The following is a 115,343-nucleotide window of genomic DNA, read 5'->3' as shown; positions in this document are numbered from 1 at the left end:
CGCCAGCCGCGCTTGAACAGCGGCTCGCCCGACGTGTCGAGGTAGAGCGTGCACTCGTTGGCCGTCAGGAACGCGAACACGCGCACGTCAGGCGCACCCGTGTCGATGCTCGGGCGCGCGCCGGTCTTGTCGCGCATCCGGTCGCAGATCGCGTCCTTCACGCGCAGCGTCGCGAATTCGAGGCTCTTCAGCGGCGACTTGATCGCGGTGATGTCGACGCGCAGCGTCTGCGTTGCCGCGAACCAGCGCTCCCACGGCTGCTCGAGCGCGAGCGCGTAGACGTCCTGCTCGTTGCGGTAGGCGCGGTGCGCGATCTTCAGCAGGATCCGGCTCGCGATCCGCGAATGGAGGTTCGCGGCCATGCCGGCGGCCCAGCCGCCGCTGAAATGGACGCCGCCCGGCACCTGCGCGCCCGCGGTGAACGGCGCGCCGTTCAGATGGCGGCCGGCGATTTCGGCCAGCTCGGCGGCAAGCGCCGCTTCGAGGCCGCGCGGGCAGGGGGCGAAGAATTCGAACAGGGTGGGCGAGGACATAAGGCGGGTGAGGACGTGCAAAAGTCCACTATTGTACGCGGCGCGGGCGACCGGGGCCGGCGTTTCGGCGTGCGGACGCCGGTCGAACGGCCATTTGCATGCGCCGGGAGGCGGGCGCGGCGATGCCCGGCCGGGCGCCGCCGCGCCGCCGCGGGCTCAGTGCGAGCCCGACTGGCCGGCGCGCGCGGCCTGGCCGCCGGCCGGCCAGAGCAGGGCCAGCGGATTCGACAGCACCGTGCGGACGATCGCGGCGACGAGCGCGCGCACCCGGGTCGGGCGCAGGCTGCGCGAGCGCACGGCCATCGTGAACGCGAGCGCGAAGCTCACGAGCACGTTGAGGATCGCCATGCTGAGCACGCCGGCGGCGGCCCACCACAGCTCGGGCGTGCCGAGCGCGCCCTTGCCCAGCACGCCGAGCGCGATCCCGATCGAGCCGGCCGACAGCGTCACGTGCCGCACCTCGAACGGGAACAGGAACACGGTGACGATCGCCGGGATGAGGCCGAGCATCAGGCCGAGGCCGACGTTCGCGACCACGCCCGCGACGTTCGACCGGCAGAAATGCGCGAGCTTCGCGGCGCCGGCGACGCCGAGCGTGAGACGCAGCCGGCGGTTGTACGTGAGCGCGTCGCCGACCCGGTGCAGCACGAACCAGTTGTCGGCCCAGCCCGCGAGCAGGCTCGATGCCCACAGCAGCACGCCCGTCAGCGCCGCGTAGAGCGGCGTCGGCCCGAGCAGCGAGAACGAGTGCAGCGTCGCGTGCGCCTTCTGCGGCGAGATCAGGTTCGCGTGCAGCACGTTGCCCGCGAACAACTGCACCAGCAGGCACACCGGCAGCACGACGAGCACGTTGCCGGAAATCGCGGCGGCCTGCGTGCGGATCAGCGCGATCACCGACGCGACGAACGCCTTCACGCCTTCCTCGTGGCCGGTGCCGTCGAGTTCGCGCGCGAGCGTCGGCGCGGTCATCGCGGGCTGCTTGGTCGCGAGCGTGAAGTGCAGGAAGTGCATCAGCATGAAGCTGGCCGCGTAGTTGATGCCGGCGAGCAGGCCTTCTAGCATCGACTGCAGGTGGGCGCCCGTGATCGCGAACTTCACGCACACGGTCACGACGGTGACCAGCCCGCCGCCCGCGGCCATCCGCAGCATCTTCAGGTATTCGGCGCGGCCGCGCGAGATGTAGTGCTCGCCGGTGTCCGCGTTGGTTTCGACGAGCTTGCGCGCGAACAGCGAGAAGTTGCTGCGCACGAGGTGCGTCACGCTCTGGCTGTTCTGGTTCGCGTCGACGAGTTCCGCCGTCAGGCGCGCCATCCCGTGCAGGTCGTCGCGGGCCATCCACGCGTTCAGCAGCGTTTCGGCGCGCAGGATGCGCATCCGCATCCGCTCGACCTGGAACACGATGTCGACCGACACGCCGTTGCGATACAGGTGCGCGAATACGTCGTCGACGGCGATCCGGCATTCGTCGAGCAGCACGCGCAGGTAGTTCACCTCGTGCAGCAGCTTGCTCGGGTCGCCGCCGTCCTCGACCGCCGCGTGCGCGGTCTCGACCGCGAGCATCGCGCGCGTGAGGCGGTAGAAGGGCTGCGTTTCGAGCGGCTTGCGCGCATCGTCGTCGGACAGGCGGCTGCGCACCGTCTGCGACAGGCCGGTCGAGCTGATCTGGCAGGTCAGGTTGTGCAGCGCGGCCAGCAGGTCACGCGAGAACGAGCCCGGCTCGTGGCGCTCCTCCTCGGTGACGTCGAACGAGATCAGGTCGGCGAGGCGCGCGAGCAGGTCGTCGGGCAGCGCGTCGATCCATTGGGCGTCGTCAGGCGTCGGGAACATCAGCGTGAACAGCGCCGACAGCTCCCGGCGGTTCGGCGCGGGCGGGATCAGCGACGAGTCGATCCGCTCGAACAGCGCGCCGAAGAAGCCCGAGTGCACCGGCATGCCGGCGTCGCACAGCAGCGAGATGCCGTCGCACTCGCGCAGGATGCCGCGCAGGATGCGCGCGGCGTGCGCCTTCCACGCGGGGTTGCGGTCGAGCACATGGAACAGGTAGCGCAGCCGTGCGTGGGCCGGGTATGCGCGCACGTCGGCGTCGCGATCGGCCGACGCGTCCTGCGCGGCCATCGCGCCGGTGCGGCGCAGCCAGTGCGCGAGCTCGATCAGCCACTCGCTGCGTTCGGCATACGACGCATCGGCGTCGGCATGCGCGAGCAACGCATCGAGCTGGTGACCGGCATTGCGCGACGCGCGCCACTTCTTGATCAGGGTCGTCAGGGAACGAAACATAAGCGGAATAGCGAAAGCCCTGGACGGGCGGGTTCGGGATGCCGGCCGGGGAAACGGCGCGGCGCCGGGGAGAACGGGTGAGACGGGGCGGTGGCCGGACAATGCGCGGCGACCCGCGATGCGGCTGCCCCGCTGCGTTGCACGCCGATCGCGTGCAGGCGCCGGGAGGCACGGCGGTCGGGCCGAACGCGCCCCGGCGCCGCTGGCTGGCGCGCACGACGAACGGCGCGGGCCTGAAAGTGCGTAGGATCGTCAATCGCGACGGAAAACGCAAGCCGACCGCGTTGCATGTCGCCGGTTCCGGCCGACTTTGCCAAACAATGCAAAGTCGCCGATCGGCCGATGACCGCGACGCGCGTCGCGGCCGGCTTGTGCCGACCGCCGCCGGCGAGCGCCGGCGAACAGCGCGGGGCGGCCGCGGCGCGCTAACGGACGCCGTGCCGGGCGGTCGCCTGCGCGCCGCGCGCCCGGGCTAGGCGCCGGCGTTGCCGCCCGGCGCCGGATTGGCCGGGCACGGCACGACCGGCACGGCGGCCGTCTTGCCGCCGGGCGCGGGCCCCGCGGCGACCGGCGTGCCGCGGCGCGCGGCCATCGCGCGCACGCCGGCCGCGGCTTGCGCGGCAATCACGTCGAGCGCGCGCCGGTGGCCGGCGACGAGCGCGTCGTAACCGTCGGCCACCGATTCCGCGACGCTGGTGCGGCAGGTCATCACGGCCTGCGTGGCGAGCGAGCGCACGCTCCAGACGGCGTCGACCGCCGCGCGTTTGCCGGGCCACGACTCGAAGCGCTGCACGTTCACGCTGATCCGGTACACGGGCACGCCGGGCGGATACGCGGAATTCACGACGTCGATCGTGCCGAGCTGCGCGGCGAGATCGTCCGACAGCGCGCGGCGGATCTCGTCGGCGGGCGGCGACGCCCAGCGTTCCTGCTCGAGCACGTCGACCTGCGCGGCGTTCTTCTGCACGACCAGCTGGTTCTTCGCGACCTGCTCGGGCACGCCGACCGACGGTACTTCGATCAGGAAGGCCGGGTTGGCCGGCGCGGTGCGCAGCGGCGCGGCGGCGTCGGCCGGGCTGAGCGTGTAGAACCGCGCGGGCGGCGAGCTGCACGCGGCGAGCGCGAGTGCGGCGAAGGCCGCCGCCGCGGCGCGCGCGAAACCGTTCACGCGTGTCGTCGTCATGGTTGATCTCCTGGCTTGCCCTTGAGCAGCGATTCGGGGTGGCGCTCCAGATAGTCGGCGAGCGCGTTCAGCGACTGCAGCGTGCGCGTGAGCTCCTTCAGCGCGCCGCGCACGTCGGATTGCAGCGGCGAATCCTGCTGCAGCGTCGCCTCGGCGGTCGAGAAGGTCTGCTTCGCGGCCGTCAGCGTGTCGCGCGCTTCCGGCGCGACCTGCGTGTCGAGCTGCTTGAACAGCTTGTCGGCGTTGGACAGCGCGCTGTTCAGGTTCGCGCCGATCTGGTCGAACGGCACCTTGTCGAGCTTCTTCGCGATGTCGGCGACCTGCAGCTGCAGCTCGTCGAGCGAGTTCGGCACGGTCGGCAGCTCGAGCGGCTGGCGCGTCGTGTCGATCTTCACGCCCGGCGCCTTCGGGAAGAAGTCGAGCGCGACGTACAGCTGGCTCGTCAGCAGGTTGCCGGTGCGCAGCTGGCCGCGCAGCCCGTGCTGGACGAGCCGCTCGACGATCTCGCGGCGGGCCGGTTCGCCCTTGCTGCCGATCGTCTCGCGGAAGCGGCGGCCGAGGCGCTCCGGATACACGTTCATCGTGACCGGCATCGTGAAATTCTTCGCCTTCGGATCGTAGTCGATGCCGATGTTCGTCACTTCGCCGAGCACGATGCCGCGGAAGTCGACCGTCGCGCCGACGGCGAGCCCGCGCAGCGACTGGTTGAAGTTCATCACGACCTGCAGCGGCTGGCCGTCCGGATCGCGCATCGCGTCGCTCTCGTCGGACGCGAGGCGGAACGTCGTGTTGTTCGGCGCGGTCGCGCCGCTGTCCTGGCTCGGCGGCGTCTGGAATGCGATGCCGCCGATGATCACCGTCGCGAGCGACTGCGTGTTCAGCTTCAGGCCGCTCGAATCGAGCCGCAGGTCGACGCCGCTCGCCTGCCACCAGCGCGAGTTCACACCGACGTACTGGTCGTACGGCGCATTGACGAACACGTTGAACGTGACGCCCGTGCCGTCCTTGTCGAGCGAGAAGCCGACCACCTGGCCGACCTGCACGCGGCGGTAGTAGATGGGCGAGCCGATGTCGATCGAGCCGAGCGAATCGCCGCGCAGCACGTACTGCGTGCCTTTCTGGTCGCCCGTGACGGCGGGCGGCGTCTCGAGGCCCGTGAAGTCGGTCAGCGTGTCCTGCCCGCGCCCGGCGTCGACGCCGATGTACGCGCCGGACAGCAGCGTGCCGAGCCCCGACACGCCGGTCGCGCCGACGCGCGGCCGCACGATCCAGAAGCGCGAGCCCTTGACCGCGAAGTCCTCCGCTTCCTTCTTGAGCTGCACCTGGACCAGCACGCGTGACAGGTCCTTCGACAGCGTGATCGTCTTGACCATGCCGATCTCGACGTCCTTGTACTTGACCTGGGTCTTGCCGGGCTCGAGTCCCTCGGCGCTGTGGAAGCTGATCGTGATTTCCGGGCCGCGCTCGCGCACGGACTTGATCACGAGGCCGATGCCGATCAGCGCCGCGATCAGCGGCACGAGCCAGACGAGCGACGGCAGCCAGCCGCTTTTCGTCGAGATCGTCGGATCGGGCGGCCGGGGCGCGTCGTGCTGCGGGCCTTGTGGACTATTCATGGTGATTCCCTGAGGTTTCGACTGGATCCCAGATCAGGCGGGGATCGAACTGCATCGACGCGAGCATCGTCAGGATCACGACGGAACCGAACGCAAGCGCGCCGGGGCCGGCCGTGATGACGGCGAGCGAACGGAAATGGACGAGCGCGACGGTCAGTGTCACGACGAAGATGTCGAGCATCGACCAGCGGCCGATGCGCTCGACGATCCGGAACAGGCGCGTGCGCTGCAACGGCCGCCAGGTGGCGCCGCGCTGCGTGCTGATCACGAGGATCAGCAGCACGCCGAGCTTGAGCATCGGCACGAGGATGCTTGCGACGAACACCACCACGGCGAGCGGCCAGTCGCCGGACACCCAGAAGTAGATGACGCCGCTCATGATGGTGTCTTCCTGCGAGCCGACGATCGACGCGGTGCGCATGATCGGCAGCAGGTTCGCGGGAATGTAGAGGATCACGGCCGCGATCAGCAGCGCCCACGTGCGCATGATGCTGTTCGGCGTGCGGAAATGGAGTGCGCTGCCGCAGCGCGCGCAGTGCGCGTGCGGGCGCTCGAGCGTCTGCACGAGCCCGCACACGTGGCAGCTGGCGTAGCCCTCGCGGGCGGCGGTCGGGATCGTCATCGGCGGGTGGCGTCCGGCAGCGCGGCGTCGGCGTCGGCGTCGGCCTGCGCGCCCGTGCGCCCGGCGCGCAGGTCGTCGGCGATGTCCCACAGCGTGCGCGGATCGAACATCAGCACGACCGCGATCATCAGCGTCAGCGCGGCGAACGCGAACAGCGCGGCGTCCGGCACGACGCGCGCGAGGCTGACCATCTTGACGATCGTCACGAGAATGCCGAGCATGAACACCTCGATCATCCCCCAGGGCCGCACGAGTTCGATCGCGCGCAGCACCAGGTTGAAGCCGGGCGGCACGACGCCGCGGCGGATCGGCAGCAGCAGGTACAGCAGCGCGGCCATTTCGACGAGCGGGAACAGCACGGTCGAGCAGAACACCATCACGCCGACGATCGCCATGTCCTGGTGCCACAGCGAATCGATCGCGCCGATCAGCGTCGTCTGCACGCGATTGCCGTTCACGTCCATTTCGAGGATCGGGAACGCCTGCGCGATCGTGAACGTGATCAGCGCCGCGAGCGCGAGCGCGCAGATCCGCTCGATCTGCGCGGCGCTGTTGCGGTAGAGCAGCGCGTCGCAGCGCGGGCAGCGCGCGGATTCACGTCCGCTGAGGCGCGGTTTGTGCAACAGTGCGTCGCACTCGTGACAGGCAATCAGGTCGTTTCGTTGCATGGAAAGGGCGGTTGTGCGACGGTCGGGGAGATGCGTCGACGGGGCCGGAACCCGCGCCAATCTTACCAAAAGGCCTTTTTCGGTGCGTCAACGATCGCGTGTCCGGTGACCGGTCGGTAACATGACAGGAAACCGTCAGCCGGCTGACACGCCTGTTTTCAGAGTCCGCGCGTGTCAAAAGGTTGCGGTAGCATGGCGCCCTTGACAAGCGTCGGACGAATCGCCGGCGCGGCCGTTCGCTGAACTGAGGAATCCAAGATGGCATCGAATTCGCTGCCGGCCAGGCCGGTGCGCTATACGCAGACCGCGATCGCGCTGCACTGGCTGATCGCGCTGCTGATCATCTGCGGCTTCGCGCTGGGCTGGGTGATGACCGACATCCCCGGCTTCACGCCGACGAAGCTGAAGTACTTCTCGTGGCACAAGTGGATCGGCGTGACCGCGTTCGCGCTGGCCGTCATCCGCGTGCTGTGGCGCGCGACCCACGTGCCGCCGGCGCTGCCGGGCGCCACGCCCGCGTGGCAGCGGGCGGCCTCGCACGGCGTGCATTTTCTGCTGTACGTGCTGATGCTGGTGATTCCGGTCACCGGCTACCTGTACAGCTCGGCGTCGAACATTCCGGTCGTCTACCTGGGCATCGTGCCGCTGCCGCGGCTGATCGACCCCGATCCGGTGCTCAAGGAAACCTTCAAGACGCTTCACGTATCCTTGAATTACATTCTGCTTGCGCTCGTGTCGCTGCACGTGCTCGCCGCGCTCAAGCACCAGCTGTTGGACCGTGACGGCCTGCTGTCGCGGATGCTTCCCTTTGCCAAATGAAGGATCCCATGAAAGTGTCTTTCTCCCGCTCCATGCTGGCCGCGCTCGCCGCGGTGTCGTTCGTCGCGTCGGGCGCGGCGCATGCCGACGTCGATCTCGCGAAGAGCAAGGTGTCCGCCGTGTCGAAGCAGATGAACGTGCCGACCGAAGGCGCGTTCCGGAAGTTTTCCGCCCAGGTGAAGTTCGACCCGGCGAAAGCCGCGCAGGGCAGCGCCCAGATGACGATCGACGTCGCGAGCTACGACCTCGGCGACAAGATGTACAACGACCAGGTCGCCGGCAAGGACTGGTTCGACGCCAAGACGTATCCGCAGGCGACGTTCGTGTCGTCGGCGATCGCGCCGGCCGGCGGCAACAAGTACAACGTGACTGGCAAGCTGACGATCAAGGGCAAGTCCGAGACCGTCACGGTGCCCGTCACGGTCACGCAGAGCGGCGCGACGCAGACGTTCGACGGCGTGCTGCCGATCAAGCGTTCGACGTTCAACGTCGGCACCGGCGAGTGGAAGGACACGTCGGTCGTCGCGGATGAAGTGCAGATCAAGTTCCATCTCGTCGCCACGAAGTAAGCGGCGGCTGTCGCATCACCCGATTGCCGCGCCCGGGGGCGCGGCGCCGTTCCAAGGAGAATGAATTGAAAAAGCATCTGATGATCGCCGCGGGCGCGCTGGCTGCATCGCTGTCGTTCTCGGCGTTTGCCGAAAGCGCGACGTACCAGTTCGACCCGAGCCACACGTACCCGAGCTTCGAGGCCGACCACTTCGGCGGCCTGTCGGTCTGGCGCGGCAAGTTCGACAAGTCGAGCGGCAGCGTGACGCTGGATCGCGAAGCGAAGACGGGCACGGTCGACGTGACGACCGACATCGCGTCGATCCACACGGGCAGCGCGAAGCTCGACGAGCATCTGCAGACGAACGATTTCTTCGATGTCGCGAAGTTCCCGCAGGCGAACTACAAGGGCACGATCAAGTTCGACGGCGACAAGCCGGTGGCGGTGGTCGGCAACCTGACGCTGCACGGCGTCACGAAGCCGCTGACGCTGAAGATCGACTCGTTCAAGTGCATGCCGCACCCGATGCTCAAGCGTGAAGTGTGCGGCGTCGACGCCGTCGGCGAATTCAACCGCGACGATTTCGGCCTCGACTACGGCAAGCAGTACGGCTTCAAGATGAAGACGAAGCTGCTGATCACGGCCGAAGCCGTCAAGCAGCAGTAACGTCGCCGGCCGGGCCGACCGGCCGCGCGCCAGCCGCCGCCTTCCCGTTACGGGGGCGGCGGCTTTTTTTTGCGCGCCTATAATCGCCCGAGCGCCGTTCGCGGCGCGGCGGCAAGCCGATGGCGCTGGACGGCCGCCGCACACAGAACGTACAACGACAAGGAGATCGCCGATGCATGCCGCCACGCAGTCCCGTTCCATTGCCTCGTCGCCGCGCGTGTGGCGCGCGGTGGTCGCCGCGTCGATCGGCAATGCGCTCGAGTGGTTCGATCTCGTCGTCTACGGCTTCTTCGCGGTGACCATCGCGAAGCTGTTCTTCCCGGCCGGCAACGACACCGTGTCGCTGCTGCTCACGCTCGGCACGTTCGGCGTGTCGTTCTTCATGCGGCCGCTCGGCGCGATCGTGCTCGGCGCGTATGCCGACCGCGCGGGCCGCAAGGCCGCGCTCACGCTGTCGATCCTGCTGATGATGGTCGGCACGCTGATCATCGCGGTGCTGCCGACCTACGACACGATCGGCGTCGCGGCGCCGCTGATCCTCGTCGCCGCGCGGCTGATGCAGGGCTTCTCGGCCGGCGGCGAGTTCGGCAGCGCGACCGCGTTCCTCGCCGAGCACGTGCCGGGGCGGCGCGGCTTCTTCGCGAGCTGGCAGGTCGCGAGCCAGGGCTTCACGACGCTGCTCGCCGCCGGCTTCGGCACCGTGCTGAACGCGCAGCTCACGGCCGCGCAGATGGCGTCGTGGGGCTGGCGTGTGCCGTTCTTCTTCGGGCTGCTGCTCGGGCCGGTCGCGTACTACATCCGCAAGAAGGTCGACGAGACGCCCGAGTTCCTGGCCGCCGAGGGCACCGCGAACCCGTTACGCGACACGTTCGCGTCGCACAAGGCGCGGCTGGTTGCCGCGATGGGCGCGGTCGTGCTCGGCACCGTCGCGACCTATCTCGTGCTGTTCATGCCGACCTACGGCGTGAAGCAGCTCGGCCTCGCGCCGTCGGCCGCGTTCGCGGCGATCCTCGTCGTCGGCGTGATCCAGATGGCGTTCGCGCCGCTGGTGGGCCACTGGTCGGACACCTACGGCCGCGTGCGCGTGATGATCGCGCCGGCCGTCGGCATCCTCGTGCTGATCTACCCGGCGTTCGCGTACCTGGTCGCGCATCCGGGCTTCGGTACGCTGATCGCGCTGCAGGTGCTGCTCGCGTTCCTGATGACGGGCTATTTCGCGGCGCTGCCGGGCCTGCTGTCCGAGGTCTTCCCGGTGCAGACGCGCACGACCGGGATGTCGCTCGCGTACAACGTCGCGGTGACGATCTTCGGCGGCTTCGGGCCGTTCATCATCGCGTGGCTGATCCGCGCGACCGGGATGAAGACCGCACCGAGCTTTTACCTGATGTTCGCGGCCGTGCTGAGCCTCGTGGCGCTGGTGGTGTTGCGCCGGCGCTTCGGGTTCCGCTGAGCGGGCGGCGCGTCAGCTGCCGGCACGCTCGCACACCGGCTGCGCGGGCATCAGTCGCGCCGGCGCGTCGACGGTGCGCACCGGGCGCCCCGCGAGCGCGGCGAGCGCCTGCCGAAGCTGCCAGTCGGCGGCCGTGCCGAACGCGCGTTGCGGCAGGGCCGCGCTCCTCGACGTGTCGACCTTCGCGCGCACGCGCGCGTCGCGCAGCTTCTGGCGGTCCTTGCGCACCTGCGCGAACGGGTCGGGCGCCAGCCGGTCCGCATACGGTGCGCGGGCGAGGTCGGCTTCCCGGTACCACAGCAGCACGCCGTCGACGTCCGAGTCTCGGCGCGGCGGCACGAGCCAGTCCGGCACGACGCCGTAGCCGTCCATCGGGCAGCCGTTCGGCCGCAGGTTGCGCGCGAACGTGAAATTCAGGCGCGTGCCGTCGATCAGGTCGACGCCCGTCTGCGCGAGCCCCTTCCCGTAGGTCGGCATGCCGAGCAGCTTCGCGCGGCCGAGGTCCTTCAGCGCGGCCGCGGTCGCCTCGGCGGCCGACGCGCTCTGCCCGTCGACGAGCACGACGAGCGGCACGGTGCGCCACCAGTCGTCGGCCTGCAGCGGCGCGAGCGGGTCCTGCCCGTGCATGACCGGCAGTTCGTAGTCGGGCCAGTTGGTCGTGTAGCGGCGGCGGTGGGCGTCGTCGCGCTCGACCGTCACCATCGCGGTGCGGTCGCGCCCGGCGAACAGCGCGGTGATGCCGATCGCCGCATTGAGCGCGCCGCCGCCATTGATGCGCAGATCCAGAATCATGCCCTTCACCGGCGGGCCCGTGCGGCGCGCGGCCTGCACCGCGTCGATGTAGTCGCCGACCGCAGGCTCCGGAAAGCTCGACAGCCGCGTGTACAGGATGTCGCCGTCGAGCCGTTTCGCGATCGCCGGATGCGGCTTGACGATCGCCCGCACGGGCGCGAAGTTCAGCACCGTGTGTTGCGGGCCGCGCTGCACCGTGAGCCTGAGCGGGACGCCCGCGTCGCCTTTCGCGAGTTTCACGATCTCGGCGCTGTCGATGCCGACGACGCTCCTGTCGTTCATCGCGACCACGAGATCGTCGGGGCGCACGCCGGCCTGCTCGGCGGGCGCGTCGGGAATCACGTCGATGATGTGCAGTCCGTCGGGGCGCGTCTCGAACACGATCCCGATGCCCGGCGTGCCGTCGCGCGCGCGCCGCTCGTCGTCGAGCTGCTCCAGCCGCTCCTTCGCGTTGAAGAAGCGTGCGTACGGCAGTGTCTTGATGCCGTCGTGCACCGTGGCGTCGAGCAGCGCGCCGATGTCGATGTCGGTCAGGTGCTGCTTCTTCAGGAGTTCGACCGCCGCCTTCAGTTCGCAGAGCTGCGGTTCCCAGTCGTGCGGGCAGGGCGACGGCGGCGGCGAAGCGGCGGGAAGCGAAGCGGCGGCCGGCGCGGACGCCGGTTGCGCGCCGGCCGCCGATGCATGCGGCAGCAGCACGGCCGCGACGGTTGCGCAGGCGGCGAGGCGACGAACGATAAACGTGGCAGGCATCATCGGGACAGCAGGCTCGAACGGGTGGCGAGGGGCGCCCGGCCGCACGCGACCGTCAGGCCGCGGGGAAGGGCGGAGACGATTGTAGCCGACGCGCGTGACGGCGCAGGTCGGGCCGGCCGCGCGTCGCACGGCGGCGCGGGCATGAAAAAACCGGCCCGACGGGCCGGTTTGGGTCCTTGCCGAAACGGCGCGGTGCTTACACCTGCGCGCCGGCGTTGGGATCGTCCGGATCGTGCGCGGTCTTCTTTTCCTTGACCAGGTCTTCGCGCTTGATGCCGAGCCACATCGCGAGCGAGCCCGCGACGAACACCGACGAGTAGATGCCGAACATGATGCCGACCGTCAGCGCGAGTGCGAAGTAGTGCAGCGTCGGGCCGCCGAAGAAGAACATCGACAGCACCATCATTTCGGTCGACGTGTGCGTGATGATGGTTCGCGACATCGTGGTCGTGATCGCGTGGTTGATCACTTCCTGCACGCTCATCTTGCGTTCGCGGCGGAACGTCTCGCGGATCCGGTCGAAGATGACGACCGACTCGTTGACCGAGTAGCCGAGCACCGCGAGGATCGCCGCGAGCACCGCCAGCGAGAACTCCCACTGGAAGAACGCGAAGAAGCCGAGAATGATCACGACGTCGTGCAGGTTGGCGATGATGCCGGCCACCGCGTACTTCCATTCGAAGCGGAACGACAGGTAGATCACGATGCCGATCACGACGCAGGCGAGCGCGAGCAGGCCGTCGGTCGCGAGCTCCCGGCCGACCTGCGGGCCGACGAACTCGACGCGCTGCAGCGTGACGTCCGGGCTCTGCGCCTTCAGCGCGCCCATCACCTGGTCGCTCTGCTGCGCGGACGTGAGGCCTTCCTTCAGTTGCAGGCGGATCAGCACGTTGCGCGACGTGCCGAAGTTCTGCACCTGCGCGTCGGCGTAGCCGAGCTTGCCGAGCGTCGCGCGCACCGGTTCGAGTTCGGCGGCCTGCTGGTACTGCACCTCGATCACCGTACCGCCGGTGAATTCGACGGACAGGTGCAGCCCGCGGTGGAACAGGAAGAACACGGCGGCGAGGAACGTGACCAGCGAGATCACGTTGAACACCAGCGCGTGCCGCATGAACGGAATGTCTTTACGGATGCGGAAAAATTCCATGGTCTCGTCTCCGGGGCCTTATTGGGTCGAGCCCGGTTTCTTCGGCGACACGCCTTGCTGCGCACGGTTGCGCAGTTGCGGCTTGCCGGCGCGCGGCGCGTTGCCCTTCGCCGGGGCGGCGAGCTTCGCGGCGCGCGCGGTATCGGTCGATTCGTCCGCGTCGGAGAACGACGCGGCGGCGGCAGCGGCGCCTTCCGGCTTCCACACCTGGCCGATCGCGAGCGACTTCAGCTTCTTGCGGCCGCCGTACCAGAGGTTGACGATCCCGCGCGAGAAGAACACCGCGGAGAACATCGACGTCAGGATGCCGAGGCAGTGCACGATCGCGAACGCGCGCACCGGGCCCGAGCCGAACGCGAGCAGCGCGAGGCCGGCGATCAGCGTCGTGACGTTCGAGTCGAGAATCGTCGCCCACGCATGCGCGTAGCCGGACTGGATCGCAAGCTGCGGCGGCTGGCCGGCGCGCAGTTCTTCACGCACGCGCTCGTTGATCAGCACGTTCGAATCGATCGCCATGCCGAGCGCGAGCGCGATGGCGGCGATACCGGGCAGCGTCAGCGTCGCCTGCATCAGCGACAGTACGGCGACGAGCAGCAGCAGGTTCACCGACAGGCCGATCACCGAGATCACGCCGAACAGCATGTAGTACGCGATCATGAACACGGCGATCGCGCAGAAGCCCCAGATCACCGAGTGGACGCCCATCTTGATGTTGTCGGCGCCGAGGCTCGGGCCGATCGTACGTTCCTCGATGATGTCCATCGGCGCGGCGAGCGAGCCGGCGCGCAGCAGCAGCGCGAGGTCGGCCGCGGCTTGCGGCGTCGGCTGGCCCGTGATCTGGAAGCGGTCGCCGAGTTCCGACTGGATCGTCGCGACCGTCAGCACTTCGCCCTTGCCCTTCTCGAACAGCACCATCGCCATCGGCTTGCCGATGTTCTCGCGCGACACCGCGCGCACCGAGCGGCCGCCGGCCGAATCGAGGCGGATGTTGACGGACGGACGCTGGTGGTCGTCGAAGCCGGCCGACGCGTCGATGATGCGGTCGCCGGTGAAGATCACGTCCTTCTTCAGCAGCACGGGCGCCTGGTTGCCCTGCGTGAACAGCTCCTCGCCCGGCGGCACAGGGTCGTTCGGGTTCGGGTGCGTGTTGATCGGGTCGGCGAGGCGCGCCTCGAGCGTCGCGGTGCGGCCGATGATGTCCTTCGCCTTCGCGGTGTCCTGCACGCCCGGCAGTTCGACCACGATGCGGTCGCTGCCCTGCTGCTGCAGGATCGGCTCCGACACGCCGAGTTCGTTCACGCGGTTGTGGAGCGTCGTCAGGTTCTGCTTGAGCGCGGCGTCCTCGACGGACTTCTGCACGGCCGGCGTGAACGTGCCGACGACCTGCGTGCCGCCGCCGCCGGGCTGGGTCGCCCATTGCAGTTCGGTGATCGAGGCGGCGAGCGCCTGGCGCGCCTGGTCGGCCGTCTGCGCATCGCTGAAGTTGACGACGACGGACTGGTCGACGCGGCTTACGCCGCCGTCGCGGATGTTCTTGTCGCGCAGCAGCGTGCGTGCGTCGGACGCGTCGGAGTCGAGCTTCTTCGTGAGCGCGCCGGTCATGTCGACCTGGAGCAGGAAGTGGACGCCGCCGCGCAGGTCGAGGCCGAGATACATCGGCAGCGCGTGCAGGGCGGTCAGCCAGCGCGGCGACGCACTCTGCAGGTTCAGGGCGACGACGTACTGCGGATCGTTCGGGTCGGCGTTCAGCGACTTCTGCAGCAGGTCCTTGACGCGCAGCTGCGTATCGGTGTCCTTCAGGCGCACGCGGATGTTCGCGTTGGTCGCCGTGTTCTCGAAGGTGACGTCGTCCGGCGTGATCTGCGCGGAAGCGAGCGCCGATTCGACCTGGGTCAGCGTGGTCGAGTCGAGCTTGACCGTGGCCTTGCCGCTCGACACCTGCACCGCCGGCGCTTCGCCGAAGAAGTTGGGCAATGTGTACAGAAGGCCGATGGCGAGCGCCACGACCATCACGACATATTTCCAGAGTGGATAACGATTCATGAGGGAGCCGAACGGGTGGTTGGCGTGAAAGCGTCGCGTCCGGCGCCGCGGCGGCCCCCTCGGTCGGGCGGGCGCGGCGCGGGGAGCCGGACGCTCGGTGAAGGGCTTACAGCGACTTGATCGTGCCCTTCGGCAGAATGGTCGTGACAGCGGCCTTCTGCACGGTGATTTCGGTGCCTTCGGCGATCTCGACGCCGATGTAGCCTTCGGTGACCTTCGTCACCTTGCCCACGAGGCCGCCGCTCGTGACGACTTCGTCGCCCTTGGCCATGGCCGCGAGCATGTTGCGGTGCTCCTTCTGACGCTTCATCTGCGGACGGATCATGATGAAGTAGAGCACGGCAAACATCAGGATGAGCGGCAGGAAGCTCATCAGGCTCGATTCGGCGCCACCGGCACCTTGCGCGAACGCGTTGGAAATGAACGGCACTTGGTCTCTCCGTAGGGGAAGATCGAAAAATAAGCCGGTTATTCTACCACCGGCCCCATGCGCAAACGGATCGGCAAATGCGCTTTCGGATCAAGCTGTTAAAGCGCGAACCGATACCGTTACGGCGTGTATGGAAAGGTAATTGTAATATTTGGCGGTCGCGGCTGGCCACTGGAACGCGTCAATTAGTACACGTCCTATGTGACGTGCCGCCGCGCGGGCGGCCGGCCCGTCAGTCGACGCCTCTCGCGCGATCCTCCGCGAAGCGCTGGCGGAACGCATCGAACGTATGGGTCTCGATCGCGTCGCGGATCTCGCTCATCAGCTGCAGGTAGTAGTGCAGGTTGTGGATCGTGTTGAGCTGCGCGCCGAGGATTTCGCCGACGCGGTGCAGGTGGTGCAGGTAGCCGCGCGAGAAGTTCCGGCACGTGTAGCACGTGCAGCTCGCGTCGAGCGGCTTCAGCGAGTTCTTGTGCGTCGCGTTGCGGATCTTCACGTCGCCGAAGCGCGTGAACAGCCAGCCGTTGCGCGCGTTGCGGGTCGGCATCACGCAGTCGAACATGTCGACGCCGTTGGCGACGCCCTCGACCAGGTCCTCCGGCGTGCCGACGCCCATCAGGTAGTGCGGCTTGTCGGCCGGCAGCTTCGGGCCCACGTGCCGCAGCACGCGCATCATGTCTTCCTTCGGCTCGCCGACCGACAGCCCGCCGATCGCCAGGCCGTGGAAGCCGAGTTCCGACAGGCCGGCAAGCGATTCGTCGCGCAGGTCCTCGAACATCCCGCCCTGGACGATCCCGAACAGCGCATTCGGGTTGCCGAGCCGGTTGAATTCGTCGAGCGAGCGCTTCGCCCAGCGCAGCGACATGCGCATCGAGTCGGCCGCTTCCTTGTGCGTCGTCGGCACGCCGTCGGTGGCGTACGGCGTGCATTCGTCGAACTGCATCACGACGTCGGAGTTCAGCACCTTCTGGATCTGCATCGACACTTCCGGCGACAGGAACAGCTTGTCGCCGTTGATCGGCGACGCGAACGTGACGCCGTCCTCGGTGATCTTGCGCAGGTCGCCGAGCGAGAACACCTGGAAGCCGCCCGAGTCGGTCAGGATCGGCTTGTTCCAGCCCATGAAGCGGTGCAGGCCGCCGTGCGCGTCGATCGTGTCGAGGCCCGGGCGCAGCCACAGGTGGAACGTGTTGCCGAGGATGATCTGGGCGTTGATCTCGTGCAGCTCGCGCGGCTGGATCGCCTTCACGGTGCCGTACGTGCCGACCGGCATGAAGATCGGCGTCTCGACCACGCCGTGGTTGAGCTTCACCCGGCCGCGGCGCGCATGGCCGTCGGTCGTCAGCAGTTCGAATTCGAGCCCGTTTGCCGGGCGGTCCTGCACGGGCGCGTGCGTATCGTGGGATGAACCTTCGGTCATCGCGTCATTCTCCTTGCTACCGGAGAACAGTCCGGCGCATGTTGAAAACGCCGCCGGAACGCCGGCGGCGGTGAAAAAAACGGGGCGTGCGACCGGCGCGGGCCGGCCGACGGGAGCGTCGGGGCGGCCGCGCGCCGCGCTTCAGGCGCCCGCCGCCTCCGGTGTGTCGCGCCGCGTGAGCAGCATCGCGTCGCCGTAGCTGAAGAAGCGGTAGCGTTCGTCGATCGCGTGCCGGTACGCGGCGCGGATCGTCTCGACGCCGGCGAACGCGGACACGAGCATCAGCAGCGTCGACTTCGGCAGGTGGAAGTTCGTGACGAGCCGGTCGACCACGCGGAAACGGTAGCCGGGCGTGATGAAGATGTCGGTCTCGGCCTGCGCGGCCGCGAGCGGGCGGCCCGCTTCGTCGGCCGCGCGCGCGGCCGCTTCGAGCGCGCGCATCGACGTCGTGCCGACCGCGATCACGTTGCCGCCGCGCGCGCGGGTCGCGGCGATCCGGTCGACGAGCGCCTGCGGCAGGTCGTACCACTCGCTGTGCATCTTGTGCTCGGCGATGTTGTCGACGCGCACCGGCTGGAACGTGCCCGCGCCGACGTGCAGCGTCAGCGTCGCGCGCTCGACGCCCATCGCGTCGAGCTTCGCGAGCAGCGGCTGGTCGAAGTGCAGCCCGGCCGTCGGCGCGGCGACCGCGCCCGGGTTGCTCGCGTAGACGGTCTGGTAGCGCGTCTCGTCGGTCGCGTCGGGATCGTGCTCGATATACGGCGGCAACGGCAGGCGCCCGTACTGCTCGATCAGCTCGAGGCACGGCGCGGGGAAGTGCAGCGTGAAGAACGGCTCGACGCGCTCGCCGACCGTCACGTCGAAGGCGTCGGCGAGACGCAGCGTCGTGCCGGCGCCCGGCGACTTGCTCGCGCGGATCTGCGCGAGCGCCGTGTGCGTGCCCGTCACGCGCTCGACCAGCACCTCGATCTTGCCGCCGCTGGCCTTCTGGCCGAAGAAGCGGGCCTTCAGCACCTTGGTATCGTTGAACACGAGCAGGTCGCCGGGCGCGATGCACGACGGCAGCTCGGTGAAATGCCGGTCGACGAGGCGCGCGGGCTCGACGGCGCCGTCGACCTCGAGCAGGCGGCTCGCGGTGCGGTCGGGCAGCGCGGTTTGCGCGATCAGCTCGGGCGGCAGATTGAAATCGAAATCGGAAAGCGTGAACATGCGGGCTGGTTCGAAACGGCCGGCGGGCGTCGCCGGCAGGGCGGAAACGCGTAATCGGGGCGCGCGAGCCGCTATGATGGCGGGATGCGCGGCCTGGCCGGCGTCGTTCGTTCGGGCGACGTGAAAGCCGCTATTGTACTTGCCTTGCGAAGCACCCAGACGATCCGATGCCTGTGTCACCACGCCGTTCCTCCGCTGCCGTTGCCGATTCCGCCGATCCGTTCGACGCGGAGGATGGGGTGTTACCCGCGCGCGGCGCGGGAGAGCGCGACGTGGCGGCGCACGGTCCGGCGGAACCTGGCGCGGGCGAGCGCGACGCGGCGGAGCGGGCCGCCCCGCGCCGCGCCGGCCCGAAGCGCGGCGCCGACGGGCGGCTCGCGCAGCCGGCCGCGGCCGACGCGGCGCCCGACGCCGAACACGCCGCCGCGGGCGACGCAGCGGGAGCGGCCGGCGCGAAGCGCAAGAAAAAGGCCGCCGCCGACAAGCCCGTGAAGACCGCCGACAAGCTCGCGAAGCTCGGCCTCACGCGTTCGATCGATCTCGTGCTGCATCTGCCGATGCGCTACGAGGACGAAACCACGCTCACGCCGATCGGCGAGCTGCTGCCGGGCGGCATCGCGCAGGCCGAAGGCGTCGTGTTCGACAACGAGGTCGCGTACCGGCCGCGCCGCCAGCTCGTCGTGAAGATCCAGGACGACGATGGCGAGCACCTGGTGCTGCGCTTCCTGAATTTCTACGGCTCGCAGGTCAAGCAGATGGCCGTCGGCCAGCGGCTGCGCGTGCGCGGCGACGTGCGCGGCGGCTTCTTCGGGATGGAGATGGTGCATCCGGCGGTGCGCGTCGTCGAGGCGGATGCGCCGCTGCCGCAGGTGCTCACGCCCGTCTATCCGAGCACGGCCGGGGTGTCGCAGGCCTATCTGCGCAAGGCGATCGAGAACGCGGTCGAGCGCACGCCGCTGCCCGAGCTGCTGCCGCCCGAGATCGAGCGCGATTACCTGAAGCCGCTCGGCGTGCCGTCGCTCGAGCAGGCGGTGCGCATCCTGCACCATCCGGGCGTCGATTCCGACGAGGCCGCGCTGATGGACGGCTCGCATCCGGCGTGGACGCGCATCAAGTTCGAGGAACTGCTCGCGCAGCAACTGTCGCTCAAGCGCGCGCACGAGGAGCGCCGCACGCGCGCGGCGCCCGCGATGCCGCGCCGCACGGCGAGCGATGCCGATGCGCTGACGACCCGGTTCTACGCGGCGCTGCCGTTCACGCTGACGGGCGCGCAGTCGCGCGTCGTCGACGAGATCGCGCAGGATCTGACGCTCGCGCACCCGATGCAGCGCCTGCTGCAGGGCGACGTCGGCAGCGGCAAGACCGTCGTCGCGGCGCTGGCCGCCACGCAGGCGATCGACGCCGGCTACCAGGCCGCGCTGATGGCGCCTACCGAAATCCTCGCGGAACAGCACGCACGCAAGTTGCGCGCGTGGCTCGAGCCGCTCGGCGTCACGGTGGCGTGGCTCGCGGGCAGCCTGAAGGCGAAGGAGAAGCGGGCGGCGATCGAGGCGGCCGCGCTGGGCACCGCGCAGCTCGTGATCGGCACGCACGCGATCATCCAGGACACGGTCGAATTCGCGCGGCTCGGCCTCGTGATCGTCGACGAGCAGCACCGCTTCGGCGTCGAGCAGCGGCTCGCGCTGCGCGCGAAGGCCGCGAACGCGGCCAACGGCGCCCGCGATTTCCAGCCGCACCAACTGATGATGTCGGCCACGCCGATTCCGCGCACGCTCGCGATGACGTACTACGCGGATCTCGAGGTCTCGACGATCGACGAACTGCCGCCGGGCCGCACGCCCGTGCTGACGCGTCTCGTCGGCGACGCGCGGCGCGAGGAGGTGATCGCCCGCGTGCGCGAGGCGGCGCTGACGGGGCGCCAGGTGTACTGGGTCTGCCCGTTGATCGAGGAGAGCGAGACGCTGCAGCTGCAGACGGCCGTCGAGACCTACGAGACGCTGGCCGCCGCGCTGCCCGAGCTGAAGGTCGGGCTCGTGCACGGCCGGCTGTCGCCGGCCGACAAGGCGGCCGTGATGGACGCGTTCACGCGCAACGAGGTGCAGCTGCTCGTCGCGACGACCGTGATCGAGGTCGGCGTCGACGTGCCGAACGCATCGCTGATGGTGATCGAGCACGCGGAACGCTTCGGCCTCGCGCAGCTGCACCAGCTGCGCGGCCGCGTCGGGCGCGGCACCGCGGCGTCGGTGTGCGTGCTGCTGTACACGGGGCCGCTGTCGATCGCCGGCCGCGAGCGGCTGAAGACGATGCGCGAGACGACCGACGGCTTTGAGATCGCCCGCCGCGACCTCGAGATCCGCGGCCCCGGCGAATTCCTGGGGGCGCGCCAGTCGGGCGCGGCGATGCTGCGTTTTGCGAACCTCGAGACCGACGGCTGGCTGATCGATCCGGCCCGCGAAGCCGCGACGCGGCTGATCGCCGCGTACCCCGGCGTCGTCACGCAGCATCTCGCGCGCTGGCTCGGCGCGCGGGAACAGTACCTGAAGGCCTGATCCGCAGGCTGAGGCCGGGTTTGAAACGGCCGTTCGACGTATTCCGATATACAGAGAACTTGGCGAACCGGTGTCACAGGGTGTATAAATTAAACCTATCGCATGTATATCCCTGATTGACCCACAATGACGCTGACTGAATTGAAATACATCGTCGCGGTCGCGCGCGAACGGCATTTCGGCCGCGCGGCCGAAGCCTGCTTCGTGAGCCAGCCGACGCTGTCGGTGGCGATCAAGAAGCTCGAAGACGAGCTCAACGTGCAGATTTTCGAGCGCGGCGCGAGCGAGGTGAGCGTAACGCCGATCGGCGACCAGATCGTCACGCAGGCGCAGCGCGTGCTCGAGCAGACCTTCGCGATCAAGGAGATCGCGAAGCAGGGCAAGGATCCGCTGGTCGGGCCGTTCCGTCTCGGCGTGATCTACACGATCGGGCCGTACCTGCTGCCGACGCTCGTCAAGCAGATGATCCAGCGGGTCCCGCAGATGCCGCTGATGCTGCAGGAGAACTACACGCTGAAGCTGCTCGAACTGCTGAAGCAGGGCGAGATCGACGCCGCGATCATGGCGCTGCCGTTCCCGGAAACCGGCCTGATGGTGCGGCCGCTGTACGACGAGCCGTTCGTCGTCGCGCTGCCTGCGGGCCATCCGTGGGAGAAGCGCGCCGAGATCGATGCCGAGGACCTGAAGCAGGAAACCATGCTGCTGCTCGGCAACGGCCACTGCTTCCGCGATCACGTGCTCGGCGTGTGCCCGGAACTGATGCGCTTCTCGCAGACCGCCGACGGCATCCAGAAGACCTTCGAGGGCTCGTCGCTCGAGACGATCCGCCACATGGTCGCGAGCGGCGTCGGCATCACCGTGCTGCCGCGCATGTCGGTCGCCGAGATCGGCCCGCGCGCGAACGGCCCCGATGCCGAGTTGCTGTCGTACGTGCCGTTCAACGAACCGGTGCCCGACCGCCGCGTCGTGCTCGTATGGCGCAAGAGCTTCACGCGGATGCCCGCGATCGACGCGATCAGCGACGCGATTTCCGCGTGCGATCTGCCGGGCGTCGCGAAGCTCGACATGCCGGCCACGATGAACTGAGCGGGCGGTAGCACGCAGGCGTGGCGGTACGATGAACGGGGTCTTGCGACCCCGTTTATTTTTCTCTATCACATAGATAAAATTTATTAAATTTAAATTATTGATAGATGTAGATAGAATGCTCTACATGGATCGGCGTCGTGTCGGCGCCCGGTCTGCACGTGGAATGCAAGCGTCAAAGGAGGATGTCATGATGCGGTCGGTATTGCAGCACGCGCAGCGGAACATCCCGTCGCGCGACGCGGTCGTACATCGCGCCAGGTCGGTGGTTCGCAGCCTGCGTCCGATTGCGTTCGCGTACCTGGCGGACCGCGTGTATGGTGGCTGAACGTCGCCCGCACGCCGGTTTCCTGTTCCCCCGATTCACCGACGTCTAGCCATGAGGGAGCATCGCATGTCCGAAAGCTGGAACACCCCCCGCACCACCGGCGCGGCCCCGGCCGGCAGCCGTTTTCCCGGGCGCCCCGCTGGCGGCGCCACGCCGAGGGAGCGCACGCCGATCGCCGCGCACGACACCCCGTAGTACGACAGGAGGACCGACCTGTTCCGTTTCCCATCCCCGCAATGACACTCCACGAACCGCACCCGGCATGACGCCGGAGCGGACCGATGGAGGCAGACGAGCAAGCCAAGGAGAAATCGCATGTCGAACGAAACGAAGTGCCCGTTCAACCACACCGCTGGCGGCGGCACGACGAACAAGGACTGGTGGCCGAATCAGCTGAACCTCAACATCCTGCACCGGCATTCGGCGCTGTCCGATCCGATGGACAAGGATTTCGACTACGCCGAGGCATTCGGGAAGCTGGATCTCGCGGCGGTGCGGAAGGACCTGCATGCGCTGATGACGGCGTCGCAGGACTGGTGGCCGGCCGACTTCGGCCACTACGGCGGCCTGTTCATCCGCATGGCGTGGCATAGCGCCGGCACGTACCGCACGGCCGACGGCCGCGGCGGCGCGGGTGGCGGGCAGCAGCGCTTCGCGCCGCTCAACAGCTGGCCGGACAACGTGAGCCTCGACAAGGCGCGCCGCCTGCTGTGGCCGATCAAGCAGAAGTACGGCCGCAACATCTCGTGGGCCGACCTGCTGATCCTGACCGGCAACGTCGCGCTCGAATCGATGGGCTTCAAGACCTTCGGTTTCGCCGGCGGCCGCGTCGACACGTGGGAACCGGACGACGTCTACTGGGGTTCGGAAAAGATCTGGCTGGAACTGAGCGGCGGCCCGAACAGCCGCTACACGGGCAAGCGCGACCTCGAAAGCCCGCTCGCCGCGGTGCAGATGGGCCTCATCTACGTGAACCCGGAAGGTCCGGACGGCAACCCCGACCCGGTCGCCGCCGCGCATGACATCCGCGAGACCTTCGCGCGGATGGCGATGAACGACGAAGAGACGGTCGCGCTGATCGCGGGCGGCCACACGTTCGGCAAGACGCACGGCGCCGGCCCGGCCTCGAACGTCGGTCCCGAGCCGGAAGCGGCCGGCCTCGAGCAGCAGGGCCTCGGCTGGAAGAGCACGTTCGGCACGGGCAAGGGCGCGGATACGATCACGAGCGGCCTCGAAGTCACGTGGACGTCGACGCCGACGCAGTGGAGCAACGACTTCTTCAAGCACCTGTTCAGCTATGAGTGGGAACTGACGAAGAGCCCGGCCGGCGCGCACCAGTGGGTCGCGAAGGATGCCGGCGACGTGATTCCGGATGCCTACGACGCGTCGAAGAAGCATCGCCCGACGATGCTGACGACCGACCTGTCGCTGCGTTTCGATCCGGCCTACGAGAAGATTTCGCGCCGCTTCCACGAGAACCCGGCCGAGTTCGCCGATGCGTTCGCGCGCGCCTGGTTCAAGCTCACGCACCGCGACATGGGCCCGCGTGCCCGCTATCTCGGCCCGGATGTGCCGGCCGAGCAGCTGTTGTGGCAGGACCCGATCCCGGCCGTCGACCACCCGTTGATCGACGATGCCGACGTCGCCGCGCTGAAGGCGAAGGTGCTGGCATCGGGCCTGTCGGTGTCGCAGCTCGTGTCGACCGCCTGGGCGTCGGCGGCGACGTTCCGCGGTTCGGACAAGCGCGGCGGCGCGAACGGTGCGCGGATTCGCCTCGCGCCGCAGAAGGACTGGGAAGTGAACCGTCCGGCCGAACTCGCGAAGGTGCTCGCGACGCTCGAGGGCGTGCAGAAGGCGTTCAACGACGCGCAGACGGGCGGCAAGAAGGTGTCGCTCGCCGACCTGATCGTGCTGGGCGGTGCGGCCGGCGTCGAGCAGGCCGCGAAGAACGCGGGCGTCGCGGTGACGGTGCCGTTCGCCCCGGGTCGCGCGGATGCGCTGCAGGAACAGACCGATATCGACGCAATGGCCGTGCTCGAGCCGGTTGCGGACGGTTTCCGCAACTTCCTGAAGCACGCGTACAAGACGCCGGCCGAGGCGCTGCTGGTCGACAAGGCGCAACTGCTGACGCTGAGCGCGCCCGAGATGACTGCGCTCGTCGGTGGCCTGCGTGTGCTCGGCACGAACGTCGGCGACGCGAAGCATGGCGTGTTCACCGATCGTCCGGAAGCGCTGACGAACGACTTCTTCGTGAACCTGCTCGACATGGGCACGGAATGGAAGCCGGTGTCGGCCGCGAACGACGTGTTCGAAGGGCGCGACCGGGCGACGGGCAAGGTCAAGTGGACCGGCACGCGGGTCGACCTGATCTTCGGCTCGCACGCGCAACTGCGCGCGCTGGCCGAGGTGTACGGCAGCGCAGATGCGAAGGAGAAGTTCGCGCGCGACTTCGTCGCGGCCTGGAACAAGGTGATGAACCTCGACCGCTTCGACCTCGCGTGAGCGTCGCCGCGCGGTAGGGCGGCCATGCAGTAACGGGAAACGGCCGGCCATCCGGCCGGCCGTTTCTTCCAGAGCAGGGGTTTTGTCGAAGGAGTGACGATCATGACGCAAATGATGTTGAACATGCGCGCCGCGCTGGCGGCGCCGAGGGTGCGCGCGCCGGCCGGGATCGTGCGGCGCGTGGTCGGGTTCGCGATCCTCATCGGCGGCGCGGCCGAACTGGTGTCGCAGGCGCTGCGCGCGATCGCGGCCGCCTGAGTCCGGCGCCCGGTGCGCCATGCTGCCGGCGCGCGCCGCGCGTGCGGTCAATGCAGGAACAGGAAGGTCGCCGGATTCGCCGGGTGCGTTCCGGTGCACTGGATAAGGAGTCCATAGCATGTCGAGAAAGCGCAACGCCGCACAGATCAACATCGGCATCGGCGACAAGGACCGCAGGAAGATCGCGGAAGGCCTGTCGCGCCTGCTTGCCGATACGTTCACGCTGTACCTGAAGACCCACAATTTCCACTGGAACGTCACGGGCCCGATGTTCAATACGCTGCACCTGATGTTCGAGGCGCAGTACAACGAACTGTGGCTCGCGGTCGATTCGGTCGCGGAGCGGATTCGCACGCTCGGCGTCGTCGCGCCGGGCACATTCGCCGATTTCGCGAAACTGTCGTCGGTGCCGGAAGCGAACGGCGTGCCGGCGGCCGAAGAGATGATCCGCCAGCTCGTCGAAGGGCACGAGACGGTCGTGCGCACCGCGCGCGAAATCTTTCCGGTCGCCGCCGCGGCAAGCGACGAGCCGACCGCCGACCTGCTGACCCAGCGTCTGCAGACGCATGAAAAGACCGCGTGGATGCTGCGGTCGCTGCTGGCGTAGGCGCGGCATCGCCGCGCAGGGCCGGCCGCTCCGGTGCGGGCCGGATCGAATCAGTCCCTTGATTGACGTGCGGCACGGCGCGGCCTTACGGGACGGGCGCTGGCGGCTCGTCTGCCGTCGCCGGCGGCAGGCCCCGGGCGGCCGCGACATGACGCGAAGCGCCGCTCGGCTCTAAAATGCCGGGGTTATCTTCCCGGTGCTTCGCCATGCTTGCCCGCTTCCCCCTGTATCTGCGGCTTGTCCGGATGGACAAGCCGATCGGCAGCCTGCTGCTGCTCTGGCCGACGCTGAATGCGCTGTGGATCGCGTCGGACGGCCATCCGCGCTGGTCGCTGTTCGTGATCTTCTCGCTCGGCACGCTGCTGATGCGCTCGGCCGGCTGCGCGATGAACGACTACGCCGACCGCGATTTCGACCGCCACGTGAAGCGCACCGCCGACCGGCCGCTGACGTCCGGCAAGATCCGCGCATGGGAGGCCGTCGCGATCGCCGTCGCGCTCGCATTCATCTCGTATCTGCTGATCCTGCCGCTCAACACGCTGACGAAGGAGCTGTCCGTCGTCGCGCTGTTCGTCGCCGGCTCCTATCCGTTCATGAAGCGCTTCTTCGCGATTCCGCAGGCGTATCTCGGCATCGCGTTCGGCTTCGGCATTCCGATGGCGTTCGCGGCCGTGCAGGACACGGTGCCGGCGATCGCGTGGGTGATGCTGGTCGCGAACGTCTTCTGGTCGGTCGCGTACGACACCGAGTATGCGATGGTCGATCGCGACGACGACATCAAGATCGGGATCCGCACGTCGGCGCTGACCTTCGGCCGCTTCGACGTCGCGGCCGTGATGGCGTGCTATGCGGCGACGCTCGGCATCTACGTGTGGATCGGCGTGACGCTCGGCTTCGGTCTCGCGTACTGGGCCGGCTGGGCGGCGGCGGCGGGCTGCGCGCTGTATCACTACACGCTGATCAAGGGCCGCGAGCGGATGCCGTGCTTCGCGGCATTTCGCCACAACAACTGGCTCGGCGGCGTGCTGTTCGCGGGCATCGCCGCCCATTACCTGCTGGCCGGCAACTGAACGCGGCCGCGCGCTGCGCCTGAAAAAAAAGCGGCCTGACGGCCGCTTTTTTTACGTCGGGCGCCGGCGCGCCGGCGGATGTCGCCGCGCCTACGCGCGGCCGAGTTCGTCACCCATTTCCCTGGCGCGGGCCTCGGCCGCGAGCGCGCCGCGCACGATCGCCTCCTTTACGCCCTGCGCGTCGAACGACGCAAGCGCGGCGGCCGTCGTGCCGCCCTTCGACGTCACGCGCTCGCGCAGCACGCTCGCCGGTTCGCCCGATTGCGCGGCGAGCTGCGCGGCGCCGGTGAACGTCGCGACCGCGAGCGCGCGGCCCTGTTCGTCGTTCATGCCGAGCTGGCGCGCGGCTTCCTGCAGCGCTTCGATGAAATAGAACACGTACGCCGGGCCGCTGCCCGAAATGGCCGTGACGGCGTCGAGCTTCGATTCGTCGTCGAACCATACGATCTCGCCGACCGCGCCGAGCACGTTCGACGCGAGTTCGCGGCCCGTCGCATCGACGCCCGGCAGCGCGGCGAGCCCGGTCACGCCCATGCCGACGAGCGCGGGCGTGTTCGGCATCGTGCGTACGACGCGCGCGTAGCCGCCGAGCCAGCGGGCGAGATCGGTGCCGCGGATGCCGGCCGCGATGCTGATCACGAGCTGCGACTTCAGGTGCGGCGCCAGCGCTTGCGCGACATCCTTGAGCACCTGCGGCTTCACCGCGAGCACGATCGCGTCGTAGCCGGCGAGCGTCGCGTCGGCGGCCGCGCCGGTGCGCACGCCGAATTGCTGCGCGGCGCGCGCGCGGACGTCCTCGTTGACGTCGATGGCATACAGGCCGTCCGCGGCGACGCCGCGCTTGATCAGGCCGCCGATCAGGGCCGCGGCCATGTTGCCGCCGCCGATGAATGCGATTTTCATGATGTCCGATTGAGCGAGTGAGTGAACGGAAAGGCGGAAAAGGGGCGGCGCTCAGTGCGCGTAATCGCGCGCGCCGAAGATCGCGGTGCCGACGCGCACGATCGTCGCGCCTTCGAGCACGGCCGCGTCGAGATCGGCGGACATGCCCATCGACAACGTGTCGAGCGGCAGGCCGTCCGCGCGCAATGCGTCGAACAGCGTGCGCAGCGCGCGATGGGGCGCACGCTGCGCAGCGGTATCGCCGGCCGGTTCGGGAATCGCCATCAGGCCGCGCAGCCGCAGCGACGGCAGGGCGGCGACCGCGCGCGCGACTTCCGCCACGTCGGCCGGCGCGACGCCGCTCTTCGACGCCTCGCCGCTGATGTTCACCTGCACGCACACATTGAGCGGCGGCAGGTGCGCGGGGCGCTGTTCCGACAGGCGCTGCGCGATCTTCAGCCGGTCGACCGAATGGACCCAGTCGAAGCGCTCGGCGACCGGGCGCGTCTTGTTCGACTGCAGCGGCCCGATGAAATGCCATTCGAGCTGGGCGCGCAGGTCGGCGAGCGCGTCGATCTTGTCGATCGATTCCTGCACGTAGTTTTCGCCGAAGGCGCGCTGCCCGGCCGCGTGCGCGGCGCGCACGTCGGCGGCGGGAAACGTCTTGGAGACGGCGAGCAGCGAAACGGTGGCGGGGTCGCGGCCGGCCGCGCGGGCGGCGTCGGCGATGCGGCGATGAACGGATTCGAGTCGGGCGGCGAGATCGGACATGACGGGCACGAGGACAGGCACGGAAGCGGACATGAAGCGGGCATGAAGCGGAGGCGCCGCGTTACGCGGCGCATCGGTCCGCCCATTATACGGACGCCGCGCGCGGAGCCCGGCGCCGGCGCGCGTCCGTCATCGCCGTGAAGCGGCGTCAACCGTACAGCAGATGCTCGACGAGCTGGACCCAGTGGGCGACCGGGATCTGCGTGCCGCTTTGCAGATGCGCGATGCAGCCGACGTTGCCGGAGACGATCATCTGCGGCTCGAGCGCCTGCAGTTTCAGCAGCTTCTGCTTGCGCAGCCGGTACGACAGCGACGGCTGCGTCAGCGAATAGGTGCCGGCCGAGCCGCAGCACAGGTGGCTGTCGGCCGGCAGCCGCACGTCGATGCCGAGCGTCTCGAGCAGGCGTTCGACCTTGCCGCGCGATTGCTGGCCGTGCTGCAGCGTGCACGGCGGGTGGTACGCGACCGTATGGATCGCGCGGCGCCGCGCGAGCGTCGCGAGTTCGGCCTCGAACGCGAGCAGCACGTCGGAGATGTCGCGCGTCAGCGCCACGACGCGCTGCGCCTTCTCCGCGTAGGCCGGGTCGTCGCGCAGCAGGTGGGCGTATTCGAGCACCGTCGCGCCGCAGCCCGATGCGTTCATCACGATCGACTCGACCCCCTGTTCGATATGCGGCCACCACGCGTCGATGTTGCGGCGCGCGTCGTCGAGCGCTTCGTCGTGATAGTTCAGGTGCAGGCGGATCGCGCCGCAGCAGCCCGCATCGGGCGCGACGACGGTCTCGATGCCGAGCGCGTCGAGCACGCGCGCGGTCGCGATGTTGATGTTCGGCAGCATCGACGGCTGTACGCAGCCGCCGAGCATCAGCATCTTGCGCGTATGCGTGCGGTGCGGCCATTCGAGCAGCCGCGTGCGCGGCGGCACCTTGTCGCGCAGCCGCTTCGGCAGCAGCGGCCGCACGTGCTGGCCGAGCCGCATCACGGGCGAGAACAGCGCGGCGTTCGGCACGAGGCTCGCGAGCATGCGGCGCACGAGGCGCTGCTGCGCCGGGCGCTGCACCTGCGCCTCGACGTGCTTGCGGCCGATCTCGACCAGCCGGCCGTACTGGACGCCGGACGGGCAGGTCGTCTCGCAGCTGCGGCACGTGAGGCAGCGGTCGAGGTGCTGCTGCGTGCTGCGCGTGACGGGCGCGCCTTCGACCATCTGCTTGATCAGGTAGATGCGTCCGCGCGGGCCGTCGAGTTCGTCGCCGAGCAACTGATAGGTCGGGCAGGTCGCGGTGCAGAACCCGCAGTGCACGCACTTGCGCAGGATCGCGTCGGCCTCGTCGCCGTCGGGCGTATTGCGGATGAAATCGGCGAGGTTCGTTTGCATCGAGCCCTCAGAGATCGGGGTAAAGCCGGCCGCGGTTGAAGATGCGCGCGGGATCGAACGCGGCCTTCAGCCCGCGGTGGATTTTCATCATCGGGGCGGGGAGCGGCGTGAACACGCCCGCGCTGCGGTCGTACGCATCGCCCGCGCGGAACAGCGTCGCATGGCCGCCGGCCTGCTTTGCGCTCATGCGCACGGTCTGCGCGTCGGCGTCGGTGATCCACCAGCGCTGCGCGCCGCCCCATTCCATCAACTGGGTGCCGGGCAGATGCATCGGTTCGGTGATCGACGGCAGCGCGAGGCGCCACAGCGCATAGCCGGGCGGGATGCCGTTGAAGAACGGGTCGGTGTGCTCGCGCAGGCCGGCCCAGAAGCGCTCGGCCTCGACCGCGTCGACGACTTCGCCGCCGAGCAGCGTCTTCGCGGATTTCACGGCCGCTTCGGCGCCCGACAGGCGCAGCACGAGCGTGCCGTTGCGCCATGCGCTGGCGCTGATGGGCAGCGGGTGGCCGCCCCATTCGTTGAGCTTGCGCACGGCGTCGGTGGCGCTCATCTCGAACTTCAGCGTGACCTCGGCGACGGGCATCGGCAGTACCTTGATCGACAGGTCGAGCATCAGCCCGAGCGTGCCGAGCGCGCCGGCCATCAGCCGCGACACGTCGTAGCCCGCGACGTTCTTCACGACCTGCCCGCCGAAGCGCAGCGTGTCGCCGCGGCCGTTCATCAGCGTGACGCCGAGCACGAAATCGCGCGGCGCGCCGCAGGTGGCGCGTCGCGGCCCGGCGAGCCCGGCCGCGACGCAGCCGCCGACGGTGGCCGCGCGGCCGAAGTGCGGCGGCTCGAACGGCAGCATCTGGCCGCACTCGGCGAGGACCGTTTCAAGCTGCGCGAGCGGCGTGCCCGCGCGGACCGTGACGACGAGCTCGGCCGGGTCGTACGACACGATGCCCTGAAACGCGCGCGTATCGAGTATGTCGCCCTCGAGCGCCTGGCCGTACCAGTCCTTGGTGCCGCCGCCGCGAATCCGCAGTGGCCGGCCGTCGGCGCTGGCCGCGCGGATGCGCTCGGCCCATCCGGCGACGATGTCGTCCTCTTCCATGTTCCGTTGCTGCCTCGACTTGTTGTTCGGTCGATTGTACCGGGGTGGCACGATTCCACATCGCGACTATCCCTAAGCCCGGTATCACGCGCCGACGGCCCGCGCCGCCGGGGGCCGGCCGCCGGACCGGGCCGCACGCCGCGCGCGACGCTCAGAAACGCGGCAGGTCGGGGTGCGGCAGCAGCCCGCCGCGCACATGCTGGCGGCCGTATTCGGCGCAGCGCGCGCGGGTGGGGATGCCCTTGTCCGGGTTCAGCAGCCCCGCCGGATCGAATGCGCGCTTGACCGCGAAGAACGCATCGCGCTCCTGCGGCGAGAACTGTACGCACATCGAATTGAGCTTCTCGATGCCGACGCCGTGCTCGCCCGTCACGCTGCCGCCGAATTCCACGCAGCATTCGAGGATTTCCGCGCCGAACTGCTCGGCGCGGTGCAGTTCGTCCGGATCGTTCGCGTTGTAGAGGATCAGCGGATGCATGTTGCCGTCGCCCGCATGGAACACGTTGATGCAGCGCAGCCCGTAGCGCGTTTCCAGCTGCTCGATGCGTGCGAGCAGCGGGCCGATCGCGCGGCGCGGGACGGTACCGTCCATGCAGTAATAGTCGGCGGAGATCCGGCCGGCGGCCGGAAACGCGTTCTTGCGGCCCGACCAGAAGCGCAGCCGCTCGCTCTCGTTGCGCGACACCTGGATGCGGGTTGCGCCGTGCTCGCGCAGCACCGCCGTCATCCGCACGATTTCTTCCGCGACCTCTTCGGGCGTGCCGTCCGATTCGCACAGCAGGATCGCCTTCGCGTCGAGGTCGTAGCCCGCGTGCGTGAACGCCTCGACGGCCTGCGTGGCCGGCTTGTCCATCATCTCGAGCCCGGCCGGGATGATGCCCGACGCGATGATCGCCGCGACGGCCTCGCCGCCCTTGACGACGTCGTCGAAGCTCGCCATCACGAGTTGCGCCGTCTGCGGCTTCGGGATCAGCCTCACCGTGACTTCGGTGACGATCGCGAACATCCCTTCGCTGCCGATCATCACGGCCAGCAGGTCGAGGCCGGGCATGTCGAGCGCGAGCGAGCCGAACTCGACGATCTCGCCGTCGATCGTCACCGCGCGCACGCGCATCACGTTGTGCACGGTCAGCCCGTATTTCAGGCAATGCACGCCGCCGGAATTTTCCGCGACGTTGCCGCCGATCGTGCACGCGATCTGCGACGACGGATCGGGCGCGTAATACAGGCCGTACGGCGCGGCGGCCTCGGAGATCGCGAGGTTGCGCACGCCAGGCTGCACGGTCGCCGTGCGCGCGTACGGGTCGATCTCGACGATGCGCGTGAAGCGCGCAAGCGACAGCACGACGCCGAGCGCGATCGGCAGCGCGCCGCCCGACAGGCTGGTGCCCGCGCCGCGCGGCACGATCGGCACTTCCATGCGGCGGCAGATCTGCACGATCCGCTGCACCTGCGACTCCGTTTCGGGCAGCGCGACCGCCAGCGGCAGGCGGCGATACGCGGACAGGCCGTCGCATTCGTACGGTGCGGTGTCTTCGTCGCGGTACAGCAGGCAGTGCGTCGGCAGCACGGCCATCAGCGCCTGCACGACTTCGCGCTGGCGCTGCGCACGGGCCGCGCTCGACAGTTCGACGGGAGCGTTCATGAGGTCTCCAGCAGCAGGGGGCGCGTCGTCGCGCCGCCGTGTCAGCACGTGAAAATCTTGCCCGGATTCATCAGGTTGCGCGGATCGAGCGCGAGCTTGATCGCGCGCATCGTGTCGATCGCGTTGTCGCCGTGCTCCTTCGGCAGAAAGCGCATCTTGTGCAGCCCGACGCCGTGCTCGCCGGTGCAGGTGCCGCCGAGACGCAGCGCACGCTCGACGATCCGGTCGTTGATATGCTCGGCTTCGGCGATTTCCTCGGGCTTGTCGGGGTCGATCAGGATCGCCACGTGGAAATTGCCGTCGCCGACGTGGCCGACGATCGGGCAGGGCAGCGACGACGCGCGCAGGTCGACCTCGGTTTCCTCGACGCAGGCGGCGAGCTGCGAGATCGGCACGCAGACGTCGGTCGTCACCGCGCGGCAGCCCGGCTTCAGCTGCAGCATCGCGAAGTACGCGTTGTGGCGCGCGGCCCAGAGCCGGCTGCGATCCTCGGGGCGGGTCGCCCATTCGAAGCCCTGGCCGCGGTTCTGGCCCGCGAGCGCCTGCACGAGTTCGGCCTGTTCCCTGACGCCGGCCTCGGTGCCGTGGAATTCGAAGAACAGCGTCGGCGCTTCGGCGAGCGTCAGGTTCGAGTGGCGGTTGATCGAGCGCACGGCAAGCGCATCGACGAATTCGACGCGCGCGATCGGCACGCCGATCTGGATCGTCTCGATCACGGTGCGCACCGCGTCGCCCATCGACGGGAACGTGCAGATCGCGGCCGACACGGCTTCGGGCAGCGGATGCAGGCGCAGCGTGATCTCGGTGATCACGCCCAGCGTGCCTTCCGAGCCGATGAACAGGCGCGTGAGGTCGTAGCCGGCCGACGACTTGCGGGCGCGCGTGCCGGTTTTCACCACGCGGCCGTCGGCGAGCACGGCGGTCAGGCCGAGCACGTTCTCGCGCATCGTGCCGTAGCGCACGGCGTTGGTGCCCGACGCGCGGGTCGCGGTCATTCCGCCGATGCTGGCGTCGGCGCCCGGATCGATCGGGAAGAACAGGCCGGTGTCGCGCAGCGCCTCGTTGAGCGCCTTGCGCGTGATGCCGGGCTCGACCGTCACGGTCAGGTCTTCCGCGTTGATCGACAGCACGCGGTTCATTTCCGACAGGTCGAGCGAGATGCCGCCGCGCACCGCGAGCAGGTGCCCTTCGAGCGACGAGCCGGCGCCGTACGGGATCAGCGGCACGCCGTACAGCGAGCACAGCGACACGACTTCGCGCACGTCGTCCGCGCTGCGCGCGAACACGACGGCGTCGGGCAGTTGCGGATCGAACGGCGATTCGTCGCGGCCGTGATGGGCGCGCACGGCGTCGGCGGTCGACACGCGCGCGCCGAAGGCGGCGCGCAGCGCATCGAGCATGGCGGGGGGAAGCGGCCGGCGCGTGGCGGCCGGCGGGGCAGGGTGATTCACGAACGTCTCCTTGTCGATCCGGGCGGACGCGTCGGCGCCGGCCCGGCTCCCGTGCTGCGGGGTTGCGGCCCATTCTACGCTGTAACGCCTGCTGCGCCCGCCGCCGCGGGCTGCGATAATCGCGTTCCAACGCAACCCGGCCGCAGCGCGGCCGAGCACGGGAGGACCTCCGCATGGGCAACCGCTTGAGCAAGATCGCCACGCGCACGGGCGACGACGGCACCACCGGCCTGGGCGACGGCCGTCGCATCGGCAAGGACGACACGCGGATCGCGGCGATCGGCGACGTCGACGAACTGAATTCGAACCTCGGCGTGCTGCTCGCCGAGACGCTGCCGGACGATGTCCGCACGGCGCTCGTCACGATCCAGCACGACCTGTTCGATCTCGGCGGCGAGCTGTGCATCCCCGGTCATACGGTGCTCGACGACACGCATCTCGCGCGGCTCGACCGCTGGCTCGCCGACTACAATGCGACGCTGCCGCCGCTGAAGGAATTCATCCTGCCGGCCGGCTCGCGCGCCGCGTCGCTCGCGCACGTCTGCCGCACCGTGTGTCGCCGAGCGGAGCGCTCGATCGTCGCTCTCGGGCGGACCGAAACGCTCAACGACACGCCGCGGCGCTACGTGAACCGGCTGTCGGATCTGCTGTTCGTGCTGGCGCGCGTGCTGAACCGCACCGATGGCGGCGCGGACGTGCTGTGGGAGCGCGGCCGCGTCCGCTGACACCTTGCCCCCTTCGCCCCCGTTGCCGCACTGCGACAATTTGCCCGGGAGGCGCCGATTTCTTAAACATGTATTGTGTATGCATGTTTAACGGAGAACGAACATGACCCACATCACCGCTGACCAGATGGCTCGCGTGAAGGCCACTGCCCCTGTCCTCGCCGTGCACGGCGCGACGATCACGAAGCACTTCTACCAGCGCATGTTCGCGCGCCATCCGGAACTGAAGAACCTGTTCAACCAGACGCACCAGCAGACCGGCAGCCAGCCGGAGACGCTCGCGAAGGCCGTCTACGCGTACGCGGCGAACATCGACAATCTCGGCGCGCTGGGCGGCGCCGTGACGAAGATCGCGCACAAGCACGCGAGCCTGAACATCCGCCCCGAGCATTACCCGATCGTCGGCGAGAACCTGCTGGCGTCGATCGTCGAGGTGCTCGGCGACGCGGTCGACGCCGACACGCTCGACGCGTGGCGGGTCGCGTACGGCCAGCTCGCGCAGATCCTGATCGGCGCCGAGGCCGATCTGTACGCGGGGGCGGCGTGGAGCGGATTCCGTCCGTTCAAGGTCGAGCGCAAGGTGCGCGAAAGCGACGAGATCACGTCGTTCTACCTGACGCCGGCCGACGGCGGCGCGGCGCCGTCGTTCGAGCCCGGGCAGTACGTCACGGTGAAGCGCTTCGTCGGCGAGCTCGGCGTCGACCAGCCGCGCCAGTACAGCCTGTCCGATGCGCCGCACGGCAAGTGGCTGCGCATCTCGGTGAAGCGCGAGGCCGGCAAGCCGGAGGTCATTCCGGCCGGCAAGGTGTCGACGCTGATGCACGATGGCGTGGAAGAAGGGGCGATCGTCGAGGTGACCGCCCCGATGGGCGAATTTTCGCTGAAGCGCGGCGTCGAGACGCCCGTCGTGCTGATCTCCGGCGGCGTCGGCATTACCCCGATGATGTCGATGGCGTCGTCGCTGATCGCCGAGGGCAGCCGGCGCGAAGTCCGGTTCGTCCACGCGTGCCGCTCGGGCGCGGTGCATGCGTTCCGCGACTGGCTGAACGATACGGTGCGCGAGCATGCGAACGTCACGCGCACGGTGGTGTACGAGCTGGTCGGCCCGCACGATCGCGCCGGCATCGATCACGACCTTGAAGGCCGGCTCACGCCGGAACGCCTGAGGGCGTTCGCGCTCGTGCCGGACGCCGACTACTATATCTGCGGCCCGATTGCCTTCATGAAGGCGCAGCGAGATGCGCTCGTCGCGCTCGGCGTCGCGCCGGAACGCGTGCATACCGAAATCTTCGGTTCGGGCGCGCTCGAGTGAAGCCTGTGCGCAAGACCTGCGGTTCATGAAAAAGCCCGGCGTGAGCCGGGCTTTGATTTTGTCGTCCGCGCTGTCACGCGGATGACGTCGGTCGGGTCGGCACTTGCGAGCGGCATGCCTTCACGGCGTGCGTGGGCGACCATCGAGCGGTCGAACGGATCTGCATGGTCCGAATTCGGGCTGCGCGGCGATGCCTTCGATGTGGTCGCTGCCGATCGACAACTCCGCGAAACCGGCGAACCGAAACGCCGGGCGCGCGTTGCACGCACGAACGGGCAGGTTGCCTTTGCGGTATTTGATCGCGATTTCCCGGATGGATGCGGCACTGACGTACAGCGTGTTCTCCGGATTCTCGATCAGCGCGGTCGCGGTCGACGAAAGCGGGGGGCGTGTCCGGCGGCCCGGAGCGCGATATGCGTGTCGGGCAGCAGCTTCACGGCGCAAGCGCTCGTTCGGCGCCGGCATCGAAGTCGGCGGCGATCGATGCGTCGCCGACGTTGAATGCTTCGACGGTCGCCGGGATGCCCAGGCCGGCCCGCAATTGACGGGCCGCCCCGATCCGTTGCGGTGCCGCATAAGGAACGATCCGGGCGACCGGATGGCCATTGCGGGCGATCACGACTTCGGATTCGCGTCCCGGCTCCAACGCCTCGACAAGGCGGGAGAGTCGTGATTTGGCATCGTGCAGGTTGACGGTCGGCATCGGGGTTGGCCAGGCAGTGTCAGCGGGTCTGGCAGAGCCCGACGCAGGCGGCAGCCCGACCGGATGGCCGACCCGCCCGCAGGCGGGGGGGCGATCCGGCCGGTTTTCGTCCGTCAGTTCCCGCTGCCGCGCGCGACGCGGCGCGCCTTGACCGATTCCGCCAGGCCTTCGAGCACCTTCACGCTGTCGTCCCACGCGATGCACGCGTCGGTGATGCTCTGGCCGTAGGTCAGCTCGCAGCCTTCCTTCAGGTCCTGGCGCCCTTCGACGAGGTGCGACTCGATCATCAGGCCGACGATGCGCGAGTCGCCGGCCGCGATCTGGCGGCCGATGTCGGCGCAGACCGGGATCTGGTTCTCGTGCTTCTTCGAGCTGTTCGCGTGGCTCGCGTCGATCATCAGGCGCGCGGCGAGGCCGGCCTTGCCGATGTCCGCGCAGGCGGCGTTCACGCTGTCCGCGTCGTAGTTCGGCGTCTTGCCGCCGCGCAGGATCACGTGGCAGTCCTCGTTGCCGGCGGTCGACACGATCGCCGAATGGCCGCCCTTCGTCACCGACAGGAAATGGTGCGGCTGCGACGCGGCCTTGATCGCGTCGACCGCGATCTTCACGTTGCCGTCGGTGCCGTTCTTGAAGCCGACCGGGCACGACAGCCCCGACGCGAGCTCGCGGTGCACCTGCGATTCCGTCGTGCGCGCGCCGATCGCGCCCCACGAGATCAGGTCGGCGATGTACTGCGGGCTGATCATGTCGAGGTATTCGGTCGCGGCCGGCAGTCCCATTTCGTTGATCTGCAGCAGCAGCTCGCGCGCGGTGCGCAGCCCTTCGTTGATCTTGAAGCTGTTGTCGAGATGCGGATCGTTGATGAGGCCCTTCCAGCCGACCGTCGTGCGCGGCTTTTCGAAGTACACGCGCATCACGATTTCCAGTTCGCCCTTGAAGCGCTCGCGCTCCGCCGCGAGCCGGCCCGCGTATTCGATCGCCGCCTTCGTGTCGTGGATCGAGCACGGCCCGATCACGACGATCAACCGGTCGTCCATCCCGTGCAGGATGCGGTGCATCGACTGGCGCGCGTTGTAGATCAGCTCGGACGCGGCTTCGGAGCACGCGAATTCGCGGATCAGGTGGGCGGGCGGCGTCAGTTCCTTGAGCTCGCGAATGCGGACGTCGTCGGTGTTGTGCGGGGGCATGCTGTTTCTCCTAGTGTTCCGGGGCGCCGTTCGGTCAGTGCGCGTGCGGCAGATTCATCAATTCAGGCAATTCAGTGGTGTCGGTCGGGGCTGCGGGATCGCTGCGGCGACCGGTTGGCGAAGGGCGAAAAAAAACCGCCGGGTTCGCCGGCGGTTTTTTCGGGAATTTCGGTTGCGCTTTACGCGCCATCAACCCTCTCGATCCGCCAGCGGTCTGAGATACCAGAAAAAGTAAAAGTAAAACTTGGCGGACATGACGGGGATTCGGTTCGTCAAAAAAGTTGATTCGGAATTTATACCCCGTCACCGGGCGGCTGGCAACCGGGGTGTGTCGAAAATGCGGACAATCCGCGCGATTTTTCCAGAATGCGCGGATTGTCTGCGTCGCGATGCGGTTATGCCGTACCGCCGACCGTCATCTTGTCGATCCGCAGGGTCGGCTGGCCGACGCCGACCGGCACGCTCTGGCCTTCCTTGCCGCACACGCCGACGCCGGTGTCGAGCGACATGTCGTTACCGATCATGCTCACGTACTTCAGCGATTCGGGGCCGCTGCCGATCAGCGTCGCGCCCTTCACCGGGTAGGTGATCTTGCCGTTCTCGATCATGTACGCCTCGGACGCCGAGAACACGAACTTGCCGTTCGTGATGTCGACCTGGCCGCCGCCGAAGTTCACCGCGTACAGGCCGTTTTTCACCGACGCGATGATTTCTTGCGGATCCTTGTCGCCGTTCAGCATGTACGTGTTCGTCATGCGCGGCATCGGCAGCGCCGCGTACGATTCGCGGCGCGCGTTGCCCGTGACCGGCATCTTCATCAGGCGCGCGTTCAGCGTGTCCTGGATGTAACCCTTCAGGATGCCGTCCTCGATCAGCGTCGTGCACTGCGTCGGGTTGCCTTCGTCGTCGATGTTCAGCGAGCCGCGGCGGTTCGGCAGCGTGCCGTCGTCGACGACGGTCACGCCCTTGGCCGCGACCCGCTCGCCGATCCGGCCCGCGAAGGCGGACGAACCCTTGCGGTTGAAGTCGCCCTCGAGGCCGTGGCCGATCGCCTCGTGCAGCAGCACGCCCGGCCAGCCCGGCCCGAGCACGACCGTCATCGCGCCGGCCGGCGCCGGGCGGGCGTCGAGGTTGACGAGCGCCGCATGCACGGCGTCGTCGACGTAGCGCGACAGGATGTCGTCGGTGAAGTAGCCGTAGTCGAAGCGGCCGCCGCCGCCGCCGGAGCCGATCTCGCGACGGCCGTTCTGTTCGGCGATCACCGTGACCGACACGCGCACGAGCGGACGGATGTCGGCCGCGAGCGCGCCGTCGCTGCGCGCGACGAGCACGACGTCGTATTCGCCGGCGAGGCCCGCCATCACCTGAGTGACGCGCGGGTCGCGGCCGCGCGCCATCTGCTCGATGCGCTCGAGCAGCTTGACCTTGGCCGTCGCGTCGAGCGAGGCGAGCGGATCGGACGGCAGGTACAGGTCGCGGCCCGAGATGCCCTTCAGCGACGTCGCCGCCTTGATCTTCTGGCGGCCGCCGCCGGCCGCGGCGATCGCCTTGGTGGCCGCGGCCGCCTGCGCGATCGCTTCCGGCGACAGGTCGTCCGAATACGCGAACGCGGTGCGGTCGCCCGCGACCGCGCGCACGCCGACGCCCTGGTCGATGCTGAAGCTGCCCGACTTGACGATGCCTTCCTCGAGGCTCCACGCTTCGCTGCGGGTCGCCTGGAAGTACAGGTCCGCGTAGTCGACGCGATGCGTGAAGATGTCGGCGATCGTGCGCGTGAGCAGGCTTTCGTCGAGGCCGTACGGCGTGAGCAGGATGTCCTTCGCCAGCGCGAGGTTGCGGATGCCGGGTTCGATGATGTTCATGCGGATATCGGGGTTTCTCAAAAAGTTGTCGGGTGCTTCTGGGCAGATGGGTTGGCCGGGCGGCGTTTCAAGCAGCGCGGCGGATTCAGGTCAGCACGCGGTGCCGCCACGCGGGCAGGCTCTGGCGCACCTCGGCGATGCGTTGCGGATCGAGCGCGCCGAGCACGACGCTCGCGCCGACGTCGCGGACCGCGACGATCTCGCCCCACGGGTCGATCAGCATGCTGTGACCCCAGGTGCGCCGGCCGTTCTCGTGCTTGCCGCCTTGCGCGGCCGCGAGCACGTAGCACTGGTTCTCGACGGCCCGCGCGCGCAGCAGCGTTTCCCAGTGCGCGCGGCCCGTCGTATACGTAAATGCCGACGGCACGACGATCAGTGCGCAGTCGCCCATCCTGCGATACAGCTCGGGAAAGCGCAGATCGTAACAGACCGACAGGCCGACCCGCCCGAACGGCGCGTCGAACGCGACGACCGTCTCGCCCGCGCGGATCGTGCGGGCCTCGTCGAACGACTCGTCGCCTTTCTCGAAGTTGAACAGGTGGATCTTGTCGTAGCGCGCGGCCTCGTTGCCGGACGGGTCGAACACGAGCGTCGTATTCAGCACGCGATCGGGCTCGGGCGCCTTCAGCGGCAGCGTGCCGCCGATCACCCAGATGCCGTGGCGGCGCGCGGCGTCCGCGAGGAAGCGCTGGACCGGGCCGTCCCGGTAGGGTTCGGCGAGCGCGAGCTTGTCGGTGTCGCGCTGACCCATGAAGCAGAAGTACTCGGGCAGCAGGACGAGCTGCGCGCCGTCGCCGGCGGCTTCCGCGATCAGGCGGCGCGCTTCCGCGAGGTTGCGCGCGACGTCCGGCGTGCTCACCATCTGCAGCGCGGCGACCCGGAAGGGTGTGGCGGAACGGGTGTGGTCGGTCATCGCGGGATCGTTTGGGTCATAAATGGGGTGCGGCCCGACACGGTGCGCGGTTCAGTGCTTCGTCGCATCGGCCGGACCGTGATTCATCTTACCCTGATCGCCCCGCACCCGCTCGATGTGCGGATGCGCCCACGAGCCGGTGATCGCGTAGTCGAGCGCGAAGGCGCGCGAGAGCGTCTCCGACAGCGCGTAGTTCGCGGCCAGCACGCCGACGCCGAGCAGCGGGTTGATGATCGCCGCCGCGATCGCGGCCGTGCCGGCCCCGATCTTCGGCGCGACGTGCGCGTGCAGGTCCTGCGTCTCGGTGCCGAGGTCGACCGCGCCGCGCACCGTCACGTTCGCGGGCGCCGTCGTCATCGAGAAGTCGTCGGTGCGTGCGATCCCGTTCGAGATCTGGCTGGTGCCCGTGATCTTGTCGAACGGCAGCCCCTTGCCGATCACGTCGCGGAAATTCAGCGTCAGGAAGCGCGCGAGGCTCTGCAGGCTCAGCACGCCGAGCAGCTTCGCGGCGCCCGGATCGACCTTCAGGATCTGGCCATGTTCGAGATCGAGCGCGATCTGGCCGCCGAACGTCGGGAAATCGACCGCGGTCGGGCCGCCGCGCCAGCCGACCTTGCCCGTGACCGTGCCATGACCGTCCGCGAGCGTGCGCGGCAGGCCGACGCGGTCGAGCAGCGCGCCCGCGTTGTCGATGTCGAGCTTGAAGTCGAACACGGTGCGGCGCGGCGCGTCGTTTTCGTCGACGCCGCGCGCGAGCGAGCGGTGCGACGTGCGCCAGTTGCCGGTCGCCGTCAGCTTCGCGGCCGGGTTCGACAGCTCCAGCTTGTCGAGCTGCCAGACGGGCGTGCCGGCTTCGTCGATGTTGCGCGCGTTGACGACGAGGCGGCCGATGTCGTGGTTGCGCGCGACGACCTGGTCGACGACCAGGTCGATCGACGGGATCGGCCGGTCGGTCGGCGTCGGCAGGTTCATCGCGCGGCCGACGAGATCGTGCTGCGCGCTGTCCGGGATCACGAGCTTCGCGAGCCGCGCGTTCAGCACGCCCGCACCGTTGTGGCCGCCGCCCGGCGCCCACGACAGGTAGCCCGACACCTGGTTCGACGCGATGTTCGCCTGCCAGAGATCGTCGACGTGCGATGCGCCGACGATCACGTTTTCCCAGTTGCGCTTGAGCAGCTTCAGCGTGCCGAAATGGAACGCGAAGCGTTTCGGCGCGAAGCTCGCGAAATCGACGCGCGGCGCCGCCTGCGGCTCCGGCGTGCGCGGGGCTGGCGGCTGCAGCGTGTGGGCGAGGGCGAGCCACGCGTCGGCGTCCAGTTCGTTGACGTCGACGGCCGCGCTCACGCCGTCCTGCGGTATGTCGGGCATCCGGTGGATGCCCATCGCGCCGCGCACCGCGCGCAGCGGCTGGCCGTGCGTCGCGTCGAGCAGGTAGGTGGCGGACACGGGGCCGAGCGTGAGGTCGGCATGCTCGAGGCGCTTGCCGTCCGCCTGCGGCGCCGGCTGCAGCGTGAAGCTGAACGGCATCGGCGTGCCGGCCGGCTTGGCGAACGGCGCCGGGAAGTTCAGCGCGACGCCCGTCAGGTCCGAATGCGCGCTGATGTCGGGCAGGCGGCCCGGCGCGCCGCGCACGGCGACCTGGTACGGTGCATCGCCCACCACATGCTCGAGCAGCGCGGCGGCCGCGCCGTGCAGGTTCAGGCCGCGCGCCGCATCGAGCGCGAGTTGGCCGTCCACGTCGACCGAATACGGGCCGTGCGACTGGAAGTTGCCGCTCGCGCGCACCGGGCCGCCGAGGAAGCGCCCGGACAGGTCGTGCAGCGCCGCGCCGGCCTCGGTGAACCGAACGCTGCCGCGCAGCGCGGACAGCGGCGGCACGCCGCGGGTCGACAGCGTGTTGCCGCCGAACGCGAGCGCGCCCTCGACATGCGTATGCGGATGGGCGACGTGCTGCGGGATCGTGATCTTGAGCGCGAGCGACGCCGGCCCCTGAGAGTCGATCCGCTGGCCGACGTGCCCGCTCATCGTGCCGAGCGAGCTGTTGTCCGCGTAGTCGATCAGGTCGGCCAGCGGCCCCTGCGCATGGCCGTCGATGATCAGCGGCGAGTGGGTCGGATTGCCGAGGTCGTCGATGCGGCCCGCGACCTTCGTCAGCACGACGCGCTTGTAGTGCGCGCGGCCGATGTCGAAGCGCAGCTTGTTCTGCGCGAGCTCGAACACGCCGTCGATCCCGTCGAGCGCGGGCCAGACGCTCGGCGTGCCGTTCGCGAGCTTGCGCGGCGGGTACGGCGTCGGCTCGAAGCGGCCGCCGGTGAAGGGCGCGACGATGTGGAACACGCCGGCGTCCGGCTCGTGCTCGAAAGGGAATTTCTCGAGCGGGCCGCGGGCGACGATCGATGCGCCCTTGGTGACCTTGCCGTCCTGCAGCGCGTGGCCGAGATAGTCGCGCAGGTGCTCGGACATCCCGGTCGGCAGGTAGCGCGGAATGCGCGCCACCGAGGCACGGGCGAACTCCGCGCGCAGGTCGAGCGAGCCGCGGCCGTGGCCGGGGTTCGTGTACGACCCCGATACCGCGATTTCGGCGTCGGGGTTCGAGACGAGCAGGTCGGGCAGCGTCACGTCGACGCGCGCGTGCTTGTCGCCGGGCGAGGGCGTGACCGTCCATTTGGCGTTGCCGCGCAAGCGGTCGAACGTCAGGCGCGGCTCGTCGAATTCGCCCGGCACCGTGACGGCCGCGTTCACCGTGTCGAAATGCGCGGTGCCGCCCGTCTCGTTCGCGTCGACGCGGCCCCACAGGTTCTCGATGCCCGGCCAGCCGGCGCGCGGGTGGCCGCGCGGCGAGAGGCCGGGCGGCGGCTCCTGCGCGGCGAAGCTGATGCCCTGCAGGTCGCCGAGGAAACGGTAGCGGACGATCGGCGCGGCGCCCGTGCGCCGCTCCTCGTCGGCGAGATCGGCCCGCGCGGGCTTCGCGCGTTCGACCTCGATGTGATAGTTCGACACCATCCCGCGCGGGTCGATCTTGATCAGCTCGTTGCGCAGGCGCGCCGGCAGCGGCAGCCCGCGGATGAATTCGCTGAGGATGCCGAGATCGACGCGGTCGCCGACGACGCTCAGCAACTGTCCCTGGCTCGCGGTCGGCACGCGGTAGCGGGCCGTCAGCGTCGACAGCGCGAGCGAGCGGGCGAGCGGCGTGCCGTCCGGCAGCGGCGGCTGGCCGAGCTCCGCATTGAAGCGCGTCAGGTGCAGCGTGTAGTCGCGGCCGGCGTCGAGCGCCATGTCCCAGCCGAAGCCGACCGTCGGCACGTCGAGCCGCGGCTGCGTCGGGCGGACGCGCAGCGCGACGTCGGCGCCTTGCAGGTCGCCGCCCGCCGAATGCAGGTGGCCATCGCTGAAGGTCGCCCAGATCGCGTTGTCGATCCGCCCTGCGTGGATCGTGAGCGGCATGTCGACGTAGCGCGTGAGCGTTTGCAGGTCGACGGGGCCCGTCGACAGGTACGCGTCGCCGGTCCAGTTCGACGGCTTGCCGACCGGCGCGAGCGGCTTGTGCCTGAAGCGCGCGCGGAAATCCAGCGGGCCGAGCAGCAGCGTGCCGTTCGCGGGCGCCTGCAGCGCGACCTTGTGCACGCGGCCGTCGTTGAGCACCGCGAGCCGGATGCCCGACAGCACGAGCTCCGGCGCGTCGTGCTGCGCGTCGCGCCAGCGCAGCGTGCCGCCGCGCAGCACGATCGCCTCCTGTTTCAGCAGCCACGTGCCGAACGTGTCGCTGCCGCCGTGGGTGGTCGCCACGCCGACGCCGGCGACGCTCAGCGAGCCGTCGGCCGCGCGCGCGATGGCCAGGTCGGGCTGATCGACGATCAGGCTCGACAGCGCGGGCGAAAGCCGCAGCAGCGAGATCCACGACAGCGCGGCCGTCGCGTGCGGCACCGACAGCGCGACCTTGCCGTCGCGGCCGCGGATCGTCAGGTTCGTGAGTTCGACGCCCGGCTGCATGCCGGACCAGTTCGGAGAAAGCTTGCCGATCGAAAGCTGCGCGTGGAGCTTGTCGGACACGGCGCGCTCGATGCGCGGGCGGAATTCGTCGATCCGGGGCAGCAGGACGTAGCGCAGCCCGAGGAACGTGCCGGACGCGACGAAGTAGGTGCCGATCCCGACTGCCAGCGTCACCTTGAACACGCGACGCAGGACCGGATGATCGTGCTTCGGAGGTCCCGCTTCGGGCGCTGCTACGGCGGATTCCTGACGGTCGGACATGCGGCGGACGGGCGGCGATATGGTAGTTTTGCAGACTGACGTTGAAATGTATCACACGGGTTCGTGCCGGCGGCCGTTGCGGCAGTGCGGCACGGGCTTTCCGGCGCGCGGGGTCGCGGCGGACGCATGCGCGTCCCGCGATGCCGCGCCGAGTTCACGAGGCCGGCCGGCAGCGGGGCGCGCACGCGCTGGCCCCGTGCCGGCCGGCCTTTTCGCCAGGCCCGCTTCTCGATGACCGACGCTTCCACCCTGATCAGCACGTCCTATTCCCGTTACCTGGCCCGCGCGGCGGCCGCGCGGCCCGCGCTGGCCGACCAGGTCGCCGCGTGGGCGGCCGCGCCGCTGGGCCGGGTGCAGCTCGACGCCCGCCTCACCGAGCTGCTCGCGACGCCGGCCGGCGCCGGCGCGCCGACCGAGGAGCACCTGAAGCGCGCGTTGCGGCAGTTGCGCGCCGAGGCGTTCGGCGCCGTCGCGGAGCGTGACCTGCGCGGGCTGGCCGACGTTGCCGAGGTGACGGGCGCGATGACCGATCTCGCCGAAGTGGCCGTGCAGCGCTCCCTTGCGCTGCTGTCGGCCGAACTCGAGGCGCTGTACGGCGAGCCGCGCGGCGCCGACGGCCAGCGCGTCGTGCTCGGCGTGGTCGGGATGGGCAAGCTCGGCGGCCGCGAGCTGAACGTGTCGTCGGACATCGACCTGATCTTCGTCTACGAGGACGATGGCGAGACGAGCGGCGGCGCGCGTTCGCCGCTGTCTACGCAGGAGTACTTCACGCGGCTCGGCCGGCGGCTGATCGGCGTGCTGTCCGAGGTCACGGCCGACGGCTACGTGTTTCGCGTCGACATGCGGCTGCGCCCGAACGGCGATTCGGGGCCGCTCGTCTGCAGCCTCGGGATGCTCGAGGAGTATTTCTACGTACAGGGGCGCGAGTGGGAGCGCTACGCGTGGATCAAGGGGCGGCTCGTGTCGGAAGGCGGCAGCGAGGCGGCGCGGCGGCTCGAGGCCCAGCTCGAAGCGATCGTCAAGCCGTTCGTGTATCGCCGCTATCTCGATTTCGGCGTGATCGGCGCGATCCGTTCGCTGCACCAGCAGATTCGGCAGGAAGCCGCGCGCCGCGCGTCGATGCGTCCGGACAAGGCCGACGACATCAAGCTGGGGCGCGGCGGGATCCGCGAGATCGAATTCAGTGCGCAGGTGTTTCAGCTGATCCGCGGCGGCCAGGATGCGGAATTCCGCGTGCGGCCGACGCTCGCGGTGCTGCGTCATGCGCAGGCGCGCGGGCTGATCGGCGAGGACGTGCGCGCACGCCTGTCCGATGCCTACAACTTCCTGCGCACGCTCGAGCACCGGCTGCAGTACCGCAACGACGCGCAGACGCACGCGATGCCGGTCGAGCCCGACGAACGTGCGGCGCTGGCCGCGTCGCTCGGCTTTGCCGACTACGCGGCGCTGATGACGGTGCTGGAGCGCCACCGGACCTTCGTCGAGGCGCAGTTCGACCAGATTTTTGCCGACAAGGCGAACGGCGGCTCCTGCGCGGGCGGCGACGACACGGCCGCCGCGTGGATCTGGAGCGGCGCGCTGGCCGACGACGGCGAGGACGACGCGCTGGTCGCCCGCCTCGACGGCCTCGGCTTTGCCGATCCGGCCGCCGTGCTCGCGCGGCTGCGCGCGGTCTGGCAGTCGTCGCGCTACACGGGCCTGCCGGAAAAGAGCCGGCAGCGCTTCGACAGCGTCGCGCAGCGGGCGCTCGATGCCGCACCGAAGATCGACGCCGCGCGCCGCGACGACACGGTCGTGCGCCTGTTCGACCTGCTCGAGACGGTCAGCCGGCGCGGCGTCTATCTCGCGCTGCTGACCGAGTATCCTGCCGCGCTCGATCGCGTGCTGTCGGTGCTGGGTGCGTCGCGCTGGGGCGGCGGCTACCTGATCCGTCACCCGCAGCTGCTCGACGAGCTGCTCGACGACGAGGCGATCGCGAGCCCGTTCGACTGGCCCGCGTTCAAGGACGCGCTGCGCGCGCGGCTCGCGGCGGCCGACGGCCCCGAACAGCAGATGGACCTGCTGCGGCACGCGCAGCACGCGGAGGTGTTCCGGATCCTGCTGATCGATCTCGCCGGGCAGTTGTCGGTCGAGCACGTGAGCGACCGGCTGTCCGAACTCGCCGACGCGGTGCTCGACGTGACGATCGAGGTGGTCTGGTCGCAGCTCGCGAAGCGTCATCGCGACGTGCCGAAGTTCGCGGTGATCGCGTACGGCAAGCTGGGCGGCAAGGAGCTCGGCTATGCGTCGGATCTCGACCTGATCTTCCTGTACGACGACCCCGACGAGCGCTCGGCGGACGTCTACACGACCTTCACGCGGCGGCTCATCACGTGGCTCACCACGGCGACCGGGGCGGGCGCGCTGTTCGACATCGACCTGCGGCTGCGGCCGAACGGCGAAGCCGGGCTGCTCGTCACCGATCTCGATGCGTTCCGCCGCTACCAGCTGCGCGAGGGCGACGCCGCGAACACCGCGTGGGTATGGGAGCACCAGGCGCTGACGCGCGCCCGCTACAGCGCGGGCGACGCGCAGATCGGCACGGATTTCGAGGCGATCCGCCAGCAGGTGCTGACGACGCCGCGCGACGGCGACGTGCTCGCGAAGGAGATCGTCGACATGCGCGGCAAGGTGTTTGCCGGCCATCCGAACCAGACCGAGCTGTTCGACCTGAAGCACGATCGCGGCGGGATGGTCGACATCGAGTTCATCGTCCAGTACTGGGTGCTGCTGCACGCGTCGAGCGACGCCGAGCTGATCCGCAACACGGGCAACATCGCGCTGCTGCGCGAGGTCGCGCGCTTCGGGCTGATGGGCGAGGACGAGGCCGAGCGCGTCGGCGCCGCGTATCGCCAGTACCGGAAGCTGCAGCACAAGTTGCGGCTCGACGGGATGGAGAAGGCGCGGGTCGATCCGGCCGTGGTGGCCGACGAGCGGGCGGCCGTGACGGCGTTGTGGGCACGCGTGTTCGGCTCGGTTGAAACGGGCGTTTGAACGAAAGCGGGGCGGGCGCCGCCTCGACCTCGACCGGCGCGCCGCCCGGGCAGGGCGCGCCGGCCGGGCCCGTTCGGTCAGGCGCCGCCCGGGCGGCCCGCCGCGTCAGGCCGCGAGCATTTCCTTCGCGTGCTTGCGGGTGGTCGCCGTGATCTCGAGCCCGCCGAGCATCCGGGCGACTTCCTCGACGCGGCTCGCCTTGTCGAGCGGGGTGACCGTCGACACGGTGCCGCCGTTGTTGTCGGCGCCCTTCGCGACCTGGAAGTGATGGTCGCCGCGCGCGGCGACCTGCGGCAGGTGGGTCACGCACAGGACCTGCCGATCGCGGCCGAGCTGGTGCAGCAGGCGGCCGACCACCTCGGCGACGCCGCCGCCGATGCCCGTATCGACTTCGTCGAAGATCAGCGTCGGCGTCGGGCTTGCCGCGCTGGCGATGACCGCGAGCGCGAGGCTGATCCGTGCAAGCTCGCCACCCGACGCCACTTTCGCAAGCGGCCGCAGCGGCACGCCGGGATGCCCCGCGACCCGGAACTCGACCTGCTCGAGCCCGTGCGGGCCGCCGTCGGCGATCGGCACGAGCGCGACCTCGAAGCTTCCGCCCGCCATCGACAGTTCCTGCATGCCGGCCGTGACGGCCGTGCCGAGCGTCCTGGCGGCCCGCGCGCGCGCGCCGGACAGGTTTTTCGCATCGGCGAGATAGGCTTCCCGCGCCTTGGCCTGCACCGCCTCGAGCGCACCGAGATCGGCGGCCGCGTCGAGCGCGGCGAGCTGGGCGCGCCGCGCCGCATGTTCTTCGTGCAGCGTATCGGGCGGCAGCCGGAACTTGCGGGCGGTCGAGTGCAGTGCATCGACCCGCATTTCGACCTGGGCGAGCCGTTCGGGGTCGAGATCGACCCGCTGCGCGTAGTGCGACAGCGAATAGACGGCTTCCTGCAGCTGGATCTCGGCCGGTTCGAGCGACGCGAGCGCGTCGCCGAGCGCCGTGTCGTAGTCGGCGAGGCTGCGCAGCTTCGACACGATCGCGCCGAGTTGCGCGAGCATCGCGTCGTCGGACTCGGACAGGGCGTTGAGTGCGCCGCGCACGCCGTCGATCAGGTTCGCCGAATGCGACAGGCGCTTGTGCTCGTTGCTGATTTCGTCCCATTCGCCGGGCTGCGGCGCGAGCTTGTCGAGCTCGGCGAGCTGCCACGCGAGCTTTTCGCGCTCGAGCTGCAATTCGCGCTCGTGGGCCTTCGCGGCGTCGATCGCTTGCGTCGCGTCGCGCCATACGCGCCACGCGCGCGCGACGTTCGCGGCATCGGCGACGAGCCCCGCGTGCGTGTCGAACAGCTCGCGCTGCGCGTCCGGCCGCATCAGCAACTGGTGCGCGTGCTGGCCGTGGATGTCGACGAGCATCTCGCCGAGCTCGCGCAGCTGCGCGAGCGTCGCGCTGGTGCCGTTGATGAACGCGCGCGAGCGGCCGTTGGCGTCGATCACGCGACGCAGCATCACGGTGTCCTCGGTGTCGAACGCGTGTTCGTCGAGCCAGCGCGCGACGCGGTCGTGCGGCGTGAATTCGGCGGTGATGTCGGCGCGGCCGCAGCCGTTGCGCACGACGCTCGCGTCGGCGCGCTCGCCGAGCGCGAGGGCAAGGGCGTCGATCAGGATCGATTTCCCGGCGCCGGTTTCGCCGGAAAAGACGGAAAAGCCGCTGTCGAATTCGAGATCGAGCGCGGCGACGATGACGAAGTCGCGGATCGAGAGGTGGCGGAGCATGGTGTCGGGCGGGGCGGCGTCAGGACGCCTTGTCGTCTTCGTTCGAGGCGTGTTCGTTCCAGTGCAGCTTCTTGCGCAGCGTCGCGTAGTAGCTGTAGCCGATCGGGTGCAGGAATGGCACGGTGTGCTTCGAGCGGCGTACCTCGATCGTGTCGTTCAGTTCGAGCGACGTGAACGACTGCATGTCGAAGTTCACGTTCACGTCGCGCCCGGCGACGATCTGGATCGCGATCTTCGAATCGTCGGGCAGCACGATGGGCCGGTTCGACAGCGCGTGCGGCGCGATCGGCACGAGCACGATGCCCGCCAGCTGCGGATGGAGGATCGGGCCGGCCGACGACAGCGCGTAGGCGGTCGAGCCGGTCGGCGTGGCGACGATCAGGCCGTCGGAACGCTGGTTGTACATGTACCGGCCGTCGACCGACGCGCGCAGCTCGACCATCCCGGAGACGCCGCTGCGGTTCACGACGACGTCGTTGAAGGCGATGGCGTGGTAGATCGGTTCGCCGTCGCGCATGATCCGGGCTTCGAGCAGCGCGCGCTCCTCGCGCTCGAACTTGCCCGACAGGATCACCGGGACGAGCGCCTGCATGTCGGCCGCCGCGATGTCGGTGATGAAGCCGAGCCGCCCGTGGTTGATCCCGATCAACGGCGTCTTGTACGGCGCGAGCTGACGGCCGATGCCGAGCATCGTTCCGTCCCCGCCCAGCACGACCGCCACGTCGGCGCGCGCCCCGATTTCGGCCGGGGTCAGCGCCGGGTAGCCGGTGATGCCGATCTCGCGCGCCGTCTCGGCTTCGAAGACGACCTCGAAGCCCCGCCTGGCGACGCAGGCGGCCAGCGTGGCGAGCGGCTCGGCGATATTGGGCGTATTGCTTCGGCCGACGAGCGCGACGGTGTTGAACTGATTGCCGGTTTTCATGCCGGCATTACACCATAGCTCGTTGACGAAAAGAACCGGTGGCGCACCCGTGGGGCCGGATCGGGCCGGCCCGCACAACGGTGGCCGACGCCACTCGCCGCGGTCGCGAGGTTGCGCTAAAATTTTCCACCATGCTAGATCCTCGCGCACGAACCCTCCTGAAAACCCTGATCGAACGGTATATCGCCGACGGTCAGCCAGTCGGATCGCGCACGTTGTCCCGTTACTCCGGGCTCGAACTGAGCCCGGCGACGATCCGCAACGTGATGTCCGACCTGGAGGAGCTCGGCCTCGTGTCGAGCCCGCACACGTCGGCCGGCCGCGTGCCGACGCCGCGCGGCTACCGGCTGTTCGTCGACACGATGCTGACGGTCGAGGCGCCGATCGACGCCGAGGCCGTCGCGCGGCAGGTGCAGAACACGCTGCAGGCCGGCGAGCCGCAGCAGCGGGTGGTCGCGGCCGCCGCGAGCGTGCTGTCGAACCTGTCGCAGTTCGCGGGCGTCGTGCTGACGCCGCGCCGCAGCCACGTGTTCAAGCAGATCGAGTTCATGCGCCTGTCGGACAAGCGCATCCTGCTGATCATCGTCACGCCCGAGGGCGACGTGCAGAACCGGATGCTCGCGACGCCGCGCGACTACTCGCCGTCGCAGCTGACCGAGGCGTCCAACTACATCAACGCGCATTTCGCCGGCCTGTCGTTCGACGAGGTGCGCCGCCGCCTGCGCGACGAGATCGACCAGTTGCGCGGCGACATGACCGCGCTGATGCACGCGGCCGTGACGGCCAGCACCGAGGTGCCCGACACCGAGGACACCGTGCTGATTTCCGGCGAGCGCAACCTGCTCGAGGTGGCGGATCTGTCGTCCGACATGGCGCGGCTGCGCAAGCTGTTCGACGTATTCGACCAAAAGACGGGCCTCCTGCAATTGCTCGACGTGTCGAGCCACGCCCAGGGCGTGCAGATCTTCATCGGCGGCGAATCGACGCTCGTGCCGATCGAGGAAATGAGCGTCGTCACCGCGCCTTACGAGGTGAACGGGCAGATCGTCGGCACGCTCGGCGTGATCGGCCCGACCCGCATGGCGTACAACCGCGTGATACCGATCGTCGACATCACCGCGCGCCTGCTGTCGCTGACCCTGAGCCAGCAGTAGCGCGGCCGGGCGCATGCCCGATCCCGCCCCGTCATCGTGCCGCGGCGGCGCATGCGCCGGCAGTCGGCCGAACGGCCAGCCGACCTGTGCGAGGCAGCCCGCTATAATTGAGGGCCGTCCGGTTCCGTGCCCCGAGCACGTTCTTGCCCATGCGTTTCGATCTTGAGCCGCCTTCGAGTACCGCGGCCGCCCATCGCATCGGTGTGCTGCTGATCAATCTCGGCACGCCCGATGCGCCCACGCCGCGTGCGGTGCGGCGCTATCTGGCCGAATTCCTGTCGGATCCGCGCGTCGTCGAGATTCCGCAGGCCATCTGGCAGGTGTTGCTGCGCACGCTGATCCTGCCGCTGCGCGGCCGCGCGTCCGCGAAGAAATACGCGGCCGTCTGGATGCCCGAGGGCTCGCCGCTGCGCGTGCACACCGAGCGGCAGACCGACAGCGTGCGGCACCTGCTCGCGTCGAACGGCTATCACGTGCTGGTCGACTATGCGATGCGCTACGGCAGCCCGAACATTGCCCAGGCGCTTGCCCAGTTCAAGCGCGCGGGTGTCGAGCGCGTGCTGCTGATGCCGATGTATCCGCAATACTCGGCGTCGACCACGGCTACCGCCTTCGACGCCGCGTTCGAGGCGCTCGCGCGCATGCGCAACCAGCCCGAGGTGCGCACGGTGCGGCACTACGCCGACCATCCGGCCTATCTCCACGCCCTCGCCGAGCAGGTGCGCCATTACTGGGCGCAGCATGGCCGGCCCGACTTCGCGGCCGGCGACAAGCTCGTGCTGAGCTTCCACGGCGTGCCGAAGCGCACGCTCGATCTCGGCGATCCGTATCACGACCAGTGCCAGCAGACGGGCGCGCTGCTGATGGCCGCGCTCGGGCTGTCGACGACCGAATGCCGCGTCACGTTCCAGTCCCGCTTCGGCAAGGCCGAATGGCTGCAGCCGTACACGGCGCCGACGCTGCGCGAGTTCGGCGAGGCCGGCGTGCGGCGGGCCGACGTGTTCTGTCCTGGTTTCACGGCCGATTGCCTCGAAACGATCGAGGAAATCGGAATGGAAGTGCGCGACGAGTTCCTCGCCGGCGGCGGCAAGTCGTTCCACCGCATTCCGTGCCTGAACGGCGCGTCGGCGTGGATCGGTGCGCTCGGGGAGATCGTCGCCGAGAATCTGCAGGGCTGGCCCGTCAGGACGGTGCAGCCCGAAACCGTGAGCTGACGCGATGAACTACAGGATTTCGACCGAACCGGGCGCGAAGCTGCGCATCGACAAATGGCTGTGGGCGGCCCGGTTCTTCAAGACGCGTTCGCTCGCGACCGACGCGGTCGACAAGGGGCACGTGAAGATCGGCGGCGCGGCGGTCAAGCCGGCGAAGGAGGTGCGGGTCGGCGACCAGGTCGAGATTGCGATCGACGGTATCGTCTGGCACATTGCCGTGCTGGGCGTGTGCGACCTGCGCGGGCCCGCGAGCGTCGCGCAGACGCTTTACGAGGAAACGGCAGCGGGGCGGGCCGCGCGGCTCGCCGAGCTGGAGCGGCGCCGCACGTATCGCGAGCCGGCAGCCGAGCTGCACGGCCGGCCGACGAAGCGGGATCGCCGCATCATCGACAGATTTTCGGGTGGGAGCTGAACATCTGGTCGAACGTCGCCCGCGCACTTCCGTATTCGGTCGTGCGGTCGGTGACGGCTCCCGACAGGCAGATGGTGGTGGTGCCGGCAATGAGTACCAGCGCGACCACCGATATCGCAAAGGTCAGTTTCACGGTACTCCCCTCGAGAAGACGGGTGAAAACGGCGCCAGGTGGATGTCAGGCGGCGGTAAGCTAGGGTAAACACGCTTTTTCGACGCTTGAGTGGAGTGTAGTGCAGCGTGCCTGTGCCAAGCTAGTACCCGGCTGGTAAGCGTTGTTACAGGCCGTTTCGCCCGGTCCGGCGAGCGCTGCGGGCGATGCACCGGCACTGCGCGCGGTTGTTTCGCGGCATTGGAGAATGCGGCGCCCAACCCTCTTGAAAACGCAGTTTTCACCCCTATTTGCACCAGCAATGTGCGGTGCCGCCCGGCGTATGATCGGGCGGTTGCCGATTTGGCTTCAACCTCTAATCGACTTTCAGCGACATGGAAAACACGCAAGAGAACCCGGCTACCCAATCGGCCGAAGATATCGGCAGCGAGAAGCCGGAGGCGCAAGGCGCCGCGCCCGCCGCCGAAGCAGCCGACGCGGCGCTCGCGGAGGCTCAAGCCAAGGTCGCCGAGCTGCAGGAAAGCTTCCTGCGGGCGAAGGCCGAGACCGAGAACGTCCGCCGCCGCGCGCAGGACGACGTGTCGAAGGCGCACAAGTTCGCGATCGAGAGCTTCGCGGAACACCTGCTGCCCGTGCTGGACAGCCTGGAAGCGGCCGTCAACGATACGTCCGGCGACATCGCAAAGGTGCGCGAGGGCGTCGAACTGACGCTGCGCCAGCTGACGAACGCGCTCGAGAAGGGCCGTGTCGTCGCGCTCAACCCGGTCGGCGAGAAGTTCGATCCGCACCAGCACCAGGCGATCTCGATGGTGCCGGCCGAGCAGGAACCGAACACCGTCGTCGCCGTGCTGCAAAAGGGCTACACGATCGCCGACCGCGTCCTGCGCCCGGCGCTCGTCACCGTCGCGCAGCCGAAGTAAGGTCGCCGCGATGGTGCCAGCCGGCGTCGATCCGGCCGCGTTCGACACGTTCGGCATGCAGGCGCTGGATGCCGGCACGTTCGACGCGGCGCTCGAAGGCGCGGGCGACGCGCTCGCGGTGGTGTTCTTCTGGGGCGTCGACTGCTTCAACTGCGAGATCGCGAAGAAGGCGATGCTCGCCCAGCCCGACGCGATCCGCGCGCTGGACCTGAAGTGGTTCCATTGCAACGTGTACGAACACCATCAGCTGGGGCGCCGCTTCGCGCTGCACGGCGTACCGACCTGGTTTTTCTTCCACCGCGGCAGGCGGCTGGGCCGCGCGACGGGCTGGCATGGCCTCGCGCAGTTCCAGGCGGCCGTCTCGGCGGCGCGCGCGAAGATCGCCGCGGCGTCGGGCGGCGATCCGTCGGGCGGCGATCCGCTGGCTGGCGGCGATTGAAAAAATTTAATATCCGCATCGCCTGTCGGGTCTTGAAAACGGGCCGGACGGACGCATTTCGGGAACAGAGTTGAATTCTGGCGTGCGAAACCGCCCCAAAACGCGGGGTTTCGCGCAGCAAACAAGCATTTCTGGAGATTAGGAAAAATGGGAAAGATCATCGGTATTGACCTCGGCACCACGAACTCGTGCGTCGCCATCATGGAAGGCAACCAGGTCAAGGTCATCGAGAACTCGGAAGGCACGCGCACCACGCCGTCGATCATCGCCTACATGGACGACAACGAAGTCCTCGTCGGCGCGCCGGCCAAGCGTCAGTCGGTGACCAACCCGAAGAACACGCTGTTCGCGGTGAAGCGCCTGATCGGCCGCCGCTTCGAAGAGAAGGAAGTCCAGAAGGACATCGGCCTGATGCCGTACACCATCATCAAGGCCGACAACGGCGATGCATGGGTCGAAGCGCACGGCGAAAAGCTGGCGCCGCCGCAGGTTTCGGCGGAAGTGCTGCGCAAGATGAAGAAGACGGCCGAAGACTACCTCGGCGAGCCGGTCACGGAAGCCGTGATCACGGTGCCGGCGTACTTCAACGACAGCCAGCGTCAGGCAACCAAGGACGCCGGCCGCATCGCGGGCCTCGAAGTCAAGCGGATCATCAACGAGCCGACCGCGGCTGCGCTCGCGTTCGGCCTCGACAAGGCCGAGAAGGGCGACCGCAAGATCGCCGTGTATGACCTCGGCGGCGGTACGTTCGACGTGTCGATCATCGAGATCGCCGACGTCGACGGCGAAATGCAGTTCGAAGTGCTGTCGACCAACGGCGACACGTTCCTCGGCGGCGAAGACTTCGACCAGCGTATCATCGATTACATCATCGGCGAGTTCAAGAAGGAGCAGGGCGTCGACCTGTCGAAGGACGTGCTCGCGCTGCAGCGCCTGAAGGAAGCCGCTGAAAAGGCGAAGATCGAGCTGTCGTCGAGCCAGCAGACCGAAATCAACCTGCCGTACATCACGGCGGACGCATCGGGCCCGAAGCACTTGAACCTGAAGATCACCCGCGCGAAGCTGGAAGCGCTGGTGGAAGACCTCGTCGAGCGCACGATCGAACCGTGCCGCATCGCGATCAAGGACGCAGGCGTCAAGGTGTCGGACATCGACGACGTGATCCTGGTCGGCGGCCAGACGCGCATGCCGAAGGTCCTGGAGAAGGTGAAGGAGTTCTTCGGCAAGGATCCGCGCCGTGACGTGAACCCGGACGAAGCCGTCGCGGTTGGCGCGGCGATCCAGGGCCAGGTCCTGTCGGGCGACCGCAAGGACGTGCTGCTGCTCGACGTGACCCCGCTGTCGCTCGGCATCGAGACGCTCGGCGGCGTGATGACGAAGATGATCAGCAAGAACACGACGATCCCGACCAAGCACGCGCAGGTGTACTCGACGGCCGACGACAACCAGGGCGCCGTGACGATCAAGGTGTTCCAGGGCGAACGCGAAATGGCAGCCGGCAACAAGCTGCTCGGCGAGTTCAACCTCGAAGGCATCCCGCCGGCACCGCGCGGCGTGCCGCAGATCGAAGTGACCTTCGACATCGACGCGAACGGCATCCTCCACGTCGGCGCGAAGGACAAGGCGACCGGCAAGGAAAACAAGATCACGATCAAGGCGAACTCGGGTCTGTCCGAGGCTGAAATCGACCAGATGATCAAGGACGCGGAAGCGAACGCAGCGGAAGACCACAAGCTGCGCGAGCTGGCCGATTCGCGCAACCAGGGCGACGCGCTGGTTCACAGCACGAAGAAGGCGCTGGCCGAGTACGGCGACAAGCTGGACGCGGGCGAGAAGGACGCGATCGAAGCGGCGCTGAAGTCGCTCGAGGACGTGCTGAAGGACTCGTCGGCCGACAAGGCTGCGATCGACGCGAAGGTCGAGGAACTGGGCAAGGTTTCGCAGAAGCTCGGCGAGAAGATGTACGCCGACATGCAGGCCCAGCAGGCTGGTGCGGCGGGCGCGGCCGGTGCCGCGGAAGGTGCGGCCCATGCGGGCGGCGCGCAGCAGGCTGCCGACGACGTCGTCGACGCCGAGTTCAAGGAAGTGAAGAAGGACTAAGCCGGGTTGCCCCGTCGCCGTTCGCCGCGCGCAGCCAGCGCGCGGCGCGGCCGGCGGGATGGCTGACAAGCGGTCTGTCTTTCCTTCCGGATGGCCGGATCGACTCCACGCCTGGCGGGCTTCGCGGCCCTCCGGGCACATTTGTTTTTTGGCGGGTGCCGTGTGCGTCGTCGGTGGACGGGCGCGGCGCCAGACGAGTCGAGAGACTTTACTGCGGGCGAAAGGAGCCGCCGCATGCGCGATGCGCGGCGGCACAGTGAATCGATATGGCGAAACGGGATTACTACGAGGTTCTGGGCGTCGCGAAGAATGCGAGCGACGACGAAATCAAGAAGGCATATCGCAAGCTTGCGATGAAGTACCACCCTGACCGCAATCCGGACAACAAGGATGCGGAAGAGCATTTCAAGGAAGTGAAGGAAGCCTATGAAATGCTGTCGGACAGCCAGAAGCGGGCCGCGTACGACCAGTACGGCCACGCGGGCGTCGATCCGAACATGGGCGGTGCGGGCGCACAGGGCTTCGGCGGCTTCGCGGATGCATTCGGCGACATTTTCGGCGACATCTTCGGCCAGGCCGCGGGCGGTGCGGCGCGCGGCGGCCGCGGCGGTCCGCAGGTGTACCGCGGCGCGGACCTGCGCTACAGCATGGAAATCACGCTCGAGCAGGCGGCGCACGGCTACGACACGCAGATCCGCGTGCCGAGCTGGGTGTCGTGCGAGGTCTGCCACGGGTCGGGCGCGAAGCCCGGCACGAAGCCGGAAACCTGCCCGACCTGCCATGGCCAGGGCACGGTGCGCATGTCGCAGGGCTTCTTCAGCATCCAGCAGACCTGCCCGAAGTGCCACGGCACGGGCACCTACATCCCCGAGCCGTGTGCGCATTGCCACGGGTCGGGCAAGGTGAAGGAAACCAAGACGCTCGAAGTGAAGATCCCGGCCGGGATCGACGACGGGATGCGGATCCGCTCGGCCGGCAACGGCGAGCCGGGCATCAACGGCGGGCCGCCGGGCGACCTGTACGTCGAGATTCACATCAAGCCGCACGCGGTGTTCGAGCGCGATGGCGACGATCTCCACTGCCAGATGCCGATCCCGTTCACGACCGCCGCGCTCGGCGGCGAGATCGAGGTGCCGACGCTGGCCGGCCGGGCATCGTTCCCGGTGCCGGAAGGCACGCAGTCGGGCAAGACGTTCCGTCTGCGGGGCAAGGGCATCAAGGGGTTGCGTTCGAGCATCGCCGGCGATCTGTACGTCCACGTTCAGGTCGAGACGCCCGTGAAGCTGACCGACAATCAGCGCGACCTGCTCAAGCAGTTCGAGAAGTCGCTGGCCGAGGGCGGCGCGCGTCACAGCCCGCAGAGCAAGAGCTGGTTCGATCGTGTGAAGAGTTTCTTCGAGTAACGCGAGTAACGGCATGACTGAAGGCAGCGAGAGCGCGTCGTTCGCGCTCTTGGACGATTGCGACTCGACCGCGTCTGCGCGGTCGAGTCGTTTGTATTCCGGCTTCGTGCACGAACGCGTGTGTACGGATCCGGAACAGCTCGACGCAGTCGACGCAGCGGTTGCGCAGGATCTGCGCGACGGGCTGCATGCGGTTGTCGTCGGCGATTACGAATTCGGGCGCAACCTGCAACGGGCGCAGCCGGGCGATGCCCCGCTGCGCTTTTTGCTGTTTGCGCGCTGCGAGCGCCTGTCGCGCGATGAAGTCGACACGTGGCTCGCGCAGCAGGACGGCGGCGGCCAGCCGTCGATCGCGGGCGTCGCACACGTGGCGAAGAGCGTCACGCGCGACGCGTTCGACACGGCGATCGCCGCGGTGCACGACGCTTTGCGCGCAGGCGATTCGTATCAGGTCAACTACACGTACCGGCTGAATTTCGACGTGTTCGGCACGCCGCTCGCGCTGTACCGGCGGCTGCGCGAGCGCCAGCCCGTACGCTACGGCGCGCTGATCGCGCTGCCGGGCGGTGCGTGGATCGTGTCGTGTTCGCCCGAGCTGTTCGTCGAGCGGCACGGCGACGTGTTGCGCGCACGGCCGATGAAGGGCACCGCGCCGCGTTCGGCCGATCCCCGGGACGACGCGGCGGCCGCCGCGTTCCTCGCGAACGATCCGAAGAACCGCGCGGAAAACGTGATGATCGTCGACCTGCTGCGCAATGACGTATCGCGGATCGCGCGCACCGGGACGGTCCGCGTGCCGGCGCTGTTCTCCGTCGAGCCGTATGCGTCGGTGTGGCAGATGACGTCGACGGTCGAGGCCGGCTGGCGCGACGGGACGTCGTTCGCGCAGATGCTGCGCGCGCTGTTTCCGTGCGGATCGATCACGGGCGCGCCGAAGCACGGGACGATGCAGCTGATCGACGCGATCGAGTCGACGCCGCGCGGGCTCTATACCGGTGCGATCGGCTGGCTCGATGCGCCGGGCGAAAGCGCGGCTCCCGATGCAGGTGGAAATCGCGCGTCCGCTTGCGGCGATTTCTGTTTGTCGGTCGCGATTCGTACGTTGACTCTCGAGGCGGCCGGCGCACGTTCGGCGGGCGCCGATAGCGACGCGTCCGGTCCGGTCGCGGCAACTGCCGGACGCCGGCGCGGCACGATGGGCGTCGGCGCGGGCATCGTGCTCGACAGCGTCGCGGCCGACGAATATGCGGAGTGCGACTTGAAAGCGCAATTCCTGACGGATGCCGATCCCGGCTTCCAGCTGTTCGAAACCACCGCTGCCACGCGCGCGGACGGCATCCGGTATCTGGAGCACCATCTTGCACGGCTGCAGCGCAGCGCGGACGCGTTCGGCTTCCGTTTCGACGCCGACGCATTGCGCCGCGAGATCGACGCGCGCTGTGCTGCGCTCGACGGCGACGGTGCCTACCGGATGAAGCTCGCACTCGCGAAGGACGGCACGGTCGAGATCGTCGCGGCGCCGCTGAAGCCGCTGCCGGTGGGGCCGGTCGGCGTGCTGCTGGCGTCCGCGCACGGCTTCGCGCCGACCCGCGCAGGCGATGCGCTGCTGCTGCACAAGACGACGCGCCGCGCCGAATACGATCGCGCGTGGCAGGCGGCGGAGGCGCTGGGCGGTTTCGACATGCTGTTCGTCAACGAGCGTGGCGAAGTGACGGAGGGTGGGCGTTCGAACCTGTTCGTGAAGCTCGACGGCCGGTGGGTGACGCCGCCGCTGGCGTCCGGCGTGCTGCCGGGCGTGATGCGCGGCGTGTTGCTCGACGATCGTACGTTCGGTGCAACGGAGCGCGTCGTGACCCGTGACGATCTGGCTCGCGCGCAGGGGCTGTTGTTGACCAACGCGCTGCGAGGCGCGCTCGACGCGGTATTGATCGCGTAACGGGACGCCGCTGGCAGCGCGGCAAATAAAAAAGCGCGGCGCCCCGCAAAGGGCGCCGCGCTTTTTTATTTCGGTGCCGGCGAACGCGTTGCCGACGCCCGATCAGAACGAATGTTCGGGACCGGGAAACGCGCCGTCCTTCACCGCGCGGACATACGCTTCGACCGCCGCCTGGATGTTCGGCTGACCCTGCATGAAATCCTTCACAAAGCGCGGACGCTTGCCGGGGAACACGCCGAGCATGTCGTGCAGCACCAGCACCTGCCCCGAGCAGTCGACGCCCGCGCCGATGCCGATCGTCGGAATCTTCAGCATGTGCGTGACTTCGGACGCGACGAGCGTCGGCACCGCCTCGAGCACGACGAGCTGGGCGCCCGCGTCCTCGATCGCGCGTGCGTCGCGCAGCAACTGCGCGGCGCCGGCCTCGGTCTTGCCCTGAACCTTGAAGCCGCCGAACGCGTGCACCGATTGCGGCGTCAGGCCCAGGTGCGCGCACACCGGCACCGAGCGTTCGACGAGGAAACGGATCGTCTCGGCGAGCCACTCGCCGCCTTCGAGCTTGACCATCTGCGCGCCCGCGCGCATCAGCCGGACCGAGTTCGCGAACGCCTCGGCCGGGGTGCCGTACGTGCCGAACGGCAGATCGGCGACGACGAGCGCGCGCGGCTGCGCGCGTGCGACGCAGGCGGTGTGGTACGCGATGTCGTCGAGCGACACGGGCAGCGTGGTCGTGTGACCTTGCAGCACATTGCCGAGCGAATCGCCGATCAGCAGCACGTCGGTGCCCGAGCGATCGAGCAGCGCGGAAAAGCTCGCGTCGTAGCAGGTGAGCATCGCGATCTTCTCGCCGGCGTCGCGCATTGCCTGCAGCTTGGGCACCGTGACGGCAGGCCGGCTCGATTCCTGGAGATAGGTCATGGGAAATCCGGGTCGATGGGTGAAAAACGGCAGGCGGGACGCGTCAGCGCGTCGTCTCGCCCTTGACGAAGAATTCCTTGCGGCCGCGCATCGTCTCGATGCGCTCGATCAGCAGCGCGAGGTCTTCGGGGGAATCCAGCGGGTTCAGGTGTTCCGCGGCGACCGTCAGCACCGGCGTGCGGTCGTAGTGGTAGAAGAATTCGTTGTACGCGTCGACGAGCGAGCGCAGGTATGCGTCGCTGATCTGCAGCTCCATCGGCAGCCCGCGCTTCTGGATGCGCGCGAACAGCACTTCGGGGCTCGCCTGCAGATAGACGACGAGGTCCGGCGACGGCGCCTGCGGTACGTCGACGTGCGTCGCGACCGCGCGATACAGTTGCCATTCGTCTTCCGGCAGGTTCAGCCGCGCGAAGATGTCGTTCTTCTGCGGCATGAAATCGGCGATGACGGGGCGGCCCGTGTCGAGCGCGCCGATCAGTTCGCGGGCCTGCTGCGCGCGCTGCAGCGCGAACGACAGTTGCACGGGCAGCGCATAGCGCGCGGTGTCGCGATAGAAGCGTTCGAGGAACGGGTTGTCCTGCGGGCGCTCGAGCAGCGTCTGCATCGACCAGCGTTCCGCGAGCTGCCGCGCGAGCGTCGTCTTGCCGACGCCGATCGGGCCTTCGATCACGAGATAGCGGTGCGGCGCGCGCAGGTCGGGCGCGGTGACGGTCAGCGGAGTAGGGATCATCGGCAGCGGGGCTTGTCGGCGTCTTCGCCTGCGGCGAGCGCCTTCTGCATCAGGCACTGGCAGGTCTGCACCTTCTCGACGCGCTGGTCGGCGACGGCGGCGAGGAAGGCGTCGGCCCGACCGCGCGCGGGGATGTCGAGCGCCGGCTCGATCTCGACGAGCGGCACGAGCGCGAATGCGCGATCGGTGAGGCGCGGATGCGGGACGATCAGGTCGGGTTCGTCGATCGAGTCGGCGCCGAACAGCAGGATGTCGAGGTCGAGCGTGCGCGGTGCGTTGCGGTACGGCCGCTCGCGGCCGAAGTGATGTTCGATCTTCTGGCAGAGCGCGAGCAGCTCGCGGGCCGACGACGACGTGTCGAGCTTGACGACGCAATTGTAGTAGTCGTCGCCGCCCGCTTCGAAGGGCGCCGTGCGATACAGGCTCGATTTCCCGAGGATCGAGATGGTGCGCTGCTGCGCGAGGCACACCACCGCGTCCTTCAGGGTCTGGCGCGCATCGCCGAGATTCGCCCCCAGTCCGATATATGCAACCGTCATGGCATCACTTCCTACGTCGTTCGCCAGCGAGCGCGTCAGTCGTCGGAACCGCCCGAGGTATCCGGCGCCTGCTCGGCGGCACCTTCACCCGGATTGCGGTTTCGTGCGCCGCCGCGGCGCCGCCGCTTGCGGGGCGATTTTTCCTTCGAGCCGCCCTGCGTGAGCAATGCCTCGCGAGCGGCCGCGTCGCCTTCGATGAAATCCGTCCACCACTGTCCGACTTCTGCATCGAGCTCGCCGGATTCGCAGCGTAACAGGAGGAAATCATACCCCGCTCTAAACCTTTGGTGTTCCAGCAGCCGCATCGCGCTGCGGCCCGAGCGTTTCTCGAGGCGCAGCTGCAGGCCCCAGATCTCGCGCATGTCGGCCGAATAGCGCTTGTGGATCGCGAGCTTCTCGGTCTGCATGTCGAGCACGTCGTCCATCGCGCGATGGAGCGCCGGCACCGGGATTTCGCCTTCGGCCGTGTATTGCTCGAAGCGCTGGCGCATGTCGTGCCACAGCAGCGTCGCGAACAGGAAGCCCGGCGACACCGGCTTGCCGGCGCGCACGCGCGCATCGGTGTTGTTCAGCGCGAGCGTGATGAACTTCTCGCCCTGCGGCTGTTCGAGCACCACGTCGAGGAGCGGCAGCAGCCCGTGGTGCAGGCCTTCCTTGCGCAACTGCTGCAGGCATGCGAGCGCATGGCCCGACAGCAGCAGCTTCAGCATCTCGTCGAACAGGCGGGCGGCCGGCACGTTGTTGATCAGGTCGGCGAGCCCGTTGATCGGCTCGCGCGTATGCGGCTCGATCTCGAAGCCGAGCTTCGCCGCGAAGCGCACGACGCGCAGCATCCGCACCGGATCCTCGCGGAAGCGCGTGGCCGGATCGCCGATCATCCGCAACAGGCGGGCACGCACGTCGGCCATCCCGTCGTGGTAGTCGAGCACCGTCTGCGTGGCCGGGTCGTAGTACATCGCGTTGATCGTGAAGTCGCGGCGCGCGGCATCTTCATGCTGCTCGCCCCACACGTTGTCGCGCAGCACGCGGCCGCTCGCGTCGACGGCGTGCGTGCGGCGGTCGAGTTCGTCGCGCTTCAGCCGCTTCGGCGGTTCGGCGGCGACCGCCTCGGGCGGCGCGTCGACCAGCGCGCGGAACGTCGACACCTCGATCAGCTCCTGGCCGAACTGCACGTGGACGATCTGGAAGCGGCGGCCGATCAGGCGCGCGCGGCGGAACAGGCGCTGCACCTCGGTCGGCGTCGCGTCGGTCGCGACGTCGAAGTCCTTCGGCGCGATGCCGAGCAGCAGGTCGCGCACCGCGCCGCCGACGATGAAGGCGCGAAAGCCTGCCTGCTGCAGCGTGTCGGTCACGCGCACGGCATTCTTCGAGATCAGCGCCGGATTGATGCCGTGCACGCTGGCCGGCACGACGGTCGGCTCATGGTTGCTGCGCGGTTTCTTCGCACTGCCGCCGCGGGGTGCCTTCGGGGCGCGCGGGGCGGCTGGGGCCGCTTCGTCGGCCGGAGCCGCTGCGGGAGACGTTCGCTCGGTTTCGTCCTGACCGAGCAGCTTGCGGATGAATTTTTTGATCACGACGTTCAGAAGAGATCGAGGATACGCCAGCCGCGGTTGCTTGCATGCGCACGCAGCGTGTCGTCAGGGTTGGTCGCGATCGGGTCGGTGACTTTCTCGAGCAGCGGGATGTCGTTGTGCGAGTCGCTGTAGAAGTAGCTGTGCGCGAAGTCGTCCCAGCGCTTGCCGAGCGACGCGAGCCATGCTTCGGTCCGCACGATCTTGCCTTCGCGATAGCTCGGCGTGCCGGTCGGCCGGCCCGTGTAAGGCGAATCGGGATGCCCGTCGGTCGTTTCGACCTCGCACGCGATCAGCGTGTCGACGCCGAACGCGGTCGCGATCGGGCGCGTGATGAATTCGTTGGTTGCCGTCACGACGCAGCACAGGTCGCCTGCATCGAGGTGCTTGCGCACGAGCTCGAGTGCGGCGGGCGTCATCGCGGGACGGATCACCTCGTGCATGTACTGCTCGTGCCATTGCGCGAGCTGCGCGCGCGAATACTTCGCGAGCGGCGTGAGCATGGCCGTGAGGTACGCGTGGATGTCGAGCTTGCCGGCCTTGTAGTCGGCGAAGAACTGATCGTTCTGACGCGAGAAGCTTTCCGCGTCGACGATGCCGAGCTTCACCATGAAGCGGCCCCATTCGTGGTCGCTATCGGTCGGGATCAGCGTGTGATCGAGGTCAAAGAGTGCCAGATTAGTCATGGAAGCGCATTTTACTCGAAGCGGTTCGGGCCCGTGCCCGGTGGTGTGATGTCGTCGCCGGGACGCGCCAGCATCCGGCGCAGCAGCGGCAGCGTGACCGCGCGTTTCTGCTCGAGCGAGAAGCGGTCGAGCGCGTCGAGCAGCGCCATCAGGCTCGGCATGTCGCGGCGGAAATGGGTCAGCAGGTAGGCGGCGATGTCGTCGGTGAGCGCAATCCCGCGCTCCTTCGCCGCGAGCTTGAGCACGGCGATCTTGCCGGCGTCGGACGGCGGCGACAGGTGGAACACGAGCCCCCAGCCGAGGCGCGTGCGCAGATCCTCGCGCACGTCGAGCGCGAGCGGCGCGGCGGGGCCCGCCGCGACGAAGGCGCTCGACGGGTGCGCGCGCACTTCGTTGAACAGGTTGAACAGCGCGACCTGCTGCGCGTCGCTCATCCGGTCGCAGTCGTCGATCGCGTAGATGCCGATGCGCGGGTCGAACGTGAACGCGCCGAGCGGGCTCTGCGGCGTCAGGTAGCGCGCGTAGCCGTACGACGCGTCGCTCACGAGCGCCTGCAGCAGATGGGTGCGGCCGCTGCCGGGCTCGCCCCAGATGTAGAACGACCGGTCCGGCACGGGGCCCGCCGCGAGCGCGAGGTCGAGCTTCTGCAGGCGCGTGACGAGCTCGTCGTTCTCCTCGCTCATGATGAAGTTGTCGAACGTGGCGGGCGGCGGCGTGCCGAGATCGAGCGTCAGTTGACGGGTCACGGCAGTCACGATGCGGGTCGGTTGAAAAAACGCGTGCCGTACGCCGGGCACGCGCGGGGGAATACGGCCCGGATGGCTGCACACGCGACCGCACGCACGGCGCCGCGCCGGTTTCGGCGCGGTTCGCTCGGCGATGAAAACGGGGACGTGTTGACCAAGATGCAATCCCTGACGATTCGGTGCTGGGAATTCCGGCCAACGGGCCGGCTTCGGGTAAAATCGCATTTTACCGACCTTCTCGCATTCCCCCATGAATCCTCCGAAATCCGCTCCCGACGCTCAGGGTCTGTCCTACCGCGACGCAGGCGTCGACATCGACGCAGGCGACGCGCTCATCGACAAGATCAAGCCTTTTGCGAAGAAAACCCTGCGCGACGGCGTGCTCGGCGGCATCGGCGGGTTCGGCGCGCTGTTCGAAGTGCCGAAGAAGTATCGCGAGCCCGTGCTCGTGTCCGGCACCGACGGCGTGGGCACCAAGCTCAAGCTGGCGTTTCATCTGAACAAACACGATACGGTCGGCCAGGATCTCGTCGCGATGAGCGTGAACGACATCCTCGTGCAGGGCGCCGAGCCGCTGTTCTTCCTCGACTACTTCGCGTGCGGCAAGCTCGACGTCGACACGGCCGCGACGGTCGTCAAGGGCATCGCGCACGGCTGCGAACTGTCGGGCTGCGCGCTGATCGGCGGTGAAACGGCCGAAATGCCGGGCATGTACCCGGACGGCGAATACGACCTGGCAGGCTTCGCGGTCGGCGCGGTCGAGAAGAGCAAGATCATCGACGGCAGCACGATCGCCGAAGGCGACGTCGTGCTCGGCCTCGCATCGAGCGGCATCCATTCGAACGGTTTTTCGCTCGTGCGCAAGATCATCGAGCGCGCGAACCCCGACCTGTCGGCCGATTTCCACGGCCGGTCGCTCGCCGACACGCTGATGGCGCCCACGCGCATCTACGTGAAGCCGCTGCTCGCGCTGATGCAGAAGATCGCCGTGAAGGGCATGGCGCACATCACGGGCGGCGGCCTGGTCGAGAACATTCCGCGCGTGCTGCGCGAAGGCCTCACCGCCGAACTCGACCAGAACGCCTGGTCGCTGCCGCCGCTGTTCAAGTGGCTGCAGGAGCACGGCGGCGTGGCCGACGCTGAAATGCACCGCGTGTTCAACTGCGGGATCGGCATGGCCGTGATCGTCGCGGCGGCCGATGCCGACGCCGCGATCGCCGACCTGGCCGCCGCCGGCGAACAGGTGTGGAAGATCGGCGTCGTGCGCGCGAGCCGCGAAGGCGAGGCGCAGACCGTCGTGGTCTGACGCACTGCCGCAACGGATGCAGCAGGCAAAACCGCCCGGAGTCGATCCGGGCGGTTTTTTTTCGGGCATCGCGCCGCCGCTTACGTCGACGGAAGCGGCTTGCCGGCCGGGCGCGCGGCGGCCAGCAGCGGCGGTATCAGCAGATAAAGCAGCGCGGCCGCGGCCCATACGAGCCCCGGCCACGTCGCGCGTGTCGCCGCATAGGCCGCGGTGACGACCAGCGGCCCGCCGACGCCGATCAGGCTCGCCACGCTTGCGAGCGTGCCCTGCAGTTCGCCCTGGCGCGCATCGTCGACCTGCCGCGAGAGCATCGCCTGCAGCGCCGGCAGCGTCATGCCGCCCGCCGCGAACAGCGGCAGCAGCGCGAACGGCACCCACGCGGCGGACGCGAACGCGATCGCGACGAGCCCGAGCGCGTCGCCCGCAAGGCCCATCGCGAGTGCGCGTCGCTCGCCGAGCCGCGCGATCAGCGGCCCGATCGCGAACGCCTGCGCGAGCGCGTGGCACGCGCCGTAGCCTGCGAGCGACAGCCCCGCGATCGGCGTCGACCAGCCGAAATGCGCCTGACCGTACAGGATCCACAACGTCGCGGGCGCCTGCGACACCAGCGCCACGATCACGTAGATGCCGAGCAGCGGCACGAGCGCGGGCGTGCCACTCAGTCGCCGCAGGCTCGCGAACGGGTTGAGCGCGACCGCCGGGCGGCCTGCGTGCGCCGAGGGCGGCCGCGATTCCGGCAGCGCGCGCCAGACCAGCACGAGATTGAGTGCGTTGAGCGCGGCCGCCGCGACGAACGGCGCACGCAGGTGCAGCGCACCGAGCAGCCCGCCGATCAGCGGGCCCGCGATGAAACCGATGCCCATCATCGCGCCGAGCTGGCCGAAGCGTCGCGCGCGGTCGGGTTCGGCCGTGACGTCGGTGACGCACGCGGTCGCGACCGCGACGTTCGCGCCCGTGATGCCCGCGATCAGCCGCCCGACGTAGAGCCATGCGAGCGTTGGCGCGAGCGCCATCAGCAGGTAGTCGAGCGCGGCGCCCGCGAGCGACACGAGCAGCACGGGTCGGCGGCCGAAGCGGTCGCTCAGCGCACCGAGCAGCGGTGCGCACAGGAACTGCGCGAACGCGTACAGCGCGAGCAGCACGCCGTAGTGCGTGTCGATGCTGCCCGCGCCGGCAAGTGCGCGCAGCAGCCCGGGCAGGATCGGCATCACGATCCCGACGCCGATCGCGTCGAGCAGGACCGTGGCCAGGATGGCAATCAGGGATGGATTCAAGAGCGTAACCCTATCAATGATAGAGTGAGGATTATTCCACAGTTTCCCTATCGGTGATAGAGATGAAGGACGCAGGGGCGCGGCTGACGCGCGACACGGTATTGCGCGCGGCCCTCGAGCTGCTCGATGAAGCGGGGATCGACGGGCTGTCGACGCGGCGGCTTGCCGAGCGGCTCGGCGTGCAGTCGCCGACGCTTTACTGGCATTTCCGGAACAAGGCCGAACTGCTCGACGCGATGGCCGAGGCGATCATGCTCGAGCGTCACGACGCATCGCTGCCGCAGCCGGGCGACGCGTGGGATGCATGGCTTGCCGACAACGCGTGCAGCTTCCGCCGCGCCTTGCTCGCCTATCGCGACGGCGCGCGGCTGCATGCCGGCACGCGGCCGCGCGCGCTGCATTTCGGTTCGATCGAACGCAAGATCGCGCTGCTCGGCGACGCGGGTTTCGCGCCGGACGAAGCGGTGGACGTGATGTATGCGCTGGGCCGCTTCGTGGTCGGATGGGTGCTCGAGGAGCAGGCGGAACCGCCCGCCGCTGCCGATACGCCGTTGCCCGATGCGGCCGACTATCCGCTGCTCGCGCAAGGGTGGGCCGCGCTGCGCGAGCGCGGCGGCGATGACGCGTTCGAGCGCGGCGTCGCGTTGATCGTCGACGGCGCGCGCGCGCGTCTGGCGGCGCGCAAGCCGGGCTGACCGCCGGCCGCGCGCAGCGCGTTCAGTCCGTCGCGCGGCCGTCCAGCACGCGTTCGAGCGCGTCGAGTGCGCGGGCGGTCGAATCGGGCGCGATGCAGTCGACGACGATCCGCTCCGGCATCGCGCGCAGCCAGGTGATCTGGCGCTTGCAGAGCTGACGCGTCGCGAAGATGCCCTTGTCGCGCATCGTCCGGTAGTCGGTGTCGCCGTCGAGGAATTCCCACGCCTGGCGATAGCCGACGCACCGCATCGACGGCAGGTCGGGGTGGAGATCGTCGCGGCGGCGCAGCCGCTCGACTTCGTCGAGGAAGCCCGCGTCGAGCATCGCGTCGAAGCGCTGCGCGATCCGCGTGTGCAGGACCGCGCGATCCGACGGCTCGAGCGCGACCGGCACGAAGCGGTAAGCGGCCGCCGCATCGTCCGTGCGGCGCGGCGCGGCCAGCAGCACCGACATCGGCTGCCCGCTCAGCATGAACACTTCGAGCGCGCGCTGGATCCGCTGCGAATCGTTCGGCGCGAGCCGCGCGGCCGTGTCGGGATCGACTTGCGCGAGCCGCGCATGCAGCGCGGGCCAGCCGTCGCGCGCGGCGTCGGCGTCGAGCGCCGCGCGCACGTCCGGATCGGCGCCCGGCAGGTCGTTGAGCCCCTGCGTCAGCGCCTTGTAGTACAGCATCGTGCCGCCCGCGAGCAGCGGCGTGCGCCCGCGCGCGGCGATCTCGCCGATCAGCCGCAGCGTGTCCGCGCGGAAACTCGCGGCCGAATAGGCGTCGGCCGGATCGATGATGTCGATCAGGTGATGCGGCACGCTCGCGCGCTCGTCGCGCGACGGTTTCGCGGTGCCGATATCCATGTCGCGGTAGACGAGCGCCGAATCGACGCTGACGATCTCGATCGGGCGGCGCGCGGCGAGCGCCAGCGCCGCGGCCGTCTTGCCCGAAGCGGTGGGGCCGAGCAGGCAGGCGATCGTCGTCGGGCGGGCGTGCGGTGCCGCGCTCATTGGCCGCGCATGAAAAGGCGGTCGAGATCGTTCAGCGTGAGCTGATACCACGTCGGCCGGCCGTGGTTGCACTGGTCCGCGCGCTCGGTCGCTTCCATCTGGCGCAGCAGCGCGTTCATCTCGTCGAGCGTCAGGCGCCGGTTCGCGCGCACCGCGTGATGGCATGCGAGCGTGCCGAGCAGTTCGTGCTGGCGCTCGGTGAGCACGCGCGAGCCGCCGAACGCGTGCAGATCGGCGAGCACCGCGCGCGCGAGCGACTGCAGGTCGGCGTCCTTCAGCAGCGCCGGCACGGCGCGGATCGCGAGCGTGGTCGGCGACAGCACCGCGAGATCGAAGCCGAGCGATTCGAGCGTGTCGCGTTCTTCCTCGACCGTGCCGATCTCGACCGGCGTGGCCGTCATCGACACCGGAAGCAGCAGCGCCTGCACGGCGACCGAGCGGTCCGCCAGCGCGTTCTTGAACTGCTCGTACAGGATCCGTTCGTGCGCCGCGTGCATGTCGACGATCACGAGGCCGTGCGCGTTCTGCGCGAGCACGTAGATGCCGTGGATCTGGCCGAGCGCGAAGCCGAGCGGCTGTTCGTCGTGCGTGGTGGCGGCGATCGGCGATACCGTGAAACCGGGCAGCGGCGCGACCGGCGCATCGGCCGGATCGCGCGCGACGGCGGTCGTGCCGTCCGGCGTGCCGGCGCCGGTATCCTTGCGGCCGAACATGGCGTCGTAGAGCGCGAGCGGCTGCGCGACGGGCAGCGTGCCCTGCGTCATGCGCGCCTGGCGCATCCAGGTGTTGCCCGCCGACGAGGACGACGGCGACGAGAAGCCGCTGCCGCCCATGCCGCCGGCCGCATGCCCCTGGCTCTGCCCGAGCGGCGTGTCCAGGAACGACGACGGCCCGCGCGGCGCCGGCTCGATATGCGCGGCATGGCCGCCCGCCGTGGTTTCCGGCGATGCGCCCGCGTGTCGCGCCAGCGCGCGCTGGACCGCGTGGAACACGTACTGGTGGATCGAGCGCGAATCGCGGAAGCGCACCTCGATCTTCGACGGATGCACGTTCACGTCGACCGCTTCCGGCGGCAGGTCGAGAAACAGCACGTACGACGGATAGCGATCGCCGTGCAGCACGTCTTCATAGGCCGCGCGCACCGCGTGCGTCAGCAGCTTGTCGCGCACGAAGCGGCCGTTGACGAAGAAATACTGCTGGTCGGCGCGGCCGCGGCTGGCGGTCGGCAGGCCGGCGCAGCCGTAGACGGCGAGCGGGCCGGCCTGTTCGTCGAGCGGCAGGTGCGCGGTCGCGAAGCCGTCGCCGAGGATCTTCGCGACACGCTGCGCGGGCTCGGTCGCGTTCCAGTGCTCGACCGCCTTGCCGTTGTGCAGAACCGAAATCGCGACGTCCGGCCGCGCGAGCGCCGCGCGGCGGATCATTTCCAGGCAGTGGCCGAACTCCGTTTGCTCGCTCTTCAGGAACTTGCGCCGCGCGGGCGTGTTGAAGTACAGCTCGCGCACCTCGATCGTCGTGCCGACGGCGCCGGCGGCGGGCGACAGCACGCCCGTCTGCGCATCGATCTTGGTCGCGTGCGCGGCGTCGGCCGTGCGGCTCGTGATCGACATCTCGGCGACCGACGCGATCGACGCGAGCGCTTCGCCGCGGAATCCGAGCGTCGCGACGGCCTCGAGCTCCTCGAGCGAGCGGATCTTGCTGGTGGCGTGGCGCATCAGCGCGAGCGCCAGCTCGTCGGGCGGAATGCCGCAGCCGTCGTCGGTGATCGAGATGCGCTTGACACCGCCTTCTTCCAGCACGATGCGCAGCGTCGCGGCGCCTGCGTCCATCGCGTTCTCGAGCAGCTCCTTGACGACCGACGCGGGGCGTTCGACGACCTCGCCGGCGGCGATCTGGCTGATCAGCTGGTCGGGCAGGGGCTGGATCGCGCGCGGCGGGCGCGGAGCAGGGGCGGGCGCGGCGCCCGCGGCCGTTTCGGTGATATCGGACATGGCCGAATTATAGCGAGGCGGAGAATGCGTGCCCGGTCCGCCAACGGCTACGTTTTTTCACGGAGCGCCAAGGTAGTTTCGGTATCATGGCTGCGTTGCGCGCGCCGCCTTGGCCGGCGGGCGCCTGCGCCATGTCCGGCGCGCTTCCGGCCGCTCCGGCCCTATCGCCTTCGAGGAATTGCATTTGGATACGCTGCTTCATTTCGTCAACCTGGTCCTGCATATCGACGCCTTCCTCGGCGATTTCATCCGGCAGTACGGCGCCTGGGTCTATCTCGTGCTGTTCCTGATCGTGTTCTGCGAGACGGGGCTCGTCGTGTTCCCGTTCCTGCCCGGCGATTCGCTGCTGTTCATCGGCGGCGCGTTCGCGGCGACGGGAGAAATGAACGTCGGCGCGCTGATCGTGCTGTTGCTGGTCGCGGCGATCGCCGGCAATACCGTGAACTACCTGATCGGCCGCTGGGTCGGCCCGAAGGTGTTCAATACCCATATTCCGGTGCTCGAGCGCTTCCTCGATCGCGCCGCACTGCAGAAGACCCACTCGTTCTACGACAAGCACGGCGGCAAGACGATCGTGCTCGCGCGCTTCATCCCGGTCGTACGCACGTTCGCGCCGTTCGTCGCGGGCGCGTCGTCGATGAGCGTCGCGCGCTTCCAGTTCTTCAACGTGGTCGGTGCGCTGGTGTGGGTGCTGCTGCTCGTGCTGCTCGGGTATTTCTTCGGCAATATTCCGTTCATTCGCCAGTACCTGAACGTGATCGTGCTGGCCGGGATCGGCGCCGCGGTCGTGCCGGTGGCGCTCGGCGCGGTGTGGAAGCTGGTGCGCGGGCGGCAGTCGGATGGGGTGGAGAAGACGGGCGGGCGTTGAGCGGGCTTCGTTTCGGTCGATGAAAAAGCGTGGCGGCTGTGAGGCGCCACGCTTTTTTTTCGTCCGGCGCCGCTGTTACGCGTTGCGGTGCGAGAGCGGGGTTTCGGGTGTCGTCGGGCGCCGGATCGAGGCCGGCAGTCGTGCGAACCGGGACGCGCCGCGGTTACGGCGCTGCGCGGCCGTAGGTATCTTCGAAACGGACGATGTCATCCTCGCCGAGATACGAGCCGGACTGGACTTCGATCAGTTCGAGCGGAATCTTGCCGGGGTTTTTCAGTCGATGGGGGGTGCCGAGGGGAATGTACGTCGACTGATTCTCGGTCAGGATGATTTCCGACTCTCCATTTGTGACGAGCGCCGTCCCCTTCACGACGATCCAGTGCTCGGCGCGGTGATGATGCATCTGCAGGCTCAGTTGTGCACCGGGCGCGACGATGATCCGCTTGACCTGGAAGCGGTCGCCGGCGTCGATGCTCTCATACGAACCCCACGGTCGCGGAACACGACGGTGCGTCACCGATTCGAGTCGTCCTGAACGATTCAGGTTTTCGACGACCTTCTTCACGTCCTGAACGTGGTCGCGATGTGCGACCAGGACAGCGTCCGCGGTTTCGACGATGACGACATCCTGCACGCCGATCGCGGCAACCATCCGGTGTTCCGCGCGGATGTACGAGTTCGAGACCGTGTCCGTATGGATGTCGCCGGAAACGGTATTGCCTTGCGCATCGCGCGTGGCGATATCGGCGAGCGCGCTCCACGAACCGACATCGCTCCAGCCGAGCTCGGCGGCGGCGACCACGGCTGCGCGCTTCGTCTTCTCCATGACTGCGTAGTCGATGGAGATGTCCGGACACGCGGCGAATGCCTCGGTATCGAGGCGCAGAAAATCGTAGTCCTGCTTCGCATGCTCGAGCGCCCGTGCGGCGTGTCGGCCGATCTCGGCCGCATGTTGCGCGATATCGTCGAGGTAGGCCGACGCATTGAGCAGGAACATGCCGCTGTTCCAGTAATAGCGGCCGTCGCGGACGAAGGCCTCGGCTCGTTCGCGGTCGGGCTTTTCGAAGAACGCGTCGACGGCATGAGCGCCTCTGCCGGTGTCAAGCGCTTCGCCGCGGCGGATATACCCGTATCCGGTATGAGGTTCGGTGGGAGGGATGCCGAATGTGACGAGATGTCCGCGCTTTGCGACCGCGGCAGCCGTTTCGACGGCCGTGACGAATGCCGAAAGACTCTGGACGATGTGGTCCGACGGCAGCACAAGAAGCAACGCGTCCGGATCGTCACGCAATGCGATTTCCGCTGCGACGGCAATCGCCGGTGCCGTGTTGCGGCCAAGCGGCTCCAGCACGATGGTCCGTGGCTTGATGCCGGTGTGCTGAAGTTGTTCGGCGATCATGAAGCGATGCGCATGATTCGCGACGATGATGGGAGGGGCGACTCCCGGCACTTCGCTGGCGCGCAGGACGGTCTGCTGGACCAGGGTTTGCTCTCCTGCCAGTTTCAGATATTGCTTCGGGTAGTTGCTGCGGGACATCGGCCACAGCCGGCTGCCGTTGCCGCCGCACAGGATGATCGGGTGGAGACTCATGCGGAGATGCCGGGGTCAGGGCGATTGGATCGTGGCTGGATTGCCGGGGAGTCATTCTAGCAAAGCGCTGAGGGCCGATCTGTTTGCCCGTGGTTGCCGGCCCTGACATGACCGAGGCGGCCGCGCACGAAGCGGTGTGGCAGCTGGTGCGCGGGCGCCAGTCGGACCGGTACGCACAAGACGGGCGGGCGTTGAGCGGGGCGCTTGCGGTTCTGTTCCGGGAAATTGATAAAGCGTGGCGGTTGATGTCGCCACGCTTTTTTCGTCCGGTGCTGTCGTTACGCGTTGCGATGCGAGATCGGGGTTTCGGGCGTCGGGTATTGAGCGTCGCGGAACGTGTCGAGGATCACGCGATTGGTGTCGCAGTACACCTGCCAGTAGTTCTCGGGTGCGGTGGACGGGCGCACGAACAGCAGCGGGCCTTCCGGCGTGAATTGCAGCACGCCGACGTCCGGCGCCGGGCTGGTCAGCACGTTCGGGATCTGCTGGATCGACGTTTTCAGGCGGTTGATCGCGTCGACCGCGTCGACGCCGTTCGCGATCTTCGCAGTCAGGTCGACACGGCGGTACGACGTCGCGCTGTAGTTCGCGATGTTGTCGGAAAAGATCTTGTTGTTGCCGACGATCGTCACGATGTTGTCGGGCGTGATGATCGTCGTGCCGAACAGGCCGAGCTCCTTGACCGTGCCCGTGACGCCGCCGGCGTTGATCACGTCGCCGATCTTGAACGGGCGCAGCACCTGCATGAACACGCCGGCGGCGAAGTGCGCGAGCAGGCCGCCCCAGGCGGTGCCGATCGCGAGGCCGAGGCCGGCGAGCAGCGCGGCGAACGAGGTGGTCTGCACGCCGAAGATCTGCAGGATCGCGAGGATCAGCAGGACCGTCAGCAGCACGCCGACGACGGAGGTCAGGTAGTCGGTGAGTGTCGGGTCGACCTTGCCGCTGCGGCGCACGACCTTGCCGAGCAGGCGGGTACCGATGCGGATCGCCCAGCGGCCGACGAACCACAAGACGATCGCGGCGAGCAGGTTGAGGCCGAAGTCGAGGCCGCGGGTCATCAGGAATTGCTGGGCGGTGGCGAGATCGATCATGCGTTCTCCGAAGTCAGGATTAAAAAGGGCGGCGCATGCAGCGGGTGGGTGGCGCTTTTATAACCTGACCAGGGAGGGACGGGCAACCCGCCTTACATTGCTTGACGTAATGAAAGGCGGGCAGCATGCGGTTGCGTGCTGCCCGTTTGCGGAGGGGACAGGCCCTGAGCAGCTGGCGCCTGAATCAGCTCGGGCGTGACGTATCGGACACCGTTGCTCGGCGATGGCTGATCGGTTTCAGCGCATCGCCCGGTCGCGAAAGTACTGCCGTCCCTGCCATGCCGCATAACGAAGCGCATTGCGACTCCAGCGTATCGCCTTGACGAGCGGACGGGCGCGGTTTCCGCGTATTTTCTCGAGCGGACGGGCGGCATTCGGGGCGAGTTGCCGGGCGATCGCCTCGGGTGTCGTGAACAGCGAGAGCTGCCAGTCCCAGTAGATCGCGTAACGCAGCAGCACCCCCGCCGTCAGCATGTCGAGCGAGAGCCTGCGCTCGCGCCACGGCTGTTCCAGCGCGTCGTGCGTCAGTCCCCAGCCGGCGTAGAAGGGCAGGCCATACGTGTGGACTTCCTTCCCGCGCATCAATGCGTCGAAGCCGGCGAGCGACGAAAGTGTGTGCAGCTCGTCCGCCACGTCGATCAGCGAGATGAGATCCGCGTCCGCGTCCACGATGTCCGCGAGGTCTTGCGCATCCACGAGTCCCGCACGATTGCCCGACAGCACGTCCGGATGCGGCTTGTAGACGATGAAGGCGTCCGGTCGCCGCTTACGCACTTCCCGCAGCAACGCCTCCGACGTGGCAATCGTGCCGGTTCCCAGGCGGATCGACGCGTCGTCCGCAACCTGGCCCGCCACGAGCACGATGCGCTTGTCTCGCGGAATGTGCCAGGTCGGTGCCAGGCGGCCGAGATTGTATTTCGTGAGGCCGAGCTGCACGATCGTCTGCCTTAGCGCGGCCGCGCGCCGCAACTCCGGTTCGTCGAACGTGGCCTGGTTCAGGATGACGGTCAGGTCGCTCGGGCGACTTGCGTCGAAATACAGGCCGCGGCGGTCGATGACCTGGCTGCACGGCGGCGACATGTCGGAACCGAGTCCCGTCGAGTGGATGAAGCCGTCTTCGATTCGGATGCGGGCGACGCCGTCAGCCAGGCCCTCGGCAGAACGCCCGCCCCATATCGCCGCCTGTTCGTCCGCGTGCGCGTCGCCCGGATCCGCTATCCAGCGCAGCGCTCCGCCGCCTGCGGACAGATAGGGCGTGGCGTACGGCCGCTTCCACCATTGGAAGCGGATGCCGGCTACCCGGCCGAGATCGCCGAAGCGTGCGGCGACGGCGTGCTGCAGTTCAATGCTGTCGAGCACGTTCTCTAGCGCGCCCTGGGTGCCGCGTGCCGGGTCGAGGTAATGCGCGAGTTGCAGGAACGCCGCATCGAACAACGAGAAGACGGACGGGCGGGCGCGGCGTTCCGGCATCGCAGCGCGATCCCGCGTCAATCCCCAGCCCGCGTAATAGGGCGTGCCGAACACATGAACGGGGACGCCGGCCAGCAGCGCTGCCATCCCTTCGGACGCGCCGACGACATAGATGGCGTCGGCGCGTCGAAGCACGTCGCGCAGGGAATGTGCGACGTCGAGCACGCGAGCCTGCCCGGGCAACCGGTGCTGGTTCGACAGCCAATCGCCGGCGCCTGCATCGGCGGAACGCAGGATCCACGGATCGGCGTCGGGATGTGCGATGCGCACGGCATCCATCATCGCGGCAAAGTTCCGTCGGCGGTGCCTTGCCGGCGTGCAGATGTCGGTACACGAGGTTTCGCGTTCGTCGATGAGCACAATGCGGTTCCCGCGGCCGGATTCGTGCCACGCCTCGGGCAATTCGGCCAGGCGGTGCCGAACGTGCAAGGCGTCGCTGTCCAGCACGCGGCGAATCAGATCGCGACATCGCGCATTCGCGTCGACGGCGTCAGTGGCCTGCAGTGTGCGTTCGAGTGCGGCGACGAGCCCGCCGTGCGCAGCCAGATCGGGCGGGATGCAGAACCACGAAAGCGGCGGCGCATGTGTCGCATGCCGGGCGAAGACGGGGCCGGGGCAGACCGGGTAGACGGTGCGCCCCATCGACGCAAACGCTCGCGCAAGCGCGGCGCCCGCGGGCGAATCGATCCAGATGAACGGCGATCTTCCCGTCAGCCAGCCGACCATGTGCTTGCCGCGTGCGATTGCGCTGGCGTCGAATGACCGGATTCCTGGCGTCATCGGGGGTTCGGTGGTTACCCGCGTCATTTACCGGAGCGACTCGAGGAAGCCATCGATGCGCTCGAAATGCTCGGCCCAAGTCGGTGCATGAAAGCGCTCGATCCGCGCGATCTGGCTCGCGCGCTCGATGCTGTCCGCCCGGGCGTATGAGCGAATCCGCGTGAGCCATCCGGGTCCGTCGAGCGGGTCGAGGTAGTCGGGAATGTCCGACGCGATTTCGTGAAAGACAGGCAGGTCGCTGGCGAGCACCGGCAGGCCCAGCATCAAAGCCTCGACGAGCGGCATGCCGTAGCCTTCGGTGAACGACGGGAAGATGAGCGCGCGCGCGTGCTGCAGCCATGCGTGCAGCCGCTCGTCGCTGCAATCCGACTCCTCGATGACCGCGTCGCGAATTGTTGCGCAGCGCTCCAGCATGTCGACGACGTTCTCGCACTCCCAGCCGCGCCGGCCGATTACGATGAGTTTGGGCGCGGCATCCCCCATTTGTTCGACCAGCCGCCGCCACACGTGCAGGATGAACCAGTGGTTCTTGCGCGGTTCGATCGTGCTGAGCATCACGAAATAGGGGGCGTCGAGTGGAGCCGGGCTCGGCGGATGAGGTTCCACTGCCGGTGCGAGCGGAGCGACGACGACCGGCGGGAGCGGCAGCGCCGCCTTCCGTGCTTCGTTCGCCAATTCGTCGTAGGTTGCCTGTGAATTGCTGATCAGGCCGCTCGCGTGTCGCAGCGCGGTATGGATACGGAGACGATGCGATGCGTCGACGCCGGGGCGGCAGTACTCTGCGTGCGTCAGCGGAATCAGGTCGTGGACCATGAAGACCGAGTGCGCGTTGCGTTGCGCCATCGCCTGATAGTAACGGGTGAACTCCATCCCGTTGTGACTGGTATGCAACAAAATTGCGCGATCGAATCGGGCGGGCCGGAGCCGGTTCAGTAACGCGGAAGCAACAATCTTGCGCAGCGCCCATCGGTCGCGAGCCGACGACAGCAGCAGCGAAAACAGCTTTTGCGAGTCATTTTCCGTTAAAACAGTCGAAAAGCCGCGTTCGCTCAGGACGGCACGTGCGCGATCGCCATATCGACGGATGTAGGCCAGTCCTACCCGGTCTACTCCGGTGGGGATCAGGCCGTCATAAAAGCGGGTGGCAAGACGAGTGACGTCTAGAAGTATTTTTGTCACGCAGGTGCAATGTAGTTGTGCGTGCGGAATGAAAAATGTTTCCGTTTGCCGAAGCCTGACGGCTCATGCAACAATTCCGCCGGGCAATTTTATGGCATCTCGGATGGCGGGACAATTCGCAAGTGCGCGTCCATTGATCAGTTCAATGTCGAGCATGCCAAACAAATTGAAGCTTGATGTCAGATTTACCGAGCCGTGCGCCCTTGCGCGCGGCCGCAATGTACCACCGAGCCCGCTCCCGTTAGCGTCAAACCGGCCCCGCGCCTTAGCGGGCCTGGGAGTTGGCTGCGCGTAAGCCGGGGTTGCTGGATTGAAAGAGGCCGAGGGAACGGTGAGGTTGTATATCGGCGTTTCGGATGCGTTACGCCGGTAAGTTCTCCGGTACATCTTACATTGTGCGGTAAAATCCGGCGGCCTTTGAATGACTGGATTGGTAAATGCAGAGTTTAAATCGCAGTGTTTGGTTGGCTGCTGCCATCGGCGGCGCCATTGGGTTGGCTGCGTGCGGGGCCATTCCCACGTCCGGACCGAGTCGTTCCGAGATTAATGCCAGTGGTGGTGGCGGCACCGATCAGGTTAGCTCGCAAGGGATTCAGGTCGTCGACGTGACGGACCAGGTTGCGCGGCAGCTCTACGCCGGACGCAAGAGTGCGGATTTTGCCTCGGCGCTGGGCGACAATTCGGCGTTTCAGCAACAACTGGGCGTGGGCGACGTGGTTGAGGTGTCGATCTGGGAAGCGCCGCCGGCGACGCTGTTCGGCGGTGGCGTAAGTGACTCCCCGACGCCCAGCGGGGTGCCGACCGGTGCGCGGCTGACCAAGCTGCCGACGCAGGTGATTGACGGCAACGGCAACATCAGTGTGCCGTTCGCCGGTGCGATCAAGGCAACGGGCCGTACGCCAAGCCAATTGCAAGCGTATATCGCAGCGCGTCTCAAGAATATCGCGCACGATCCGCAGGTCCTGGTGCAACTGGCGCGTAACGAGACCTCGTATGTCACCGTCGTGGGAGACGTATCGAGCAGTACGCGCATGCAATTGAGCGCGCGCGGCGAGCGCGTGCTCGACGCGCTTGCGGCGGCCGGCGGCGTGAAGCAGCCGATCAACAAGACCATGATCCAGGTGACGCGTGGCGAGACTGTTGCGCTTGAACCGTTGGACACGGTGATCCGCGATCCGCGCCAGAACGTACCGCTGAAGGCGGGTGACGTCGTCACTGCATTGTTTCAGCCCTACAGCTTTACTGCGTTCGGTGCGACGGGCAAGAACGAGGAAATCAATTTCGAGGCGCAGGGCATTACGCTGGCGCAGGCATTGGCGCGGGCAGGCGGCTTGCAGGACTCGCGTTCGGATGCGAAGGGCGTCTTCATTTTCCGGCTGGAAGACCAGCAGGCGCTCAAGTGGCCCAACCAGCCCGTGCGAACGACGGCAAACGGCAAAGTCCCGGTCATTTATCACATCAATCTGAAAGATCCGGATTCGTTCTTCGTGGCGCAAAGCTTCATGATGGATAACAAGGACGTCCTTTATGTCTCCAATGCGCCGGTGGCAGAACTGCAGAAAGTGCTGAACCTGGTGTTCTCCGTGGCCTACCCGATCGTGTCTGGTGTTCAGACGTTCAAATAATTATGAAATTCCTGAAGCGAGTTAACCGTTTGTTTTTGATAACGGTTGTTATACCCACCATCATTGCGATCATTTATTTTGGTCTCATCGCTAGCGACCAATATACGTCGGTCAGCAGCTTCCTGATTCGCAGCCCGCAACAGTCCAGTTCCGTGGGCCTGGGGGGGCTTTTGAAGGGGGTCGGGGGATTTTCGCAATCGGAAGGTGATGCATATACGGTTCAGAAGTACATTCTGTCTCGTGATGCAATGGTGGTGCTGGATAAAGAGCAGCACATCAAATCTGAATTTAAAAACAGCTCGATAGATTTCGTTAACAGATTTTCTCTGTTCGGTTTGAACGACAGCTTCGAAAAATTTTACATCTACTATGGAAAGAATATTGTCGATGCAAAAGTCGAGGCCGACTCGCCAATCGTGACTTTGAGTACCAATGCGTACGATGCACGTCTCGCATGGAGCATGAATAAACGTCTGCTGGAATTGAGCGAGCAGATCGTCAATCAGATGAATATCCGTGCTCGTGCCGATCTGATCAATACGGCTCAGCACGATGTTGACATGGCAAAGGAGAAGGACAGGGCCGCTACACTGGCGCTGGCACACTATCGGAATACCGCAGGTGTGATCGACCCGGAGCGCCAGTCCACCATTCCTTTGCAACAGGTTGGAAAGTTGCAGGATGATTTGATCGGCACTCGCGTGCAGATTGCTCAAATGGAGCGGTTGTCGCCGAGCAATCCGGGACTGCCGACGTTGAGGGATCGTGCCAAATTGCTGCAACAAGCCATCGATCAGGTGAGCCAGCGTGTTGCCGGCGAGCGAGGCGGTTCGCTGGCCAGCAAGGCCGCCGAATTCCAGCGATTGACGCTCGAGAAGGAGGTTGCCGACAAGATCCTTGCCGGGGCGATTACCCTGTTGGATCAGGCGCGTGTCGAGGCTGAGCGCAAGCAGCTTTATCTCGAGCGCATTTCCGAACCCAGCGTGCCTGACTATGCGATGAACCCGCGCCGTGGACGAGCCATACTCGCTACCTTCCTGCTCGGTCTGATTGTCTGGGGCGTGTTGACGATCGTTATCGGGGGAGTGAAAGAGCACCATGACCGGTGATTATCGTCCGCCGACCTTTTGGGAGCAGTCGCGTATCCAGATAAGAGTCATCTGGGCATTGTTGATGCGCGAAATGATCACTCGCTTTGGCAGAGAAGGGCTAGGGGTACTCTGGATGATGGCCGAGCCTGCCATGTTTGTGGTCGGTGTGATGGTTATCTTCAGTCATACGGAAACAAGGGCGAAGTATTCGGTGGCTGAGTATTTGGCCGTCAGCTATCCGACTTTGTTGTTTTGGCGAAATGCAACCAGTCGGATGACCAAGGCCATCGAGTCCAATCGTACCCTGCTGCATCACAAGCCGATTCGGCCGATGGACATATTGTACGCACGGATCATTCTGGAATTTTCGGGAGCAACTGCTTCGTTTTTCGTGCTGTATGCGGTGCTGGTGGTGGTCGGTATTTGCCAGTTTCCGGCCGATTTGCTTGCCATGATTGTCGGGTATTTTTTGGTTGTCTGGTTTTCGTTCAATTTTGTCATAACCATGGCGGCGTTGTCGGAATTGAGCGAGACGGTCGAAAGGCTTTCGCACATAATTTTGTATCTGATGTTGCCGTTCACCGGGGTATTCATTCCCTTGTACGTTTTGCCGCCGAAAATCGCGGAGATGATGACGTATTTCCCGCTAATTGATGCGGTTGAATACTTCCATCATGGTTATTACGGGGACAGGATGCCGACGCTGTATTATCTGGATTATACGGTGATGGTTTTGGCGGCATTTACTCTCTTTGCTTTATCGATTGCGCATTACGCCATCAAGCGTGTGCAATTGAACTGAGGTCGAGCATGATTGAACTGCGCAACGTGTCCAAGCGTTATCCGATCCATCATGGTCGGTCCCACCGGGAGGTACTCAAAGACGTCAATCTGCGCGTCCAGGCGGGGGAGCGGTGGGGTATTCTTGGTCGGAACGGTGCGGGAAAATCAACCCTGATTCGTATCATCAGTGGCTCGGATCGTCCGCACACGGGAGAAATCGTCAAAACGATGTCGGTGTCGTGGCCGTTGGCATTTGGCGGTACGTTCCAGGGGAGCCTGACTGGCAAGGATAATGTACGCTTGATTTCTCGTGTGTACAATGTCGATTATCGAAAAACGCTCGACTTGGTCGAAGACTTTGCTGAGCTTGGTGCATATCTCGATGAACCGGTCAAATCGTATTCTTCCGGCATGGCATCGAGGTTGGCATTTGCCATTTCGATGTCAATTGAATTCGACTGCTTCCTGATTGATGAGGGTATGTCGGTCGGGGATCATCGATTTCATCAAAAATGTAATGTTGAGTTATTCGAGAAGCGTGGCGATCGAGCCATGATTATTGTGGCGCATCAGACCGATCTTATCCGTAACCACTGCAGTCATGCTGCCGTTCTGGAGAATGGCACGCTCAGGGTTTGCGATACGGTTGAAGATGCGATTCAAATTTACGAGTCGCTTTGAGAGAGTGGCGATAAATCTTCCGGTTTTTTGGAAGATTCCGAATGTTGAGAGATGAAGGAAAGAAAATGATTCGGGAAGCGGATTTGGCTGATTTTCGTGCTAGCAACAAGTTCGACGCGGATTGGTATCGGAATGAGTACCTGGACGTAGCGCTCCTGGGTATGGACCCTGCATTGCATTATCTGTGGCTGGGTCGCCAATTGGGTCGCCGGCCAGGGCCGAACGCAGAATCTGCCGAGATGCTGACTGCCCCGAGGCGGCGTGTCACCCAGGGACTGGGTGTTGAAGAGCGGATCATTTGGCGTGAGAGTCTCGTCTCGGGCCCTTCAGTAGCGGCTGTAGTGCATGTCTATTATGCTGACCTGATCGATGAGGTATGTGCGCATCTTGCGAACATACCCTATCGTTTTTCGGGTTTCTTCGCTATTCGCAGTTCCGACATGATCGAGCTGATCAAGGAGTCGCTCGCTCGCCATGGTGCTGACTGCGACGCCCATTTCGCGGTAACGCCTAATCGCGGACGGAATTTCGGCGGTTTTCTGGTGGACTTCCGGAAGGCTGTGCGTGCGCACGACGTATGCGTGCATATCCATACGAAAAAATCATTGCGTACGGGCACGGAGCAGCGTGACTGGCGAGGCCACCTGTTTGACGGTTTGCTCGGTGATCGGAGCAAGGCGGCAACCATCCTCAATCGTTTTGCCGAGGACGAGCGCATCGGGCTGATTTTCCCGACGACGTATGAAGGTATGCCGTCGTGGTGCCACCATTGGTTGAGTGCAGGGCATCGCGTCCACGAGATCGGTTCGATGCTGGGCATTCACGACTTGCCGCGCCGGGGATTGATCGATTTTCCGGTTGGCTCGATGTTCTGGGCGCGCACCTCGGCGATTGCGCCGTTGCTGGATTTTGATTGGACGTACGAACACTTCGAACCGGAGCCGATGGCCGATGATGGCACCATGGCGCACCTGGTGGAGCGTGTGCTGGGTGTGTTGTGCCGGGCTAAAGATTTCGATTTTCTCGAATTTTCGCCGAGCGAGAATATTTTCCGGCGTAATTGGAGCGAAAAGTTGCTGCACCATCACAAAGAGGCATTGGCCGGCGCCAGCTGGAATGCGGACAACTGTGATGTTTTGTCGTTCGATTTCTACGATACGCTGTTCTGCCGTCGTGCTTTTACGCCAGATGATGTCCATAATTACATCGGCTGGGCGCTGCACATGCGCGGTGTAATTGATGCCGAGGGGGATTTCTACCGGTATCGAAAGGCGGCTGAAGAGCGTGCGCGTGTTTGTAGCGGCAAAGGAGATGTGACGTTAGATGACATTTATGCCTATTTCCCGTCGGTCTGTGACTGGTCGGTTGAAAGTGTCATCCTTGCTCGCCAACTGGAGTGGGATATCGAGGTGCGCTGCCTCGTGCCGCGGCAAGATGTAATCGAGTTGGCGTGGCGAGCCAAACGGCGCGGTGCGCGGGTCATTATTATCAGCGACTCGTATATGCCGCGTCACTTCTTCGAACAGGTTCTTGCAGAACACCAGCTGACATCCCTGTTCGACGAACTGTATATATCCTCGGAGGTGGAACTCCGCAAGGATAGAAGCGATATCTGGCCGTGGATTAAGGCCAAAGAGGTGGATGGGCGCCGTTACTTCCATGTAGGCGATAACGAGCACTCTGATATCCAGAATTCGTTGGCTGAAGGTCTGGGCAGTACATATGTGCTTAATACGACCGTGCAGGCACATTTGTGTGGTCTGGGCCCGCTGGAGAATTGGCGGGTCAGTAGTCCTGGCTGGCGCGATGGCATCGTGCACGGGCCGGTAGTGGCGCGGCTGTGCAGCAATGCATTTCTCGGCCGGGATGGTTATCGACCTCTGGTCCTGAACGATACTCGCGATACGGGTTATGCCGTCCTTGGGCCTTTGCTTTTTGGCTTCCTGACCTGGGTGCTCGGGCGGGCCAATCGCGAAAAGTGCGAGCGGGTATTTTTCCTTGCGCGGGAAGGGTGGTTCCTCATTCGGCTGTACGAGCAAATGCGTGCGGCTTTGGCTCCCTTGGGTATTGTGCTGCCGCAAGGTCAATACCTGGCAGTTTCTCGTCGAGCGGTAATGGGGCCGATGGCTGCGGTCAGCTTCGAGCCGGAATTTATCGTTCGCGGATCGCCGTTCCGTGGAACGGTGGGCGAGCTCTTGAAAGCGCGGCTGGGGCTGGACATCGGCGCGGGCATTCCCGGGGTCGCGGTCGAGATCGATACCGGGGCCGATCGTGCCGGCGCGATCTCCGTACTGGAACAACTGCGCGAACCGATCGTCATCGCAGCTAGCGAGAAGCTGGTGCGGTTGCGTCAATACCTTTCGCAGGAAGGCGTGGACCAGCCTGGTGGGTTGATCGTGGACGTCGGTTACAGCGGCACGATTCAGTCGGCGCTGCAGACCGTCACCGGTGTGGGTCTGTCAGGGGCTTACATGGTTACCTCGCAGGCCGCGAGCGACGTGGTTGCGCGGGGAGGTAGTGCCATCGGCTACTTCTCTCATGACTATACCCCTTGCGTAGTGCGAAATTACTCCATGATTCTGGAGGCAGTGCTGACCGCTCCGCATGGTTCGACCGTGGATTATGTGCAGAACGCTCATCGGATCGAGCCGGTGTTTGGTTCTTTGGGTAGTGCCCAGCGTGATTTCGCCTATCTTGAAGAGTTGATTGCCGGAGCGAGCGCCTATATTGGGGACTTGTTGTCCAGCTACGGGCCGGAAGTCGTGATGGCCACTTATTCTCCGGGCGAGTGTGAGGCAGGGCTCCGCCAGCTCGTTGAAGGCATTTTGCGTCCGCCTGCCGAGTTCTGGCGCAAGCTTAATGTTGAAAACGACTTTTGCGGAGATGGCGAGCTGGATATCAGTCGCCTTTACGGGTTGGGTTGAGTGCAGGATCGGTGAATTGAGCGATTCTCAATGAATATTTTAAGGAATGGTCATGCATGACACGGCATATGTAATCGGTGGTTTGGTCATGAGTACCTATTTGCCGTCGAGCTCTGCAAAGATACTTGAAATTGGCGCACAAAATGTCAATGGCACACTGAGGGATCACGCACCCCGTAACGCCGAGTATGTCGGATTGGATTTCGAGGCCGGCGACGGGGTCGACGTTGTTGTCACTGGTCTGCGCGATTGGAATGTGCCGGAGGCACATTTCGATCTGGTCATGGCATCGTCGGTTTTCGAGCATGACAAGGCCTTTTGGCGGACATTCATTGAAATGTGCAGGAGGACGAAGCCGGGTGGGCATATCTATATCAGTGCCCCTTCCAATGGCCTCGTGCACCGCTTTCCGAAAGACTATTGGCGCTTCTATCCCGATTCGGGTCTGGCGCTGGAAGAGCTGGCTCGCGAGGAAGGTTTCGATATTACGTTGATCGAGAGCTTCGTTGCGGAGCGCGAGGCGGATCTCTGGAACGACTTCTGTGCCGTGTTTCGACGCGGCCCGTGCGATACCGATCTTAATCGGGATTTTGTTCACGGCAAGATTCGCTGTACCAATGCGATTAACTGGCGTTCGTCGTTGATCGTCAATGCAGTCAACGACAGTGAGGATATGCGCCTTCTGGGACTGGCGCGCGAGGACGTGCGCCGCACGACCGAGCACAAGCAGTTTCTGGAGTCGCAGATTGGTGAACTCAATGTACGAAATAATGCAACTGAAGGGCGGCTATACGACCAAACGCGCCTGACCGAGCAGCAGCTCGGACAGTTGCAGGCATTGGGTGACGAGGTCGCCCGCGAGCAGGAGCGTCGGCGCTTTCTCGAGGTACAGCTTTCCGAGCTTGCGGTGCAGAAAGCTGAAAGCGACGAACGCCTGCAAGGTCAGATTGAATTGAACGAGCAGAAGTCCACGTTGTTGCAGGCGCTCGGCGAGCAGCTTGTAAATGAGCAGAACAACTCGGCAGAGTTCCGACGATCTTTCGAGGTACAACTCTCCGAGATGGCCACACAAAAATCAGTGAGCGAAGAGCGTTTGCAGATGCAGGTAAACCTGAATGAACAGCAATCCCGGCAGATGCAGACGTTGAGCGACGGGTTTGCAAAGGAGCAGACTAATTCTGCCGAACTTCGTCGATCCATCGACGCGCTGCTTTCCGAGCTGGCAGTTCAAAGAGCGGCGAGTGACGAACGCTTGCAGGCGCAGGCCGATCTGAACGAGCAACAATCCGGGCAGATACAGGCATTGCTCGAAGAGCTTGCAACCGAGCGGGCCAGCTCCGAGGAACTCAGGCGGTCCGTCGAGGTGCAACTGAGCGCTATTACTGCTTCGAAGCCAACGCAGAAGGAAGTGGGCAAAGAGTATCTGCAGTCCCAGGCGGTTCCGGGTAAGGTGCGAGGAGAAACGCTGCCGATGCTGGCCGTGGAATCTCCCCAGGAGGTCGTTGAAGTCGTTGCGCCCCGGCATGCTTTCGAAGAGAAGCTTGGCGAGCTTACCAGCCAGAAATCCGAAGTCGAGACGCGGTTGCGTGAACGTTTTCGCGAAATCGCCGGGTTGACACGGGTGATCCAGGAGCGCGATCAGCAGCTTTCTGATCTGCGAATGCAGAAGCAGCATCAAATGGATGTGTGCGATGAGCGGGGCAGGCAATTGCAGGCGCTCGCAGCAGAGCTTGCGCAAGGAAAAGCCAACTCGAACGCACTTCAGCGCTCCTTGGAAGCCAATATTTTCGAGCTTTCCGCGGCGAAAGCGTCGAGCGATGAGCGTTTGCAGGAGCGTTTCCGTGAAACTGCCCATTTGACACGAATGATTCAAGAGCGGGATCGGCGTATCTCGGAAGTACAAATTCAAATTGAATGGTTGTGTCGGGTCGTCTCTGTCTTGACAAAGGGATTTTCTACTTCGAGCAAGGCTCGTGCGATGGCTTGGTTGCCTACCTATTTCAGCCATAAGGCACAGAAGGCATCATTGAAAGAGCATGGTTTGTTTGACCCGGATGATTATGTCGCGACTTACCCGGACGTTTTAAAGGCAAACACGGATCCTTTGCGGCATTATATTAATCACGGCATCAAGGAAGGGCGTGTTATAAAAAAGTGAGCGATGGCTGCGATCGATGTCTTCGTTCAGTTAAATAATGCTGATTTTATAAATTTGCAAGGGTTGTGGTAAATGTTGCTTATTACGGGTGGTGCGGGATTTATCGGTGGAAATTTTGTTCTCGACTGGCTTGCCGGCTCTGACGAGTCCATTGTCAATCTCGACAAGCTGACTTATGCCGGGAACCTGGACACCTTGAAGTCTCTGGACGGTGATTCGCGCCATCATTTTGTTCGTGGCGACATCGGCGATCGTCAACTCGTCTCGAAGCTACTTGCCGAATATCGACCGCGTGCCGTGATCAATTTTGCTGCCGAGTCGCATGTCGATCGGTCGATTGACGGCCCGGGCGATTTCATTCAGACGAACATTGTCGGGACATTCAACCTTCTTGAATCGGTACGCGCGTACTGGTCGAACCTCGGTGCGGACGAGCGTCAGGCATTTCGTTTCCTGCACGTCTCTACCGACGAAGTGTTCGGCACGCTCGGCGCGAATGATCCGCCGTTCACCGAAACCAATACCTACGAACCGAACAGTCCGTATTCGGCGAGCAAGGCTGCGTCGGACCACCTCGTGCGCGCATGGCATCACACGTACGGATTGCCGGTGGTGACGACCAACTGTTCGAACAACTATGGTCCGTATCACTTCCCCGAGAAGCTGATCCCGCTGATCATCCTGAATGCGCTTGCCGGCAAGCCGCTGCCGATCTACGGCGATGGTCAGCAGATCCGTGACTGGCTCTACGTCAAGGATCACTGCTCGGCGATTCGCGCGGTCCTGGCGAATGGCGCGCTGGGTGAGACCTACAACGTTGGTGGCTGGAACGAAAAGCCGAATATCGAAGTCGTGCATACGATCTGCGCGATCCTCGACGAACTCCGGCCGCGTGAGGACGGCAAGTCGTATGCGGACCAGATCAGCTTCGTACAGGACAGACCGGGCCACGACCGACGTTACGCAATCGATGCGCGCAAGCTCGAGCGCGAACTCGGATGGAAGCCGGCCGAAACCTTCGATACCGGTATCCGCAAGACGGTCGAGTGGTACCTGACGAATCAGGCCTGGGTGACGAACGTCACGAGCGGCCAGTATCGTACGTGGATCGAACGCCAATACGGAGACGCATGATGCCGCGCGTCCTGATTACAGGTTCGAACGGTCAGGTCGGCTTCGAATTGCGGCGCGCGCTCGCTCCGCTCGGGGAAGTGATTGCACTGACGCGACGCGACGCAGACCTCGCTGATCCGGCGAGCCTTGTCGCCGCGCTGGATCGGTATTGCCCCGACCTGATCGTGAATCCTGCCGCCTACACGGCGGTGGACAAGGCCGAGAGCGAGCCGGAGCTGGCCCGGGCAGTCAATGCGGGGGCCCCCGGCGCGATGGCTCGATGGGGGGCGGCTCACAATGTGCCGCTCGTTCACTTCTCGACCGATTACGTGTTCGAGGGCACGGGTGTGACGCCGTATCGCGAAGACGCGCCGGTCAATCCTCAGTCGATCTATGGGGCAACCAAGTGTGAAGGCGAGAATGCGGTTCGTCAGGCCTGCGCGCAGCACCTGATTCTTCGGACGAGCTGGGTCGTGGGCGCGCATGGCGGCAACTTTCTCAAGACGATCCTGCGCCTTGCCCGCGAGCGGGACCAGCTTCGCATCGTGGCTGATCAGACCGGCGCGCCCACGTCGGCTGCGTTGATCGCCGACGTGACGGCCCACCTCGTTGCCCGCTATTTCGCGGATCGCAAGAGCTTTGCGTTCGGCACATACCACCTCGCGGCCTCGGGCGAGACGAATTGGTGCGAGTATGCGCGTCACGTCGTGGCGCTTGCGGAAGCGCGAGGCCTTGAACTAAAGTTGCGCTCGACCGATATCGTGCCAATTGAGACGCATGAATATCCGCTGCCGGCAAAGCGGCCGATGAACTCACGCCTCGACTGCAGCAAGCTGATGTCGACGTTCGGCATATCGCTCCCCGATTGGCGAAACGGCGTTGATTACGTCTTCGAGCAACTGCACGACTGACACGGAACAAGACAAGCATGAAGCGCAAAGGCATTATTCTCGCCGGAGGGTCGGGTACCCGTCTCTATCCGGCGACACAGGCGGTCAGCAAGCAACTGCTGCCGATTTACGACAAGCCGATGATCTACTATCCGCTCAGTACGCTGATGCTGGCGGGGATTCAGGATGTTCTGATCATCTCGACGCCGCAGGATACGCCGCGTTTCGAGCAGTTGCTGGGCGATGGCTCCCAGTGGGGGATGCGTCTCCAATACAAGGTGCAGCCGAGCCCGGACGGGCTTGCCCAGGCATTCCTGCTCGGTGAGTCCTTCATCGAAGGCGACCCGTCGGCGTTGATTCTCGGCGACAACATTTTCTATGGCCATGATCTCGGCGGCTTGTTGAAAGGGGCGGCCGACATGACTTCGGGCGCGCAGGTCTTCGCGTACCACGTTCAGGATCCGGAAAGGTATGGCGTCGTCGAGTTCGACTCGACCGGCAAGGCGATCAGTATCGAAGAAAAGCCCGAGGTTCCGAAATCGCATTACGCGGTGACCGGGCTCTATTTCTACGACGAGCACGTGGTCGAGCTTGCGAAGTCGTTGAAGCCGTCGCGGCGCGGGGAGCTGGAGATCACCGATCTCAATGCGCTCTACCTGAAGGATGGCTCGCTCAACGTGCAGACCATGGGGCGGGGTTTCGCGTGGCTCGATACCGGCACGCACGATTCGATGCTCGAGGCCTCGCACTTCATCGCCACGATGGAGCATCGACAAGGGCTGAAAATTGCATGCATCGAAGAGATCGCGTATCGCTTCGGCTATATCGACGAGGAACAACTCGAGCGTCTCGCGCAACCGCTTAGCAAGAACGGTTATGGCCGGTACCTGCAAAGTATTCTGAAAGAAGGAAGAGCCCGGTGAACGTAATAGCGACCGCCATTCCCGACGTAAAGATTTTCGAGCCGAAAGTATTCGGCGATGCGCGCGGGTTCTTCTACGAAAGTTTCAATCATCGCGTCTTCGAAGAGGCGATCGGGCATTCCGTCGAATTCGTCCAGGACAATCATTCGAAATCCGCAAGGAACGTCGTTCGAGGCCTGCACTACCAGATCGATCACGCGCAGGGAAAGCTGGTTCGGGTCGTTGCGGGGGAGGTGTTCGATGTCGCGGTCGATATCCGTCGCACGTCGCCGACGTTCGGCCGATGGGTCGGCGTGATGCTGTCCGCCGAGAACAAGCGCCAGCTGTGGATTCCGGAAGGTTTCGCGCATGGCTTCGTTGTCGTTTCCGACACGGCGGAGTTCTTGTACAAGACCACCGATTACTGGCATCCGGCCGCCGAACGAGCGATCCGCTGGGACGATCCGACGCTCGCGATCGAATGGCCCATCTCGGGCGAAGCGCTGGTGTCCGGCAAGGACGGAGCGGCGCCCGCTTTCAAGGATGCCGAGTACTTTTGAGTTGCTTCCAGCAAGTCCATGTTTGACTTCAACGCCCTGCGCCTGACGTGGGGAATGCCCTTCCTGGTCGATCGGTCCGATGCCGCATCGTGCTTGCCGGCAGATCGACCGGGGTCCCGGGCTTATCTGGTCAACGTCCAGTTGTTGCCGGGTTGGTACATGATCGAGCTTCGCGCGGCCGGTCATGCGGCGCAGTTGCGAGCCCGGTTGCGACTGCCCGGCGGCGCATCGTCTGCAACGCTTGCGACGGCGCTCAGCGCGCGGCAGGTGAGCAAGCGAATCGTTCATCTGCCGGTGCGCGGCAAGATCGAAATCGAGATCGATTGCGACGATCGGTCGGTCGATCGAATCGAGACGTTCCGGCTTGCCAGGGTCACGACGCGGTTCGCACATTCGCGCATCATGACCAAGCTTGGTGCGCTGCACCCGAGGTACAAGCCCTGCGGCGACGATTACGACCTGACGGATGCGGGGCATGGTCGCGTCGACATGGCGCAGGCGTGGCGCGATTACTGCTGCCTGTTCGACGAATCGGAGCTCCTGGTCGAATATCCGGACTGGGTTCGTCACTTCGATACGCCGGCCCCTGACACGTACCGCATCATGCGGGACAACCTGCGCCACTTCGCCGACGGTCCGGCGTTCGCGATCGGCATGGAGGTGGCGGATGAATCAGCGTCGCACCGGGAGGCGGCAATCCGCTCGATCGCCACGCAGATTTACCCGCACTGGCAACTTCTGATCGTCGATCGACGTTCCGGCGCCGATCGCGGCGCGCTGATTCCCCAGGATCTCCGTGCCGATGCGCGCATCCGTGTCATTTCGGACGGTGCTGCCGATGAAGCGCATTCGGCGCTGGATCGGGCGCTCGCCGAAAGCGGTCATTGGGTCCTGTTCGTCGGGCAGCACGATGTGCTTCCACTGCATGCCCTCTATGTCGTGGCTGACGCGATCAACCGACGCCCCGACGCCGACCTGATTTACGCGGATGAGGACAGTATCGGCATCGACGGTGTGCGCCACAGCCCGCGCTTCAAGAGTGACTGGAGCGAGGATCTGATGCTTTCGTCGGATCTGTTTACCGGTCTTGCCGTTTATCGACGGGACGTTTTCTCGTCGTCCGGCGGGCGTGACCATTGTCACGGGGTTGCATCGCGCTATGACATGACGCTTCGCTGTCTCGCGCATACCGGCCGGGACAGGATCCTGCACATACCACGCGTGCTTTACCATGTCCGGGCCCAACCCGAAACAGTCCAGGATCCAGCGGCGCAACACGATGCACGCGACGCCGGCCGGATGGCGGTCGTACGCCACCTGTCGCGGACGGGTGTTCGAGCGACGGTTTCGTCGACGGAGCATGGTCGTCACGTACGGTATCCGTTGCCGGAGCGGGCGCCGCTCGTCACGCTCGTCATTCCGACTCGCAACGGATTCGCGCTGCTCAGCCAATGCGTCGATTCGATTATCGAGAAGACGCGCTATCGGCCCTTCGAAATCATCATCGTCGACAACGGGTCCGATGATCCGGAAGTCCTCGACTACATGGAGCGGGTTTCGGTCGAGCACGGCGTACGCATCCTTCGGGACGATCGCCCGTTCAATTACTCCGCACTCAATAATCGCGCGGTCGACATGGCTCGGGGCGAGTTCGTCGCACTCGTCAACAACGACGTGGAAATCATAGACGGCGACTGGCTCGACGAAGTGATGGGGCACGCGTTGCGCCCGGAGGTCGGTGCTGTCGGCGTCAAATTGCTCTTTTCGAACGGAACCGTTCAGCATGCGGGTGTCATCGTCGGACTCAGCGGCTGCGCCGATCACCTGCATCGCGGATTGGGGCGCGACGAACCGGGATACCTCGCGCGTGCGGTAACGACGCAATCCCTGTCCGCCGTAACCGGCGCATGCCTCGTCGTCCGACGATCCCTGTATCTGCAACTGGGGGGATTGAACGAGCGCGATCTCGCCGTTGCATTCAACGACGTCGATTTCTGCCTGCGCGTTCGGCAGGCCGGCTACACGGTGGTCTGGACGCCGCATGCGGTGCTGTATCACCATGAGTCCGCGACGCGCGGGCGGGACGATACCGAGGAGAAGATGGCGCGGGCCGCGCGAGAGATCGCGTACATGCGTCATCACTGGCGCGACCTGATCGAGAATGACCCGGCTTACAACCCGAATCTGTCCCTCGATCGATTCGATTGTCAGCTCGCGTGGCCGCCGCGTGTGGTGTCTCTCAAGCGACTTGCACTCGGAGCGGTGAAATCGTGAATGCAGATGGCTGGCAGGCGATGTGCCGAATGCTGCCGCTGATCTGATCCATCCCTTCAGCGTCCGTCGCCATATGGGCGGGGCGAGGGACGACTGCATGACAGCGCGTGTACGCTAGCGACTGATGCGCCCGGCTGCGCCGCTGCTTCGCGCTTCGTGACTGCGCGGCTCGAGTTTTTGCCCGCAGCCCGTATGCGCCGGCTGCCCTGCATCTCCGTCGATACGCTTTTCGTCGGGGAAGCCGGGGTCTCGCGTTGGTGCGTCATGCCGTCGATCCAGATTCATCTATTTTCAATCAATATGAAAGATTTTTTCCTGTCGATGGTTCGTCGAGAGGTTCGATTCAAGGTCAATCCGGTGCGGGATCTGATCTTGTCGGGGGCGACGTCGGTCGACTGGATGTCGACGGGAGACCATCCTGTTTTTGACCTTGAACCGGAAGACGAGGGCGAGGCTGTTCCATCCGGCTGGGTCTATATCGAGTCCCGGTTGAACAGACGGGGCGCGTCTCTGGTGGCCCGGCTGTATGTCGATACCGGCTCGGGATTTGCCGAGGCGGAATCTTTCGCCCTGCCGGCGGCGCGCACGGGAAATATCAAGCAGATCGTCAAGATTCCACGCAATGCTCGCCGGCTGCGCCTGTCGCCAATGCGAGGCGAGGGCGCAATCACGCTGGAATTCTTGCGGATAACTGAAATATCGGCGGCGGAACGAATTGCCAGAATGGCCGAATGGGTCGCTGGAGATATAATAAAATTCAGGAAAACCGATCGCGCTAAAAAATATGATATTACCTGGCGGCGTTTGCTGGTCGACCTGAATGGCGCCTATGAAGGTTGTGCGAAACTGAGATTCCATTCCGTTCCTTTGGGTTACAAGGAGTACGTGGAAAAATTCGATACCCTGCACCGCTCGGATATCGAATCGATCCGGCGGCACGTAGGTTCGTTCAAGCGGCACCCGGTGATTTCGATTCTTGTTTCGGTGTGCGGATCGTCGCTGGATCATCTGGAATCCGCCGTTCAATCGGTCCTGAAGCAGATTTACGAGCACTGGGAGTTGTGCATCGCTGTCGACGAGAACGATGCGTCAAGGGTTGCTGAATATCTGGAATCTGTTTCGGAAAAGGATGATCGTATAAAAGTTGTTTTTCTGAACTCGGGCGGAAGTTCGTCGGCTTTGGCGAATGGTGCCCTGGGTTTGGCGACCGGGGAGTTTTCTGCGATTCTCGGGGGAAGTGATGTTCTTGCGGCCCATGCGCTCTATCTATTTGCTCTTAAGATCAATGAGATCGACGGGCTGAATCTCATATATTCGGACAACGACGAAATCGATGGTGGCGGTAATCGGGGCAACGTTTGTTTCAAAAGCGCGTGGAATCCGGATTTGTTCTTTTCCCGTGACATGATTTCGGGCTCGGCCGCATACAGGACATCTCTCTTGCGTGAGACAGGCGGGTTTCGAGTCGAGCATGAGGGTTGCCAGGAATACGATCTCACGCTCAGGTGCGTAAAGAGCAGCGCACCTTCCCAGATTTGCCACATTCCGCGCGTGCTCTATCATCTTCGTCAATGCGGCGAACGGGGAGTGATCGATTCGGATTCGGGGTGCGGCGAGTGGAGCGCAAAAAGAAGCGCACTTTCCGAATTTTTCAAAGATCAGCCGGGAGTGAGTGTTTCCAGAGGAAGCCTGGCCGGCACCTGTCGAGTGAAATACCCGATACCCGTTCCCGCGCCCAAGGTCACGATAATCGTACCGACTCGAGACGGTGGGCCGTTGCTGAAAAAATGTATCGTCAGCGTACTTGAAGGAACTGCCTGCGAGAATCTGGAAATCATTGTCGTGGACAATCAAAGCGAGGACAGGGAGACAGTCGATTTTCTGAAGTCTCTGGCTCCGAGAAGTAATGTCGTCGTTTTGAAATATGATTTCCCTTTCAATTATTCATCGATCAATAATTTTGCGGAAAAGCATGCATCTGGCGATGTCTTGTGTTTTCTCAATGACGATGTGGAGGCAATCGAGCCGGACTGGCTGGGAGAGATGGTCGCGCATGCGTTGCGTCCGGATGTCGGTGCAGTAGGAGCGAAGCTTCTGTATGCCGACGGATTCGTCCAGCATGCAGGTGTCGTGATGGGGATCGGGGGCTTCGCGAGCCATGCGCACCGGTTGTATCCGTCGACCCACCCGGGGTATGCGGGAAGGGCGGCCCTTGTGCAGAATTTCTCGGCGGTCACGGGGGCCTGCCTGGTCATGCGTCGGGACGTATTTCGTGCGGTTGGCGGTTTCGACGAGAAAAACCTTCCGGTCGCGTTTAATGACGTGGACCTGTGCCTCCGCGTACGGGAGGCAGGCTACAGGATAGTGTGGACGCCATATGCGGTCCTGCATCACTTCGAATCCTACAGCCGGGGGGACGATCAAATGTCGCCCGAGAAGCGGGCCAGATTTAACAGGGAGAAGAATTTCATGCTCTCCCGGTGGCGTACCGATCGAATGGACGATCCATATTACAATCGGAATTTGACGCTCGATCGGGAGGATTTTACGATTGCCGATTTCCCGAGAATGTATGAGCCTTGGAGGGACTGGTCGGCATGATCGGTATTGACTCTATTGTTTTCGGTCTTGTGCATGGGCATTGGGCTTCATGGAGTTATATAAGCTTGGGCTGTTCCGCGGCATCTTTTGGGGCGTCTCGGGGTGGATTGAATAAAGTAACGCGGAAGGAATATTCATGGATGTAAAAAAGCGCCTGCTGCCTGGCATTCCACTGATTGAATCACCTCTTTTCGATTCCGAGATTGCCCAGGCGGAGCTGACGCCCGGCGAGCGTGAGATCGCGGTCGCGCTGAACCGTAACGGTTATGCCGTGATCGATTTTCCCGATCCTGAACTCGATACGCGGATTGCACGTATTCGGGAACGCCTGACGTCGAGATTTGCCGACACGGGGTTGAGTCCCGAGGGCGTGTTCTATGCTTCCGGCCGTATTCAGGACGCGTGGATCAACGATCCGGACGTGAAGGAGATTGCCACCAATCGTGCGCTGCTGGATTTGCTCGGACGCCTGTATGGGCGCGCTGCATTTCCGTTCCAGACGCTTAATTTCCGGGTCGGTACGCAGCAAAAGATGCACACCGATGCAGTGCATTTCTCGTCGATTCCGCAACGCTTCATGTGCGGCGTATGGGTCGCCCTGGAGGATATCTCCGCGGAGGCCGGACCGCTCCAGCTGGTTCCCGGGTCGCATAACTGGCCCATGATTGACAACGCAATGGCTGGTCGACACGGGTATGGCGTGTCCAGCGAGTCGGCGCAACTGCCGTACCAGGAAATCTGGGATGCGATGGTGGAGGCAAAGGGCGCCGGCACCAAGACCTTTGAGGCACGGAAAGGGCAGGCGCTGATCTGGTGCGCCAATCTGCTGCATGGGGGGAGTCTGCAAATCGACCCGGCCATGACGCGCTGGTCACAGGTGACGCATTATTTCTTTGACGATTGTGTTTACTATACGCCCGCGTTTTCCGACGAATACCTGGGGCGTTTGCAGCTTCGCAATCTGGTCAGCGTTGTCGACGGGACGAAAAAACCCAATTCGTATCTGGGTGAAGAGATCAAGCCTCCCGCCCGAACCTCGCCGCGTGCGTCGCGAACCCTGGTGAAAAAATTGAGCAAATGGATGAAATCTTCTTGATTCCATTGATTCGGTCGCGCGATTGAAAATGTCTTGCGCGGCCGACAAGGCCCCGAATTCAGCGTAGTTCGCTTGAGGCGGGGCTCTTCCGGTTTGCTGGAACGGGCTCGTCGCGTGAATGCCTGCTTCTTCAGATAAGGCGCCCATCACACGACGGCAGCAAGTGCGCGTTGTGCTGAAAGGGTGTTTTGCCCCGATGGCGGCTTCGAGCGTCGCCTTCGCTGCGGCTGTACCTGTCCATCGGTGCCCGATAGACATCGTTAAGTACGGTTACCGCTGATTTCAGATCTTTCCGGTTCACGAACGCCGGCGAGCCGCGGGTGGAGTCGGCGATACGGGCCTGGATGGTCGCTTCGCGAAACGTCAGGCTGGTTGCCTCCCGGAAGCCCGCTAGCTTCCGGCAACGACCGTCAGGATGTTCTGAGCGTCGTGCCGCTTCCGGCCGTTGGCGGGGCGCAGCCATGATTTGGCGCTCCTGGTCGGATCAATCCGGAGGGCGGCAAGTCATATGGCCCGTCGTGGGCCGTAGCCCGCCGCCAGGCAGTTCGTGAACGGATGGATCTCGGAATGGGCGACCTGCCCTCACATCTGATTCCCGATTCGCAGCAGGCAGCGGTCCGGAGCCGTCCCCGCTACATACTTGCATCCGCTTTTCCAGCGCACGCTTTCTTCCTTCCTGCTGCCGAACCTGCCCCGCGCAGCTTTCGGTCCGCTCTCTGTATCCCCGCACTGACGTACCCGGTCAGTCCTCGGCCATGTGACGCCGCGCGGGGGGAGCGCCAGCGCGTCAAGCGATGCGCTTCGGTATGGCGATCGTCCCGGCGCGCGCGTTGCGCGGCCGAAATCCGGTTCCGTATTCGACGCGCGCACGGCGCAATCGACCATGCGCTCATCGTCCGATTTCAACTCCGACGCACCTTTGGCGTGGTCCCTAATCGCTCTGCCAGCGTCTGAGGCCGATTGTCGGTGGGGGCTGGCCGGTTCCGTGCGGTAGACCTGGCTGGAGCGGTGAGCCTAAAGGGTCGATGGTGCTCACGTAAACAGTGGGACCAAATGCGATCCCCTGGAGCTTCATGGGTGCTTTGTAATCAAGTGTAAAGATATGTGTATTTCCGGATCGACACTTGAGGCGTGAAGGCATGTATAAGCCGAGGGGTTATACAAGAAAAACCTCGAATACGGCTGATTCGCCCGGTGTTTTACTTGATCTTGCGTATGTCAAGTCCGGACCGTGGATATCTTGCCGTGCGTTGCTTGATTGCAACGATCGGGGCGTGCATTGTTACGTTTTCTTTATTTTTGTTGAGAAATATTTAACTGTTGGCAAAATGTATGTCAATTGTAAAATAATATTCACAATGAAGTCATAAGTCTGTAGGTGGCCCGATTCGCCGGCCGGTCGGATTGCGACATCAACCGGACGGGGCGAAATCGCGGTGTGCGGCTTTGGCCGGCGCGATCGTGACAATCGAGAGATCATGAGCATTAGCGAAATTTTCCGAGTGGTTGGAACCGACATTACCGACAGTGGCCGGACTCCGGTCTCGGTTCTGCGAAAGCCCAAAATATTGAGTATTGGCGGGTGCGTTACCGAAGTCCTCTCCGGAAGGATGAGTCGACTGGCAAATGTTACGCATCTGTGGCGTGTAAGCGTACCGTGCTTGATGTCGAAGAAGGTCGATGGGCGTACCTATTTCGAATCGTACGACCCGCAATTGTCCGAGCGAATCAATTTTGAGTTGACGAAGCAGGCGTTGCATAAACTCAAGACAGGCGGGTACGAATTTATACTTTTTGATCCAACCAGCGATTTTACCAACGATTACTACGAGAAAGACGGCTGCATTATCTCGGATCTGGAAGCGGCGGTAATGGGGCCCAACTGGAAGTTGCCGGACGGGTTCGTGGATAGTGGCTGGGTCAAAATATCACCCAAGAGTCATCAGTATTTAGATATTTATTATCACTATCTCAAGGAGCTGATTGAGCTATCCGAGGAGATTGGTGTCCCGCTTATCGCCATGAAGCGGCGAACGTGCGTTAACAAAATCACCCATGACGGTGTGACCGGCCTGGGCGACCCCGATTCGGCAGAAGTCAATTGGTGGGTTGATCTGCTCTGGAGCAAAATTGATGGCTTGTCGGGAAGATTGAGTATTCTCGATCTCAATTCTCGTTTCTCGATTACGTCGTTCGATGTTCCTTACGGTGAAGGGAAATTTCACCCAATCGAGGAGTTTTACGATTACGCGGCTTTCAAATTAATGGGGCTAATGAGATTGGGTGACGATCTGATCTCGGAAGTCATGTTTGATGTGTACAGGGAAAGGGCAAGTCGCCGTCTGGTCACGCATTCCGAGCGGGAAGGTCTGCGTCAAGAACGCGACGGCCTGGTTCAAGAGCGAGACGGCTTGCGTTACGAGCGCGACGGTTTGGTTCATGAGCAGGACGGCTTGCGTTATGAGCACGACCGGGTGATGCATGAGCGGGACGGCCTGCGTTACGAACACGACCAGGTGACGCATGAGCGAGACGGCTTGCGTTACGAGCGCGACGGTTTGGTTCATGAGCGGGACGGCTTGCGTTACGAGTACGACGGTTTGATTCGTGAGCGAGATGGCCTGATTCAAGAGCGGAATGGGTTGGTGCACGATCGGGATGCCCTTCGGTTATCTCTCGATCACCTCGCAGCAGAGCGGGATTTAATACTGTCTCGCGAGACTGAAGGCGCACGTATTGCATCCGAGTACCATGCGCAGGAATTGAGGGCGCTCACGGAAGCGCGAGATACCGCTCTCGCCGAAAATGCGGCTAACGTTTTGGCGGTGGGGAATTTGGAAAGGGCTTACGCAGAACTCTCGCGTCAGCATGATGAACTGTGCGTTCAGCGAAGCCGTCTTTTCAATGAGTTGCGATTGGAAGGCGGGCCAATGGCCTTGCGTGACGTGCTCCCGCTGGCCAGGGCATGGCGGCCTGTTCTCCGGTGCATCGGGAAGATCAGGCGATGCTGTCGGCGATTGATCGGGCGCGGCAATCATGACGCGACGCATTGCAGCGAGATCCATGGGCAGTAAGGCGTCGACCTTGGTGCTCGGTTTCGTCGCCGGTCGAGCCGGCTGAGCGCACGCATGCGCCCCGTGAGAAATGGGGCTCGCAACCGACGAGATCTCACGGATTGGGTGGGGAAGTTGCGTTCGCTGCACGAGATTGCGGTCACCGTGTCTGGGCAATTGCACTTGCGTGCTGGCGGGCTGCATTCCCGGGTGTGACGCCCGAGTGTTGCGACGATGGAGCGCTTCACGACGTACCGTCGTACCGCCTGTTGCCGATCTGAATGGCTTGAGTCGCGATCGTTGTGGTCTTGACTTTTGCGTCCGATCCGGATCCGGACGTGACGCAGGCGCATGGTTGTGCGATGTGTCCGGAGACAAAAGCGTCATGGCATGGCGGCGTCGAGCAAGGGCGCCGATGTGCGTGTCAGCTTGAGCGCGAACCGGCTCACTCTCAAAAACGTAACACCAGTACGAGTCGGTCTCGGCGAACACCCGATGTCGTTTTTTTGACGACGACAGATATTTCGCGTTTGTAATGCAATGGGGTATCCTCCACACCTCCGGCGGTCGTTGCCGCTTCATTCTGCTTGTTAGCTTGACACGAAAGCTTGTGTTATTTACACAATTCTTACAGTTTTATAGCGTAAAATTTCGTGTTCCCCCAGGTTTCCATTCAATAACCTAGATGCCGCGCTCGTTTCTCGTGCTGCAAGGCACTGCCTCGCTTTTTTTCTATCGGCTTTCACGCGCGCTCCAGGATAAGGGGTTTGCTGTCTACCGCGTCAATTTTTGTGGTGGTGACTTGTTGTATGGCGGGGCGGGAACTGTTTTAAATTACCGCGGCGGAGTCGGGGATTTGCCCCAATGGTATGACGATATTGTGCGGCGCGAGGGGATCACTGACGTCATCATGTTCGGCGACTGTCGCGACGTTCATCGCGAGATGCTGTCGGTCTCGACGGCGCATGGCTTGCGCGTTCACGTATTCGAAGAGGGCTACGTTCGTCCGCACTGGATCACGCTGGAACGCCACGGCGTCAACGGGCGTTCGCTGCTGCCGCGCGACCCCGCATGGTATCTGCAGCAACGCAGCGTGACGCCGCCCGCCAGGCAATGGCACGCCACCGGCTACAACCTGTACGAGCGCGCCTTTCACGACATTACGTATCGATTTGCGAACACGGTGTGCTGGCCCCGGTTCCCGAAGTATCGCAGTCACCGACCGAAAAACGGCTTTTTCGAATATTCGGGGCTGGCGGTCCGGATGCTTCTGCAGCGCAAGCATCGACGTGAAGCGGAGGAGGTCACGCGCGAATTGCTCGATAGCGGGCGGCCCTACTATCTTTTCCCATTGCAATTGAATTCGGATGCGCAAATCGTCGTGCATTCGTCTTTCGATGGAATTCGGGCGGCGATCAGTCGTGTCCTGGAGTCTTTCGCGCGATATGCACCGCAAGACGCGTTGCTGGTCATCAAGAATCACCCTCTGGATACAGGGCTCATCGAATACCGTAATTTTTCGCTTAAAATTGCGCGTGCCGCTGGCATGGAGAATCGGATCCGTTTCATCGATGCCGGTCATCTCCCGACATTGCTCGAACACGCCCGCGGGGTCGTGCTGATCAACAGCACGGTCGGCTTGTCCGCACTGCACCACCAACGGCCGCTGGTTGCGCTGGGTACGGCTATCTACAATTTCAGCGGCCTGACCTGGCAGGGCGATCTCGACGACTTCTGGTTGCGAGGCGTGCCGCCGGACATGGATCTCTATCACGCGTTCCTCGACTATGTGATGCATCACACGCAGATCAACGGCGATTTCTACACCCGGACCGGCATCGCGATGGCCATTGCGGGCGCGGTTGCACGGCTAGAGCAGGCGGATGACTAGGTCGTCGGCCCGGCATGTCGTCGTCACCGGCGCAAGCGCAGGCATCGGCCGCGCGCTTGCGCTCGCGTACGCGCGGCCCGATACCGTACTCGGTATCGTCGGCCGGAACGAAGTGCAGCTCGAATCGACCGCTGTCGCTTGCAGGGCGCGCGGCGCACACGTGATCACCGGCATCGTCGATGTACGAGAGTCCGAACCGATTCGCATGTGGTTGCATCGATTCGACGACCAGTATCCGATCGACCTGCTCATCGCCAACGCCGGTGTCGCGAGCACGTTGTCCTCGGCGTCCGACTGGGAGGGCATCGATCGTATTGCCGCCGTCGTCGACACGAACTTATACGGCGCGATGCACACGATCCTTCCGGTTATCGAGCGCATGCGCGCCCGCCGGCATGGCCGTATCGCCGCGGTCAGTTCCCTGGCTGCCCTTCGCGGGATGGCCATCTCGCCCGCCTACTGCGCGAGCAAGTCGGCGATCAAGGCCTATGCCGATTCCGTCCGTCCGCTGCTGAAGCGAGATGGGGTCGAGGTTTCGGTCATTCTTCCCGGTTTCGTCAAAACGTCGATGAGCGACGTTTTTCCCGGCGAAAAACCTTTCATGTGGACTGCCGAACAGGCCGCCGCATACATTCGCAAGAAACTCGATGCCGGGCGAGCGGAAATCGCGTTCCCGGGGCTGCTTGCATTCGGCATGCGCCTCTTGACCCTGCTGCCCGTCACGCTGGCCGATGCGATTCTGGACAAGCTTTCGTATCTGCCCGGCAAGGAAGATGTAAATTGACGGGCGCAATCTGGCTCACGTTTGCCATTGCGGCCGGCGTGTCGTTCCTGCCTGACCGGATCGCCGTTCCGCGCTCCGCGGTGCGGCGTCGTGCGGATGCGTTGCTTCTGCAGGTGCTCGCCGTCGTGTTCCTCGCGTCGCTGATGTTGCTTGTCACCGCGCGGCCGGTTTTCGCATCGTCCGTCGCGGTTGCGCTGGTCGGACTCGTTGCGGTGGTCAGCAACGCCAAATACGAATCCCTTCGCGAACCGTTCGTGTTCACCGATCTCAGCCTTTTCAGCCAGTTGTTCGCGCATCCGCGGCTCTATCTGCCGTTCCTGAGCGCAGGCAAGATCGTTGCGATCGGCGCGGGCATCGTGCTCGTCGTTGCCGGCTATCTTGCCGAGACGCCCGTCGCGCCGCGTCCGACGCTGGCGCTGGCGACCGTCGTCGTGTTGACATTTTTACTGGCGCGTTACATCGCGGCGCGCCTGCCGTTGGCGATTGACGCCAACGCAGATCAGCGCCGTCACGGTTTTTTCGCAGTCTTCGTCGCATATTTGCTGAACGGCATGCGTCCCGCGACGTTCGAAGCATTCCGGCGCACGGTCGAGGCGGGGCCTTTCGCCGCTGGCGCGTCGATGCAGCGCCCCGACGTCATCGTGATCCAGAGCGAGTCGCTGTTCGACGTGCGACGCGTCTCGTCGGCGATCGCGCCCGGTGTGCTCGCGAATTTCGACCGGGCGAGACGCCAGGCGGTCCGCTATGGCGAGCTCTCGGTACCGGCATGGGGCGCCAACACGATGCGCACCGAATTCTCGATGCTGACCGGCCTGTCGTCCGAGCAGCTCGGCTACGCGCGCTTTTATCCGTATGCCTTCGTGCGCCGTGCGTGCGCGTCGATCGCAAGCTGGTTCGCTCGCGGCGGTTACGACACGCTGGCGATTCATCCGTACTACGCCGATTTCTTCGGCCGCAATCGCGTCTTTCCGTTGCTCGGGTTCAACACATTTCTCGACATCGAATACTTTGCCGACGCGTCGCGCGCCGGTCCGTATGTCTCCGACGCAGCCGTGCTGGACGCCGTGATCGCCGAGCTGGAACGGGAGCGGGAGAAGCCGCGCTTCATTTTCACGATGACGATGGAAAATCACGGCCCGCTGCATCTCGAGGAGGTTTTACCCGGCGAATCGTCTTCAAGGCATACTCTCGGCGAAGACGCCGCCTGGCGCGACCTGACAGCATACTTGCGGCACATTGAAAATGCGGACGCAATGATCGGGCGCCTGCTCGATCATTTGCGTACCAGCGATCGTGAAACAGTCGTTTGTTTCTACGGCGACCACGTTCCCGCTCTGCCCCATGTTTTCGAAAAGCTTGGCGTTTCGCCACAACGCAGCGACTACTTCATTTGGCGGAACTACGGCACCGATACCCCCGAATGCAGGAATCTGGCGGCCGAGGAGCTCGGATCGGCACTGCTGCATGTGATACAAGATCACGGAAATCGCACCGAACAGCCGTGCGTATCCGAGAAAGCGACATAAAAGATGAACAGTAAGATTGCAATAGTTGGGATAGCTTGTCGGTTTCCCGGGAGCGCTAACAATCTTGGCGACTTCTGGCAACTGCTGCGTGACGAACGCGACGCAGTAACCGAAATCCCCGCCGACCGTTTCGGCACCGATTTCTACCAGCACCCGTCCAAGCGCGAACCGGGCAAGAGCTACACGTTCTCGGCCGGCGTGCTCGACAACGTCGCCGGCTTCGACGCCGCGTTCTTCGGCATTTCGCCGCGCGAAGCGACCCAGATGGATCCGCAGCAGCGCCTCCTGCTCGAACTCGCGTGGGAAGCGTTCGAGGATGCGGGCGTGCGCCCGGCCGACATGCGCGGCAGCAACTGCGGCGTCTATGTCGGCGTCGCGAGTACCGACTACGGCAGCCGCAGCATGGACGATCTGAACGCGATCGATCCGTATTCGGCGACCGGCAACACATTGAGCATCGCGTCGAACCGCGTGTCCTACCTGTTCGACCTGCGCGGCCCGAGCATGTCGGTCGACACGGCCTGTTCGTCGTCGCTCGTCGCACTCCACCAGGCCGTCAAGGCGCTGCAGTCCGGCGAGGCCGACATGGCGCTCGCCGGCGGCGTCAACCTGCTGCTGCACCCGTTCGGCTTCGTCAGCTTTTCGAAGGCGTCGATGCTGTCGCCGCGCGGCCGCTGCCGCGCGTTCGATGCGACCGGCGACGGTTATGTCCGCTCCGAAGGCGGTGCGTTCGTGCTGCTCAAGCCGCTCGATCGCGCACTCGCCGACGGCGACACGATCCATGCGGTGATCGCCGGCTCCGGCGTGAACTCGGTCGGCCATTCGCCGGGCGGCATCAGCGTGCCGGGTGCATCCGCGCAGGCGTCCTTGCTGCGCAGCGTGTACGCGCGCGCGGGCATCGATCCGCAATCGCTGGCGTATATCGAGGCGCACGGCACCGGCACGGCGGTCGGCGATCCGATCGAGGCGCGCGCGCTGATCGACGTCGTGTCGGGCGGGCGCCCGGCGGACCGTCCGCTGCTCATCGGCTCGGTGAAGACCAACATCGGCCACCTCGAGACGGCATCCGGGATGGCCGGCCTGCTGAAGGCCGTGCTGTGCCTGAAGCATCGCGCGGCACCGCGCTCGCTGCATTTCGTCACGCCGAATCCGGGCATCGATTTCGACGGCGGGCGCCTGCGTGTCGTCGATCGCTACATGCCGCTCGATGCGGGCGATGCACCGCTGACGGTCGGCGTCAACTCGTTCGGCTTCGGCGGAACGAACGCACACGTGGTGCTGACGGAAGCGCCGGCCGCAAGCGCGGCGCCGGCGGCCACGCCGGAACCGGCTCACGCGCCGTCCCCGCTCGTCATGACCGCGCGCAGCGCGAACGCGCTTGGCGCGCTCGCGGGCCGCTATCTGGCGGCGCTCGAGAACGGCGGCGACTGGCAGGCGCTTGCCGCCGCAGCCGCCCGCCGTCGCCAATGGCTCGAACATCGTGCAATCGTTGCGCCGGCCGACGTGGCCGAAGGCCGTGCGGCACTCGCGGCGCTGGCCCGGCCGGCACCGGAAGGGGTGCCCGCATGCGTGGCGACCGGGCACGCCCAGGCCGACGCGGCGCGCACCGCGCTCGTCTTCTCGGGCAACGGGTGCCAGTGGGTCGGGATGGGCAATGAGCTCTACGCGGAGAACGCCGTCTTCCGCGCGGCGCTCGACGAAGTCGACGCGCTGTGGTGCGCCGACGGCAGCCCGTCGCTGGTCGACGTGATGCGCGGCGGCCCGAGCGCGGAATGGCTGGCCGGCGCGGGCACCGAGTGGCTCGCCGCGACGGAGAACGCGCAGCCGCTGCTGTTCGCGATCCAGGTCGGCATGATCCGCGTGATCGACGCGCGCGGGATGCGTTACGACGCGGCAATCGGCCATAGCGTCGGCGAAATTGCCGCCGCGTGGGTGACGGGCGCGCTGTCGCTGGTCGACGCGGTTCGCGTGATCAAGATCCGCAGCCGCGCGCAGGCGATGACGCGCGGCAGCGGCCGGATGGCGGCCGTCGGCATCGGCGACGCGGCGGCACGCGAACTGATCGCGCGCCACGGGCTCGCGCGCCGGGTCGAGATCGCCGGCATCAACAGCCCGGACGCGGTGACGCTCGCGGGCGAACTGCAGGGCTTGCAGACGCTGGAGGCCGCGCTGCGCGGCAGCGGCAAGTTCTTCCAGATGCTGGATCTCGACTACGCGTTCCACAGCAGTCACATGGACCGCATCGAGCCGGTCGTGCTCGCCGAACTGGCGAGCCTGCGGCCGCAACCGGGCAACGGCACGTTCGTGTCGACCGTGACCGGCGGCGCGCTTGCCGGCGACGCGCTCGACGCCCGTTACTGGTGGCGCAATATCCGTGAGCCGGTGCGCTTCGGCGACGGCATCGCGCACCTGATCGAGCAGGGCGTGCGTCTGTTCGTCGAGGTTTCGCCGCATTCGATCCTGCGCACGTACGTGAAACAGGCGCTCACGGCCGCCGGCGCAACCGGCGTGGCGCTGCCGACGCTCAAGCGCGATCACGGCAGCGCGGCGATGCTGCGGCAGGCGATTCTCGCGGCGATCGCACACGGTGCGAGCGTCGACGCCGACCACTTCGCACCGGGCGAAGCGCGTGTGGCGCTGCCGTGCTATCCGTGGCAGCGCGACCGCTTCTGGCTGATGCCGACCGTCGAAGGCTACGGCCTCGTCAATCGCCGCCGCGAGCATCCGCTGCTCGGCTATCGCCTGCATGAGCACGCCTTCGCGTGGGAAAACCAGCTCGATCCGGCGAAGCTGCCGATGCTGGCCGATCACGTCGTCGACGGCGGCGTGGCGTTCCCGGGCGCCGGATACGTTGAAATGGCGCTTGCCGCTGCACGCACCTTCTTCGATACGCCGGATGCGGCACTCGAAAACGTCGAGATCCGTACACCGGTGGTCTTCCAGCCGCAGCAGGCGAAACTGTTCCGACTCGTGATCGAGCCGCGCACCGCGACCTTCACGATCGAGACGCGCGACCGGATGTCCGACGGCGCATGGACGCTGAACGTGACGGGGCGGATGCTGGAAAGCGGCACGACGCTCGGCGACGCGAGCGTCGTGCCGCCGGGCATGCTCGATCGCCTGCTCGCGCAGCCGGGCGCCGACGGCGACACGCTGTATGCCAACACGGCGGCCATCGGCCTGGGCTACGGGCCGGCATTCCGCTGGGTCCGCACCGTGCGGGTCGCCGCGGACGACGATGCGGCACTGGCCGACGTCGCCGCGCCTGCCGCATGCGGCGACGCACAGGCACGTTCCGCCTATCTGCTGCATCCGGCCCTGATGGACAGCGGATTCCATCCGCTGTTCGCGTTGCTGGCCGCGCATGCGCGCGAAGGCGAGCATCCGGCTTACGTGCCGGTGCAGATCGGCCGGGTCGACTACCTGCGCGGCGACACCGTGGCACGCGTGCTCGCGCGGATCGACCGGCGCAGCCCGCACTCGATCGTCGCGCATTTCGAATTCCTCGACGCACAGGGCGCGATCGTCGCGCGGCTCGGCGGTTGCCGGTTCCGGCGCGTCGATCTGGTCGGCCGCCGGCAGAACCTGCCTGCGCGCTTCGTCTACCGCCTCGAGGAAACGCCGCTGCCGGGCGACGTCGACGCGGCCGGTCTGCCTGCCCCCGACGCGCTGCTCGCACAGGCTGTCGCGCGGCTCGACGGCACCGGGCACGATGCCCGGCGCACGCTGCACCTGACCGAAATCCTGCCGCTGCTCGACGTGCTGGCGAGTCTCTATGCGCTCCGCGCTTTCGAGTCGCTCGGCGCGTTCGCCGGCGCGTGGCAGCCGGCGGCCGGGCGCGCGGCGCTGGCCGCGCGTCTTGCCGACATGCTGATCGAGGACGGGCTTGCGCGTCGCGACGGCGAGCGCCTCGTGCGCGACGACGCGGCGTGCGCGGCACTGCCGCCGCTCGACGAGCTGTGGCGCGGGCTGCTGGCCGAATCGCCGGGGCACGTGGCCGAGCTGACGCTGCTCGCGCATTGCGGCGCGGCGTTGCCCGACGTGCTGAACGGTACGAAGGACGGCGAACGATTGCTGTCGCCGACCGGGCACAGCCTGGTCGAGCAACTCCTGGCCGCATCGCCGACCTGGCAGCACGTGCATGCGCTGCTGACGGCAAGCGTCGAGCAGGCCGTCGATGCGTGGCAGCCGGCGCGCCGCTTGCGCGTGCTGGAACTGGGGGCGACCGACGGCGACGTGCTGCAGACGCTCGGCATGCATCTCGCCGGGGCGCGCTGCGATCACACGATCGCAGCCACGGCCGGCCAGTTGGCCGGGTTCGACGCGGATGCGGAATCGGCGGTGCGCACGGTTGCGCTGCAGTCGGGCGAACGGCTGTCGCTGGCGGCCGACGAAACCGGGCCGTATGACCTGATCGTCGCGAGTCGGGCGCTGAACGGGCGCCACGACGCGGCCGACGCGCTGAACGTGATGCGGTCGTGGCTGGCGCCGGGCGGATTGCTGCTGCTCGCCGAGTCGCGTCGCGGCCGCTTCGCCGACATCGTGTTCGGCGCGCAGCAGGCTTCGTCGACGGAAGCCGGCGCGCCCGTGCCGCCGGCGCCGGCGGATCTCGAGGCGGCGCTCGAGCGCGCGGGCTACGTCGACGTCGCGCGTCACGTCGAGCAATCGCTCGATCTGGACGGCACGCCGACCTTCGTCATCGCGCGCAATCCCGCGAGTGCCGTTGCCGCGCAAAGCGGCGGCGACCTGAGCGATCTCGATACGCTGGCGCGCAGCGAGCAATGGCTCGTGATCCACGCGCCGGATGCCGTCGGCAGTTTCGGCGGGCGGCTGGCCGATGCGCTGGTGCGTGCGGGCTATCCGGCCGATATCGTGGACATCGCGCACGCGGCCGACGCGATCGAGTCCTTGCCGGCCGGGCAGCCGGCGCATGTCGTGTTCTGCGCGCCGGAAGCGCCGCTGGCGGAATCGGCGGCGGGAGACGCACTGATGGCCGCGCAGCGCAACGGCGTGATCGCGCTTGCGGCGCTCGTCCGCGCGCTCGGTGCGCAACCGAACGCGGCCACGCGGCTGACCGTCGTCACGCGCGGGGGCGCGCCCTTCGCCGGGACCGCGAACACGCATCCGGACCAGGCGACGCTGTGGGGCCTCGGTCGTGTGCTGGCGAACGAGCATCCGGAACTCGCGTGCCGGCTGATCGACGTCGACCGGACGGCGGACCGGGTACCCGATGCGCTGATTCGCGAACTGACCGGCCCGGCCGTCGAGGAGGAAGTCGTCCTGGGCGCACGCGGGCGGCTGGTGCCGCGCATGCTGACGGCCGTGCAGGCCGCGGCCCGCAACGATCGCGCGATCGCCCGTGCGTCCGTGCTCGCATTCGATGCGCCGGGCTCGCTGCGCAATCTCGAGTGGTTCGCGCTGCCGGAAAGCGCGCTGGGCGCGGACGAGGTGGAAATCGAGCCGGCCGCGACCGGCCTCAATTTCCGCGACGTGATGTATGCGATGGGGCTCCTGTCCGACGAAGCGGTCGAGACCGGCTTCGCGGGCGCGACGATCGGCATGGAGCTGTCCGGCCGGGTCGTGCGGGTGGGCGACGCCGTCACAGCGTTCGCGCCGGGCGACGCGATCCTCGGCTTCGCGCCGGCTTCGTTCGCGACGCGCGTCAGGACGCGCGCGCAGGCGATCGCGCTGAAACCCGAGCGCCTGTCGTTCGAGGAAGCGGCCACCGTGCCGACCACGTTCTTCACCGCGTATTACGCACTGGTCGAACTCGCGCGTCTGCGTCGCGGCGAGCGCGTGCTCGTGCACGGCGGCGCGGGCGGTGTCGGGATCGCCGCGATCCAGCTTGCGCGCCACTTCGGCGCGGAAGTGTTCGCGACGGCCGGCAGCGACGAGAAGCGCGAGTTCGTGCGCCTGCTCGGCGCCGATCACGTACTCGATTCGCGCAGCCTCGCGTTCGCGGACGAGATCCGCACGCTGACGGGCGGGCAGGGCATCGACATCGTGCTGAATTCGCTTGCCGGCGAGGCGATGGTGCGCAGCATCGACACGCTGCGTCCGTTCGGTCGTTTCCTCGAGCTCGGCAAGCGCGATTTCTACGAAAACAGCCATATCGGGCTGCGGCCGTTCCGTAACAACATCAGCTATTTCGGCATCGATGCCGACCAGTTGATGGGCGCGCTGCCGGAGCTGACCGCACGCCTGTTCGGCGAAGTGATGGCGCTGTTCGCGGCCGGCGTGCTGCATCCGCTGCCGTATCGCGCGTTTCCTGCCGAGCGGGCGGAGGATGCATTCCGCTACATGCAGCAGGCGCGCCAGATCGGCAAGGTACTCGTGACCTACCCGTCGGGCACGCCGGCGCCGACTCGCGGCGGCGCGCGTGCCGGTTCGCTGGCGCTCGATCCGCATGGCGCGTACCTGGTGGTCGGCGGCACGGGCGGGCTCGGTTTCGCGAGCGCGCGCTGGATGGTCGAGCGCGGTGCGCGACGGCTGACGCTCGCGAGCCGTTCCGGCGAACTCGCTGCCGCGGCGCGCGAGGAAGTCGCGCACTGGCGCGAGACGCTCGGCGTCACGGTCGACGTCGTGTCGTGCGATGTGACCGACGCGACTGCCGTCGACGCGATGATCGCCGCGATCGTCCGCCGCGACAGCCCGCTCAAGGGCGTGCTGCATTCGGCGATGTCGATCGACGACGGCCTCGTGCGCAATCTCGACGATGCGCGCATGGCCGCGGTGCTGGCACCGAAGGTGGCCGGCGCATGGAACCTGCATCGCGCGACGCGCACGCTGCCGCTCGATCTGTTCGTGGTCTATTCGTCGGCGACGACCTATCTGGGCAATCCGGGGCAGTCGAACTACGTCGCGGCCAACACGTTCCTCGAGGCGCTCGTCGAACATCGCCGCGCGGCAGGATTGCCCGGCACCTTCATGGCCTGGGGGCCGCTCGAGGACGTCGGCTTCCTGGCGCGCCACGCGGATACGCGCGAAGCGTTGCAGTCGCGGATCGGCGGCGCGTCGATCACGTCCGGCGAGGCGATGGTCGCGCTCGAGCGGGCGCTGGTCGCGGGCGCGGCCGGCGAAGCCGTGGTCCGGCTCGACTGGCACGCCGTTGCACGCGGGATGCCTGCCGCGAAGGCGCGCCGGTATGCGCTGCTGCAATCGCAGGCGAAGGGCGGCGACGCGCGCGACGGCGGCACGCAGCTGCGGGAAGAAGTGCTCGCATTGCCGCGCGACGAAGCGATCGCGCTGGTGGCCCGGACGCTGCAAGGGCAGATCGCGCGGATCCTGCACATGACGCCGGACCGGATCGCGCTCGACAAGTCGGTGCTCGACATGGGCATGGATTCGTTGATGGGGATGGAGCTCGGCCTTGCGGTCGAGGAGGCGTTCGAGGTCAAGCTGTCGGTGATGGCGATCGCGGAGGGCGCCTCGGTGACGACGCTGGCCGGCCGCATCGTCGATTCGATCGACGCAGCGACCGCTGCCGATGCCGGCGCCGCGACCGATGCCGCGCAAGAAGCCGTCGCGGCGCTCGCCGCGAAGCATGCGATCGGCGGCGACGCGCGCGCGATGCTCGACACGCAGCCGGCGGCCGTTGCGGGCCAGGCGGCGCCGACGTTCGAGGTCGCACGATGAGCGCGCCGTCCGGCTGGGCGACGACTCAGGGCACGCTGGCACGTCCGCTGGCGATCGACGGCCACGGGCTGCACACGGGGCGCCGGGTGGCCGTGCGGATCCTGCCCGCGCGTCCGGAAGACGGCGTGACGGGCATCGCGTTCCGCCGCGTCGCGCAGGGGCGCACGCTCGCGACGCTGCCGGTCGATCCCGCGCTGCGCCGCGCCCAGCCGCTGTGCACGATGCTGCGCAATGCCGACGGCGTCGGCGTGCGCACGGTCGAGCATCTGCTCGCGTCGCTGCTCGCATGCGAGATCGATCACGCGATTGTCGAGATCGATGCGGAGGAGGTGCCGATTCTCGATGGCAGCGCCGCGCCGTGGGTGGACGCCATCCACGCGTGCGGCCGCGTCGCGCTCGATGCGCCGAAACGCTTCATCCGTGTGTTGCGGCCGGTCGTCGTTACCGATGGCGCGGGCGACCAGCGGCGCGAAATGCGGATCGAACCGGCGCCGCGTTACGAACTGAGCGTGCACAACGATCTGCGCGGCTTCGGCGACATGCACTGGGATGGTGCGCTGACGCCGGCCGCATTCGCGACCGAGATCGCGCCGTCGCGTTCGTACGGGCGCGTGAAATGGGCCGTGCCCGCGATCGTAGCCGGTTATCTGCGCGGGGTGCCGATCCTGCGCGGCGCGCGGCCGTCGTGCACCGCGTCCATCGTCGGCAATCGCGTGCTGGGCGGGATGCGGCTGCCGGAGGAGTTCGTCCGGCACCGCGTGCTCGACCTGGTCGGCGATCTGGCACTGGCCGGCGCGCCGCTGCTGGCGCACGTGAGCGCGTGGCGGCCGAGCCACGAGATGAATTTCCGGCTGGTCGACGCGCTGCTCGCCGAGCGCGATGCGTGGCAGTGGGCCGAGTTTCCTGACGCGTGACACTACGCTTTTTCATGATGCGCGGCGTAACATAGCGTCTTTTCGAGATATAGCGAAGGAAGCAATGGCATTGGGAGAGCATCTGCGCCAGCAACTGGCGGCGAAAGCGCTGAAACGGCAACTGGAGCGCGCGACGGATGCTGCCGCGGCACCCGGCGTGCCCGCCTCGCTCGCGGCGCAGACCGCATCGGCGCGCAGCCGTTTCGAATCGATGCCGCAGTATCAGCAGGTTCGGATCATGCGCGAGATGGGCGAGAAATTGCGGGTCGATTCGCCGTTTTTCCGTGTGCACGACGGGGTTGCCGGTGCGACGACGCAGATCGGCGGCCGCGAGTACCTGAACTTCGCGAACTACAACTACCTTGGGCTTGCCGGCGATCCGGGCGTGTCCGCGCGCGCGAAAGCCGCGATCGACCGTTACGGCACGTCGGCATCCGCGAGCCGGATGGTCGCGGGCGAGCGCCCGGTGCAGCGCGACCTCGAGCGCGCGCTGGCCGCGTTCTACGAGACCGACGACTGCGTCGCGTTCGTGAGCGGCCACGCGACGAACGTGACCGTGATCGGCGCGCTGTTCGGCCCCGGCGATCTGGTCGTTCACGATGCGCTGGCGCACAACAGCATCGTGCAGGGCGCCCAGCTGAGCGGGGCGAAGCGGTTGAGCTTCGCACACAACGACTGGCAGGCGCTGGACGAACTGCTGTCGCGCGTGCGCCGCGAATACCGGCACGTGCTGATCGCGATCGAAGGGCTGTACAGCATGGACGGCGATTTCCCCGACCTGCAGCGCTTCGTCGACGTGAAGACGCGCCACGGCGCGTTCCTGCTGGTCGACGAGGCGCATTCGCTCGGCGTGCTCGGCGCGACCGGCAAGGGCATCCGCGAGCATTGCGGCGTCGCGCCCGACCAGGTCGACATGTGGATGGGCACGATGAGCAAGACGCTGGCGGGCTGCGGCGGATTCATCGCCGGCTGCCAGCCTCTCGTCGACATGCTGCGCCATCTGGCCCCGGGGTTCCTGTACAGCGTCGGGCTGGCGCCGACGCTCGCCGAAGCGTCGCTGGCCGCGCTCGAACGCCTGCAGGCCGAGCCGGAGCGCGTCGCGCAGTTGCAGGCGCGCGGGCGGCAGTTCCTGACCGAGGCGCGGGCCGCCGGCCTGAATACGGGCACGAGCGCGGGCTACGCGGTCGTGCCGGTGATCACGGGCAGCTCGCTGAAGGCCGCGCAGTGGGCCAACGCGATGTTCGACGAAGGGATCAACGTGCAGCCGATCTTCTATCCGGCCGTCGAGGAAAAGGCGGCTCGCCTGCGCTTCTTCATCTGCTCGACGCATACGCCGGAGCAGATCGGCCGGACCGTTGCCGTGTTGTCGCGACTCGCGGGGCGTAGCGCATGACATCGACCGGCGCGTTCGCGCAAGCGGTCCCGCGCGCCGGCGAGCGCGTGCGGTTTCGCGCGGCCGATGCCGCCGACGCGGCGTCGTGCGCGCCGCTCGTGTTTGCATCCGGCGTGGCGGAATTCGGGTTCTTTCTCGGCGAAAGCGACGCGAGTTGCATCGCCTTCCTGCAGCAGGCGTTCCGCTCGCGTCACGGGCGCTTCTCGTGGCGCCGGCATCGTGTCGCGGTCGCCGACGACGGCGCCGTGCTCGCGGTGATGGCGATTCACGACGGGCGGCGGACGACGTTCGACGACGTGCATGTCGTGTGGGCGCTCGGGCGCTTCTTCGGTGTGCGCCGCACGATCGGCCAGCTGTTGCGCGGGCTGATCCTGGAAACGGAAATTCCGGCGCCGAAGCGCTCGCAGATCCTCGTCGCGCACTGCGCGACCGACGAGCGGCAGCGCGGCACGGGCATCTTCAGTGCGCTGTTCCGCGATGCGCTCGATACCGGCGCGTTGCCGACCGACGGCGGCCGCGACGTCGTGCTCGACGTGCTGACCCGCAACGTGCGGGCTCGTACGCTGTACGAACGGCTGGGGTTCGCGGCGCTGCCGCGGCCGCGCGCCCGTTCGCGCCGGCTGCCCGCCGAACTCGATTCGATCAGGATGCGGTTCCCGGGCCGCGCCTGACGGCGCGGCGGCGTCATTTGTGCCGCGGACTGAACGGCCGCTGCTCCACATCGGCCCCCTGGGCGACGATCGCCATCCCCTCCGGCACTTCCTCCCATGCATCGCGCAGGTCGACGAGCGGCTCGGATACGACCATGAACGCGTCGTCGCCGGCCTCGGCGATGCGCGGATTGTGCGGATACAGCTCGTGCAGGTGCC

At 66.2% G+C, this 115,343-nt stretch carries 87 protein-coding genes and 1 pseudogene (2 of these 88 only partly in view); 45 read left to right on the top strand and 43 right to left on the bottom strand.

Annotation, left to right across the window (positions count from 1 at the left end; all coding sequences use genetic code 11):
• From GQ57_RS07240 to GQ57_RS07210, 6 genes are all read right to left on the bottom strand, one after another.
• Nucleotides 1-533 carry the 5' end (the start) of a THUMP domain-containing class I SAM-dependent RNA methyltransferase gene (locus GQ57_RS07240; protein ID WP_031402149.1) on the bottom strand. 769 nt of this gene lie to the left of the window's left edge, so only the first 533 of its 1,302 coding nucleotides appear in the window; it begins with the start codon at nt 531-533; its stop codon lies off the left edge, out of view.
• A gap of 156 nt (nt 534-689) precedes the next feature.
• The gene (locus tag GQ57_RS07235; protein WP_031402150.1) at nt 690-2,810 is read right to left on the bottom strand and encodes a site-specific recombinase; all 2,121 of its coding nucleotides are present in this window, start codon (nt 2,808-2,810) and stop codon (nt 690-692) included.
• Between the two features lie 472 nt (nt 2,811-3,282).
• Nucleotides 3,283-3,993 carry a PqiC family protein gene (locus tag GQ57_RS07225; RefSeq protein WP_031402151.1) on the bottom strand — a complete coding sequence of 237 codons (711 nt, stop codon included), beginning with the start codon at nt 3,991-3,993 and terminating at the stop codon, nt 3,283-3,285.
• Nucleotides 3,990-5,609 carry a PqiB family protein gene (locus tag GQ57_RS07220; RefSeq protein WP_031402152.1) on the bottom strand — a complete coding sequence of 540 codons (1,620 nt, stop codon included), beginning with the start codon at nt 5,607-5,609 and terminating at the stop codon, nt 3,990-3,992. Before GQ57_RS07220 ends, GQ57_RS07225 begins: the two co-directional genes overlap by 4 nt.
• Entirely contained in the window at nt 5,602-6,231 is a 630-nt protein-coding gene (locus tag GQ57_RS07215) for a paraquat-inducible protein A (RefSeq protein ID WP_034197488.1), read from the bottom strand. Before GQ57_RS07215 ends, GQ57_RS07220 begins: the two co-directional genes overlap by 8 nt.
• Nucleotides 6,228-6,899: a paraquat-inducible protein A gene (locus tag GQ57_RS07210; protein ID WP_034197487.1), complete on the bottom strand. Its 672-nt coding sequence runs from the start codon at nt 6,897-6,899 to the stop codon at nt 6,228-6,230. Before GQ57_RS07210 ends, GQ57_RS07215 begins: the two co-directional genes overlap by 4 nt.
• A 258-nt stretch (nt 6,900-7,157) precedes the next feature.
• On the opposite strand from GQ57_RS07210, the gene GQ57_RS07205 reads away from it, so the two are divergent.
• The 4 genes from GQ57_RS07205 (at nt 7,158) to GQ57_RS07190 (ending at nt 10,384) form a co-directional block, all read left to right on the top strand.
• Nucleotides 7,158-7,718: a cytochrome b gene (locus GQ57_RS07205; protein WP_031402155.1), complete on the top strand. Its 561-nt coding sequence runs from the start codon at nt 7,158-7,160 to the stop codon at nt 7,716-7,718.
• An 8-nt stretch (nt 7,719-7,726) separates the two neighbouring features.
• Nucleotides 7,727-8,287: a YceI family protein gene (locus tag GQ57_RS07200; protein WP_031402156.1), complete on the top strand. Its 561-nt coding sequence runs from the start codon at nt 7,727-7,729 to the stop codon at nt 8,285-8,287.
• A 65-nt stretch (nt 8,288-8,352) separates the two neighbouring features.
• The gene (locus GQ57_RS07195) at nt 8,353-8,934 is read left to right on the top strand and encodes a YceI family protein (protein WP_031402157.1); all 582 of its coding nucleotides are present in this window, start codon (nt 8,353-8,355) and stop codon (nt 8,932-8,934) included.
• 172 nt (nt 8,935-9,106) lie between these two features.
• Nucleotides 9,107-10,384 carry an MFS transporter gene (locus tag GQ57_RS07190; RefSeq protein ID WP_031402158.1) on the top strand — a complete coding sequence of 426 codons (1,278 nt, stop codon included), beginning with the start codon at nt 9,107-9,109 and terminating at the stop codon, nt 10,382-10,384.
• A 12-nt stretch (nt 10,385-10,396) separates the two neighbouring features.
• On the opposite strand, the gene GQ57_RS07185 is transcribed toward GQ57_RS07190, so the two are convergent.
• The 6 genes from GQ57_RS07185 to queA all read right to left on the bottom strand — a co-directional run bounded on the left by GQ57_RS07185 (nt 10,397) and on the right by queA (nt 18,178).
• The gene (locus GQ57_RS07185; protein ID WP_031402159.1) at nt 10,397-11,929 is read right to left on the bottom strand and encodes a S41 family peptidase; all 1,533 of its coding nucleotides are present in this window, start codon (nt 11,927-11,929) and stop codon (nt 10,397-10,399) included.
• Nucleotides 11,930-12,125: 196 nt separating this feature from the next.
• Nucleotides 12,126-13,076 (bottom strand): protein translocase subunit SecF, encoded by a 951-nt coding sequence (gene secF, locus GQ57_RS07180; RefSeq protein WP_006476870.1) that lies wholly within the window; start codon nt 13,074-13,076, stop codon nt 12,126-12,128.
• Nucleotides 13,077-13,094: 18 nt separating this feature from the next.
• On the bottom strand, nt 13,095-15,119 hold the full coding sequence (gene secD, locus GQ57_RS07175; protein WP_031402160.1) for a protein translocase subunit SecD: 2,025 nt from the start codon (nt 15,117-15,119) through the stop codon (nt 13,095-13,097).
• Nucleotides 15,120-15,225: 106 nt separating this feature from the next.
• The gene (yajC, locus tag GQ57_RS07170) at nt 15,226-15,549 is read right to left on the bottom strand and encodes a preprotein translocase subunit YajC (protein WP_006476868.1); all 324 of its coding nucleotides are present in this window, start codon (nt 15,547-15,549) and stop codon (nt 15,226-15,228) included.
• A gap of 232 nt (nt 15,550-15,781) precedes the next feature.
• Entirely contained in the window at nt 15,782-16,969 is a 1,188-nt protein-coding gene (gene tgt / locus GQ57_RS07165) for a tRNA guanosine(34) transglycosylase Tgt (RefSeq protein WP_031402161.1), read from the bottom strand.
• 141 nt (nt 16,970-17,110) lie between these two features.
• On the bottom strand, nt 17,111-18,178 hold the full coding sequence (queA, locus tag GQ57_RS07160; protein ID WP_031402162.1) for a tRNA preQ1(34) S-adenosylmethionine ribosyltransferase-isomerase QueA: 1,068 nt from the start codon (nt 18,176-18,178) through the stop codon (nt 17,111-17,113).
• Nucleotides 18,179-18,345: 167 nt separating this feature from the next.
• On the opposite strand from queA, the gene recG reads away from it, so the two are divergent.
• The 6 genes from recG to ubiA all read left to right on the top strand — a co-directional run bounded on the left by recG (nt 18,346) and on the right by ubiA (nt 26,578).
• Nucleotides 18,346-20,727, top strand: a complete 2,382-nt coding sequence (recG, locus tag GQ57_RS07155; protein WP_034197486.1) for an ATP-dependent DNA helicase RecG — start codon at nt 18,346-18,348, stop codon at nt 20,725-20,727.
• Nucleotides 20,728-20,853: 126 nt separating this feature from the next.
• The gene (locus tag GQ57_RS07150) at nt 20,854-21,813 is read left to right on the top strand and encodes a hydrogen peroxide-inducible genes activator (protein WP_031402164.1); all 960 of its coding nucleotides are present in this window, start codon (nt 20,854-20,856) and stop codon (nt 21,811-21,813) included.
• A gap of 643 nt (nt 21,814-22,456) precedes the next feature.
• Nucleotides 22,457-24,643 carry a catalase/peroxidase HPI gene (katG, locus tag GQ57_RS07140; RefSeq protein ID WP_031402165.1) on the top strand — a complete coding sequence of 729 codons (2,187 nt, stop codon included), beginning with the start codon at nt 22,457-22,459 and terminating at the stop codon, nt 24,641-24,643.
• Nucleotides 24,644-24,745: 102 nt separating this feature from the next.
• Nucleotides 24,746-24,901, top strand: a complete 156-nt coding sequence (locus GQ57_RS43290) for a hypothetical protein (protein WP_162836109.1) — start codon at nt 24,746-24,748, stop codon at nt 24,899-24,901.
• Between the two features lie 118 nt (nt 24,902-25,019).
• Nucleotides 25,020-25,508, top strand: a complete 489-nt coding sequence (locus GQ57_RS07135; protein ID WP_031402166.1) for a Dps family protein — start codon at nt 25,020-25,022, stop codon at nt 25,506-25,508.
• A 206-nt stretch (nt 25,509-25,714) separates the two neighbouring features.
• Nucleotides 25,715-26,578 carry a 4-hydroxybenzoate octaprenyltransferase gene (ubiA, locus tag GQ57_RS07130; RefSeq protein WP_031402167.1) on the top strand — a complete coding sequence of 288 codons (864 nt, stop codon included), beginning with the start codon at nt 25,715-25,717 and terminating at the stop codon, nt 26,576-26,578.
• A 90-nt stretch (nt 26,579-26,668) separates the two neighbouring features.
• Here ubiA and proC read toward each other — a convergent pair whose 3' ends face one another.
• From proC to GQ57_RS07100, 6 genes are all read right to left on the bottom strand, one after another.
• Nucleotides 26,669-27,481, bottom strand: a complete 813-nt coding sequence (gene proC / locus GQ57_RS07125) for a pyrroline-5-carboxylate reductase (protein ID WP_034197484.1) — start codon at nt 27,479-27,481, stop codon at nt 26,669-26,671.
• Between the two features lie 51 nt (nt 27,482-27,532).
• Complete coding sequence (locus GQ57_RS07120) at nt 27,533-28,231, bottom strand: YggS family pyridoxal phosphate-dependent enzyme (RefSeq protein WP_034197483.1); 699 nt, start codon at nt 28,229-28,231, stop codon at nt 27,533-27,535.
• Between the two features lie 148 nt (nt 28,232-28,379).
• Nucleotides 28,380-29,606 carry a glycolate oxidase subunit GlcF gene (gene glcF, locus GQ57_RS07115; RefSeq protein WP_031402170.1) on the bottom strand — a complete coding sequence of 409 codons (1,227 nt, stop codon included), beginning with the start codon at nt 29,604-29,606 and terminating at the stop codon, nt 28,380-28,382.
• Nucleotides 29,607-29,613: 7 nt separating this feature from the next.
• Nucleotides 29,614-30,702, bottom strand: a complete 1,089-nt coding sequence (gene glcE / locus GQ57_RS07110; RefSeq protein ID WP_034197482.1) for a glycolate oxidase subunit GlcE — start codon at nt 30,700-30,702, stop codon at nt 29,614-29,616.
• A 151-nt stretch (nt 30,703-30,853) separates the two neighbouring features.
• Nucleotides 30,854-32,347, bottom strand: a complete 1,494-nt coding sequence (locus GQ57_RS07105) for an FAD-linked oxidase C-terminal domain-containing protein (RefSeq protein WP_031402171.1) — start codon at nt 32,345-32,347, stop codon at nt 30,854-30,856.
• A gap of 41 nt (nt 32,348-32,388) precedes the next feature.
• The gene (locus tag GQ57_RS07100; protein ID WP_034197481.1) at nt 32,389-33,798 is read right to left on the bottom strand and encodes an FAD-binding oxidoreductase; all 1,410 of its coding nucleotides are present in this window, start codon (nt 33,796-33,798) and stop codon (nt 32,389-32,391) included.
• Nucleotides 33,799-33,971: 173 nt separating this feature from the next.
• Here GQ57_RS07100 and GQ57_RS07095 point away from each other — a divergent pair, with 173 nt between their 5' ends.
• Both GQ57_RS07095 and hmpA read left to right on the top strand, forming a co-directional pair.
• Nucleotides 33,972-34,523, top strand: a complete 552-nt coding sequence (locus tag GQ57_RS07095) for a cob(I)yrinic acid a,c-diamide adenosyltransferase (RefSeq protein WP_031402173.1) — start codon at nt 33,972-33,974, stop codon at nt 34,521-34,523.
• A 103-nt stretch (nt 34,524-34,626) separates the two neighbouring features.
• Nucleotides 34,627-35,835 carry an NO-inducible flavohemoprotein gene (gene hmpA / locus GQ57_RS07090; protein WP_034197480.1) on the top strand — a complete coding sequence of 403 codons (1,209 nt, stop codon included), beginning with the start codon at nt 34,627-34,629 and terminating at the stop codon, nt 35,833-35,835.
• A 23-nt stretch (nt 35,836-35,858) separates the two neighbouring features.
• On the opposite strand, the pseudogene GQ57_RS07085 reads toward hmpA, so the two are convergent.
• From GQ57_RS07085 to GQ57_RS07060, 7 genes and pseudogenes are all read right to left on the bottom strand, one after another.
• Nucleotides 35,859-36,272: pseudogene (locus GQ57_RS07085) on the bottom strand (type II toxin-antitoxin system VapC family toxin).
• A complete protein-coding gene (locus GQ57_RS07080) occupies nt 36,269-36,538 on the bottom strand; it encodes a type II toxin-antitoxin system Phd/YefM family antitoxin (protein ID WP_034197479.1) in 270 nt (89 codons plus the stop codon). Before GQ57_RS07080 ends, GQ57_RS07085 begins: the two are co-directional and overlap by 4 nt.
• Before the next feature lie 113 nt (nt 36,539-36,651).
• The gene (gene aroG / locus GQ57_RS07075; RefSeq protein WP_031402176.1) at nt 36,652-37,725 is read right to left on the bottom strand and encodes a 3-deoxy-7-phosphoheptulonate synthase AroG; all 1,074 of its coding nucleotides are present in this window, start codon (nt 37,723-37,725) and stop codon (nt 36,652-36,654) included.
• A 34-nt stretch (nt 37,726-37,759) separates the two neighbouring features.
• Nucleotides 37,760-37,915 carry a hypothetical protein gene (locus tag GQ57_RS43285; RefSeq protein WP_162531557.1) on the bottom strand — a complete coding sequence of 52 codons (156 nt, stop codon included), beginning with the start codon at nt 37,913-37,915 and terminating at the stop codon, nt 37,760-37,762.
• 205 nt (nt 37,916-38,120) lie between these two features.
• Nucleotides 38,121-39,587: a metalloprotease TldD gene (gene tldD, locus GQ57_RS07070; protein ID WP_031402177.1), complete on the bottom strand. Its 1,467-nt coding sequence runs from the start codon at nt 39,585-39,587 to the stop codon at nt 38,121-38,123.
• Nucleotides 39,588-39,672: 85 nt separating this feature from the next.
• Nucleotides 39,673-40,500, bottom strand: coding sequence for a carbon-nitrogen hydrolase family protein (locus GQ57_RS07065; RefSeq protein ID WP_031402178.1), 828 nt, complete (start codon nt 40,498-40,500; stop codon nt 39,673-39,675).
• A 51-nt stretch (nt 40,501-40,551) separates the two neighbouring features.
• A complete protein-coding gene (locus tag GQ57_RS07060; RefSeq protein WP_034197478.1) occupies nt 40,552-44,751 on the bottom strand; it encodes a YhdP family protein in 4,200 nt (1,399 codons plus the stop codon).
• A gap of 231 nt (nt 44,752-44,982) precedes the next feature.
• Here GQ57_RS07060 and glnE point away from each other — a divergent pair, with 231 nt between their 5' ends.
• Nucleotides 44,983-47,784: a bifunctional [glutamate--ammonia ligase]-adenylyl-L-tyrosine phosphorylase/[glutamate--ammonia-ligase] adenylyltransferase gene (glnE, locus tag GQ57_RS07055; protein ID WP_034197477.1), complete on the top strand. Its 2,802-nt coding sequence runs from the start codon at nt 44,983-44,985 to the stop codon at nt 47,782-47,784.
• A 105-nt stretch (nt 47,785-47,889) separates the two neighbouring features.
• Here glnE and recN read toward each other — a convergent pair whose 3' ends face one another.
• Both recN and GQ57_RS07045 read right to left on the bottom strand, forming a co-directional pair.
• Nucleotides 47,890-49,539, bottom strand: coding sequence for a DNA repair protein RecN (gene recN, locus GQ57_RS07050; RefSeq protein ID WP_031399639.1), 1,650 nt, complete (start codon nt 49,537-49,539; stop codon nt 47,890-47,892).
• Nucleotides 49,540-49,558: 19 nt separating this feature from the next.
• Complete coding sequence (locus GQ57_RS07045) at nt 49,559-50,461, bottom strand: NAD kinase (RefSeq protein ID WP_031399638.1); 903 nt, start codon at nt 50,459-50,461, stop codon at nt 49,559-49,561.
• A gap of 131 nt (nt 50,462-50,592) precedes the next feature.
• Between GQ57_RS07045 and hrcA the strand changes: the two genes are divergently transcribed.
• The 3 genes from hrcA to GQ57_RS07030 all read left to right on the top strand — a co-directional run bounded on the left by hrcA (nt 50,593) and on the right by GQ57_RS07030 (nt 53,241).
• A complete protein-coding gene (hrcA, locus tag GQ57_RS07040; RefSeq protein ID WP_031399637.1) occupies nt 50,593-51,615 on the top strand; it encodes a heat-inducible transcriptional repressor HrcA in 1,023 nt (340 codons plus the stop codon).
• A 149-nt stretch (nt 51,616-51,764) separates the two neighbouring features.
• Nucleotides 51,765-52,829 (top strand): ferrochelatase, encoded by a 1,065-nt coding sequence (hemH, locus tag GQ57_RS07035; protein ID WP_031399636.1) that lies wholly within the window; start codon nt 51,765-51,767, stop codon nt 52,827-52,829.
• Between the two features lie 4 nt (nt 52,830-52,833).
• Nucleotides 52,834-53,241 carry an RNA-binding S4 domain-containing protein gene (locus GQ57_RS07030; protein ID WP_031399635.1) on the top strand — a complete coding sequence of 136 codons (408 nt, stop codon included), beginning with the start codon at nt 52,834-52,836 and terminating at the stop codon, nt 53,239-53,241.
• On the opposite strand, the gene GQ57_RS43280 is transcribed toward GQ57_RS07030, so the two are convergent.
• Entirely contained in the window at nt 53,213-53,374 is a 162-nt protein-coding gene (locus tag GQ57_RS43280; RefSeq protein ID WP_162836103.1) for a hypothetical protein, read from the bottom strand. The two genes, GQ57_RS07030 and GQ57_RS43280, sit on opposite strands and share 29 nt — an antisense overlap.
• A 353-nt stretch (nt 53,375-53,727) precedes the next feature.
• Here GQ57_RS43280 and grpE point away from each other — a divergent pair, with 353 nt between their 5' ends.
• The 5 genes from grpE to GQ57_RS07005 all read left to right on the top strand — a co-directional run bounded on the left by grpE (nt 53,728) and on the right by GQ57_RS07005 (nt 60,151).
• On the top strand, nt 53,728-54,273 hold the full coding sequence (grpE, locus tag GQ57_RS07025) for a nucleotide exchange factor GrpE (RefSeq protein ID WP_031399634.1): 546 nt from the start codon (nt 53,728-53,730) through the stop codon (nt 54,271-54,273).
• A gap of 10 nt (nt 54,274-54,283) precedes the next feature.
• Entirely contained in the window at nt 54,284-54,712 is a 429-nt protein-coding gene (locus GQ57_RS07020) for a thioredoxin family protein (protein ID WP_034197476.1), read from the top strand.
• A gap of 147 nt (nt 54,713-54,859) precedes the next feature.
• Entirely contained in the window at nt 54,860-56,812 is a 1,953-nt protein-coding gene (gene dnaK / locus GQ57_RS07015; protein WP_034197475.1) for a molecular chaperone DnaK, read from the top strand.
• A gap of 266 nt (nt 56,813-57,078) precedes the next feature.
• On the top strand, nt 57,079-58,215 hold the full coding sequence (gene dnaJ, locus GQ57_RS07010; RefSeq protein WP_031399631.1) for a molecular chaperone DnaJ: 1,137 nt from the start codon (nt 57,079-57,081) through the stop codon (nt 58,213-58,215).
• Nucleotides 58,216-58,228: 13 nt separating this feature from the next.
• Nucleotides 58,229-60,151 (top strand): chorismate-binding protein, encoded by a 1,923-nt coding sequence (locus GQ57_RS07005; RefSeq protein ID WP_034197474.1) that lies wholly within the window; start codon nt 58,229-58,231, stop codon nt 60,149-60,151.
• 102 nt (nt 60,152-60,253) lie between these two features.
• On the opposite strand, the gene panB is transcribed toward GQ57_RS07005, so the two are convergent.
• Genes panB through hda form a run of 6 tightly spaced genes read right to left on the bottom strand, consistent with a single transcriptional unit; the run spans nt 60,254 to nt 65,341 of the window.
• Nucleotides 60,254-61,069 (bottom strand): 3-methyl-2-oxobutanoate hydroxymethyltransferase, encoded by an 816-nt coding sequence (gene panB / locus GQ57_RS07000; protein ID WP_031399629.1) that lies wholly within the window; start codon nt 61,067-61,069, stop codon nt 60,254-60,256.
• 43 nt (nt 61,070-61,112) lie between these two features.
• On the bottom strand, nt 61,113-61,799 hold the full coding sequence (locus tag GQ57_RS06995) for a deoxynucleoside kinase (RefSeq protein ID WP_031399628.1): 687 nt from the start codon (nt 61,797-61,799) through the stop codon (nt 61,113-61,115).
• Nucleotides 61,796-62,338: a 2-amino-4-hydroxy-6-hydroxymethyldihydropteridine diphosphokinase gene (folK, locus tag GQ57_RS06990; RefSeq protein WP_031399627.1), complete on the bottom strand. Its 543-nt coding sequence runs from the start codon at nt 62,336-62,338 to the stop codon at nt 61,796-61,798. Before folK ends, GQ57_RS06995 begins: the two co-directional genes overlap by 4 nt.
• 35 nt (nt 62,339-62,373) lie before the next feature.
• Nucleotides 62,374-63,912 carry a polynucleotide adenylyltransferase PcnB gene (gene pcnB / locus GQ57_RS06985; protein WP_034197473.1) on the bottom strand — a complete coding sequence of 513 codons (1,539 nt, stop codon included), beginning with the start codon at nt 63,910-63,912 and terminating at the stop codon, nt 62,374-62,376.
• Nucleotides 63,913-63,917: 5 nt separating this feature from the next.
• Nucleotides 63,918-64,595 (bottom strand): HAD family hydrolase, encoded by a 678-nt coding sequence (locus GQ57_RS06980; protein WP_031399625.1) that lies wholly within the window; start codon nt 64,593-64,595, stop codon nt 63,918-63,920.
• 11 nt (nt 64,596-64,606) lie between these two features.
• Nucleotides 64,607-65,341 carry a DnaA regulatory inactivator Hda gene (gene hda / locus GQ57_RS06975; RefSeq protein ID WP_031399624.1) on the bottom strand — a complete coding sequence of 245 codons (735 nt, stop codon included), beginning with the start codon at nt 65,339-65,341 and terminating at the stop codon, nt 64,607-64,609.
• 250 nt (nt 65,342-65,591) lie between these two features.
• Between hda and purM the strand changes: the two genes are divergently transcribed.
• Nucleotides 65,592-66,647 (top strand): phosphoribosylformylglycinamidine cyclo-ligase, encoded by a 1,056-nt coding sequence (gene purM, locus GQ57_RS06970; RefSeq protein WP_031399623.1) that lies wholly within the window; start codon nt 65,592-65,594, stop codon nt 66,645-66,647.
• A gap of 80 nt (nt 66,648-66,727) precedes the next feature.
• On the opposite strand, the gene tet is transcribed toward purM, so the two are convergent.
• Nucleotides 66,728-67,921 (bottom strand): Tet(A)/Tet(B)/Tet(C) family tetracycline efflux MFS transporter, encoded by a 1,194-nt coding sequence (gene tet / locus GQ57_RS06965; protein WP_031399622.1) that lies wholly within the window; start codon nt 67,919-67,921, stop codon nt 66,728-66,730.
• Between the two features lie 62 nt (nt 67,922-67,983).
• On the opposite strand from tet, the gene tetR reads away from it, so the two are divergent.
• A complete protein-coding gene (gene tetR / locus GQ57_RS06960) occupies nt 67,984-68,616 on the top strand; it encodes a tetracycline resistance transcriptional repressor TetR (RefSeq protein ID WP_034197472.1) in 633 nt (210 codons plus the stop codon).
• A gap of 22 nt (nt 68,617-68,638) precedes the next feature.
• On the opposite strand, the gene miaA is transcribed toward tetR, so the two are convergent.
• Together miaA and mutL are read right to left on the bottom strand one after the other, a co-directional pair.
• Entirely contained in the window at nt 68,639-69,613 is a 975-nt protein-coding gene (miaA, locus tag GQ57_RS06955; RefSeq protein ID WP_034197471.1) for a tRNA (adenosine(37)-N6)-dimethylallyltransferase MiaA, read from the bottom strand.
• Entirely contained in the window at nt 69,610-71,601 is a 1,992-nt protein-coding gene (gene mutL, locus GQ57_RS06950; RefSeq protein WP_034197470.1) for a DNA mismatch repair endonuclease MutL, read from the bottom strand. Before mutL ends, miaA begins: the two co-directional genes overlap by 4 nt.
• 184 nt (nt 71,602-71,785) lie before the next feature.
• Here mutL and GQ57_RS06945 point away from each other — a divergent pair, with 184 nt between their 5' ends.
• A complete protein-coding gene (locus tag GQ57_RS06945) occupies nt 71,786-72,469 on the top strand; it encodes a DedA family protein (protein WP_031399618.1) in 684 nt (227 codons plus the stop codon).
• Nucleotides 72,470-72,632: 163 nt separating this feature from the next.
• On the opposite strand, the gene GQ57_RS06940 is transcribed toward GQ57_RS06945, so the two are convergent.
• The 4 genes from GQ57_RS06940 to GQ57_RS06925 all read right to left on the bottom strand — a co-directional run bounded on the left by GQ57_RS06940 (nt 72,633) and on the right by GQ57_RS06925 (nt 78,580).
• Nucleotides 72,633-74,060, bottom strand: a complete 1,428-nt coding sequence (locus GQ57_RS06940) for a mannose-1-phosphate guanylyltransferase/mannose-6-phosphate isomerase (protein ID WP_034197469.1) — start codon at nt 74,058-74,060, stop codon at nt 72,633-72,635.
• 278 nt (nt 74,061-74,338) lie between these two features.
• Nucleotides 74,339-75,151, bottom strand: coding sequence for a mechanosensitive ion channel family protein (locus GQ57_RS06935; RefSeq protein ID WP_031399616.1), 813 nt, complete (start codon nt 75,149-75,151; stop codon nt 74,339-74,341).
• 237 nt (nt 75,152-75,388) lie between these two features.
• Nucleotides 75,389-77,401: a capsular polysaccharide biosynthesis protein gene (locus GQ57_RS06930; RefSeq protein ID WP_034197503.1), complete on the bottom strand. Its 2,013-nt coding sequence runs from the start codon at nt 77,399-77,401 to the stop codon at nt 75,389-75,391.
• A 27-nt stretch (nt 77,402-77,428) separates the two neighbouring features.
• On the bottom strand, nt 77,429-78,580 hold the full coding sequence (locus GQ57_RS06925) for a glycosyltransferase family 4 protein (RefSeq protein WP_034197468.1): 1,152 nt from the start codon (nt 78,578-78,580) through the stop codon (nt 77,429-77,431).
• Between the two features lie 437 nt (nt 78,581-79,017).
• On the opposite strand from GQ57_RS06925, the gene GQ57_RS06920 reads away from it, so the two are divergent.
• From GQ57_RS06920 to GQ57_RS06855, 13 genes are all read left to right on the top strand, one after another.
• A complete protein-coding gene (locus GQ57_RS06920) occupies nt 79,018-80,205 on the top strand; it encodes a polysaccharide biosynthesis/export family protein (protein WP_031399613.1) in 1,188 nt (395 codons plus the stop codon).
• A gap of 2 nt (nt 80,206-80,207) precedes the next feature.
• Nucleotides 80,208-81,314 carry a capsule polysaccharide export protein gene (locus GQ57_RS06915; protein ID WP_031399612.1) on the top strand — a complete coding sequence of 369 codons (1,107 nt, stop codon included), beginning with the start codon at nt 80,208-80,210 and terminating at the stop codon, nt 81,312-81,314.
• Nucleotides 81,304-82,098: an ABC transporter permease gene (locus GQ57_RS06910; protein ID WP_031399611.1), complete on the top strand. Its 795-nt coding sequence runs from the start codon at nt 81,304-81,306 to the stop codon at nt 82,096-82,098. Before GQ57_RS06915 ends, GQ57_RS06910 begins: the two co-directional genes overlap by 11 nt.
• Nucleotides 82,099-82,106: 8 nt before the next feature.
• The gene (locus tag GQ57_RS06905; RefSeq protein ID WP_031399610.1) at nt 82,107-82,760 is read left to right on the top strand and encodes an ABC transporter ATP-binding protein; all 654 of its coding nucleotides are present in this window, start codon (nt 82,107-82,109) and stop codon (nt 82,758-82,760) included.
• A gap of 41 nt (nt 82,761-82,801) precedes the next feature.
• Nucleotides 82,802-85,684: a rhamnan synthesis F family protein gene (locus GQ57_RS06895; protein WP_081896605.1), complete on the top strand. Its 2,883-nt coding sequence runs from the start codon at nt 82,802-82,804 to the stop codon at nt 85,682-85,684.
• A gap of 52 nt (nt 85,685-85,736) precedes the next feature.
• Nucleotides 85,737-87,842 (top strand): class I SAM-dependent methyltransferase, encoded by a 2,106-nt coding sequence (locus tag GQ57_RS38110; RefSeq protein ID WP_160257505.1) that lies wholly within the window; start codon nt 85,737-85,739, stop codon nt 87,840-87,842.
• 72 nt (nt 87,843-87,914) lie between these two features.
• A complete protein-coding gene (gene rfbB, locus GQ57_RS06885; RefSeq protein ID WP_031399606.1) occupies nt 87,915-88,976 on the top strand; it encodes a dTDP-glucose 4,6-dehydratase in 1,062 nt (353 codons plus the stop codon).
• Nucleotides 88,976-89,866, top strand: coding sequence for a dTDP-4-dehydrorhamnose reductase (gene rfbD / locus GQ57_RS06880; RefSeq protein WP_152603209.1), 891 nt, complete (start codon nt 88,976-88,978; stop codon nt 89,864-89,866). Before rfbB ends, rfbD begins: the two co-directional genes overlap by 1 nt.
• Nucleotides 89,867-89,883: 17 nt before the next feature.
• The gene (gene rfbA / locus GQ57_RS06875) at nt 89,884-90,768 is read left to right on the top strand and encodes a glucose-1-phosphate thymidylyltransferase RfbA (RefSeq protein ID WP_031399604.1); all 885 of its coding nucleotides are present in this window, start codon (nt 89,884-89,886) and stop codon (nt 90,766-90,768) included.
• Nucleotides 90,765-91,307 (top strand): dTDP-4-dehydrorhamnose 3,5-epimerase, encoded by a 543-nt coding sequence (rfbC, locus tag GQ57_RS06870; protein ID WP_031399603.1) that lies wholly within the window; start codon nt 90,765-90,767, stop codon nt 91,305-91,307. The genes rfbA and rfbC overlap by 4 nt, the downstream gene beginning before the upstream one ends.
• Nucleotides 91,308-91,325: 18 nt before the next feature.
• Nucleotides 91,326-93,581 carry a glycosyltransferase family 2 protein gene (locus tag GQ57_RS06865; protein WP_081896604.1) on the top strand — a complete coding sequence of 752 codons (2,256 nt, stop codon included), beginning with the start codon at nt 91,326-91,328 and terminating at the stop codon, nt 93,579-93,581.
• Between the two features lie 264 nt (nt 93,582-93,845).
• Nucleotides 93,846-96,182: a glycosyltransferase family 2 protein gene (locus tag GQ57_RS06860; protein ID WP_235215033.1), complete on the top strand. Its 2,337-nt coding sequence runs from the start codon at nt 93,846-93,848 to the stop codon at nt 96,180-96,182.
• A gap of 136 nt (nt 96,183-96,318) precedes the next feature.
• Nucleotides 96,319-97,278, top strand: a complete 960-nt coding sequence (locus GQ57_RS06855; protein ID WP_034197465.1) for a phytanoyl-CoA dioxygenase family protein — start codon at nt 96,319-96,321, stop codon at nt 97,276-97,278.
• 130 nt (nt 97,279-97,408) lie between these two features.
• On the opposite strand, the gene GQ57_RS41410 is transcribed toward GQ57_RS06855, so the two are convergent.
• Nucleotides 97,409-97,741 (bottom strand): hypothetical protein, encoded by a 333-nt coding sequence (locus tag GQ57_RS41410; protein WP_152603208.1) that lies wholly within the window; start codon nt 97,739-97,741, stop codon nt 97,409-97,411.
• A gap of 1,015 nt (nt 97,742-98,756) precedes the next feature.
• Here GQ57_RS41410 and GQ57_RS06850 point away from each other — a divergent pair.
• The 8 genes from GQ57_RS06850 (at nt 98,757) to GQ57_RS06815 (ending at nt 115,145) form a co-directional block, all read left to right on the top strand.
• On the top strand, nt 98,757-100,352 hold the full coding sequence (locus GQ57_RS06850; RefSeq protein WP_235215032.1) for a hypothetical protein: 1,596 nt from the start codon (nt 98,757-98,759) through the stop codon (nt 100,350-100,352).
• A 664-nt stretch (nt 100,353-101,016) separates the two neighbouring features.
• Entirely contained in the window at nt 101,017-102,222 is a 1,206-nt protein-coding gene (locus tag GQ57_RS06845) for a capsule biosynthesis protein (RefSeq protein ID WP_034197464.1), read from the top strand.
• Nucleotides 102,215-103,006, top strand: coding sequence for an SDR family NAD(P)-dependent oxidoreductase (locus GQ57_RS06840; protein ID WP_034197463.1), 792 nt, complete (start codon nt 102,215-102,217; stop codon nt 103,004-103,006). The genes GQ57_RS06845 and GQ57_RS06840 overlap by 8 nt, the downstream gene beginning before the upstream one ends.
• Nucleotides 103,003-104,532 carry an LTA synthase family protein gene (locus GQ57_RS06835; protein WP_034197462.1) on the top strand — a complete coding sequence of 510 codons (1,530 nt, stop codon included), beginning with the start codon at nt 103,003-103,005 and terminating at the stop codon, nt 104,530-104,532. The genes GQ57_RS06840 and GQ57_RS06835 overlap by 4 nt, the downstream gene beginning before the upstream one ends.
• Before the next feature lie 3 nt (nt 104,533-104,535).
• Nucleotides 104,536-112,167 (top strand): type I polyketide synthase, encoded by a 7,632-nt coding sequence (locus GQ57_RS06830; protein WP_034197461.1) that lies wholly within the window; start codon nt 104,536-104,538, stop codon nt 112,165-112,167.
• Nucleotides 112,164-113,081 carry a UDP-3-O-acyl N-acetylglycosamine deacetylase gene (locus GQ57_RS06825; RefSeq protein ID WP_034197460.1) on the top strand — a complete coding sequence of 306 codons (918 nt, stop codon included), beginning with the start codon at nt 112,164-112,166 and terminating at the stop codon, nt 113,079-113,081. Before GQ57_RS06830 ends, GQ57_RS06825 begins: the two co-directional genes overlap by 4 nt.
• Before the next feature lie 64 nt (nt 113,082-113,145).
• Nucleotides 113,146-114,474 carry an aminotransferase class I/II-fold pyridoxal phosphate-dependent enzyme gene (locus GQ57_RS06820; RefSeq protein WP_034197459.1) on the top strand — a complete coding sequence of 443 codons (1,329 nt, stop codon included), beginning with the start codon at nt 113,146-113,148 and terminating at the stop codon, nt 114,472-114,474.
• The gene (locus GQ57_RS06815) at nt 114,471-115,145 is read left to right on the top strand and encodes a GNAT family N-acetyltransferase (RefSeq protein ID WP_034197458.1); all 675 of its coding nucleotides are present in this window, start codon (nt 114,471-114,473) and stop codon (nt 115,143-115,145) included. Before GQ57_RS06820 ends, GQ57_RS06815 begins: the two co-directional genes overlap by 4 nt.
• A 13-nt stretch (nt 115,146-115,158) precedes the next feature.
• On the opposite strand, the gene GQ57_RS06810 is transcribed toward GQ57_RS06815, so the two are convergent.
• Nucleotides 115,159-115,343 carry the 3' end of a class II glutamine amidotransferase gene (locus GQ57_RS06810; protein WP_031399591.1) on the bottom strand. It continues 649 nt past the right edge of the window, so 185 of the gene's 834 nt are visible here — the last part of the coding sequence; its start codon lies beyond the right edge, outside the window; the stop codon is at nt 115,159-115,161.

Source organism: Burkholderia sp. MSh2 (genome assembly GCF_000731655.1).
In the GTDB taxonomy this organism is placed as follows: Bacteria; Pseudomonadota; Gammaproteobacteria; order Burkholderiales; family Burkholderiaceae; genus Burkholderia; species Burkholderia paludis.
The sequence above is the reverse complement of the archived record's forward strand: the minus strand, read 5'-3'. Positions and strand labels throughout refer to the sequence as shown.

Excerpts from the sequence above, each read along its gene's own strand:
- GQ57_RS07235 (WP_031402150.1), bottom strand. The coding sequence starts at position 2,810 with ATGTTTCGTTCCCTGACGACCCTGATCAAGAAGTGGCGCGCGTCGCGC.
- GQ57_RS07225 (WP_031402151.1), bottom strand. The coding sequence starts at position 3,993 with ATGACGACGACACGCGTGAACGGTTTCGCGCGCGCCGCGGCGGCGGCC.
- GQ57_RS07220 (WP_031402152.1), bottom strand. The coding sequence starts at position 5,609 with ATGAATAGTCCACAAGGCCCGCAGCACGACGCGCCCCGGCCGCCCGAT.
- GQ57_RS07215 (WP_034197488.1), bottom strand. The coding sequence starts at position 6,231 with ATGACGATCCCGACCGCCGCCCGCGAGGGCTACGCCAGCTGCCACGTG.
- GQ57_RS07210 (WP_034197487.1), bottom strand. The coding sequence starts at position 6,899 with ATGCAACGAAACGACCTGATTGCCTGTCACGAGTGCGACGCACTGTTG.
- GQ57_RS07205 (WP_031402155.1), top strand. The coding sequence starts at position 7,158 with ATGGCATCGAATTCGCTGCCGGCCAGGCCGGTGCGCTATACGCAGACC.
- GQ57_RS07200 (WP_031402156.1), top strand. The coding sequence starts at position 7,727 with ATGAAAGTGTCTTTCTCCCGCTCCATGCTGGCCGCGCTCGCCGCGGTG.
- GQ57_RS07190 (WP_031402158.1), top strand. The coding sequence starts at position 9,107 with ATGCATGCCGCCACGCAGTCCCGTTCCATTGCCTCGTCGCCGCGCGTG.
- GQ57_RS07185 (WP_031402159.1), bottom strand. The coding sequence starts at position 11,929 with ATGATGCCTGCCACGTTTATCGTTCGTCGCCTCGCCGCCTGCGCAACC.
- secF (WP_006476870.1), bottom strand. The coding sequence starts at position 13,076 with ATGGAATTTTTCCGCATCCGTAAAGACATTCCGTTCATGCGGCACGCG.
- secD (WP_031402160.1), bottom strand. The coding sequence starts at position 15,119 with ATGAATCGTTATCCACTCTGGAAATATGTCGTGATGGTCGTGGCGCTC.
- tgt (WP_031402161.1), bottom strand. The coding sequence starts at position 16,969 with ATGACCGAAGGTTCATCCCACGATACGCACGCGCCCGTGCAGGACCGC.
- queA (WP_031402162.1), bottom strand. The coding sequence starts at position 18,178 with ATGTTCACGCTTTCCGATTTCGATTTCAATCTGCCGCCCGAGCTGATC.
- recG (WP_034197486.1), top strand. The coding sequence starts at position 18,346 with ATGCCTGTGTCACCACGCCGTTCCTCCGCTGCCGTTGCCGATTCCGCC.
- GQ57_RS07150 (WP_031402164.1), top strand. The coding sequence starts at position 20,854 with ATGACGCTGACTGAATTGAAATACATCGTCGCGGTCGCGCGCGAACGG.
- katG (WP_031402165.1), top strand. The coding sequence starts at position 22,457 with ATGTCGAACGAAACGAAGTGCCCGTTCAACCACACCGCTGGCGGCGGC.
- GQ57_RS43290 (WP_162836109.1), top strand. The coding sequence starts at position 24,746 with ATGACGCAAATGATGTTGAACATGCGCGCCGCGCTGGCGGCGCCGAGG.
- GQ57_RS07135 (WP_031402166.1), top strand. The coding sequence starts at position 25,020 with ATGTCGAGAAAGCGCAACGCCGCACAGATCAACATCGGCATCGGCGAC.
- ubiA (WP_031402167.1), top strand. The coding sequence starts at position 25,715 with ATGCTTGCCCGCTTCCCCCTGTATCTGCGGCTTGTCCGGATGGACAAG.
- proC (WP_034197484.1), bottom strand. The coding sequence starts at position 27,481 with ATGAAAATCGCATTCATCGGCGGCGGCAACATGGCCGCGGCCCTGATC.
- GQ57_RS07120 (WP_034197483.1), bottom strand. The coding sequence starts at position 28,231 with ATGTCCGATCTCGCCGCCCGACTCGAATCCGTTCATCGCCGCATCGCC.
- glcF (WP_031402170.1), bottom strand. The coding sequence starts at position 29,606 with ATGCAAACGAACCTCGCCGATTTCATCCGCAATACGCCCGACGGCGAC.
- glcE (WP_034197482.1), bottom strand. The coding sequence starts at position 30,702 with ATGGAAGAGGACGACATCGTCGCCGGATGGGCCGAGCGCATCCGCGCG.
- GQ57_RS07105 (WP_031402171.1), bottom strand. The coding sequence starts at position 32,347 with ATGAACGCTCCCGTCGAACTGTCGAGCGCGGCCCGTGCGCAGCGCCAG.
- GQ57_RS07095 (WP_031402173.1), top strand. The coding sequence starts at position 33,972 with ATGGGCAACCGCTTGAGCAAGATCGCCACGCGCACGGGCGACGACGGC.
- hmpA (WP_034197480.1), top strand. The coding sequence starts at position 34,627 with ATGACCCACATCACCGCTGACCAGATGGCTCGCGTGAAGGCCACTGCC.
- GQ57_RS07080 (WP_034197479.1), bottom strand. The coding sequence starts at position 36,538 with ATGCCGACCGTCAACCTGCACGATGCCAAATCACGACTCTCCCGCCTT.
- aroG (WP_031402176.1), bottom strand. The coding sequence starts at position 37,725 with ATGCCCCCGCACAACACCGACGACGTCCGCATTCGCGAGCTCAAGGAA.
- GQ57_RS43285 (WP_162531557.1), bottom strand. The coding sequence starts at position 37,915 with ATGGCGCGTAAAGCGCAACCGAAATTCCCGAAAAAACCGCCGGCGAAC.
- tldD (WP_031402177.1), bottom strand. The coding sequence starts at position 39,587 with ATGAACATCATCGAACCCGGCATCCGCAACCTCGCGCTGGCGAAGGAC.
- GQ57_RS07065 (WP_031402178.1), bottom strand. The coding sequence starts at position 40,500 with ATGACCGACCACACCCGTTCCGCCACACCCTTCCGGGTCGCCGCGCTG.
- GQ57_RS07060 (WP_034197478.1), bottom strand. The coding sequence starts at position 44,751 with ATGTCCGACCGTCAGGAATCCGCCGTAGCAGCGCCCGAAGCGGGACCT.
- glnE (WP_034197477.1), top strand. The coding sequence starts at position 44,983 with ATGACCGACGCTTCCACCCTGATCAGCACGTCCTATTCCCGTTACCTG.
- recN (WP_031399639.1), bottom strand. The coding sequence starts at position 49,539 with ATGCTCCGCCACCTCTCGATCCGCGACTTCGTCATCGTCGCCGCGCTC.
- GQ57_RS07045 (WP_031399638.1), bottom strand. The coding sequence starts at position 50,461 with ATGAAAACCGGCAATCAGTTCAACACCGTCGCGCTCGTCGGCCGAAGC.
- hrcA (WP_031399637.1), top strand. The coding sequence starts at position 50,593 with ATGCTAGATCCTCGCGCACGAACCCTCCTGAAAACCCTGATCGAACGG.
- hemH (WP_031399636.1), top strand. The coding sequence starts at position 51,765 with ATGCGTTTCGATCTTGAGCCGCCTTCGAGTACCGCGGCCGCCCATCGC.
- GQ57_RS07030 (WP_031399635.1), top strand. The coding sequence starts at position 52,834 with ATGAACTACAGGATTTCGACCGAACCGGGCGCGAAGCTGCGCATCGAC.
- grpE (WP_031399634.1), top strand. The coding sequence starts at position 53,728 with ATGGAAAACACGCAAGAGAACCCGGCTACCCAATCGGCCGAAGATATC.
- GQ57_RS07020 (WP_034197476.1), top strand. The coding sequence starts at position 54,284 with ATGGTGCCAGCCGGCGTCGATCCGGCCGCGTTCGACACGTTCGGCATG.
- dnaK (WP_034197475.1), top strand. The coding sequence starts at position 54,860 with ATGGGAAAGATCATCGGTATTGACCTCGGCACCACGAACTCGTGCGTC.
- dnaJ (WP_031399631.1), top strand. The coding sequence starts at position 57,079 with ATGGCGAAACGGGATTACTACGAGGTTCTGGGCGTCGCGAAGAATGCG.
- GQ57_RS07005 (WP_034197474.1), top strand. The coding sequence starts at position 58,229 with ATGACTGAAGGCAGCGAGAGCGCGTCGTTCGCGCTCTTGGACGATTGC.
- panB (WP_031399629.1), bottom strand. The coding sequence starts at position 61,069 with ATGACCTATCTCCAGGAATCGAGCCGGCCTGCCGTCACGGTGCCCAAG.
- GQ57_RS06995 (WP_031399628.1), bottom strand. The coding sequence starts at position 61,799 with ATGATCCCTACTCCGCTGACCGTCACCGCGCCCGACCTGCGCGCGCCG.
- folK (WP_031399627.1), bottom strand. The coding sequence starts at position 62,338 with ATGACGGTTGCATATATCGGACTGGGGGCGAATCTCGGCGATGCGCGC.
- GQ57_RS06980 (WP_031399625.1), bottom strand. The coding sequence starts at position 64,595 with ATGACTAATCTGGCACTCTTTGACCTCGATCACACGCTGATCCCGACC.
- purM (WP_031399623.1), top strand. The coding sequence starts at position 65,592 with ATGAATCCTCCGAAATCCGCTCCCGACGCTCAGGGTCTGTCCTACCGC.
- tetR (WP_034197472.1), top strand. The coding sequence starts at position 67,984 with ATGAAGGACGCAGGGGCGCGGCTGACGCGCGACACGGTATTGCGCGCG.
- miaA (WP_034197471.1), bottom strand. The coding sequence starts at position 69,613 with ATGAGCGCGGCACCGCACGCCCGCCCGACGACGATCGCCTGCCTGCTC.
- mutL (WP_034197470.1), bottom strand. The coding sequence starts at position 71,601 with ATGTCCGATATCACCGAAACGGCCGCGGGCGCCGCGCCCGCCCCTGCT.
- GQ57_RS06940 (WP_034197469.1), bottom strand. The coding sequence starts at position 74,060 with ATGAGTCTCCACCCGATCATCCTGTGCGGCGGCAACGGCAGCCGGCTG.
- GQ57_RS06935 (WP_031399616.1), bottom strand. The coding sequence starts at position 75,151 with ATGATCGATCTCGCCACCGCCCAGCAATTCCTGATGACCCGCGGCCTC.
- GQ57_RS06930 (WP_034197503.1), bottom strand. The coding sequence starts at position 77,401 with ATGACGCCAGGAATCCGGTCATTCGACGCCAGCGCAATCGCACGCGGC.
- GQ57_RS06920 (WP_031399613.1), top strand. The coding sequence starts at position 79,018 with ATGCAGAGTTTAAATCGCAGTGTTTGGTTGGCTGCTGCCATCGGCGGC.
- GQ57_RS06915 (WP_031399612.1), top strand. The coding sequence starts at position 80,208 with ATGAAATTCCTGAAGCGAGTTAACCGTTTGTTTTTGATAACGGTTGTT.
- GQ57_RS06910 (WP_031399611.1), top strand. The coding sequence starts at position 81,304 with ATGACCGGTGATTATCGTCCGCCGACCTTTTGGGAGCAGTCGCGTATC.
- GQ57_RS06905 (WP_031399610.1), top strand. The coding sequence starts at position 82,107 with ATGATTGAACTGCGCAACGTGTCCAAGCGTTATCCGATCCATCATGGT.
- GQ57_RS06895 (WP_081896605.1), top strand. The coding sequence starts at position 82,802 with ATGTTGAGAGATGAAGGAAAGAAAATGATTCGGGAAGCGGATTTGGCT.
- GQ57_RS38110 (WP_160257505.1), top strand. The coding sequence starts at position 85,737 with ATGCATGACACGGCATATGTAATCGGTGGTTTGGTCATGAGTACCTAT.
- rfbB (WP_031399606.1), top strand. The coding sequence starts at position 87,915 with ATGTTGCTTATTACGGGTGGTGCGGGATTTATCGGTGGAAATTTTGTT.
- rfbD (WP_152603209.1), top strand. The coding sequence starts at position 88,976 with ATGCCGCGCGTCCTGATTACAGGTTCGAACGGTCAGGTCGGCTTCGAA.
- rfbA (WP_031399604.1), top strand. The coding sequence starts at position 89,884 with ATGAAGCGCAAAGGCATTATTCTCGCCGGAGGGTCGGGTACCCGTCTC.
- GQ57_RS06865 (WP_081896604.1), top strand. The coding sequence starts at position 91,326 with ATGTTTGACTTCAACGCCCTGCGCCTGACGTGGGGAATGCCCTTCCTG.
- GQ57_RS06860 (WP_235215033.1), top strand. The coding sequence starts at position 93,846 with ATGCCGTCGATCCAGATTCATCTATTTTCAATCAATATGAAAGATTTT.
- GQ57_RS06855 (WP_034197465.1), top strand. The coding sequence starts at position 96,319 with ATGGATGTAAAAAAGCGCCTGCTGCCTGGCATTCCACTGATTGAATCA.
- GQ57_RS41410 (WP_152603208.1), bottom strand. The coding sequence starts at position 97,741 with ATGGCTGCGCCCCGCCAACGGCCGGAAGCGGCACGACGCTCAGAACAT.
- GQ57_RS06850 (WP_235215032.1), top strand. The coding sequence starts at position 98,757 with ATGAGCATTAGCGAAATTTTCCGAGTGGTTGGAACCGACATTACCGAC.
- GQ57_RS06845 (WP_034197464.1), top strand. The coding sequence starts at position 101,017 with ATGCCGCGCTCGTTTCTCGTGCTGCAAGGCACTGCCTCGCTTTTTTTC.
- GQ57_RS06840 (WP_034197463.1), top strand. The coding sequence starts at position 102,215 with ATGACTAGGTCGTCGGCCCGGCATGTCGTCGTCACCGGCGCAAGCGCA.
- GQ57_RS06830 (WP_034197461.1), top strand. The coding sequence starts at position 104,536 with ATGAACAGTAAGATTGCAATAGTTGGGATAGCTTGTCGGTTTCCCGGG.
- GQ57_RS06825 (WP_034197460.1), top strand. The coding sequence starts at position 112,164 with ATGAGCGCGCCGTCCGGCTGGGCGACGACTCAGGGCACGCTGGCACGT.
- GQ57_RS06820 (WP_034197459.1), top strand. The coding sequence starts at position 113,146 with ATGGCATTGGGAGAGCATCTGCGCCAGCAACTGGCGGCGAAAGCGCTG.
- GQ57_RS06815 (WP_034197458.1), top strand. The coding sequence starts at position 114,471 with ATGACATCGACCGGCGCGTTCGCGCAAGCGGTCCCGCGCGCCGGCGAG.